Below are 114253 nucleotides of genomic sequence, written 5' to 3'. Positions count from 1 at the left end.
TATCGCTTTCTCACGGCCCCAGGGCCACACATCTAGCTGGCAATACAGACATAGCAAACAAAGGAGACAAAGATGGAGATTCGCAACAAGACCGTGGTGGTGACGGGTGCCGCCACCGGCATCGGGCGCGCGCTGGCGCTGGCATTTGCCGCCGGCGGCGCGCGCGGCGTGGCCGTGGCCGACCTGGATGGCAAGGGCGCGCAGGCGGTAGCCGAGGAAGTGGCCAAGGCCAGCCCGGACTGCCAGGTGTTCGCGCAGCAAACCGACGTGGCCGATGCTGCCGCCGTGCAGGCGCTGGCCGATGAGGCCACGCAACGCTTCGGCCAGATCGATGTGTTCTGCTCCAACGCCGGCATCATCCTGCGCAAGGGCCTGGATGCCAGCGCCGAGGAATGGCAGCGCATCTGGGAGATCAACGTCATGGCCCACATCCACGCCTCGCGCGCGGTGCTGCCGCAGATGCTGGCGCGCGGCGATGGCTATTTCGTCAACACCGTATCGGCCGCCGGCCTGCTGTCGCAGATCGGCTCGGCGCCCTATGCAGTGACCAAGCACGCCGCCATCGGATTTGCCGAGTGGCTGTCGATCACCTACGGCGATCGCGGCATCAAGGTCAGCTGCATCTGCCCGCAGGGCGTGCAGACGCGCATGCTGTTCGGCGAGGATGGCGAGCGCAAGGGCTTCCTGCAGGCCGGCTCGGTCACGCCCGAGCACGTGGCACAGGTCACGCTGGAAGGCGTGAAGGACGAGCGCTTCCTGATCCTGCCGCATCCGGAAGTGCTCGAGTATTACCAGCGCAAAGGACAAGATTACGATCGTTGGCTAAAGGGAATGCGCCGGCTGCACGATAAAGTGATGGCGGAGTTCGGCGGCACGGTGGTTTAGGCGTGGCGTGAAACCCCGCGCAACGTTCAGAACAGTCAGAACAGTCAGTTGAGTTACCGCTGCCGGCGCACGGGTGCAAGGCTTCGCCCCTTCGCCCCTTTGCGCTGGCCGCGTGCAAGATCAGTCCGACACCAGAATAAAACCGAACATCGGGAGACACACCATGCGTTGCAAACCTTTCGCAGCTGCCGTCCTGGCCGCCTGCGCCACCTTCGCCGTGCCCTCGGCCCATGCCGACACCTATCCTTCCAAGCCCATCCGGATGGTGGTGGGCTTTCCCAGCGGCGGCGCGCCCGACATCCTGGCGCGCATCTTCTCCGAAAAAATCTCACCCTCGTGGGGCCAGCCCGTGGTGGTGGACAACAAGCCGGGCGCTGGCGGCAACATCGGCGCCGAGTCCGTCGCGCATGCCGCGCCGGATGGCTACACGTTGGCGCTGGGCACGGTCGGCACGCACTCCATCAACGGCGCGCTCTACAGCAAGATGCCGTACGACATGGTCAAGGATTTCACCCCGGTGATCCTGGTCGCCTCCACGCCCAACGTGCTGGTGGTCAACCCTTCCGTGCCGGCCAAGAACGTGGCGGAGCTGATCGCGCTGGCCAAGGCCAAGCCGGGCGCCCTGACTTTCGGCACGCCGGGCATCGGCACCTCGCCGCATGTGGCGGGCGAGATGTTCAACTCCCTGGCTGGGGTCAAGCTCACCCACGTGCCCTACAAGGGCCGCGCCATGGCCATTCCCGATCTGCTCGGCGGCCATATCAGCATGATGTTCGACAACCTGCCGTCGGCGCTGCCGGTGATCAAGGAGGGCAAGGTGCGGGCGCTTGGCGTGACCAGCGCGAAACGCTCGCATTCGGCGCCGGATATTCCCACGCTGGCAGAGCAGGGGCTGCCCGGGTTTGATGCGGACTCGTGGTTTGCGATCTTTGCACCGGCGAATACGCCCAAGGATGTGATCGCCAAGCTGAACACCGAGCTCAACCGGATTTACCAGCTTCCCGATGTGCAAGCCAAGCTCAAGACCTTGGGGCTGGATCCTATTCTTGGTACGCCGGAGAAGTTGGCGGGTTATCAGAAGGTTGAGATTGCCAAGTGGGCGAAGGTGGTGAGGGATTCGGGGGCTAAGGCGGAGTAAAGGTGTTGGTTTTGGGGCTAGGGGCTATACGACGTCGCTCTGCGGGGTTGGTCGCTGTTTGTTTGAGCGGCGATGGCGCTTGCACCCAAAAGCCATACGACATCCCCCTGCGGGGGCTGCCGGTCACTCTTCTTTGCGTCGGCAAAGAAGACTAACGAGAAGAAAGCCGACCCTGCCGGGAGCAGAGCAATCGGGCTATTTGGGCCTCGGTGGTTGCGTCGTACGGCCCGGAGTGTTGGCTGGCCTTTGCCATACCGGCTTGGAGGTCATCTCTACTGCATGACCCAATGGTCACGTGGTGGTGCCCCTGATCGCTTTGCTCGGTGCGCGTTCGGGCATCTGCCGTTCGCGGTGCGCAGCGCCACGATCCTGCCGGCCCTGGTGGTTTCGTGGTTTTGTCTCTGACGGCGGGCGCCCGGCCATTTGATGCCCTGCCGTACCGGCGCGAGCGGCACCTTGCTTCATCCCCCTCTGGTTTCGTGGTGGGCACCGTGGCCCGTGCGCGAGGGCCGCGCTCACACCCACGGCGCTCGTCCTCCGAGACAAAACCACGAAACCAGCCACACCCGAAACGGCGCAGCACTTCGCCCCGCGAACGGCAGATGTGGGAACGGTCACCGCGCACGAGGTCAGGGGCCGCACCACGTAACCCATGGGTCATGCAAAAATGATGTCCTTGGGGCCGGTAGGATCGGCTAGCCAATACTCCGGGCCGTACGACGCAACCACCGCCCCACATAAGCCTGATTGCTCTGCCCCCGGCAGGGTCGGCTTTCTTCTCGTTAGTCTTCTTTGCCGACGCAAAGAAGAGTGACCGGCAGCCCCCGCAGGGGGATGTCGTATGGCTGTTGGGTGCAAAGGCCAACGCCGAAGAAATAAACGGCGACACCCCCCAGCAGGGCGACGTCATATAGCCCCTGGCCCCAAAAACCACCGCCAACAAAAATCACAAATCCGCCTCAGCCGCCACCCCCACCCGCACCGCAGGCCCACTCCCACTCCGCAACCGGCTAAAACTAACCACAGCCCCCACAAGCGCCACCCCCGCGGCAACAAAAAGCGCCACCCGAGCCGCCCCGCTGGCATCAACACTAAACAACAACGCCACAACAGCTGTCCCGGTGGTCTGCCCCAGCAACCGCGTTGTCGCCTGCGCCCCGCTAGCGCCGCCACTGCGCGCCGGCGGCGTGGCGCCAATCATCGCGCGGTTGTTCGGTGACTGGAATAGCCCGAATCCCAATCCGCACATGGCCATGCGCCAGCACACGGCAAAGCTGGACGCTTCCGGCCCAAGCGTCGCCAGGCCGATCAGCCCGCTCCCGAGCAAGGCCAGCCCGATGCCGGCCAGGATGCTGGCGGGATAGCGATCGGACAGGCGTCCCGAGATGGGCGCCATGATGGCCACCATCAGCGGCCACGGCGTGATCAGCAGCCCCGTCTCGTGCAGCGTGCGGCCAAGCTGGTATTCGAGGTAGAAGGGCAGCGCCACGAAGGCCAGCATCTGCGCCATGAAGGAGCAGAACGACGTGCCCACCGCCAGCGTGAAGGCGCGGCTGGCGAACAGGTCCACCGGCACCAGCGGCGCATGCTTGCCGCGCTGCATGCGTACCAGCCACCATCCCAGCAACGCTGCCACCACCAGGCCGGCGGCGGCGGCGGGGCGCCATTGCGCGTGGCCCGCGCCGTCCACGCCCAGGATGAACAAGGCAAAGACCACGGCCGAGAGCAGCGCGCTGCGATAGTCGAAGCTGCGCGGCTGGGGCGGCGTCGCCGGCAGTGCGGTGCGGGCCAGCGCGAGCGCAAAGATTGCCACCGGCACGTTGATGGCGAACAGCCACGGCCAGCTCGCCACCGACAGGATCAGCGCGCCCACCGAGGGCCCCACGGCAATGGTGATGCCCACCACCAGCGCGTTCAGCCCGATGCCCCGGCCCAGTTTGGTGGGCGGATAGATAAAGCGCACCAGCGCCGTGTTCACGCTCATGATGCCGCCGCCGCCGATGCCCTGCAGCACCCGCGCGGCCACCAGCACCGGCAGGTTGGGCGACAGCGCGCACAACAGCGAGCCCGCCAGGAATATCGCCAGGCCGCCGCGGTACACGCGCTTGTAGCCAAGGATGTCGCCCAGCGAGGATAGCGGCAGCAGGCACACCGTGACGGTGAGCTGGTAGGCGTTGACCACCCAGATGGTGCTGGACGGGTCGGCCGCCAGCTCGCGCGAGATCGAGGGCAGCGCGATATTGGCGATCGAGCCATCGAGCACGGCCATGATCAGGCCGCAAAACACGGTGAGGATGGCCCAGGAGCGTTGGGGATAGGGTAAGCCTTGGTGTGGCTGCATGAGGGAGGGCGGCTGCTGAAGGAGTGGCGCGAGCAATACATTAGATGCTTGACGACACAATTATCGTCTCGCGGAGCGGCACTCGCAAATGATTGGAATGTGGTAAGGCAGCGCCGGCAGTGTTGTTTTTCGGTCGCAGAGAAATAGGGCGGAAAACCGGCCGTACTCCACCAAATGCCCTGCTGGCCCAGCGCTATGATCCCCGGCACGATGTCCCGGAAACCAGGTCGCGAACCGCACCTCCCATGGGGACGCAGCGTTTTCCGGACCGCCATTAGCCATGTCAACACCAACCACCCAGGGCTGCTGGCAGCCAGTCACCACTAGTCTCGATCCCGTCGACTGGAGCGCGCTGAGGGCGCAGGGGCACAGCATGCTCGACGATATGCTGGACCACCTCCAGGGCATCCGTGCCCGCCCGGTCTGGCAGCCGATTCCCGACGCGGTGCGCGCACGCTTCCGCGAGTCCCTGCCGCGGGAGGGCAGCGGGCTGGATCAGGTGCATGAGACCTTCATGGACAGCATCCTGCCATTTGCCGTGGGCAACGCGCATCCCGGCTTCATGGGCTGGGTGCACGGCGGGGGCACGCCGGTCGGGATGCTGGCGGAAATGCTGGCGGCCGGGCTCAATGCCAACCTGGGCGGGCGCGACCATATCCCGGTGGAGGTGGAGTGGCAGGTGCTGCGCTGGGTGATCGAGCTGTTCGGCTTTCCCGCGGATGCCAGCGGCCTGTTCCTGACCGGCTCGTCCATGGCCAACCTGTCCGGCGTGCTGGTCGCCCGGACCCGGGCGCTCGGGTCCGAGGTACGGTCAACCGGCATGGGGCAGACATCGCGGCCCCTGACGGCGTACACCTCCACCCGGGCGCATGGCTGCATCGCCCAGGGCATGGACCTGGCCGGCCTCGGCAAGGACAATCTGCGCTCGATTCCCGTTGACGAGATGGGGCGCATGGATATGGCGTGCCTTGCCGCCGCTATTGCCGTCGATCGCGCCGCCGGCTTGCAGCCATTTCTTGTGGTGGGCACCGCCGGCACCGTGGATACGGGCGCCATCGACGACCTGGCCGAGATCGCGCGCATTGCCCGCCGGGAGCAACTGCATTTTCATGTCGATGGTGCCTTTGGCGCCCTGGCCATGCTGTGCCCCCAACTGGCGCCGCGCCTGCGCGGCATCGAGCAGGCGGATTCGATCGCCTTCGATTTTCACAAGTGGCTGCAGGTCCCCTATGACGCCGGCTTCTTTGTGGTCCGCGACCGGCAATTGCACCTGCGCACCTTTGCCACGCACGAGGGCACGTACCTCAGCCGCGGCGAGCGCGGCATGGCGGCCGGCTCCCCCTGGCCTTGCGATTTCGGGCCGGACCTGTCGCGCGGCTTCCGTGCGCTGAAGACCTGGTTCACGATCAAGGTCTACGGCACCGAGCGGCTGGGCGGCATGATCGCCCACACCTGCACCCTGGCGCAGGAACTCGCGCGGCGCATCGAGTCCGAGCCGGAGCTTGAGTTGCTGGCGCCGGTATCGCTCAACATCGTTTGCTTCCGCTTTATCGGCGCGAATGCCAGCGCCAATGTTGATGCCGATGCGAACGGCGTCATCGAACAGCTCAACCGCGATCTTGTTGTCGCCCTGCAGGAATCCGGCCTCGCCGCGCCTTCGTCGACCGTGCTCGACGCTCGCTTTGCGATCCGGGTTGCGCTCTTCAATCATCGCAGCGCGCCGCAGGATATCGATGTCTTGCTGAACGCCACTCTCGCGCTTGGCCGGTCGCTGAGCGCCATATCACCCGTACCCGTTCCCGAAGCCAGCGGCCTACCACAATGAACGCAATTCTTGATTCCGCCAACATGACGCCGGCCCCTGACACCCTGATCGGCCTGCGCCACCTGCTGCGGGCGGCCCATCAGAACGAGGACCTGCGCCCGCTCGGCGCCGAGCTGATCAACCACCTGCAGGCGCAGCCGGACGATGCCAATGCGTTGATGGATCTCTCGCTGGTCCTGCAGCTCATCGGCGATCACGCGTTGGCCATGACCATGCAGGCCGAGGCGCTGCAGGCGCGCCAGCTCTATCACTTGCCGACCCTGCGCAATGGCGAAGCCCGCCTGCGCGTGCTGGCCATCATGGTGTCGGGCGACCTGATGGCCAACACGCCGCTGGAGTGCCTGCTGGGCAACTCCGACGTGGCGCTCGATGCGCTCTACGTCACGCCGGAGAACCCGCTGCCGCAGGCCGTGCCGGAGCACGACTTGCTGTTCATCGCGGTTGGCGAATCCGACCGTACCCAGCCCGTGCTGGAGCACCTGCGCGCGCTCGCGGCAATCTGGCCGCGCCCGGTGCTGAACCAGCCGGATCGCCTGCAACAGCTCTCGCGGGACCGGGCGGCGTCGTTGCTGGCCTCGGCGCCGGGCGTGTGCATGCCGCCGACGCTGCGGGTGGATCGCCAGGTGCTGGCAGGCATCGCCAGCGGGCAGGCAGCGATCTCGTCGGTGCTGGGCGAGGGCGCTTTCCCGATCATCGTCAGGCCGCTTGGCTCGCATGCGGGCAAGGGCCTGGAGAAGATCGGCGACGCGGCCGAACTCGCCGGCTACCTGGCGCAGACGGACGAGCCGGCTTTCTATGTCTCTTACTTCATCGATTACCGGAACGATGACGGCCAGTTCCGCAAATACCGGCTGGTGCTGATCGAAGGGCGCGCCTATGTGTGCCACGTCGGCATCTCGGAGCACTGGATGATCCACTATCTCAATGCCGGCATGGCCGAGAGCGCGGCCAAGCGGGATGAAGAAGCCGCCATCATGCGCGACTTCGACCACACCTTCGCGCTGCGCCACAAGGATGCCCTCGCACGGATCCAGGAGCGGCTGGGCCTTGACTACGTGGGCCTGGATTGCGCCGAGACGCCGGATGGTGCGTTGCTGGTGTTCGAGGCCGATACGGCGATGGTGGTGCACGATATCGATCCGGTTGACCTCTTCCCGTACAAGCAGCCGCAGATGCACAAGATCTTCGCGGCGTTCCGCACCATGCTGATCAACGCCAGCCAGGCCCATGCCGACCGCATGGACGCGCACGATGCCGCTGCCATCGACGGCTGACCTGCTGGTCAGCGGCGGGGACCACCGCATCGCGCTGGATCCGGAGACCGGCCGTAACAAGTACGGTTGCCAGCCGCTCGCCTCGACGGGGCTGGTTCCCTTTGGCTCCTCCACGTCCTCGGGGATTTCTCCCGCCGCGTTCGCCGAGGTGGACGTGCTGCGCAACCGGCTTGCCGCGGCGCTGCCGCACCAGAGTGCGGCCGAGCTGTATCGCCGCGAGCTGGACCGGCTGCGCGGCGAGTTGCTGGCGCTGTGCGGCATTGGCGATGCGCTTGGCACCGGGCTTGTCTTCTCGGCTTCCGGCACCGATGTGCACCTGCTCGCGGCGCGCGTTGCCGCGCGGGTGGCGGCCGATGGGGCCGGCAGCGATGCGGGCGATGCGGGTGTTCTCGGCGTTCAGGGCCGGCCGCTGGTGATCCTGGCCGGCGAGGCCGAGAGCGGCAGCGGCGTGGCCGCCGCGCTCGCCGGGCGCCACTTCAGCACGTACAACGCACTGGGCCGTACCACCATCCCGGGCGAGTCGCTGAGCCAGGCCTGCGCCAGCGACATCCTCGATGTGCCGATCCGCAATGCGGACGGCAGCTTGCGGGATGCGAAAGTGGTCGATGCGCAAATCGATGCGCTCGTCAGCCAGGCCGTGCAAGACGGACGCCAGGTGTTGCTGGTGCAGATCGACATCTCCAAGACCGGATGCATCGCGCCGAGCATTGCGTGCGTGACGGCGCTGCATCGCCGCTGGCCCTCGGCGGTGCAGGTCCTGGTCGACGCCTGCCAGTTCCGCATTGAGCCGGGTACGCTCCAGGCCTACCTGCGCAACGGCTGCATGGTGGCGCTGACCGGCTCCAAGTTTGTGACCGGGCCTTCGTTTTCCGGCGCCTTGCTGCTGCCAGCGGCCATGGGCAAGACACTACGCGAGCGCGGCGTCCCGGCGGAGCTGCGCCTGTACTCTGCGCGCGAGGAATGGCCGCAAGGCTGGGCAAGCGCGCAGGCGCTCGGCAGTTATGCGAACTTCGGCCTGCTGCTGCGCTGGCAGGCTGCGATCCACGAGCTGCGCGAATTCCTCGCGGTGCCGGCCGGGCAAGCCGCTGGCATTCTGCGGCGATTTGCCAGTGCCATCCAGCAAAGGCTGGGCAGCGATCCCGCCTTTGCCGCGCTGGCGGTGCCGGCGCTGGACCGCACCGCGCTGAACGCGCCATCCCACTGGGACGAGATCCAGACCATTCACCCCTTCCTGCTGTACCGATGCCAGCCGGGAGGCGGCAGGGCCGCGCTCAGCCGGGAGGAGACGGCCGCCATCTTTCGCCGGGTCCAGGCGCCGGGGAGCGCCGACGCAGGCGTGGCCTACCAGCTTGGCCAGCCCGTGGACAGCGGCCACAGGGCAGGTGTCCCGGTCAGCGCCTTGCGGCTGTGCATGAGCGCCAGGCTGGTAGTCCAGGCGGCGCGAGACCCGGATCAGGAGCGGCACCTCATCGGCCAGGCCCTGGCATGCCTGGATATGGTCTCCGCCCTTGTGCATACCCCCACGCGCGACGTTGGCGTTGCGCCAGTGCTGGATACCGCCTTTTCATAAATACACTCGCGTTTTCTCGCGGACTACGGCGTCACGATATTGAAGTCAGGCTTGAATGTGTCGAGCATGCCGGCGAGTTCGTCGAATTTCTCGCCAGCGCCTTCCACCTTTGCCCCTCCCGCCTGCGACAGTTTGCTCAGTGTGGTCGCCCCGCCCAGCACGCTGGCCAGGCCGAGCTTGTTGGTTGTGATCGTGACATCCGCCTTGGGGAGCTGTTTCCCGACGGTATAGATCAGGACCGAATTGCGCAGCTCGATCGCGTACTGCTCGTTGGTCTGCGGATTGATCCAGTTGACATTGAGCGTCTTCCCGGCTGCCTTCTTCCCATTCAGGCGGATGCCGGCGTAGTCCAGGATCATGTCGGCGGTCATCGCATTCACCGTATCCGCCGAGGCCACGCCGGCGCCCGGTAGCTTGACGGTGCCGCGCCGCAATTCCAGGGCGCCCATCAGGAACTCGTTACGCCATGTGGGACTCTCGGTCTGGTAGGCGAGCTGCTCCAGCGCATCGGCGCCCAGTTCGCGCGCCTCCTTGTTATCCGGATCGGCAAAGACAACGTGGTTCATCACTTCCGCCACCCAGCGATAGTCGCCTTCCTTGAACGATTGCCGGGCCTTGTCGATGACGCGCTTCGCGCCGCCCATGAACGCCACGTAACGCACGGCTGCCTCGGTGGGCGGCAGCTTGTACAGGTTTGCGGGGTTGGAGTCATACCAGCCGAGGTAACGCTGGTAGACCGCCTTGGCGTTGTGATTGACCGAGCCATAGTAGTCCCGGTTGTACCATTGCTTGCCAATGCTGTCGGGGAGTTTCAGCATCTCGGCAATTTCCACCGACGTGTAGCCCTGGTTGGCAAGATTCAGCGTCTGGTCGTGAAGGTACTTGAACATGTCACGCTGGTTCTCCAGGAATGGCACGATGGCGTCGCCCCAGGTCGGCCAATGGTGCTGGGCGATCACGGCCTTGGCGCGCACGCCATAGCGATTGGCCGCTTCGTTGACGGTCTTCCACCACTCCCTGGCATCGCGCACCTGGGCGCCGCGCAGCGTATAGAGGTTGTGGAGCGTGTGCGTGGCATCCTCGGCCATGTTGAGCACCTGGAACTGAGGCAGCCAGATCAGCATTTCCGCGGGCGCTTCGGTATTGGGCGCCATCAGGAACTCCATCTGCACGCCGTCAATCGTGCGGGTCTCGCCGGTCTTTGTCACCGAATCGGTGGGGGAGATCAAGGTGACCTCGCCAAGCGAGGTACTCTTGCCGAGTCCACCATCGACCTGGCCTTGCGGCCCGCGCGGCAATAGCGACCCATACATATACGTGGCCCTGCGGCTCATGGCGGTACCGGCGTAGATATTCTCGCTGACCGCTTCTTCCAGGAAGCCCTCGGGCGCCAGGATCCTTACCTTGCCAGCCTTGACATCCGCCTCGTTCACGACGCCCTCGACGCCGCCATAGTGATCCACGTGGCTGTGGGTGTAGATCACTGCCACGACCGGCTTGCGCGGCCGGTGCTGGTAATACAGGTCAAGCGCGGCTTTCGCGGTTTCCCTGCTCATTAACGGATCGATCAGGATCAGTCCGGTGTCGCCTTCGATCATCGTCATGTTTGACAGATCGAAGCCGCGTACCTGGTAGACGCGGTCGACAACGGCGAACAGCCCGTTGAACATATTGAGCTGGGCCATACGGTACAGGCTGGGATTGATGGTGTCGGGCGCCGTCTCAGCCTTGAGAAAATCGTACGCCGGCAGGTTCCAGGCAGCGTGCTTGCCGTTCCCCGCCTGAATGACAAGGTCCGGTGTGGTGCCGATAAACCCGCGTTGGGCCGATTCGAAGTCGGCCCGGTCGTTGAACGGAAGCGCCTTGAGCACCGCGGCGTTGGCTTGCCGGGTCAGGTCAGTGGCAGGTTTGCCAGGCGCCGGGGCGGATTGCGCGCAGAGGAGTGCCGGGGTGCTCGCCAGGGCGAACGCCATTGCCAGCAGGCGTTGCCGGGGACCAAGTCTGTTCTTCATGTTTATCGCTTCTTCTTGTTATGGGTATTCACAGCAAGGATGTCGACTACTACCACGCGTGGTTGTAGCTGATGGAAAAGACCTTCACATTAGCGGCCCCTGCTGGCGTGCTGACGGTCTTGAGGAAGGAAGCCGCCACGGCATCCGTAGGGGTGAAATTGAAACTTCCGCTGACGCCAAGCTTGAGCGTGTTCTGCGCATTGTCTTGCTTGATGCCGTTGATTCTGGTCTGCCCCCCGTTGCTGTAGACCATGTCCACCGCCGCCCACAGCGCGCGGTTGAAGCTGTAGCTGTAGTGCGCCTCCAGCGTTCCTAACGGCGCTTGCTGTAGCTTTCCGTGACCATCCGGCTGGAAGTATTCGCCGTTCTCGGTGTAGAACGAGACATTGCCATTGACGGACAGCATCGACTTGCCAAAAGGGTAGTTGAATGCAAGCTGTGGCTTGATCACCCAACGATTTCCACCGAAATTGACGGGCTTGTTCCGGTCATACTGCCCGGTGGGGACGGTAAGGAAGACGGCCGAGGTAAGAAGCGTCTGCGGTGTGGCCTTTGCAAATGCTTCCTGAGTCAGTGCCGGCGCGCCAAACAGGTTGGCCGCGAGCACAACGGTCAGGTCGCCCGCGCCGTTCTTGCTGAACTCGCGCGACGCCAGCGGGGCCATGGAACTATCGACGTTGGCGCTCGCCCAGCTGTAGGGCAGCAGGAACTGGATGCCACCGGTCTTGCCTGCCACCGGAAAGGAATATGCATAGCGGACCAACGCCATGTTCATGGTGGCGTTGACCCCCTGCACTGGAAGGGTCGTGTCCAGTTGCGTGTTGGACTGAACATGGTTGTAGTAGAGATAGACCAGATTCGTGTCGATCGGGAGATTCATCCAGTCCCGTGCGCCATCGGCAGCCGCAATACCAGGCAGCAGGCCGAACAACAATGCCGCGGCCGATGGGGCCAACCGTACGGTGTCGAGATGGCCATGCCATGCAGGCCCGCGCGAAGTGCGTGCGTCCGTTACGTTCTTGCCGCATGTCATTGCGCGTTTTCCCAGCGCGCGGCGTACGGAACGAACGGCCGGGGTAATGCTATTTCGCATGAATGCTCCCAATCTGATGCGAAGTGAAACGCAATAAGTGATCATCGGTGGATGACCGGCTGATGTGTGACGACGAGCTTGGGTAAATGACAACGAGCTTGAAGCCTGGAAAATGGGCGCCAAAGCGATGCCTTACGGCTGCCTGCACAAGGCTAGTCGGCCATTCCCTTTTCACCCGTGAGAAGATCCTCGGACCCAACGAAAGCGATGCCCGGCGCAAAGGCGATTGGGTAGACGTCTCCCACAAATTGTGCGTAGGTGGCGAAATAGTAGTAGACGGTCTCGCATCTCCGTACGCGGATATCCTGCGTTAGCGAGTGGATTGGTGCGCGCCAGGTCTTGGGGGACGCTTTGCAGTTGCTCCTATCTCGGGAGTCACTGACTGCCATGCTCTCCGCCTTCGCCACCGCTTCGTCAAGCTGAGACCGGATCATGGATTCGGGCGTCAAAGCGCAGCCGGAACTGAGTGCAATCAGGGATAGCGATAGCGGAAGCAGGTACATTTTCTTGGGTAAGAGTGACAGGCGCCAAAGGCCGGTCGGCTATGGCCCAGGGCAGCCGTTCATCAACGCGATTGAACGGATAATCAGCAGTGCGAGCGAGCCGGCGCCGCAGGCAGGCCTCGGGGGTGAACCGGTTGGACTTGCCAAGACGTTGATGCAGAAACCATTCGACGATGGTCGATGGCTTGCCACGGCTCATCCTCCGCTCATGGCATCGTCGTCGTGAGGTCTTGTCCTACCCTCCACTCGCGCGCCAGCCGCTCGGACTCGGCCCGCTGTTTGGCGGTCAGTTCCGCGGCCATTCCGGTGCGCAGCGTCATGTCTTCCGAACCCGGCTTGGCCTCGCGGGTCGACAGCAGCACCCAGGCGTAGGCCAGTACCAGGTTGCGCGCCACGCCCCAGCCATTCTCGTAGGCTGCCGCCAGGTTGTTCTGGCCGGTGGGATGGCCTTGCATGGCGGACTTGCGCAGCCAATGCACGCCTTCGCGCTTGTTGCTCAGGACCATGCCTTCGCCTTTGATCAACATGGCGCCCAGGTTCGCCTGCGCGTCCGCAAGGCCCTGCACGGCCGCCTTGCGCAGCCATATGACCGCCTCGCGATCATCCACCGGCCCGCCTTCTCCGAAGTGGTACTGGAGTGCCAGGTTGTATTGGGCCGGCCCGTAGCCTTGCTCGGCCGCCAGGCGGGTCCAGCGCCTCGCCTGCGCATAGTCCTTGGGCACGCCATCGCCCGTCGAATAGAGACTACCAAGCTCATTGCGCGAATCCGCGTCGCCCTGCGCGGCGGCCTTGCGCAGCCAGGCCACGCCTGCCTGCATGTCCTTCTTGACGCAGGCGCCGCGGACATAGGCAATGCCCAGATGGCCCTGGGCCGCGGCCACGCCAGCCTTGGCGCGCGCTTGCAAGGTGGCGGCGGCGGGCACGCACTTGCCACTGATCATCGCCGCGTACAGGTCCTGGGCCTCGCCAGCCCAGGCGCTGCCCGCGGCCATGGAAATGGCGGCGAGCCCGAGCGTCAAGGTACGGCGCGTTTCGTTGTGCTTCATTTCGCTTCTCGGTAAGGCAAGGCGCAAGCTTACTGGCGGCATGCCGTCAAGAGAATAGGACAAGTCCTAAAATGCAAGCGTCGGCCGCAACCGATCCCTTCGAGCGGAATCGATCGCTATGCCCGGGCCGGTCACTGCACCGACATCAATGCGAGAGAGGTTGCGGTGATTATGGAATTCGCCGCCTAAGCGATGCCTTATTGTAAGATCCATCTTCTAAATTTAGGATTTGTACTAAAAATGAGGGCCCCGGCCAGGATGCAGCAAGGTAAAGGGAACGCTCGCGAGACAAACACAAGATCATCGGGAAGTCGACCTGGATTGCAGCGGTTGTCGTGCTGAAGGTGGGGCCTGGACGCATGGCGGGCCCGGACGAGTACACATCAATCACACCGTAGCGCGAGCACGTCAGCAGGGATGGGGTACCTAAACTTGGCCTCCCGACTGCACGTCACGCGCAGGAGCATCGAACGTGCAGATCATCAAGCTTCGGCGTGAGCAATACTGGCACCCGGCAATCGTGCTGGCAGCCATGCTGATCCCCGCACTCGTCATGGTGCCGCTGGTATTCCTGCAGGGAAGGCAACGCGCCGACGGCGAAGCGTTGGTCACGGCGGTGTCGATCCAGAAGCAGATGGACAACATCCTCGGCGTGGTCACCGCCAATGTCGACAAATCCATGGCGCTGCTCGGCAAGCCATGCCAGGAGGTGATCGGCGAACTCACGCGGGCGAGCACCCTGAGTCCGTATTTCCGCTCGCTCATCCTGGTTCATGAAGAGAAGCTCTACTGCTCGCCGGTTCTGGGCAAGGTCAACGATATCCCGCTCACCCTGGCATTCGACGCGATGACCAGCTTGCCATTGGGGCCGCGGATCACCCCGAGCGCGGGCACCTCCCTGGTCCCGGACCGGCCCGCGGTCATCGTCTCGCGAGGCATCGGCAACGGCTCGGGCGTGCTGGCCGTGATCGACGGGCAGTACCTGCTGGACATTCAGGCAGCCGCCTCGTACAGCGGCCAGTTCCAGGTCCAGATCCTGCTCAGCGACTCGCTGCGCCAGTTGCCGACCGGTGCGCCGTTGGCGACGACAACCGGCCCGCGCTACCGGAACAGCATGAAGCTGGCCAAGTCCGCCGCCTTTCCCATCGAGGTGCGCGTCGCGGTCGCACCGGCGCTGATCACTGCCTACCGCCATGAGCTGTGGCGTCACTACGCGCCTTTCCTGGTACTGGCGGCGCTGCTCTCGGGATACCTGGCGCATCTGTTCTGCAGGCGGCGCTTGTCGCTGGTTAACGAGATCTACCGAGGCATGCGCCAGCGCGAGTTCCACATGGTCTACCAGCCGGTCATCCGGTTGGCCACGGGGGAGTGCAGCGGGCTCGAGGCTCTAGTCCGCTGGCACCGGCCCGGCCGGGGCAATATCCGGCCGGACATCTTCATCCCGCTGGCCGAAGACAATGGCCTCATCGGCGACCTGACTCGGCATATCTTTGATCTGGTGGCCGCCGACTTGCCAGGCCTGGGGCTGGGGCCGCGTGACCACATCGGTGTCAATGTCAGCGCTTCCCACCTGGCGACGCCCGGATTCGTCGCTGATGTGCAGCGGCTCCTGGGCAAGCTCGGCCCCGACGGGCCACTGCTGGTCCTGGAGGTGACCGAGCGCGAAGCGCTGCCGAACGACGAGCAGGTGCAACGCAACATCGCGCACCTGCGCGCGCAGGGTGTGCTCTTGGCGCTCGACGACTTCGGCACGGGGCAGAGTTCGCTGTCCTACCTTGAACAGCTCCATGCCGATTTCCTCAAGATCGATCGCTCGTTCGTCATGGGCATCGGCACGGACTCCGTCAACGCCGTGGTGCTCGACACCATCATCGGCCTGGGCCAGCGGCTGCATCTGGAGCTGACTGCCGAGGGGATCGAGAACGAGGTGCAGGCCGCCTACCTGCGACAGCACGGCGTGCATTGGGCGCAAGGCTATCTGTTCGCTGCGCCGTTGGGGGCGGGGGAGTTGGCGGCGTGGCGCCACAACCGTCCCCGTGTCACCGAGGCCGCCCAGGAGACCATGCCGGACCCATTGCCGGCTTGAGCCTGCGGATTCGGCCAGTGGGGGACACCACGCCGCTTGCTGGTTGAGACCTTAACGCTCCCCATTAACGCCCGCTTGCGCAACGCAAAGCGGCCCCGGCGCTACTTGGCCGAATTCCATAAAGCCTGCCCCTCTCCAGGAGGGGGGATATCTTCCGATTTCTTGCCGTTAGCCATTCTGCAGCGTGCTTCCGTATGCATTTGGAATTGTGCTGTTTAGGCCATAACAAGACGGCGCGACGCGAAGACGATCGCCCAGATCATCACAAATAGGAAAAGCGGGAACGGGATTGCAGCGCAACGGTTCGCATTGGCGATTCAAGCCATGACTCATGGACCATTCCGCAGCACCAACGTCCCAACGGGACAAGGGGATTAAATCGTGAATTTCAACAGCCTGACCATCAAGGGCAAGCTCGTGCTGAGCTTTAGCCTGCTAGCCGCCATCGCGCTATCCATTTCCGCTTTGTCGCTACGCGCGCTGAGCCAGACCACGGACGGCTTTTCCCGCTACCTGCATGGCATCAACGCGCGCGCCGAAGTCGCCGCGCAGGTGCGGACCGCTGTCGACCGGCGTGCCATCGCGGCGCGCAACCTGGCTCTCGTCACCAGGCCCGAGGACCTGACCCTGGAGAAGGCAGCCGCGTTACGCGCACATGACGATGTGCAGGCGCAGCTGGCAAAGCTCAAGGACATGGTGTCGGGCGACAGCGACGCCAGTGACACCGCGCGCAACCTGGTGCGCGAGATCGATCGCGTGGAGTCGCGCTATGGTCCCGTGGCCATCGCCATCGTCGACCTCGCGCTCGCCGCCAAGCGCGACGAGGCCGTCCTCAAGATGAACGACGAATGCCGCCCCTTGCTGGGGGCGCTGGTCAAGGCGACCGATGCCTATACCGAGTTCACCAAAGGCCGCCAGGTCGATACGGTGCGCAGGCTGGAGGAGGACTATGCCGCGCAGCGCAACCTGCTGATCGTCATGTCCATTTGCGCCATGGTGCTCGCCGCGGTGAGCGGCCTGCTGATCACGCGCTCCATCACCCGGCCCATGCAAACGGCCGTGGACGTGGCGCAAACGGTAGCGCGCGGTGATCTGGGCAGCCAGATTGCCGTAGTAGCGCGGGACGAGACCGGCCGCCTTCTGTCGGCCCTGCGCGACATGAACGCGCGCCTGACGGAGATCGTTTCCCGCGTGCGCGAGAGCAGCGCAAGCATCGCCGGGGCATCGGCGCAGATCGCCGCGGGCAATGCGGACCTGAGCCAGCGCACCGAAGAGCAAGCGGCATCGCTTGAGGAAACCGCCGCCAGCATGGAAGAGCTGACCACTACGGTACGCCTGAGCAGCGAGAACGCCCGGCAAGCCAACGAACTGGCCCGCGAGGCCGCCGATATCGCGCAGAGCGGCAGCACGGCGGTTGGCCGCGTGGTCGATACGATGCAGGGCATCAGCGCCAGCTCCACCAAGATTGCCGACATCACCGGCATGATCGAAGGCATCGCCTTCCAGACCAATATCCTCGCGCTCAACGCCGCGGTGGAAGCTGCCCGCGCCGGCGAGCAAGGCCGCGGCTTTGCCGTGGTGGCCAGCGAGGTGCGCAGCCTCGCGCAACGCTCGTCAAGCGCCGCCAAGGAGATCAAGGAACTGATCGCGGGCTCGCTCCAGCAGATCCAGGACGGCTCCACGCTGGCGGGCGAAGCCGGGCAGACCATGAGCTCGGTGACCAAGGCGGTCGCGCGCGTGAGCAGCATCGTGGAAGACATTGCCAGCGCATCGATGGAACAAAGCCGCGGCATCGAGCAGGTGAACCTGGCGATCTCGCAGATGGACCAGGTGACCCAGCAAAACGCTGCCATGGTGGAACAGGCCGCCAGCGCATCCCGGGCGCTGCAGGAACAGGGCCAGGAGCTCAACGAGGTGGTGGCGTTCTTCCGCCTGCCGGGCGCCGGCGGCGCCGGGCGGCCGCATGCGCCGGCGAGCGAACGGGACGCACGCCTCCAGCGCGCCGCCGCAGTGGCCTGATCGCGCACTTGCGTTCCCGGCATGGCTGGCGTGGGCCAGCGCCCCGGAGTCATCCCGGGTGCCGCTGGCACATTGGGAAAAATGATTTTTATCCTGGATTACGGTAATTAAATTATATGGTAATTACGGATTCTCATATGCTGGAGGACAAAGCAGCACATTCCACGTCGCGGCACGCCGGGGTACGTTGCGCTATTAAGTTGCTTCTTAATAAATATAAGTCCAGAAATCGAAATATTTTCGGTTTCGTTCTTTGCCAACTACTACGGGGATTGCCCAATTTCAACTTAGCCATCATGATGGTTTACTGTGCTGGTGGATGTAGAGCGTGTCAGGTGTCCGAATGGCCCTATCGACTGCATTGCGCAGTAGGTGAGCGTACGGGCAGGCCGAAATTCGGTCGCAGGGAGCCAGGAACTGGAGGCGTAGGTTGTGGCAACTGAACGATCCGTCATCTATCTAGTCGACGACGATGAAATTGTGCTTTGGGCGTACCACGAGTTGCTCCGTGGTCTTGGCGCTGACATAAGGACGTTTGTTTCCTCTCGCGAGTTTGTTGAATCGTATCGGCCGGCGCCAGTTGAATGCCTGGTCTGCGATCTGCGCATGCCGGGGATGTGCGGCCTGCAGGTGCAGGGAGCGCTGGCGGGCATGGGCATTCTTCCTCCTACCATCTTTGTTTCCGCTTACTCCGAGGTCCCTTCGGTGGTCAAGGCGATCAAGGCGGGCGCGCTCGATTTTCTGGAGAAGCCCGTCGATGGCGCCATGCTGGTGCAAAAAGTGCGGGGCGCGCTGGAACGCAGCCGCCAGATGCACGAGCAGAAGCTGGCTTGCGCTGACAAAAGCACGCGGCTTGCACGCCTGACCCCGAAGGAGCGAGTCGTTGCCTGGCACGTCACGACTGGCAAGACCAGCAAGGCGATTGCCAGGGAACTGGGGATCAGCGTTCGCACCGTGGAAAATCACCGGGCGCACTTGATGGAGAAACTGCAAGTCAAATCAGCGATTGAATTGACAACGCTGCTTCTCGATTGAGCCATCCCGTTTGGTCGCCATAAACGGTGACGAAAGCCAGAAATTTCGGTCGCGTTAGCTATTGGCACTGGTCCGGAATGCCGCCGCCGTTTTATAAGCCGAGAACCGTCGCAGGAAATCATGCTCAAGCGTTACTTCAGGAGTCTGCGAGGGGCAGCCGGTAGAGAAACCCGCCTGAATTTCATCATGACGGCGGTCGCCGTTGCCTTGCTGCTGGTCTTGAGCCATGAGGTGCTCCGGGGCCTTGAAAAGCAATTTCATCGGAGTGCCGAAAGCCGCCTGAAATCCGTGCTGCAGGCCATATCGGACCTGAACCGGACGATGGGAGAGGATTCGGCGGGGCGAGTCGGGACCATTGCCGAGAACCCTGCCCTGATAAAACTGGCGAAACGTATACTGGCCGATCCCGGCAGCGCCGATCTGCGGACTGAACTCGATCAGTGGATCCTGCCGATCTACAGGAGCCGGGGCTTCGATGGCTATGCCCTGATCCGGCCGGACCACACCATAGTCGCGGCGAGCAGCCCGCGCTATGTCAACGCCTCGGACCTGACCGAGCCGACCTTACGCACGTTGCGGGGGGCGCAGGAGCTCGGATTTGCCATTTCGCGCCCCACCGTCTCGACGCAGCCGCTCATGGTCCAGGGCATTGAGCAGCCGGCCGGGATGTTCTATCAGCTGGCGTGCGCACGCATCAACGCGGATGGATTGATCGTGGGCTTCTTGTGCCTGCGCATCGATCCCTATGTGAAGCTGTTCAAGATTCTCAAGGCGGGCCGGATAGGCGAAACGGGCGAGGCTTACGTGATTGACTCCTCCGCGCGCATTCTCTCCCCGACCCGCGCCTCGGAGCGCGATGCGGCGCCAGATCGTGCGCGGCGGGACGTTTCCGAGGCGCTGTGGGCGAGAGTGCCCGGCAAGCGGCTTGCGGCCGATTCGCTGGTGCGTGGCCGCATTGGCGATGCCCCGACGGAACTTGCGTTGCAACTGCTGATGGATAGAGGCGCGGAGGCGGTCGCCGCCGAGGGCTATGACGGCAATGACGGGCGCAAGGTCATCGGGGCTGGCCGATGGTTGGGTGACCAGGACATGGGGCTGGTCGTCGAGCTACCCGTTGACGAAGCCTATCAGTCGTACTTCCTGGTCCGCACGGCGATCGTGAGCCTTAGCGCGATCGCGATCGGGCTGATCCTTGCGTTGGCGGTGTTCCAGTGGCGCGCGCGCCGCGGCGTGTCCGAGAACGAGGAACGCATGCGCGCATTCCGCGAGAACGTGCCGACCGGGCTGGCTTACAAGAACCCCAAGGGTGTGGGCATCATGGCCAATCACGCCTACGAGCAAGCCATCGGGGTGCCCCAGGGCGCTGCCGTGGGATGCTGCGACTGGGACATCATCCCGAATCGCCATATCGCCCAGATCAGCCGCGATATGCACGAGCTGGTACTGGCCAGCGGGACATCCCAAAGCCAGGTGCATGCGATCAGTCCTCGTTACGGCTATGAACGCATTTTCCGCGTGGTCAAGTTCCCGGTGCCCGGGCCGGACGATGCCGGCATCATCGGCGTCGGTACGGTGGTCGCCGATATCACCGAGCAGGAACGCACCCGGCAGGCCCTGGAGGCGCTGACCAACACGCTGGAAGCACGCGTCGAAGAGCGCACCCTGCAGCTGACGGCAGCGCGCGAGGCGGCTGAGTCGGCAGCGCGCGCCAAGGCGAAGTTCCTGGCCAACATGAGCCACGAGATCAGGACGCCGCTGAATGCCATCATCGGCATGTCGCATCTGGCGCTCAAGCGCGAGCGCGCGGACAAGCTGGACCGCTATCTGGAGCGCATCGGCGCATCCGCGGCGCACTTGCTGGGGATCGTCAACGATATCCTGGATTTCTCGAAGATCGAGGCGGACAAACTCACCATCGACGCGCGCGAGTTCGACTTGTCTGAACTGCTGGATCGTGTCACTGGCCTGTTCTGGGAAACGGCGGAAGCAAAAGGCATCATGATGTCTATTTTCACGTCCCCCGCGATTCCGCCTCGGCTTGTCGGCGATCCGCTGCGGGTCGGGCAGATCCTGATCAATTTCCTGAGCAATGCGCTGAAGTTCACGGATCGTGGCGAGGTCTGCCTGCGAGTCAGGGAGACACTCGTGCGCGACAGCCATATCGGCTTGTCCTTCGAGGTCGAGGACACGGGCGTAGGCATTGCTCCGGAAGCGTTGCCGGAGCTTTTCACGCCGTTCCAGCAATTGGACGGCGCGCTGAACCGCCGCTTTGAAGGCACGGGCCTAGGGCTTGTGATCAGCAAGAAGCTGGCGGAACTCATGGGTGGGCGCGTCCTCGCGCGGAGCCAGGCCGGTGTGGGAAGCATCTTCTCGTTCGAGGTGTCGCTGGAGATTGGGCGGGCAGACCGGGCGGCCGGTCCGGGCTCCGGCCTTTCGCATGCGGCGATGGTGCCATCGGATTGCCGCTCGATCGCCGGGCCGGCGTGGCAGGCATTGCACGGGCGCAAGGTCTTGCTGGTCGAGGACAACCCGATCAATCAGGAGGTCGCGCACGATCTTCTCGTACTGGTGGGCATGGACGTGCACGTTGCCGGCGACGGTCAGCAGGCGCTGGCGGCGCTCAAGGAACACGCATTCGATATCGTGCTGATGGACATCCATATGCCGGGCATGGATGGCATAGAGACCACTGGCGCGATTCGCCACGACCTGGGCCTTTATGCCCTGCCGGTGCTGGCACTGACGGCAGACGCGATGTCGGCGGACCGCATCCGCTGCATCGAGGGCGGGATGAACGATCATATTTCAAAGCCGATCGACGCAGAGGCGATGTTCCGCACCATTGCGGCATGGCTGCCGCCCGTTGCCGCGCCGTGGGGCGCGACTCGTGGCTTGGCAGGCGCAGGGACTACGGTGGCGGTGACGGCGCAGGCGACGCCACCGGCGTCAGCGGTGACGCAGGCCCTGAAGGCCATACCGGGCCTGGACGCCGCCTCGGGGATCAAGCTCTTGTTCGGTCGCGAGGATCTTTACATCAATCTGGCCAGGCGCGTATGCGCAGAACGCGCGGACATGGCAACGCGGATCCATGAGGCCATCGGGGCCGGCGATGTTCGCCAGGCTGGCCTGCATGCCCATGGCATGAAGGCCATCCTGGGCATGCTTGGGGCGGCGCAGCTCGCGCAGGCCTGCGCGGCGCTGGAGCGCGGCTTGCAGGATGGCCGTGCGGATGCCGCGGCGCTCTCCACGCTGGGCCGGGACTTCCCGGCGCTGATCGCCAACATGCGCTCGGCGTGCGCCGTGGGCGCGGTATAAAAAGGGTCCAGAGCCAGCCCTGCGCGTGAATCTGGCGCTTCATCTGCAAGGGGGGGACACAGGGGAGTGCTGTTTCCCTGCAGAATCGGCCATGCTGGCAATCCTCACACGCAAAGCGGGCTCTGGACCGGAAAAAAGGGGGGGCGGCCATCGCGCCATCGCGTCGGTCGCCAGGACCCATCAACGTTTCAGCGGCTCTCCACACCGACCGGGGCGGCACACAGGTCGAGTCCGGCGGATAGCAACCTGAGTGTGAACAGTTCGACGTGGGTGAGTGCGCCGTCGATCGTCACCCATGGGTAGCGGACACCGGAGATCGTATTCTCGAAGGCGATCAATGTCGCATCGCTGTCGACGGCGCACACGAAGCGCCGGATGCCGATCCTCGGATGCCGGACTTCATAGCGTGCGCGATGCTGGAGCCGGAACTCGCACTTGCCTTCCCGGGTTGCTATCGATATGGCATGCTCCTTCAGTCCGGGCGCCAGGCCATTGAGAACGTGGCTTAACCAGTCGTCATACGCCAGCGACGTTTCCCCGCCGCCCACCGCCGTTATCCACTGGTCGATGCGCAAGGTATGGCGAACCGTTTGCTGATGAGATTCCATGCCTCATGATGGCTCGGCGATGGCCGCCGCGAAAGAGTGGAATTACTCAGGTTGCACACCCCGTATCCGCATCCGTTGCCAGGGGAAAATTGGGGGAGGGGGAGAGTATTCTTACTCTTTCCGATCTTGCGAGAGCCAATGACAATGCCGCCGTTGCTTCGATTCAGCGAAAGACGGGCCTTGATGCCTGCATGGACTCGCTGTTGGTCGGGCAACAGCCGGTGCGGTGCGTGGTGTGTGGCGGTGCCGGCAATGCGGACGCGTCTTTTTTTTGACGTAGTCGGCGTGCATTGAAGCGATCGCGGGGTGTCAGTGTCAATGCCATGTGACCGATGTCCGTTGCTCTTGCGAAAGCCCACTTCGGTGGGCTTTTTTTTTGCCATGCCCGCCCGGAGCGGGGTTAACGGCAGCGGATGCCAAACCTTTATGCCCTCCGCAAGAGGGGGCTGAATTGCGACGCAAGATGGCCGTTATGGCAAGGCAGGGGCCGGGATGCGCCTGGGGTTGTTGCGTCCCGTGCAATCTGTGGCCTGGCCCGAGCGAAAAGCGAACCGGTGCGAGTAATCCGCTATGTCAACGCAATATGACGGCATGTCTTTCGAAGCGCGCCGGAAACGCCGTCATCTTGCCTGCCCGGCAAGTATCCCGACCTGAATCTCCCCATGCGCTCTGATAATTCCGACGCCCTGCCCACGATTCTTGTGGTGGATGATCTTCCAGAAAACATCGCGATGATGGCCGCGTTGCTTCAGGATCGCTATCGGGTGAAGGTGGCGACCTCGGGCAGTGCGGCGGTGCGCATCGCCACGGCGGCGGCGCCAAGCCTGATCTTGCTTGACGTGATGATGCCTGACATGGACGGCTACGAAGCGTGCCGCCAGCTCAAGGCGAACCCGGCCACCATGGACGTGCCGGTGATCTTCCTGACATCCCGTACCGGCGAGCACGACGAGACGCGCGGGTTCCAGGTGGGCGCGGTGGACTACATCATGAAGCCGCTCAGCCCGTTGGTGATGCACGCGCGCATCGCCACCCATCTCACCCTCAAGAACGCCAGGGATTTTCTCCGGGACAAGTCGGCCTACCTGGAGCAGGAGGTGCAGCGCCGGCTGCGGGAGATCTCCGTGATCCAGGACGTCACCATCATGGCCATGGCATCCCTGGCGGAGACGCGCGACAATGAAACCGGCAACCACCTGCGGCGCACCCAGCACTACGTGCGCCGCCTGGCGCAGGCGCTGCGCCACCATGCGCGCTTTTGCGACGAGCTCAACGACGAGACCATCGAGCTGCTGTTCAAGTCGGCCCCGCTGCACGACATCGGCAAGGTCGGCATCCCCGATCGCATCCTGCTCAAGCCCGGCAAGCTGACCGCCGAAGAGTTCGAGGTCATGAAGACCCACACCACGCTAGGGCGTGATGCCATTGCGCACGCCGAGGCCCAGTGCGGCACCCCTAACTCCTTCCTGCGCTACGCCCGCGAGATTGCGCACTATCACCAGGAGAAATGGAACGGCAGCGGCTACCCCGACGGGTTGTCGGGCGATGCGATTCCTGTCTCCGCGCGCCTGATGGCGATCGCCGATGTCTACGATGCGCTTATCAGCCGGCGCGTCTACAAGCCCGCATTTCCGCACGAGCAGGCGGTAAGGATGATCAGCGAAGGACGCGGCAGCCATTTCGATCCGGACATGGTGGACGCGTTCCTGGCCATCGCGCCGGAGTTCCTGGCCATTTCGCAACGCTACGCGGACACCGACGCGGACCATGCACGCGAGGCGGCATTAGTGGCCGCCAACGGCTATCCCGTCACCACGCCGCAGGCATGATGGGCGCATCCGCCTCTGGATGGCTGGCTGCCTGGCGCAGGCGGGTGGCCACGCGCGCCGGTCTGCGGCGCTACGTCTATCCCGTGCTGCTGGTGGTGACAGTCTGCCTGCTGGCCGGCGGCGCCGCCCAGCTGGTGTACGAGAACGACCGGGCCAACCTGGGCGCGCGGGTGGAGTCGATGCTGGCGACGAACGCGCGGCTGCTGGGACTCTGGAGTGGCGAGCAACAGCGGCGCGCCGAGCGGATTGCGCGCCTGCCGGAGGCGCTCAGGCTTGCGCGCCCGCTGCTCTTGGCGCCAGGCCAGCCGTTGCCGGATGGCGAGGCGGTGGCCAGGTTCGAACGCTGGGTGACCCCGGTCTTCCAGAGCAGCGGCTACCTCGGTTATGTCCTGGCTACGCCGGACCTCAAGATCGTGGCGTCGGAGCTGCCCGGCCGCACCGGCCGCCTGCTCTTGCCGGAACCTGCCCGGACGGCCCGGCGGGCGCTGGAAGAGGGTAGCGCGGCCTCGCCGCCTTATCCTGCCCCGGAGCGAACCCGGGACCCATGGGGCACGCTGGTGGACCTGCCGTTCCAGGTGGTGTGCGCCCGGCTGCTGGACGCGGGACGCGCCATTGGCGTGCTATGCCTGCGGCTGGATCCCGGTGCCGTGATGCTGCCGATCATCGCGGCCGGCCAGTTCGGCCGCACCGGTGAGCTCTACGCCATCGACGCCCGGGGCCGGCTGGTGTCTCCCAGCCGCTTCGGCCCGGAGCTGGAGGCCAAGGGCCGGCTGGCGCCGGGCACCGCGTCCATGCTCAACGTATGGGCCCGGGTCCCCGGCCAAAGCGGCAAGGACGGGGGCAGCGCCCAGCCGGGCGGCCCGCTGACCCTGGTTGCCGAGCGCTTGCTGCGCGACCATGCCTCTGTGCTTGCCTACGACTATGCCGACTACCGTGGCCAGCGGGCCGCGGGCGCAGGGATCTGGGTCCCCGGCCTGGAGATGGGCTTGATCGTGGAGCAGAACATGGGCGAAGCGTTCGCCCCGTACCTGTTTACCCGCGACGTGCTGGCGGCACTGACGGCCATCATCCTGCTGCTGATCGGCACCGCCACGTGGATCGCGCGGCGGGACGGCAGGCGCCTGGCGGAGAGCCAGGAAAGGATGCGCGCGATGCTCGAGCACTCGCCCGCCATCATGTCGCTCAAGGACCGCGATCACGCCATGCTGGCCCTTAACCCGGCCATGCAGGCGCTGCTCGGCGCGAGCGAGGGCGAAGTCCTGGGCAGGTCCGACTGGGATTCCGGCTCCAACCCTGAAGTCGCGCGGGTACGCCGGGACATGGAGGCGCGCGTGATGTCCTCGGGCAAGGCCGAGGAGCATGTCTATGCGCTTCAGACGCCCCATGGCGAGCGCCATCTCCAGGTGACGCGCTTCCCGGTGCGCAACCCGGCTACCCATGAGGTGGTGGGGGTCGGCGCGGTGGGCATCGATATCACGGAGCAGGTCGAGGCCAACCACCGGCTGACCTCGCTGTCCCAGACGCTGGAGCGCCGCGTCGAGGTACGTACGCGCGAGCTTGCCGAGACCAATGCCGAACTGGTCGTGGCCAAGCAGGCCGCGGAGAGCGCGGCGCATGCCAAGGCCAGCTTCCTGGCCAACATGAGCCATGAGATCCGTACCCCGATGAATGCGGTGATCGGCATGGCACATCTGGCGCTGCGCACGCGGCTCGACGACAAGCAGCGCGGCTACCTGGAAAAGATCCAGCATTCCGGCCAGCATCTGCTCGAGATCATCGATGACATCCTCGACCTGTCGAAGATCGAGGCCGGCAAGCTGGAGATCGAGCGGGTCGATTTTTCGCTGGAGCGGATGCTGCGCACGGTGTGCGACCTGGTGGCCGAGCGGGCCGATGCCAAGCACCTCGAGCTGATCGTCGAAGTCGCCCCGGACGTGCCGGACTCGCTGCGCGGCGATCCGCTGCGCCTGCGCCAGATCCTGATCAACTTCGCCAACAACGCGGTGAAGTTCACGCACCAGGGTGAAATCGTCATACGCGTCGAGCACCACGGCGACGGGCAATGCCAGCCCCGCATCCGCTTGCGCTTCGAGGTGCGCGACACCGGCATCGGCATTGACGCGGCTACCTGCTCGCGCCTGTTCCAGAGTTTCGAGCAGGCCGACGCCTCGACTACCCGGCGCTACGGCGGCAGCGGCCTGGGCCTGGCCATCTGCCGCCGTTTGGTGGAGTTGATGGGCGGCACCCTCGGGGTCGAAAGCACGCCGGGCAAGGGCAGCAACTTCTGGTTCGAGCTGGACCTGCTGGCGGGCAAGAAGCGGCCTGCCAGCGCCTTGGTCGCGCCACAGCTGGCGGGCTGCCGCCTGCTGGTGGCGGACGATCACGACTACGCCCGCCAGGTCATCATTGCCATGCTGCGCAACTTTGGCTTCCGCGTGGACGAGGCCGCCTCAGGCCGTGCCGCTCTGGCAAGGATTGCCCAGGCCGACGAAGCCGCCGATCCCTACCAGGCCGTGTTCATCGACTGGAAGATGCCTGGTCTTGACGGCATCGAGACCGCTCGCCACATCGACGCCATGCGCCTGTGCCACCCGCGCCCGCGCCGCGTCATGATTACCGCCCATGGCCGCGAGGAAGTCTTGCGCGAGGGCGAGCGATCGGGCTTTGACGCGACGTTGATCAAGCCGGTGAGCGCATCGCTGCTGCTGGAGGCGACGGTGCGCACGCTGTCCCCGGACAATGACGCGCCACCGGAGGCGGCGGAGCCGCATTCGGCGGCGCTCGATGCCATGCCGGAGTTGCCGAGCGCGCGCGTGCTGCTGGTAGAAGACAACGACATCAACCGCGAGGTCGCGGTCCACTTGCTGCAGGCCGCGGGCATCTACCCCGATACGGCCGAGAACGGCGCCGTGGCGCTGCACCTGCTCCAGGCCGGCGCTTACGACCTGGTCCTGATGGACGTGCAGATGCCCGTGATGGACGGGTTTGAAGCCACCCGGCACATCCGCGAGCAAGAGAAGTTCGCAAGCCTGCCGGTGGTGGCGATGACGGCCAACGCGTTGCCGGAAGACCGGGCGCGCTGCCTGGCAGCCGGCATGAACGACCATATCGCCAAGCCGATCAGCCCGCCGGCCTTCTATGCCATGCTGCGCCAGTGGCTGGCGGTCCCGGGCGGCGACGACGCGGCCCCGTCAGCCGGGTCCCGGCCGGCCTGGGTGGACGCGCTGGCAACCTCTGCGTATCTTGACGTCGGCGGCGGCCTGGGCCGCGTCAGCGGCCGCGCGGAAGTCTACCGGCAGCTGCTTGAGCGCTTTGCCAGCGGTTACGCAGACATGCCGGACCGGATCGGCGAGCGGCTGTCCCGCGGCGACCGCGACGGCGCGTTGTCGCTCGCGCACTCGCTCAAGGGCTTGGCCGCCAATCTCGGTGCCATGTCGATCTCGTGCGCGGCGGCTACGCTGGAGGCGAGCCTGCAACTTCCTCATGCGCCCGGGCGCCCCGACCCCGTCACGCTGCTGGCGGCCTTGCGCACCACCTTCCCGCCATTGCTGGCGACCTTGCGCACGCACCTGCCAACCGGGCCCGCAGCGTTGGATGGCGGCGCGCCGGATACGTCCGGCCCCCTTGCGGATCCCGATGTCACGCAGGAGGCTGTGCTCAAGCTCCTGCGCGAACAGCTGGAAGAGGGCGACAGCGCGGCCAATCACACCTTCGCCCGCTACCGAGACGTCTTTACCCGCCTGCTGTCCGCCGATGGCTGCCAGCGCCTGCACGCGCAAGTCGAGCGCTACGACTACCTGGCGGCGCTGGCCACGCTGGATGGCGGCGTCGCGCCCTAGGGGCGGCCTCGGCATCCCCGGATAGCGGGAATCGCTTCGGGTACTTGTGGCGGTGTACGCCGTGAGGCGTTTCGATCGCAAGAAACGGAGTTCTTGCGATCGAATCGAGGATTATAGTGTCCTCACACCAAGCCGTTCTTGGACGCGATCATGAATATAGATGCCAATATGCCAGGGGCTCCTTCGCTTGATGACGAGCGATGGGCGGCCGTGGAAGCGCGAGATCCTTCGGCAGACGAAAAATTTGTCTACGGAGTCAGGACGACGGGGATTTATTGTCGCCCGAGTTCCTCGGCCCGTCTCCCGAAACGGGAGAACGTCGAGTTCTTCGATTCCGCCGAAGCCGCGGAAGCCGCCGGTTACCGATCCAGTCGACGTGTCTCTTCGGACCGAAGTGCTGCGGCTGCCCAGCGTGCCGCCCTGGTCGCCGAAGCTTGCCGGCTTATCGACGTCTCGGAGGTCCAACCCAATCTCGAAGCGCTAGCTCTGCAAGCTGGCATGAGCATGTTTCACTTCCACCGGATATTCAAAGCCGAGACTGGTTTGACTCCGAAAGCGTACGCGAGCGCGTCCCGTGCTCGGCGGCTGCGCGAGGAACTCGCCGGTGCCGAGACCATTACGAATGCGATCTACGAGGCCGGGTTCAATTCGAACAGTCGCTTCTACGAGGCATCCGCCGGCATGCTCGGCATGTGCGCACGTGACTATCGGGGTGGCGGCAAAAACGCGGTAATCCGCTTTGCTGTCGGCCAGTGCTCACTGGGTGCCATCCTGGTGGCGCAAAGCCAACGGGGCATCTGCGCGATCTTGTTGGGAGATGACCCCGACCTTCTCGTGCGTGATCTGCAGGATCTGTTCCGCAAAGCAAGTCTCGTCGGCGGGGACGCGGATTTCGAGCGACTGGTCGCGAACGTTGTCGGCTTCATCGAGGCACCGGCAATCGGGTTGAATCTTCCGCTCGACGTCCGAGGTACCGCGTTCCAGGAGAGGGTCTGGCAAGCGCTTCGCGAGATTCCGCCAGGTGCAACGGCCAGCTACGCCGAGATCGCAGCGCGTATAGGTTCACCGAAGGCCGTGCGGGCAGTTGCCCAGGCTTGCGGCGCAAATCATATCGCGGTGGCCATTCCTTGCCATCGCGTTATCCGGCGAGATGGCGACATCTCTGGATATCGATGGGGCGTTGAGCGTAAGCGGGAATTGCTGAAGCGCGAGGCATAGTCCCGCAACGCCAAAGCCGAACCACGAACGCGAAAGCGATAGCCGGCTTGGATTGGCCACGCTTGAGCGCCGAACGCGACCAAGAGGGATATGCCAGCGTTTGCTGGCGTCAGCATCACGATTGACGGACTGCGAACAACGAGGCTCTGTGTCTGACGACGTAAGAAGACGTAGGGAGACGTAAAGACCTCAGCGGACCTCGCGCGCCGACGCCCATAGGTCGCTCGCACCCACGCCGGCATACCAAGCCTCAAACTGCGATCGCCACTGTTCGAACGGCTCGCCCAGCGGATGCCTTGGGTCGCCGCTCAACGCGTACGCCATGCCTTCGATCAGCCACCCGGGTTGCGACGCCACGGCGATATTGCCCAGCATCTCTGCCTGCCGATGGTGAATCAGCTCGTGCGCGACATAGAACGCCTGCCACCCCCGCGGGGCTACCACTGTGCCGAAGTTCCCGATCGCCACCGCTGCACGCCGCCCCAGCCCGAAGGTATCGGTGCATGCCTGCGTCGAGCAAAACACCACACGCGGCGATTGCCGGAACGGGCCAACTGCGCTGGCCGCCTTCGCATACCCCTCCCGATACAGCGCCTGCGCGTCGGCGAGTCTGGCCAGGTCGTCGATGCAGATGCCTGGGAGCGGGCAGGCGACATCGGGCATCAGCGTGGGGGCGACCACTCGCAATGGCTTGATGACGGCAAGCGTGGTTGCCGGCAGCGCAACGCACGTCAGGGTGATAGCGAGCAATAGGTGTCTGAACTTCATGGGTTGATGCCGAAGAACCAGGCGTGGTTACGACGTTCGTTGATAGGTTGAATGTCCGCACTTGGCCTGATCGCAGCCGTCAGCGTCCGGCCGTACTATACCGCCATCCATCGCTCCCGATTCGAAGGCGATAGGAGAACGTCCGGCGGTTCGGCAGGCATTGAAGGTCGAAACGACTGAACAGGCGGTAGATCGCGTCAGGCCAGCATTTCCTCTAGCAGCCCCAGCCCCAGCCCCAGCCCCAGCCCCAGCCCCAGCCCCAGCCCAAGTCCCAACAACATCAGGTGCGATTGATCGACACGCCTCCGTCAACCAGCAGCGCTGCGCCGGTCATGAATGACGAGGCGCCGGATGCCATGTAGAGGACCGACTGCGCAAGTTCCTCCGGTGTCGCGATGCGTTTGAGAGCGTGTAGTCCTGCTACATGAGCCATGGCTTCGGGCGACGCACTCATTGTGCGCCCCATGGGCGTGTCTACTCCGCCAGGAAGGATTGCATTGACGCGAATGGCCTTCGGCCCAAACTCTGCGGCGAGTGATTGTGTCAACCCGATCAATCCTGCCTTGCTGGCGGCGTAGGCTGCGACGCCGGGGAAGCCGACGGTGTACCCAACAAACGTCGAAGTGAAGATGAGGCTTCCGGCGCCACGAAGCACCATCGCGGGGATCTGATACTTCGCGCCAAAGAACGCGCTGGTGAGGTTGGTGTCAATGGTCTCGCTCCAACCCGTCGCCGAGACGCCCGGTGTAGGCCCCATTTCGCCGAGTGTCCCCGCGTTGTTGAACGCGATGTCCAATCCACCGAAACGCTCAACAGCCGTCTGAACGAGAGTCCGAGCATATGCCTCCTCCCTGACGTCGCCTGCGACATATGTAGCCGTTCCGCCATTTTCAGTGATTTCCCTCACAAGGTCTTCCAGCTCAGCCTTGCGACGAGCGGCAACGATCACCGCTGCGCCCTCACGAGCGAAAAGTAGCGCGGTCGCGCGTCCAATCCCGGAACTAGCGCCGGTGACGATGGCGACTTTGTTTGCAAGCGTGTTCATTCTTCTTTCCGATGTTCAAATTGATCAGCCGTCAGTCTGCTCGCCTGTCGAGGCGCAAGAACTCCGTTTCTTGGCATCGAATTCAGGCGAAATGGAAAGACACGACAGCCGCCGATCACCGATTTCAACAACGGCAACCTCGCTCAGGGCAGTGTTGGAAAAAAACGCAACTACGTGCACGGCTTCAAGAAAACCGTGTGGATACCGAGCCCTTGCCTCAATGCCTCAGTGCGAGTGCCGGTGATGCGTATCCGGATAGTGCGGGTGCTTGTGCACCAGCGGCTCGTGCCGATGCAGGTGCCGGTGCGGCTCCTGCCCGTCCCAGTCGAAGGCGTGCTCGTGCTGGTGGTGCGCATCGTGGCGATGCGCGTGGCTGTGCTCGGTCGCCTCGTGGCTGTGCTCGTGCTCATGATGCTCGCGCAGGTGCAACCACACGCCCAGCGCCATCAGCAGCGCCGCCACGTAGAACACCGGCTGCGGAGCCTGCGGCCACATGCCGAACGCGATCGCCACGCCGAACAGCGGCGCCACGGAGAAATACGCGCCGGTGCGGGCGGTCCCCAGCAGCCGCAGCGCGATGACGAACAGAGCCAGGCTCACGCCGTAGCCGAGGAACCCGATGATCATGGCCGCGCCCAGCGCGGGCAGCGCCGGCAGGTGGTTACCGCCGGCCAGTGCCAGCCCGGTGTTGCACACGCCGGCAACCAGCCCCTTGATACAGGCGATCAACATGGCGTCGTTGCTTGACACCTTGCGCGTCAGGTTGTTGTCGATGGCCCAGCACAGGCACGCGCCGACGATCAGCAAGGCACCAGCGGACAACCGCAGGCTGCCCGGCTGCCAGGACAACAGCAAGCCGCCCGCCACGATGGCAAGCATGCCAAGGACGATGTGGCGGCTGGCGTTTTCCCTGAAGACCACCCAGGCGATCAGCGCGGTGAATACCCCTTCCACGTTCAGCAGTAGGGAGGCCGATGCCGCGCTGGTGCTGGCCAGGCCGGTCATCAGCAGGGCCGGCCCCGCCACGCCGCCGGCCAGGATGGCACCCAGCAGCCATGGCGCCTCCTGGCGCGGCACGCTGAGCGGGCTTGCTGCGGCGCCGCTCATGCTGCGCCGCAGCGCCAGCAGGATGCCAAGCCCCAGCCCGCTGCCCAGGTAAAGCAGGCCGGCCAGCAGCAACGGCGGGATCGACCCGGCCAGGGCCTTTGCAAGTGGCGTACTTGCCCCAAACAGCAGGGCGGCGGCCAGGGCGGGGGCGGCGGTTCGGATGGTCATGGGCAAGGCAGCAAGGCGTGGCAATGCCGTATTGTCGCGCCACGGCGTGGTGGCGGGGGATGCTATATATTTCAGCCTTGGACGCCATGCGGGGCATGGCGGTTTCCCCTCTGGAATGCTATGAAAACCACCTCGCAATACGTGGGCGGCTGGCTGATCTGTGCGGCTGCGCTGCTGATGCTGCCAGCCTGCGCCATCCTGCAACCGGTGCAGGAAGGCCAGAAACTGATCGGCGCCCCGGAAAGCGCGGTGCGCGCGACCTTCGGCGAGCCCACCAATATCTACCGGCTGGCCGACGGTTCCGGGCGCTGGATCTACTCCAAGCAACCGCTGGGCTATGAGGCCTACGCGGCCGATTTCGATGCCAGCGGAAAACTCACGAACTTCCGGCAGATGCTGGTCACTTCCGAGATCTACCAGGCCAAGGTCGATAGCTGGACCAAGCGCGACGTGGAAGAGCATTTCGGCAAGCCGCTCGAGCCGGTGCAGTACTACCCGCTGATGCAGCGCGACGTCTGGTCCTATCGCTTCCGCCAGGACGGCAACCTATCCTCGCTGTTCAATTGCTACTTCGACAAGCAGGGCATCCTGAGGCAGGTGCAGATCACCCTGGATCCGCTGGGTGGGGATTCCAGCAGGGCGCCCTGATGCCCTGATGTGGGCTGGCTTGGCCTGCAATCCATGCTTCGCCACAAGCTGAAACGTTCTCCCGCGGCACGCGCCCACAATGGCGATGAGCCCTTTCAGAGAGAACGCCATGCCAGCCCTGCCCAGCGCGGATGCACGCGCCAACCACGCCCAAGGCGCCAGCGGCCGCGCGCTGGACATGGTCCTGCTGCTGGCTTTGTCCACGCTCTGGGGCGCGTCTTACACATTCATCCGGCTTGGGGTGGCCACGATTCCCCCCGTCACGCTGATTGCGGCCAGGACGTTGATCGCCGGTGCGCTGCTGGTGGCGTGGATGGCGGCAAGAGGCATGCAGATCCCGCGCGGTGCGGCAGTCTGGCGCCGCTTTGCAGTGCAGGCCATGCTCAACAGCGTAGTGCCGTTCACGCTCATTGCGTGGGCCGAGCAATCGGTCCCGGCGGGGCTGGCGACGATCCTGAACTCCGCGTCGCCGGTGATCGCCGTACTGGGCACGTGGCTGGTCACGCGCCATGAGCGCATCACGGCGCGCAAGCTGTTCGGCGTGGTGGCGGGGCTTGCGGGCATCTGCCTGATCGTCGGCACCAGCGTGCTGGGCGGGCTTGGGCAGCAACTGCTTGCGCAACTGGCCATCGTTGCCGCGACCGTCTGCTACGCCGGCGCGGCTATCTACGGGCGCTCGTTCAAGGACCTGCCCGCCGCCGCGCCCGCCGCGGGCTCGATGATCGTCGGGGCGGCGGTGCTGGTGCCGGCAAGCTTGGCCATCGACCGGCCCTGGACGCTGCATCCGTCGCTGTCATCGCTTGCGGCGCTGCTGGCGTTATCCGTGTTCTCGACCGCGCTGGCCTTTGTCATCTACTTTCGCCTGGTACGTACGCTGGGGCCGGTGGGCACCACGGCGCAAGCCTATCTGCGCGTGCCGATCGGCGTGGCCATTGGCATCGTGTTTCTTGGGGAATCGCTGGCCGCGGGGGCTTGGGCCGGCCTGGCGTGTGTCGTCGCGGGCGTAGCCGCCATGACAATGCCTGCGCGGCACCGGCCAGTCGCGCAACGGGAATAAGCCGCGGCCAAGGTATATTGTGGTTCGCGCCAGCCAGGCACTCCGCCCGGCACTCTTGCCCACACCATGGAACGCTTCACCATTTCATGATGGTCGAGGCTGACGCCGGCCACACGCACCGGCATTCGCACCCGCACCCGCATGCTTGAACCCGCTTAGGGCGCCTGGCGCTGCCAATGGCATCCGGGCCGCGGCCCTTGGCTCAGAACCCGGCCTTGTGCACCGGGCCATCCCAGCCGTCGAGGTACTTGGGCAGGGCGTCGTCGACTTCCAGCACGCGATGGCGATAGAACAAGTGCATGGCTGGCTGCAGCGCATCCGGCAGCGCACCGCCGCAGGCCCGCGCGAAAAGGGTGTTCGGGATCACCGACATGCCCAGCCGGTTGATGCCAAAGAGCGTCTCGCCGCACTGCGGGCAAAACTGGCGCTGGAGCTGCCGGGTCGCATGATGATAGGTGGCCAGGTGCTGCGCGCCGCGCGCCACCACCACGTTGGCCGGCTCCCAGGCCGTGGCGGCGAACACCGGCGTGGCATAGAAATCCCGGCAGGCCTGGCAATGGCAATTGGCTCTCGCCACCGGTTCTCCGGCAATGCGCAGCTGCACCTGGCCGCAAAGGCACTCCAACGTAGCGGGAATCTGCATAGGCGTTATCTCCTGTTGTTTGTGTTTCCTGAATGGCGGGGTGCATTCTACTTGGCCGCGATGCAGGCTGCAGGGCGTGCCCTCCGGGCGCCTATCCCGCCACGGCCGCATCCAGCATGGCGCCGAACAACCCGATCAGCAGCGCGATGGCCGAGGCGATGAACCAGCGCACCGTCTTGCGGTACTCGGGCACCTGGTCGTCCTCCACCCGCAGCGAGCGGAACAGGGCGATGATCTGCAGGCACACCGCCGCCACCAGGGAGGTGGCGGCGAACAGCGCCTGGACACTCCAGTGGCCGGGACTCTCGAAGCCCCAGAAGCGCCAGAACGCCAGCGAGAAGCCCAGCAGGACCGTGATAGCGGTGATGATGCCTTGCCGGTAGCCGGCCGGCACGACCTGCGGCGGTGCGCCTGCCGCCTTGGGGACGGGCGGCGGCGGGGCCGCGGGGCCAGGATCGGGATCGGCTTGCGAGGCGGTCATGGGCTGTCCTCCTGATTGGTGCCGCAAGGCCATGGAAGTGATGCAACGAGTATAGGCACCGGCCGGGCGCGGGTCGCGGCGCGAACGCTCCCGCCTGACCTCTGTATCCGACCATCCGTTGCTGTCATCCACCCTTGCGGGCATTACAATGCGGCTGCAAAGCCGCCGCGTTGCCCGCAAGGCTGGCCGGTCTGTTTTTTCCTACGCCTAATCCCCTACCTCCTTATGTCCTCGCTTCCCCCCTCAGGCAATCGCATCTGGTTCGATGGCGCTGCCGGTAGCATCGAAGCCCTGGCGGATGCGCCGCAAGGCCCGATCCGCGCGATCGCTGTCGTGGCGCACCCGCATCCGCTGCTGGGCGGCAGCGCGGAACACAAGATCCCGGTGGCGCTGGCCAGGATCTTCCAGGCGCGAGGCTTCCTTGCCGTGCGGCCGAATTTTCGGGGCGTGGGCGGCACGCAAGGCGGCCACGATGCGGGGGCGGGCGAGACGGACGATGTGCTTGCCGTGGTCCGGCAGATCCAGGCAGCGCACCCGGGCCTGCCGCTGGCGCTGGCGGGATTCTCGTTCGGCGCCTATGTGCAGACGCGCGTGGCGCAGCGCTTGCTGCAGAGCGGCGAGCCCGTCGCGTACCTGATCCTGGCCGGCATGCCGGCCGGGCCAGCGGCCGGCGGGCGCACCTACGACACGCCCACGGTGCCGGCCGAAGCTTTTGTCATCCATGGCGAGAACGACGCCAATGTGCCGCTGCAAGCGGTGTTCGACTGGGCGCGCCCGCAGGAGCTGCCGGTCGTGGTGGTGCCCGGCGCTAACCATTTTTTCACCGGCAAGTTGCCGGTGTTCCAGCGCGCCGTGGCGGAGTACCTTGATGTCCGGCAGCGAATCGCTGGGGCCGCCAGCTAAAGATTAGCTAAGAGGTTGTTTCAAAATGAAGCGAAGCGGTTCTGGCTAGGCGCGCGGCCGCAGACAGTACAAGTGGATCGGCCAAGGCTGCGCAACGACGCCAGCATCTTTTGGAAATGGCCTCCACATCTCTAAAGGTTCTTTAAACCGAGATTTTTCATTAGCCCCTCAGGGCGATCCTTGCAAGCAAGGGCGTCCCGAATTAGGATGGCGGATTTCTAATGGCCGTCATTAGGATTTGTTCAGTGAAATCAACGTTTCGCCATGCAGTGATTCGTCAGAAGGTGCATCACACCCTCTCCACGCCTCACCATCAGGTACTGGCCGTGGGCGCCCTATGGGATGACGATGCAAGAAACGTCAAGCTAGTCTTGCGCCTGGCCGTGGCGCGAAAACGAAGACCGTGGTTTGAGGGCTTGTGGGGCAATGCCGGCGAGCCAGTCGATCTCTCGCGGGCGCGAGCACATTGCTAATGAACAATCACGGTTCAAATGTTATCGAGAGCGTTGAGTGTTGCAGTGGCGCCTCCGGGGTTTGCTCTCGATTCAGATCTGATTTATATAAAAAGGCTGAATGAAAATGAAAATATTATTCATCGCTTCTCTAGGAATTTTGTCGCTAGTTCAAACATCACTATCCTTCGCGGATAATTTCAATGGGAAAAATCTCTATTTACAGAGATGTGCCATGTGCCACGGAATGGATATCAAGGGAACGGGACCGTTGGCTAATAAAAGCAATCCTCCTACACCTGATCTTACAACATCCGCTTTCAAAAAACGACTAAATGATTATCCTGGTGTTATTGTATCCTCGATAATACTTCGTCCAAACGGAGACTTGATTCCCAAAACTTTGCAAGAGAATGGTGTAAAGCTATCGCCGTACCCTTGGAGGATTAAGGATCTGCGCGATTTAAATCAATACATGAGTGGTGTGATTTCAAAAAATCGATGATTTTGCGATGAGAGGTGGGCACAGAAATCCAAGAGCCATTTCAGGGTTGGTTACAAACAAATTCGCCAGCACATCGGCCGCAAGGACGGCGCCGAGAACGCCACCGTTGGGGGCAAGACGCTGCCGCTGTTTGCCGATGACGCCGATTTGCAGGGCTGGCGCTACGGGGCCATGCTCACCGATCTGCAACTTCCCGCGCTGGAAGTCTGGCGCCTGTACCGAGGCAGGGCCGATTGCGAGAACCGCATCGAGGAGCTCAAGGCCGACTTTGGTTTGAGTCGCTTTGTGTTACGCGACTTTTGGGCCACGGAGGCAGCGCTGGGCGTGGCGATGCTCGCTTACAACCTGATGAGCGTGTTTCGCCATGCAGTGATGCGTCAGAAGGTGCATCACACCCTCTGCACGCTTCACCATCGGGTACTGGCCGTGGGCGCCCTGTGGGATGACGATGCAGGAAATGTCAAGCCAGTCTTGCGCCTGGCCGTGGCGCGAAAACGAAGACCGTGGTTTGAGGGCTTGTGGGGCAATGCCGATGAGCCAGTCGACCTCTCGCAGGCACATCGCTAATGAACAATCTCGGCTAAAAGCGCGTCAATCCATGGCCGCATGCGCCACGGCATCGTCCTCGACGTGGCGCGTGGGCTTGATCAGCAGGATGAGCGGCACCACCAGCAGCGTCGCAAGGAACATGACCTTGAAATCGTTGAGGTAGGCGATCATCGCGGCCTGCTGGTTGATCGACTGGTTGAGCATGGCCAGGTCATAGCGCGAGCCGCTTGCCAGCAAGGATTGCAGGGCCGGGTTGTACACGCTCACATTGGCCGCCAGGTCGGCGTGGGCCACCTGCGTGTTGCGCGTCATCAAGGTCTGGATCACGGAGATGCCGATGCTGCTGCCGATATTGCGCATCAGGCTGTAGGTGGCCGTGCCGTCCGCGCGCAGTTCCGGCGCGAGCGTGGAGAACGTCAGCGCGCTCAGCGGCACGAACACCAGTCCCAGGCCAAAGCCCTGGACGATGCCGGGCCACACGATATCGGATACCGACAGCACCACGGTGTACTGCATCATCTGCCACAGCGCGAAAGCGGAAATCAGGAAGCCCGCAAACAGCAGCACCCGCGCGTCGATGCGCTTGAGCAGGCGCCCGGCCAGCAGCATGGAGAGCATGGTGCCGGCGCCGCTTGGCGCGGTGACCAGCCCGGTGGTGGCCACCGGATAGCCCATCAGGTTTTGCAGCATCGGCGGCAGTAAGGCGCGGGTGGCGTACATGACCGCGCCGATCACGAAGATGAAGCAGGCACCGGTGGCAAAGTTGCGGTCCTTGAGCAACTGGTACCGGAAGAATGACCTGGGCCCGGCCGTGGCGGTGTGCGCCAGGAAATACAGAAAGCTGACCCCCGCCAGGATGGCCTCGATGCGGATCTCCAGCGAGCCGAACCAGTCGAGCTGTTCGCCGCGGTCGAGCATGGCCTGGAGCGCGCCGATGGCCAGGCCAAGCGTGATGAAGCCGAACGCATCGAACTTCAAGGCCCGTGCCGGCGCCCGGTTGGGCAGGAAGGACAGCACGCCGAACAACGCGAATGCGCCAATCGGCACATTGATGAAAAACACCCATCGCCAGTTGTAGCTATCGGTCAGCCAGCCGCCCAGCGTCGGGCCCAGGATGGGCCCCACCATCACGCCCATGCCCCACACCGCCATCGCCTGTCCCTGCTTCTCGCGGGGGTTGATATCCAGCAGGATGGATTGCGACAGCGGCACCAGCGACGCCCCGAATATGCCCTGCAGCAGCCGCGACGCCACGATCTGCGCCAGCGTGTCGGACATCCCGCAGAACGCCGAGGCAATGGTGAAGCCGGTGATCGAGATGGCCAGCAGGCGCTTGACGCTGAGCCGGTCGGACAGCCAGCCGGTGAGCGGCGTGGCGATCGCGGCAGCGACGATGTACGAGGTCAGCACCCAGGTGATCTCGTCCTGCGATGCCGACAGGCTGCCTTGCATGTGGGGCAGCGCCACGTTGGCGATGGTGCTGTCGAGTGTCTGGATCAAGGTCGCGGCCATGATCGCGATGGTGATCATGGGCCGGTTGAGCGGCATTTCTACGCGCCCGGCTACCGCATCGGAGGACATGGTTTGAACAACCTGGAGGGGTGGGGTTGAATAATAAGCATGCTTATTATACGGTCGCGCCAAAGCATGGCAAGCCGCTTCTTGCTGGCGTGGCGGCGTGCCTGAGGGAGATCTTTGTACAATCGCGCCATGGAAACGAAACTGGAAAAGCGCTTTGGCTTCCTGGTCTCGGACGTTGGCCGCCTCAACGGCAAGCGGTTCGATGAGCTGGCCAAGTCGTCCCTCGATCTCACCCGGGCGCAATGCCGCGCACTCGCCTACCTGTCGCACTATGGTGAAGTCAACCAGGTGCGGCTCGCCGAGCTGCTGGAAGTCGCGCCGATTTCGGCGGGACGCCTGCTTGACCGGATGGAAGAGGGCGGCTGGATCGAGCGCGTGCCCAACCCGGAAGACCGCCGCGAGCGCGTGGTGCGCATGACGCCCAAGGCGGAAAGCGCACTGGACAAGGCCCGGCGGGTCGGCGACGAGGTTGCGGCGGAGGCGCTGGCCGGCCTCAGCGAGCCGGAGCGCGAGCAACTGATCGGCCTGCTCCAGCGCGTGCGGCAAAACCTGGGCACGATCGTCGATCGTTGACGGCGGGCAGCAAGCCCATCCAAATCCCTGAAGTGCTCTACCCCGGCGCCGCTTTGCTTCGCCGCCTTACTTCGCCGCGCCCCCCGCGCGCCGCGCCATGGCCGGCTTGGGCTTTGGCGCCTCGGTGGCGCCGCCAAAAGCCGTTTGATAGATCTTGCCAGCCTCCTCATACAAGCGCGCGCGATTGTCCGCCTGCAGCCCGATCTGCTTGCCGCCGATCTCGATCTGGACCAGCCTGTCCTGCGCGGCCATCTCCGCGCCGAACTGCTCGTAGAACGCCGTGGTGGCCTGGCCCGATACGCTGTAGTACTGCATGGCGGCCTGCAGCGCCATGGTGTTGCCCATCTGGGCATTGAACGCGCCCGCGCCCGAGAACGCGTCGCTGGCCATGCCCGCCCCGGCCATGGCGAAGGCGCCGGCCATGGACATCATCTGTTGGCGTGCCCCCTGCTTTTCCTTGGCTAGCCGCATCGCGCGAAAGCTCTTGCCATAGGCGCCGTCGAGCAGCTTGGCCACCAGGGCGCGGTCCTGCGCGGCGACCCATTTGCGTTCGGCATCGGCAAGCTGCGAGATCAGCTTCAGCTTGGCCTCATCGCCGGGGGCCGGTGTGCGTGCCGCCAGGCGCTCGGCCAGCGGCTTGTCGTAGCGCGCGACATAGGCGTCGAATGCCACGCGGGTTGCCTGCGCTGCATCGATCCGCGTGAGTCCGTCGGCCACCACGCGCGCCAGGTTGTCCAGCGTTTCGTTGCGCAGCTTGCCGTCGGCATCGAAATCCGGTGCCGCGGAGGCTTCGTAGTACGCCTTGCTGAACGGCTCATAGGTCTGCGGGAACGCCACGGCTGCATCCGGCGCGAGTGGCACGCCCGCCTTGGTCGGGATGGGGGTACTGTAGTCCCAGGAGTCGCCCGCAAAGCCGTAGATCACATCTGGATGGGGCACGTCGCGGGCCTCCAGCGCGGGGCATGCTGCGGCATCGAAGGCCGGCATGATGTTCAGCGCCGGCTTGTAGGCCAGTACCCCGCAGGTCTTGGCCGACGCTAGCCCGGCCGTGGACACGCTGGCGATGACCTGGGCCGAGCCATGCGTGCTGCCCTTGTGGGTCAGCGGGACATCCCACAGGTCCACGACCATGCGCGCCGGGAAGCGATTGCGCACCAGCGGACGATAGACCAGCTTGCCGTTCTCGGCATCGAGTATCAGCGGCTCCAGTGCGATGTCGGCGGACGGGATGTAGCGGCCAAGCAGGCGGGTGAACTCCGCCGCGTAGTAGATCGAGCCGGCGGGGATGCCCCGGTAGGCGTCGTGGATGCCGTCGAAGCCCATGATGGACACCGGGTTGTTCCACACGAGATCGTTATAGCGGCTGACCCAGTTCGGCTTGAGGAGCGCCTGCGCGGACTCCGTGACGGCCTGCGGCCAGCGCACGACCACTAGCGCGCTGCCCGTCAGCGGCTGCACGGCGGCTACGGTGCCTTGCTGCTTGTACGCGGCATCCATGCTGGAGAAGTTTGTCGTGCTGCAAGCGCCCAGGCAAAGCGCGGCGGCTGCGACGGCGACGCCGCGCAGCAGGGTTCGGTTGGTTTGGCTCAAGGCAGTTTCCTCGTCGTGGCTGGGTTCGCCTCTGTGGCGGGCAATTTGGTGATGGGTGGGCAAGACGCCTGTGCCGCGCTGGCGGCTTGCGCGGCGCGCGCCCGGCAACCCGGGATGCCGGCGCCGGCCGCTTCGGCACGCACGCCGGCGGGCAGGTCGACCTGGCCCAGCAAAAAGCTGCGCATCGCCTCGCCGGACACCGGCGCGAGCGCATCGCCCTGGGGGGCCTCCCGCGCCATCTCGGCAACGCGCCCCTGCCCTGCCCCGGCGATCTGCGCGATGTCCGCGCCCATCGTCGCGGCCTGCTGGCTCATGGACCCGCTCATCGCCATGGCGGATTGCCCTAGCGCGGCGCGGCGCTGCTGCAGCTCCGCCGCCTTCTGGCGGGCGAGGCGTTCGCGCTCCTGGGCCTCCTGTTCCGCCCGGCGCTGCTGTTCGGTGCGGCGCTGCAGCTCGACCCGGCGCTGTTCCTCCAGCATCGCTTGGCGCTGCTGCGCGGCGACGCGCTCCTGTTGCTCGCGCTCGCGGGCCGCCTGCTGCGCATTGCCCCGGCTCTGGTCCTGCGATGCCGCTTCGGCCTTGCGCTCTGCCTCCCGCTCGCGGGCTTGTTGCGCCTGCTGCTGTTGCAACTGTTGCTGCAACGCTGCCTGCTGCCGCAGCTCGGCTTGCCGTTGCGCCGCCAGGCGGCGTTCCTCTTCGAGCCGGCGTGCCCGCGCCTGGCGTTCCTGCTCTTGCGCCTGCTCCTGCGCGCGCCGCGTTCGCTCGATGTCGGACAGCTGGCAACGGGCGCCGATAGCCGGCGGGTCCGCGTCCTGCACCAACGGGCCAAGTGCCTCGTTCCAGCTATTGCCAGGGACGTTGTTGATGAAGACGGAGCCCTGGCGCGTAAGGCCTGCCGTGGTGCGGACCTGCCAGTCGAGCTGGCAGTCGACCGGATCGTTGGTCTGGGCGAGCACGCGCAGGATGTAGCGATCGCCGGAGATGCGATAGCTGGTGACGACGGCGTGCGCCGGCAGGACCAGTGCCAACGCGCTCACGCCGATGGCGGTGCGAAATAACTTGTGCATTCTTGATTGACTACCGACGCATCACACGTTGGCTTTTCCCGTGATGGCGATTGTATCGACCGGGAAATAAGGTGCCCACCTCCGAACGGGTGAGAGATGCCGTGACGTTGGCTCTTTGAATCCCCAAGGTGGCTTGCCGCTGCTGGCTAAGGGGGCTTGCGGCTCCACGGCGGGGAAGGATTTATCCCATGAATATGGGATGCGGCGCCAAAAGGCCTATGGGAAACTCCCGCCGGGAAAATACCATCTATCAGAATTCTTTAAAGAATTCTATTTGAATCAAATCCAATTCGCATGACACGCCGGCGTAGCGGCACGGTTTGCAATGTCTTCAACGTTGAGGCTGCGCCTTGTGTAACGGCCGTCGCGGCCGCAGCCCGGCCGCCGGCGTCTCAGACCAGCCGAGCCACGTCCTCCACAGCGTCATCCAGTTGCAGCTTCAGCAGCTTGAGCAAGCAGTACAAGCCGTAAGCCGCCTCCGTCTTCTCGCTCTGAAGCTCCGCCAGTTGCAGCAGGCTATCCATCCCGGCGCTGACGCTTTGCAACTCCGCGCAACCGTTGGCGATGCGTTCGCGCAGGCCGCGATCCAGCGTTTCGATCCGGTCGATCAGTGCGGATACGAGGGGCTGTTCCTCGGCATTGGCGGGACGCGTCATGCCGATCAGCTCGGCGATGAGATCGCCTTGCCTGCTGATGGCGAGGAGCGGGTCGGCGGGACTGCCGCCGCGCGTGATCGAATTGGGGCCGGCTCGGGCGCTAGGATGCATGCAAGCTCCTTAAAGAGGGGGAGGCTATGGGGGCAAGACCAGGCCGCCTGCTTCAACGCGAGCGTGGCGGACTCGTAAAAGCATACTGCTTCCGCGGTCGCTCACCTTTAAGAAATTTCTGGATTTTCAGGCAGGGCGCGCCGTGGCGCTCATTGCAAGGCCTCGCCCGCCTGGCGGGGGCGCCCATGTTCGAGCGGATGAGTGCTGGTGAAACGCAGTCTTGCCATCTGTTCCGCCGCATCCGATAGCAAAGCGCTCGCGTTGGCCATGGCTTGCTCGACAGTGATCGGGCCGGGCGCCAGGGAAAAGCAGCCCGTGAAATGCGTCCCCAGGGCCGGCAGCGCGGCGGGGTCGATGGCGCCGCAAAGCAGTGAGGCGGGCACTCCGCAGGCATGGGCGCGCTGGCAGGCGATCAACGGCGCCTTGCCGCTTAGCGTCTGCACATCGCTGCGTCCCTCGCCGGTGATCAGCCAGTCGGCGCCCGCGAGCGCGCCATCGAGGTCTACGCAGTCCGCCACGATGTCGGCGCCCGGGCGCATCTGCGCGCCAAGCATCAGCAAGGCGTAGCCCAGGCCACCGGCCGCGCCCGCACCCGCGGCGTCCACGGCGTGGCGCCCGAGCGCCGGCTCCAGCAAGCTCGCATAGCCGGCGAGCGCGGCATCGATGGCCTGCACATCCTGCGCTTGCACGCCCTTTTGCGGGCCGAACACGGCAGTGGCGCCTTGCGGCCCGGTCAGCGGGTTGGTGACATCGCACATCGCTACCAGCCTGGTGGAAGCCAGCCGCGGGTCGAGCTGGCTGGCATCGATTGCCGCCAGCTGGGGCAGCGCGGCGGGCGTTGGCGGGATGTCGCGGCCCTGCGCATCCAGCAAGCGCAGCCCCAGGCCATGCAGCAGGCCGGCGCCGCCATCGTTCGTGCTGCTGCCGCCAAGGCCGACGAAGATCTCGCGCATGCCCAGGTCGAGCAGGGCCTTGATGGCATCGCCGAGGCCGGTCGTCGAGCGCTGCGCCACGGGGCATGCCATGCCTGCCGGATCGGTGATGCCGACGATTTCCGCGGATTCGATCACGGCGCGGTCGCCCGCGAGCAGCGCTACCGTGGCGATGCGCGCGGCGCCGTCCGCGCCGCGTACCTCGATGCCGGCGCGCTGGCCGCCTGCGGCCAGCATTGCGTCGATGGTGCCTTCGCCGCCGTCCGCCATCGGGCGTTGCCGGATCGTCGCCCCGGGCAGCGCGCGCTGGATCCCGGCGGCGATGGCGGCGGCGACCTGGTCGGCCGCAAGGGAGCCCTTGAATGAATCGGGGGCAATGACGATAAGGGGATCGGGAAGGCTAGGCATAGGGCGAGGCGGGGGTGAACGGCGCTCACCGCAGGGCAAACGCCATACCGAGGAAAGGGGAAAAGTGGGGAAAGGCCATCGGGCGGCAGCGGGTGCTGCCCGATGGCAAAGACTGCTGGCTAAGTCGTGCCCTCAATCCTTCTTGGCCGCGACTTCATGGTTGGCCATCAGCTCAAGCGCGCGGACCAGCGCGGAGTGATCCCAGTCCGAGCCGCCATGGCTTGCGCAGGCATTGAACAACTCCTGGCAGGTGGCCGTGTTCGGCAGCGACACGCCCATCTCGCGCGCGTTCGACAGCGCAAGGTTCAGGTCCTTCTGGTGCAGCCCGATGCGAAAGCCCGGGTCGAACGTCCGCTTGATCATGCGTTCGCCGTGCACTTCCAGCACCTTGGACGACGCAAAGCCGCCCATCAGCGCCTGGCGCACGCGCGCCGGATCCGCGCCGGCCTTGGAGGCGAACAGCAGGGCCTCGGCAACCGCCTCGATGTTCAGTGCCACGATGATCTGGTTGGCCACCTTGGCGGTCTGCCCCGCGCCGTTGTCACCCACCAGCGTGATGTTCTTGCCCATTAGCTCGAACAGCGGGCGCACGGTCTCGAACGTCGCTTGCGAGCCGCCGACCATGATCGACAGCGTGGCGTTGCGCGCGCCGACCTCGCCGCCGGACACCGGCGCATCCAGGTACTGGCAGCCAAGCGCATTCACGCGCTCGGCGAAGCCCTTGGTGGCGATGGGCGAGATCGAGCTCATGTCGACCACGATCTTGCCGGCGCTCAGCCCGGCGGCAATGCCGCCGTCATTGAACAGCGCGGCCTCCACATGGGGCGTGTCCGGCACCATCAGGAAGATCACGTCCGCGCGTTCGGCCACTTCCTTGCCGGAGCTGCAAGCCACGCCACCGCTGTCCAGCAGGGATTGCGGCACGCCGCTGCGGCTGGACAGGCTCACTTCGTGCCCCCCGGCGATCAGGTTGGCGGCCATCGGGGTGCCCATGATGCCAAGGCCAATAAATCCAAGCTTCACTTTCGTTCTCCGTTAGTCGATCTCAATGGCATCGCTTGCCGCCGGACGCCTGCGCAGCGGGCACCGCGATGCCGGTGCCTCAAATCTCTTGTCTCGATCTTGTCTGAAATGCTTGTCCCGAAACGGGGCCGGCTCAGTACCGGCTCAGTATCCCGATGTTTCGCCGCCTGCCGCCTGCCCGTCGCGCATCTGCGTCACCACCTGCCGGGCACCGGCCGCCATCAGGCGCGCATCGGAGCCAACGGTGACGAACTGGAAGCCTTGCTCGATCCTGCGCAATGCCGCTTCCGGCGCACCGTTGTGGATGCCGGCGACCACGCCGTGCGCCTTGGCGCGGGCCACCACGTGCGCGATCGCCTCCGCGACGGGTGGGTCGACATCGTCGAATGTCGGGCGGCAGCCGAGCGCGAGCGACAAGTCGGACGGGCCGATATAAACCGCATCTAGCCCTTTGACCGACAGGATGTCGTCCAGGTTATCCAGCCCCTGCCTCGTCTCGATCATCGCGAAGACGACGATGGTTTCGTTGGCGCGCTCGGGATAGTCGGGGCCGCCATACAGCATGCCGCGGATCGGCCCGAAGCTGCGCGTGCCCATCGGCGGGTAGTGGGTGGCGGCGACTAGGCGCTCCGCGTCTTCGCGCGTGTTGATCATCGGGCAGATCACACCGTACGCGCCGGCGTCGAGCACCTTCATCAGGATGCCTGGCTCATTCCAGGGCACGCGCGCCACCGGCATGGTGTCGGTGGTGGAGATCGCCGTGAACAGGCTAAGGGCGTCGCGGTAGTCCAGCGCGCCGTGCTGCAGGTCCACCGTGAGCGAGTCCCAGCCCTGGTGGGCCATGGTCTCCGCGGCAAAGCTGCTGGGGATGGACAGCCAGCCATTGACGACGGCTTGCCCGTTCGCCCACATGTTCCGTATCCGGTTCTCGCGCATTGTGTCTCCTGTGGCTTGACTTATAAGTTATCGTACAACATGGGGCAAGTATAACCCGCGCAGGCACGTCGTCAAGCGAAGCAGCAAGGTTAAGGCCGGTTTGAGGAAAGTTAGTGCGCTCGGCGTGGCCCGAGGCAGGCGGGAATCGTGCTGAGGCCATGACATGGCTCGCGGTGAGCCATGTCATCGTATGTCTTGCCAGTGCAATGCGTCTTAACGCTTGCCCACGCGGAAAGCGATCTCGCCGACACCAGCCACACCGGCGGTCACTTCGTCGCCGGGCTGCAGCGCGCCGACGCCGGCCGGCGTGCCCGTGAAGATCAGGTCGCCAGGTGCCAGGGTCACGCTTTGCGACACATAGGCAATGACGTCGGCCACGGGCCAGATCAGCTCGTTCAGGTCGCCTTCCTGGCGCGTCTCGCCATTGACCTTGAGCCACACGTGGCCTGCACCGGGATGGCCGATGCTGGCCACGGGGTGCAGCGGGCCGCAAGGGCCGGAGGCGTCGAAGCCCTTGGACCAGTCCCACGGACGGCTCATCTTCTTGGCGGTGTCCTGCAGGTCGCGGCGGGTCAGGTCCACGCCTACGGCATAGCCCCACACCAGGTCGAGTGCTTGTTCGGGCTTGATGTTCGCACCGCCCTTGCCGATCGCCACCACCAGTTCGACCTCGTGGTGCAGGTTTTCCGTGAGCGGCGGATATGGCACCGTGCCCTCGGCGGCCACGACGGCATCGGCCGGCTTGGTGAAGAAGAACGGCGGTTCGCGGTCCGGGTCATTGCCCATCTCGCGGGCGTGCGCGGCGTAGTTGCGGCCCACGCAAAACACGCGGCGGATGGGAAAGCGGGCGCTGCTGCCGGCCACGGCGACGCTTGCCTGTTCGGCGGGCTGGATTACGAATTCGGTCATGTCTGGGTCCTTCTGTGACGAAAGCGTGGAGGGATTACTTTGCGAAGACCTGGCTGATGTCGCCAAAAGCCTTGAACTCCAGCGCGTTGCCCGACGGATCCAGGAAGAACATCGTCGCCTGCTCGCCGACCTGCCCCTTGAAGCGCACATGGGGCTCGATCACGAACTGCGTATTGGCAGCGCGCAGCTTCTCGGCCAGCGCTTCCCAGGCATCCATGGAGAGGATCGCGCCGAAGTGGCGCACCGGCACCTCGTCGCCGTCGACGGCGCTGGTGGCACGGTGGCCGCACTCTTCCGGCGCGAGATGGGCGACGACCTGGTGGCCATAGAAATTGAAATCGATCCAGGCATTTGAGCTGCGGCCTTCGGGGCAGCCGAGGAGCTCGCCGTAGAAGCGGCGGGCTTCTTCCAGGTCGTTGACGGGAAAGGCCAGGTGGAACAACGGGGTTGCGCTCATCAAAGGGGCTCTTGTCTCTTGTGCGTGGGGGTTGTCGGTGTGTTGCCGTGTTTGATTGTAATCAGCAGAAGTCGTAATATGAAACGAATGATTTCTGTGCTCAGCATCGAAAATTTCAATATGAGTCACGCCATCCCGCCTGTGATTCGCACATGACCCCCACATGACCCCCACATGATCCGTTATTTCCGCACCTTCCTTGTTGCGGCGGAGACCTCGTCCTTTTCCGCCGCCGGCGCACGCCTTGCCCTCACCCAGTCAGCGGTGAGCACTCAGATACGCCGGCTGGAGGAAGACCTTGGCTGCACGTTGTTCGACCGGGCCGGCAAATCGGTCGCGCTGAGCCAGGAGGGCCGCAAGCTGCTGCCTGAAGCCATGCGCTTCGTCGAGCTATACGAGTCCATGAAGGGCCGCGCGCATTCCGCCTCCGACACCACGCCGCTGGATCTTGGCGCCGTCTCCACCGTGCAGGCCGCGCTGCTGCCCGGGGCCATGAAGCGCTTTCGCGCCGGATTTCCCAAGACACACGTCAACATCGTCCCCGGCACATCTACCCAATTGCTGACCCAGGTCGATGCCCGCGAGCTCGACGTGGCGGTGCTGATCAAGCCAAGGCTAGGCATTCCGCAGGAACTCAAATGGGTACCGCTGATGCGCGAGCGCTTTGTCGGCGTTGCGCCGGCGGGCTCGCCGCGCGACTTGAAGGCGGTGCTGGCGGCCATGCCCTTCATCCGCTACAACCGGCATTCCATGGGCGGGCAACTGGTGGACCGCTATCTGCGCCGGCACCGGCTGTGGGTCGAGGAGGGGATGGAGCTGGACGAGCCCGCCGTGATCCTGCGGATGGTCGATGAAGGACTGGGCTGCGCGATCATTCCGGCCGCGCTGGTGCCGCTGCGGGCCGCGCGTCACGTTGTGGAGATACCGTTGCCCGGCGAACCCATATTCCGCGAGATCGGCGTGCTGGTCAGGCAGTCGTCGCTCAAGCGCGCGTCCATGGCGGCGCTGATCGATGCGCTGGTCGCCGAGACCGCGCACGCGGCCGGTTGATGTTCCTCCCCGGGCCGCGCGCCGCATTGCCGCGGCGCGCAAAAAAAAGCACCCCGCGCGGCGGGAGCACACGCGGGGCGACCAGGACGACTTGGCAACACCCGCATGGGCGCGGCCGGGCCAGCAAATCTTCAATTCCTCAGCGTTTCGGGTTCAGCCGCACCTCGTCGTGTTTCGTAAGGTGCGGCGGAATATTAAGCAGCGGGAAGGGGGATCAATGCGAAGAGGAGCAGGGCCATTGCGGCCTTATCCCGGCTTTAGGAACGAAGCGGGCCCGCCATGGGCGCAAGAACTGCCGCGTGCATCACCCGGCAGCGGGATGAAGTGTCAATTCGTGATACATCGCGCACATCGCCGTCATGCATTTTCAATGTGCAGTCATTCACTCTGCCAGGCCGGCCAGGAAGATCTGTCGCCGGGCAACCACGGGCGCAACCCATTGGTCCGGCGTGTCGCCGTTGCCGGCGGCGACGGCCTGCATGATGTGAAGGGGTCAGGCAACCGGCGGCTGGTCCTGGAGAAAGCGCGCCGGGATGGCGTCCTTGATCGGGAACATGGAGAAGTAGGGGCGGGCCTCGGCCAGCACCTGCGCAACCGCGGGACGGGCCACCAGCCGTTCGAAATAGGCGGCCAGGCGCGGATGCGTCGGCGCGAAAGGCACTACCGCTGCCGCGTAAAACAGCGCCGGTTCCGCGGCGCAGTCCGCCAGCGTGAAGTGCTCGCCGACCATCCAGGTGCGGCTGGCCATGCGCTGCTCGATCATGTCGTAGGCGGTGCGCAGGGCGGCTTGCGCGTCCGCCACGCCGCGCGGGTCGCGCTCTGCCTCCGCCCGCAGCCGGTCGCCTACGATCTTCTGCATCGGCAGGTGCACGTAGAGATCGAAGATGCGATCCCACAGCCGCGCCTCGCGGCGCTCGTCATCATCGGTCGGCAGCAGCGCGCGCGCGCCGGGGTAGTGCCGGTTGAGGTAGTCGATGATGATCGTGGTTTCCGGGAGCGTCACGTCGCGGCTGTCGTCGCGCAGCACCGGCATCTTGCCGATGGGCCAGAGCGCCAGGAACGCGGCGCGCGAGTCCTTTTCGCCAAGGTTCACCACAACGCCGGAAAATGGCGTCTGGTTTTCGTAGAGCGCGATCAGCACCTTGTGGCAGAACGAAGACAGCGGATGGTAGTGGAGAGTCAGTGCCATGATGGTTGCTCCTTGCCGTAGCGCCCGCCTACGTGGTCATCAGCTGCGGCGGCCGCGGGCGCGTGGCCACCGCAAAGGCAATCTGCGCCAGCCCGGCGGCCAGCCCAAGTGTCACTCCGGTCTGCCACGCCAGGGTGTAGGAACCCAGCGCATCGTAGACCAGGCCACCCCCAAACGCGCCGACGAAGCTGCCGATCTGGTGGCTGAAGAACGCCACGCCGCCCAGCATGGCCTGCCAGCGCAGGCCGAAGGTCTGCGCGATCCAGCCCGCCACCAGCGGCGCCACGCCCAGCCACAGGAAGCCCATTATGGCGGCAAACACCAGCGTGCTGCCCGGCGTGGGCGCCGATGAGAAGTACCAGGCCAGCGCGAGCGAGCGCACGCTGTAGATGATGCCGAGCAGCACGAGCTTGTTGACCCGCCCGCCGGCCCAGCCGAAGAACAGGCTGCCCAGCACATTGAAGCCGCCGATCACGCCGAGTGCCTTGGCGCTGAGCATCGGGTCCATGCCGCAGATGTCGAGATACGAAGGCAGGTGCGTAGTGAGGAAGACCAGTTGCATGCCGCACACGAAATACGCGGCGCCCATCACCAGGAACGCCTTGTTCCGCAGCGCCGCGCCAAGCGCCTCGCGCGCATTCTGCTGCACGGCGCCGGGCAACGTGGGCAGCGGCAGGCGATCCACCTTGCCCGCGTACCACGCGGCGGGCAGCATGACCAGCGCAAGCAGGATAAAGGCCGCCAGCCCCACGCGCCAGCCGAACGACTGCGCCACCACCTGCCCGATCGGCGCCGCCACCAGAGCCCCGAGCGAGCCGGCGCCGGACACAATGCCAAGCACCGCGCTGCGCAACGCCGCCGGCACCGGCCGCGCGGCCACCGCCATGGCAATGGCGCTGCCCGTGCAAGCCATCGATGCGCCGATCGCCACGCCCGCGCCGAGCGTCACGCCTGCGATGCCGTGCGCCGTGGCCAGCAGCGCCAGCCCCAGCACATAGAGCAGCGAGCCGCTCATCATCAACGGCCGGAACCCCACCCGCGTGGCCCAGGCGCCGGCCATGGGCTGGAGCAGTCCCCAGGCCAGGTTCTGCACCGCAATCGCAATCGTGAAATCCGACACCGAGATGCCGATGTCCCTGGTCAGCGGGGGCATGAAGATGCCAAGGCTCTGGCGCAGGCCCATGGCCAGGCTCAGCATGACGGAAGCGCCAATCAGGATCGGCAGGACGGGGCGGAGGTCGGACAGGCGAGGGGGCACGGTGGAACGGTCTCTGTCTTTGTATTGTTGTTATTGTTTTCTTCTTTGTCGTGACCTGATTGTCACACTACGGGCAGCCGTGAAGTGATATCGATAGGGATATCGGTATGCGGGCCGATCGGATAACCCGGCCGAGGGTAAGTCCGAGCGCAAGCGCTGTCAATCTGGATATGGCAAAGGCTGGGTTTCGCTGGCGGGCGAGGTCAGGGCTTGCGCGCGGTCTCCCACAGCCCCTCCATCATGACCGGGTAGGCCACTGGCCTGAAGGCAGAGAACTGGATATCCCGCACGTGGGTGAAGCTCGACCACAACAGCCGCGTCCCCTTGAGCCAGCGAGACCCCTTAACCCTGGCTTCGATCAACTGAAGCTCTGCGGCCGTTGCCGGGCGCAGCGGACCGACAGTGCCATAGAGGCGTACCCCAGGCGGCTGGTGAAAGCGGCCGCGCAGCAGCGAACGCAGCCAGAATCCTTTGCCAGAGTCGATGGCCATCAGGCAAACGTGGTCGTTGTGCGCAAGGTTGGCGGCCAGCGTGCTGGTGTAGCGGTCGAAGAAGAATGCCGTCTGGTCCGCGCGCGCGAACACGGTCCCGATGGGCGTGACCGTAGGCATGCCGTCGGCGCCGACGGTGGCAAGGGCGCAATAAAGGGAGGATCGCTGTCCGCGCTCGATCAGCGCGCGGATGGTGGGCCAGGCATCGGCAAGGGAAGGCGTCCGCATAGGGATCCGTGGAGGTTGTCGGGACGCGCCGGGTTGCGCGCGCCCCTCTTTTATACGGACCACGGCAGCCGTATGTCAAACTTCAGGACATTGACGCGGCCGCCCTGGCCGCCGGGGCGAAGCGCTTGCGCAGCATCTCATCGGCGGCGCGGTGATACCCGGCCTCAAGCGTGGCGATGATGTCCGCCACGTGCTCGCTCGCATCGATGGAGCCGCATCCGTGGCCGGCGCCGCGAACATCGCGCCAGACCTTTACGTTGCCGTCCCCGGTACTGCGGTACTTGCTGGTTTCCTCGCTGAACGGCGGCAGGTTGTCGGGGTCCAGGTTTGCCTTGACCAGGCTTGCCCGCAGGTAGTTGCCGTACACCCCGGTAAAGGTGTTGCTGTAGACGATGTCGGCCGCCGTGCTCTGGATGAGCTCTTCCTTGTAGACATCGCTTACGCATGACTCCTGCGCGGCGAGGAAGCGCGTGCCCATGTACGCGAGATCAGCGCCCATGGCCTGCGCGGCCAGCACGTCGCCGCCCGTGGATATGGCGCCGCCCAGCACGACGGCGCCATCGAAGAAGCGCCGCACCTCGTTGATCAGGGCGAACGGGCTGCGGTCCCCGCCCTGGCCGCCGGCGCCGGCGGCCACCAGGATCAGGCCATCCACGCCCATCGACGCGGCTTTCCTGGCATGCCGCACATTGGTCACGTCATGCAAGACCAGGCCACCGTAGGCATGCACTTCCTGGATGACTTCCATTGGGGGGGCCTTCAGGCTGGTGATGATAATGGGAACCTGGTGCTCAACGATGGTGACGAGGTCTTGCTCCCAGCGTGTGTTGAGCTTGCTCATGACCTGGTTCACGGCGAAGGGCGCGACCTTGCGCGCCGGGTCAGCCCGCCGCGCGGTAGCCAGGCGCTCGCGAATCTCCGCGATCCAGTCGGCAAGCTGCGCCTGCGGGCGCGCGTTGAGCGCCGGGAAGGCCCCCACGATGCCGTTTATGCATTGCTGGACCACCAGTTCGATGCCCGAGCTGATGAACATGGGTGACCCGATGATTGGCAGGCGAAGCGCATTGTTCAGCGCCGACGGAATGGCCATGGAATTTCCTTGTGGGATGGAGGGGGAGCGTGCTTCAAAAAACTATACGAGCCGTGCGCCGGCCGCGTCCAATGCGCGTTCGGGCTTTAATGATGCGAACCTCGCATGAAACGCTCCATGCCGTCTGCCCCGTCTCTTTCGCATTGATTCCACTCTCACATCAATAAACCCGGAACCGTCATTGGACGCTCCCGGGTCGATATGAAATAGTTTGCGGCAGGACATCTCGCTGGACGCGATGCTCCCACGGATCAGAACAATAACGATGGCAGGAGGAGATTTCGAGCATGAAGCAATCGCTTTTCGCGTTGGCTGCATTCAGCCTGTTCGCTGGTGTGGCGCAGGCCGATTCCAGTGTGACCTTGTACGGCGTCGTGGATACCAATATCGAGTACGTCACCAATCTTTCCGGCGTCACGCCGTCCGCAGCCAATGGCTTTGCCGCCGGCCCGGCCAGCAACGTGGCACGGATGACGGCAGGTGGGTTGTCCGGCTCGCGCTGGGGCCTGCGCGGCGTGGAGGAGCTCGGCGGCGGCATGAAAGCCTTGTTCGTGCTGGAGAACGGCTTTGGCTCCGACGATGGCAAGCTGCAGCAAGGTGGCCGCCTGTTCGGGCGGCAGGCCTACGTGGGCCTGGAGAGCGCGCGCTTCGGCCGCGTTACCTTCGGCCGCCAGTACTCCACGCTGTTCAGCATGCTCGCTGATTTCTCCCCCACGGGCTACGCGAGCCAGTACGAGCCATTCGTGGCGTTGCTTGGCCTTAACGTCAGGTCGGACAACGCGGTCAAGTACAACGGTGTCTTTGGGCCTGTCACGGCCATCGCGCACTGGAGCTTCGGCAACGGCGTTGCCGGTGGTGGCGAGGTGCCAGGGCAATTCCGCCGCGATACCGGCTACGGGGCGGGCGTGTCCTACGCAGCCGGCCCGTTCGGCGCGAGCCTTGCCTATGACCAGTTCAACCCCACGCTGAACGCGGCGGGCGGCACCGGCACGTTCAAGAAGGTCGGCGCCGCCGCTAGTTACACCGTGGGTGCCGCAAAGCTCATGGGCGGCTACCGCTGGGGCAAGAACACCGACGCCAGCGGCGCTGCGATCCTGCGCGACGACTACTACTGGCTCGGCACCAACTATCAGGCCACGCCGGCGCTTGGCCTCACGCTGGCCTACTACTACGACGACGTAAAGAGCCTGGGCGGCGCAAACATCAAGAACCCGTGGCAGGTCTCATTCATGGTGGACTACAACCTGTCCAAGCGCACGGATGTGTACCTGACCACGGCCTATGCCAAGAACGCCGGCCTGGATTTCGATACCTCGGCGATCAGCTTCGCCAATGGCTACTTCCTGGGCGCGGGCAAGGACAGCATGCTGGGCGCGGCCATCGGCATCCGTCACAAATTCTGATGCTGCGCGCATCCCAAGAGGAGTGTATGAATATGATCACGAATAGCCCGGTCCCAGCTTTGTCATGGACGCGCCGTGCGCGGCTTGCGGCAGCGCCTGCCGTCTTGCTGGGGCTTGCGGCCCTGGGCCCAGGTGCGTCGGCGCAGCAGCCCGATGCATTTCCATCGCGTCCCGTCCGTGTCATCACGCCGTTCCCCGCGGGCGGGTCCACCGACAATTTTCTTCGCCCGCTTGCCATCCGGGTCGCCAGGATCCTGGGCCAGCCCGTCGTGATCGAGCCCCGGCCGGGCGGCAACACGATCATTGCGACCAGCGCCTTGGCGAAGAGCCCCGCCGATGGCTACACCCTGTTGATTGCCGTCAACACGCTGCTGACCAACTCCGCGCTCTACCGCAAGCTGCCCTACAACACGGCAACCGATCTGGTTCCCGTCACCTACCTGGGCGAAGACGGCTTCGCGGTGGCCGTCAGCGGCACGCTGCCCGTGACGAACCTCGCGGGCTTTCTCGCCCTGGCCAGGACCAAGCCGGGTGGCCTCACCTACGGGACATCGACGGTAGGCGGCACGACGCACCTGGGCCCGGTGCTGCTCGAACAGATGGCGGGGATCAAGCTGACGCAGGTTTCCTACAAAGGTGGGCCGACCCTGCTCAACGACCTGGGTTCCGGCGTCATCGACATGACCTTCGACGGCTACACCGGGATGGCGTCGCTGCTGCCTACCGGCAGGGTCAAGGTGATCGCGCAAACGGGCCCGCACCGCAGTCCTTCCATGCCAGACATACCGCTGGCCTCCGAAACACCGGGCATGGAGAAGTTCTCCCTGAAATTCCACGTAGGCCTGTACGCGCCGGCAGGTACGCCGGTGGCGGTCCTGCGCAAGCTGAACCTGGCGTTTCGCGAAGCGGTCGACGAAGAGATCAAGGCGAAGTCGCTGGCTTACAACCTCCAGCCGCTCAACCTCAGCGTGGAGGAATCCGCGCGGTACTTCCAGACGGAGCTGAAATTCTGGTCGGACGCGGTTCGCCATTCCGGCATCTCGATCGAAGAATAGAAGCCATGCAATCCGCAAAGGCACCAAGCCGACTAGCCAACTGAATCATGCATCCATCCCTTTTTGGAAAGACCGCGCCGGAAGACGTGTGCGCCATTTTTGCAGACGACAATTCTTCGTTGACGTATGGCGAGCTGGAGCGCAGAGCCAATCGCGGCGCACGCTTGTTGATGAGCCAGGGACTTCGTGCGGGTGATACGCTGGTCTTCTGCCTGGAAAACGACGCAGCGTTCCTGGCGGTCTGTCTCGCAGCGCAACGCATCGGCGTCTACTTCACGCCGGTTTCGACACGGGCGACGGCGGAAGAACTTGCGTACATCGTGGCGGATAGCGGTGCCAGCGTGCTGGTCATCGCGGCCAGCAAGGTTGCGGCAATGCCGGGCCTGCCTGGCCTGCTCGATCCCGGTGTACACCGCATTGCCTGCGCGGGAGAAGTGGCAGGTTACCTGGACTGGGACCGCGCCGCCGCGGAATTTGACGACAGCGAACTCTCCGACCCGGCCTGCGGGGAGGTGTTGCTGTATTCGTCCGGCACCACGGGCAAGCCCAAGGGCGTCAAGCGTGCCACGATGACCCGTCCGTACGACAGCGCCGATCCTCGCCTGGCAGCGCTGATGCAGACCTGCACCCGCGACACGGTCTTCCTCTCCACGTCGCCGCTCTACCACAGCGCGCCGTTCCGGTATGCGTGCGCCATCCTGGCAACGGGGGGAACGCTGATCGTGATGAAGCGTTTCGACCCGGAGCAGGCGCTGGCACTGATCGAACGATACCAATGCACGGCCAGCTTGTGGGTGCCAACCATGTTCTCCCGCATGTTGCGCCTGCCCGATGCCGTGAAACGGCGCTACCAGCTCTTGTCGATGACCTTCGCGGTCCATGGCGCCGCGCCTTGTCCGGTCTACGTGAAGGAGGCCATGATCGCGTGGTGGGGCCCGGTTCTCCACGAGGTGTATGCGGGCACCGAAGGCGTCGGCGCATGCGGCATCACGTCCGAGGAGTGGCTGCTGCACAAGGGCTCGGTCGGGCGCTCCACGCAGGCACCCATCCACATCCTTGACGACGAATGGCATGAGTTGCCGGTGGGGCAGGTCGGCATGATCTTCTTCGAGGGCACGGGCAATTTCAGTTATCACGGTGACGCCGCAAAGACCGAGAAGGTGACGAGCCCGCAAGGCTGGCGGACCTATGGCGACCTGGGTTACGTCGACGCTGAAGGCTATCTGTACCTGACGGGCCGCAAGTCATTCACGATCATTACGGGCGGGGTCAACGTGTATCCACAGGAAGTGGAGGATGTGCTGGGTGCCCATCCGGCGGTTGCGGACTGCGCGGTGTTTGGCATTCCGGACGAGGACCTCGGCGAGCAGGTCAAGGCGGTGGTGCAGACCGTCACGCCGCACGACGCGGGCCCCGAGCTTGGTCGGGAGCTGATCTCCTGGTGCCGCAGCAAGCTCTCGGCGATCAAATGCCCCAAGACGATCGATTTCGATCCCGCGCTGCCCCGTGAGCCCAACGGGAAACTCTACAAGCTGCCGCTGCAACAGCGGTACGCGAGACGCTAGTTCTACTAGTTTGACCCATCCCAAGGAGGCATATGTCAGATCAGGTCGTGTTGTATGAGGAGCGGGATCGGGTCGCGATCATCACGCTGAACCGTCCAGGCAAGAACCTGTTCAGTGATGAGGTCGTGCAGGGGCTGCACGACTCGCTTTGCCGGCTCAACGAAGGCAGTGCGCGGGCAGGCGTCATTTGCGCCAACGGCGAGAACTTCACGATGGGCGCCGATCTCCGGGCCTTCCCCAAAGATATCGCTCGCAGCATTCCCGGCGCGGGCGCACCGTCTGGCAAGCCGCTCGTGGCCGCTGTCAACGGCTGGTGCCTCGGTGCAGCGATGACACTGGTCCAGATGTGCGATCTGTGCGTGGCCACGGAGACGACCAGGTTTATGTACCCGGAAGCCAAGCTGGGCGTGTCGATGGGCATGATCGCCGGTCTGGCCGCGCGGATTCCGCACAAGGTGGCGATGGAGGTGATGCTGCTCGGCGGCGTGCTGCCGGCCCGGCGCGCTTATGAGGTCGGGCTGGTCAACCGGCTGGTGCCCGAAGGCGAACAGCTGAACGCAGCGCTCGAGTATGCGAGGGCATTGGCGGACAACTCGCCGCTGGTCATCGCGCGGCTGCGGCGGCTGGTCAGTGCGGTGGTGCCAGACAGCCCAGCCGTGCAGGCCTATCGCCTGCAGAAAGAGCTGTCCTTCATGCTGGAAAGCGATGACCTGAAGGAGGGCATGGGCAGCATCACGGAGAAACGCAAGGCGAATTTCGTAGGACGATAGGAGCCGTGGGTGCGGGCGAAGGCCTGCACTCACGCCTTCGCCGCAGCGCCGTCGCAGTACCGCGTGAGCATGCTGACCATGCTGCGAACCAGGGGCGACGTGGTGGATTTTCGCCACACGAACATATTCTCCAGGCAGAGCGTCAGGTCATCGATCTCGCGCAACGTCACGCCTCTGGGCAGCAGGTAGTTCTCGGCCAGCGGGTGGATGCCGACGCGGCGGTTGTCGATGATGTCCCGCAGGACCAGATCGATGAAGTTGGACTCGTAGGCGACCGCGCCGAGCAGGCCGCGTTGCGCCAGCAACGCATCCAGGTTCTCGCGCACCCGCGGCCAGGTCTTGGCGTTCACCAGGCTCAGCCCCTCCCCCTCCAGGTCCGCCATGGCCAGCGACGCGCGCTGTGCCAGCGGATGATCGTCAGGCAGGAGCGCGCGGTAGCGGATCTGCTCTATCTGGATGACCCCCAGGCTGTCGTCCTCGATCGGGCCGCCGCAAAAACCGACGTCCAGATCGCCGTTGCGCACATAGAACACCACGTCTTGCGAAGGCATCGACTCGATGCGGCCATTCACGCTGGGAAAGGTCTGAAAGAACAGGTCGCTGAACTTCTGCCACTCGCCAAACCGGGAGGTGGCGCTAACGCCAATCAACAGCGAGCCGGCCAGGTCCGCGTCCGTTGCGCCAATCTCCGCAAGCCCCGCCTGATAGCTGACCAGCGCCTCGCGCCAGTGGCGCGCCAGCACCATGGCAGCGCGGGTAGGGCGGACGAAGCGGGTGGTGCGCTCGAACAGCCGTTGGTTGACCCGTTCCTCGATGGCGCTGATCTTACGCGACAGGCCTGACTGGGTCAGGTGCAGTTTCTCCGCTGCGGCGTTGAAGTTGCGCTGCTCCACCAGCTCAAGGAATGCGTAGATGTGATTGATATTTATCATGTTGAGCGGGCGGTATTGGTTGACTGGCCACCTGACAGACCGAACGCGCACGTTCGCGATCATTGTGCCATGGCACACGCAATTGGCCTCTTGGGGAAAACCGTCATGAAATCAAAGCAGGTATGCTTTGCCGGTGGCCAACTTTCCTGCATCCCCATGTCGAAAGTCCGCAAGTCCACCATCCCGCCCGGTGCGCTCTGCGTCCTGGCGCTTGCCCTGTCCGGCTGCATTTCCCACTATCGGGTCGAGACCGGCACGCCCGCCGCCCGCATCCGGCTGGTGACCAACACGGACGACAACACGACCTTTAGCGTGGTGGACGCCACCAGGTGCCCGAAGCCACCCAAGCCGCTCCTGCTGGGCGGCACGGGCAAGCAGCTGCCCGCGATGGGCACGGAGCGTGACCTGGCCATGGTGGGGATATCGCCGGAGCCGCCCGGCCACACGCGTGAGCGGTGGCTGGTGGCTGGCCAGCGCATCTACCTGACGGCAGCGGCGGTTGCCGCTGGCGAGCAGCCCTATCGGTGCTCGGTGGGGGTTTCCTTTGTGCCGCTGCCGGGCTGGCAGTACGAGTTGCGCTACCAGCGCAACGCGGCGGCGAAGAGCTGCACCGGGCAGGTGCTGCGGCTGGCCGGCAAGGACGGCCGCGAGATTGAGCCGCAGCCGGATCCCACGCAGCTGGTCTTTCGCGGGTTCGAGGCCGATGCCGTCTGTGCGGCGCGGGGTCCTTAGGGCTTGGCGGCCTGCGCAGCCGGCATGATGCCCACATAGGGCGCATCGGTCAGCGTGCGCAGGAACGCCACGAGATCGTCGATTTCCGCTTCGGTCATGGCCGGCTTGGTGCCCGCGCGCCGGTTCATCGGCGTCGAGTTGATATTGATATTGCCCCGATACGCCGCCGGCACATCATCGAAGGTCTTGCCGCCGCGATACCACTTGCCCGGGTCGGTCGAGCGCGTGTTGTAGAAGGCCACGGCATCGCGCAGCGTGGTGAATACGCCGTTGTGCATGAAGCTCTGGCGCACCGCGACATTGCGCAGGCCGGGCGTGCGGATATACCCGCACCATTGCTCCGGCTCGGGCCAGCGCAGGCGGCGGGCGGTGTCGCACAGGCCATTGTCGAAGCGCTTGGGATCACGGTTGGCGGCCAGCGCCCGGTTGCGGGGCACGGCAATCGCGTCATAGCCGAAATCCGTGAACAGCGAGCGCTCTGGGCGGCTGGCGGTATCCGAGAGCGTGTGGCAGGTCATGCAGTTGCCCTTGTCCGGGTTCTTGAACAAGGCCAGGCCGCGGGCTTGTGCCGGCGCCAGCGGCGTGCGATGGCGCAGGTAGTCGTCAAAGCGGGAGCTGAACGGCGCCATCTCATCGCTCTGCAGGTAGGCCTCCAGCGCCTTGCCGAGCGCCAGCAGCATTTGCTCGGGATCGGTCTGCACGGCGGGGCCGAAGCGCGCCGCCAGCACGGGCGCCAGCTCTGTCGCCTTGACCTTGCGCAGCAGGCTGGCCGGCGTGCCGTTGTTCATCTCGTTGGGGTCGAGCAAGGGGCCGCGCGCCTGTTCGGCAAGCGTATCGGCGCGCCCGTCGGCGAACAGGCCGCCGAAGGGCGAGGCGTAAGGCGCGTCGTCGTCCTGGTAGAAATGCCGGCGCGGGATGTAGCGCACGTACAGCAGCGAGGGCGCGTTGCGCAGGCTGAAGCGGCCGGGCCGGCTGCCCTGGGGCACGTGCGGGCCTGCCAGCGACGCGGGCGATAGTGTCGGCGCGAAGGCGCGCGCGGGGTCGTGGCAGCCGGCGCAGGACGTGCCGCGCGGCTCGGACAGGCGCGCATCGAAGAAGATGCGCTTGCCCAACGCGGCCAGTGCCGGATCGGGACGGAACACGGCGGCGGTGGGGTCGACCTTGGCGGCGACCTTGGGCGTGCCCTTGCCGATGGTGTCCACCACGCTGGCGGGCGGGGCGCCGGGCATCAGCACCACGCCCGGCGCGGGCGCGGCAAGCGCCGCGCCGCCAGCGCCAGCCGCGAGACAGACGGCGGCGCTGGCGGCAATGGTGGCGCTGGCGGCGCGCAGGGCCCCGATCACGGCGCCAGGAAGCCGGTCTTGTCGCAAGCCAGCGTATTGGAGGTTTGCACGCAGGTCGCCATCAGCTTGCCGGCCACGCTATACGCCTTGAAGGTCCAGCCGGTGGCGGGCGACGCATTGCGCTCCATCATCACGAAGCCAAAGCTTGCGCTGTGCGTGATCTTGTCGATCACGGTGCCGGGCGCGGGAATCGTGCCGGGCGGCAGCGGATCGGGCAGCGCTACGTCCAGGTTGTCGCCGCCGTTGCCCGACACGATGGTAGCCGGGTGGCTGGAGGCAAAGTTGATGGCCTGGAAGTCATGCACGTGGCCGTGCAGCGCCACTTGCACGCCGGGCGGGTAGTAGGCCTGGGCGTTGGCATTGCTCATGACCGATTGCAGGGCCAGGTTGCCCGGCGCCGGGTTGCTGCCCGCCACCGGCGCAAAGGCCAGGATGGGATGGTGGTTGGTGAACATGGTGGTGGTCATGCCCGGCTTGGCGGCCAGCCAGCCTACCGTCTGGAACTGCTTCTGGTAGGCGACGAACTGCGGGTCGGTGGTCGGCAGCGCGGCCTTGCCGGCCTTGGCCGAGTCGAACACGATGACCTGCGAGCCGGTGCCCAGCGCAACCGCATAGGGCTCCGAGTAGTTGGCGTTGCTGTCGTTGGCGGGGTCGTTGCAGGAGCGCGCGTCCGAATATGGGCGCGGATCGAGGAAGCGGAACCAGCCCTGGCCGGCACGGGCGCATTCCTCATGGTTGCCGCGCACGACCACCCACGGTGCCTTGGCCATGAGTGCCGCGGCGGGCTTGAAGAGATCGGCCTGCCAGGTATCCCAGCCATAGCCCCACGGCGTGCCCTGGCAGCCGGCGATGTCGGGCGGGCAGAGGTTTTCGCGGTAGTGGTAGTCGCCAATATGCAGCACCAGGTCCGGGTTCATGCCGGCGGCGGTGGTGGCCAGCGCGGCAAACGGCCAGGCGGTGCCATCGCTGCAAGGCTGGTAGGCGTTATCCGCCTTCTTCAGGCGGCAGCCGGTGTCGGCCAGCACCAGCACGCGTTGCGGCTGGGCCTTGGGCAGCGGCAGCGTCTGGCCCGCCACGCTGGCGGCGGCGGCGCCGGCTGGCAGCGTGGCCTCGCATACGGAGACCGGGAAATCCGACGGTTTGGAGTCAGCCGCGGCGCTGGCCGTGGTGCGCTGCGCCATCGTGCCGGCGCCGGCCCGCAGCGCCATGCGTTGCTGCACGCCGTCCACCGTCAGCAGCGGGCAAAGGGCGTTCGAAGGCAACGCGCTGCCTGCGGCGGCGGTTGGCGCCGCATAGTTGGTGATGACGCGGGCGATGGCCTGGTTGCTGTCGCCGATCTCGACCCACGCGGCCTGGATGTTGGCGCTGGCGCTGGGTGCATCGCCGGACGGCGTGACCGGCGTGACCGGCGCGGCGGCGGCTGGCGCCGCGTCCGTGCTGTCGCTGCCGCAGCCGTGCAGCACGGCGGCCGCAGCCAGCATGGCGAGGATGGCACCGGCGCCCAGGCGCATGGCGGGACCGGCTTGCCGGTTGGTGTTGTGGTTACCCATTCTTATATCTCCCTGTTATCCCTGATTGCGAGGCGGAAATATACGGATGGGATGTTTCGGCACGATGAACGTTATGTGTCAGCCTGACCGGCGTGGCGTTGCTTTGGTCTTGCGGGCGGGGCGCGGTGCGGCCCGGATGGCTTCGGCGGCGGCCAGTTGCAGCTCGCGTGGCAGCGCGGTGATGGCTGAGACGAAGAAGCGGCGCTCCGCCGGGCGCAGCTTGCCGAGCAGCTCGGCCAGGCGCTCCACCGTGGCAAACGCGGCAGGCGTGGCGCCGTGCTCGAAGGCGTGGAACCAGCTGGCTTCCAGCAGCAGGTTGGCGAGCGGCAGGGCGCCGTAGTGCACGTGGCCGGTGTCGTGCTCGTCGAGCGCAAAGCTGGCCAGCGACGACCAGCTGATAAAGCCCTTGGCTCGCGCAAAGGGCGCATGGAAGGGGCGCAGCGCGTCCACCGCTTCATCCAGCAGCAGCGGCCGTTGCGCGCGAAACGCCTGGAGCGCCCCGCCGCCGTCCTGCGCGCAGTTGCCGCGCGCAATGCGTAGCAGGAAGATGATGTTCCACGCCGAGCCGCCGCCCACGCCAAAGCGGTCGCAGATCCATTCTGACAAGCCCAGCCAGCGCACGGCCTGGCGCTGCACCTGGCCCGCGGGCCAAGCGCGCCGCGGATCGATCAGCGCGTGGTTCCAGAACAGCCACAGGCAAAGGCCAAGGTTGGCCGCCACGTGCTGCGCGGCATCCACCGAGTCTGCCTCATAGGCTGCCTGCAGGGCGCCGGAGAAGCCTGCCACGGCCGCTTCGGCCGCTTGCCGCGCCGCCTCTGGCTGCGTTGCCATGTCGCGGATCGCCACCGTCTTGTAGATCAGCGCACCGAGGTTGAGGGTCTCGAAACGCACGCGCGGGTTGTAGCGCACCACGGGCTGCAGCGCCGGATCGGCGGCAAGGCCTTCCAGTTCCGCCTGCGCCGCCTCCATCTGGTTGCCTGCATAGCGCTCCCAGGCCCGCACCACGCGCGCCATGGCGGCGAAGGTGGGCACCGCCGTGTCCACGGTGCCGGTGCCCACAATGCGGTCAAAGCGCTGGAGCGCCGCGCGGCTGCGCGCAAGATCGTCGCCGCGCCGCCAGGCCAGGCTCTCCTTGAGCAGCGCGAAGGCGTGCTGGAAATCGTCGGTGGCGCAGCGCTGCGCGGCGCGCAGGGCATCCGCTACCCCGTTGCTGGCGCCACCACCCGCAACGCCGGCAACGCCCACACCGTCCTGCATGCCGCGCATGGCTTGCGTGAGATGGCTCCAGTAGCTGATGTCGCGCATCACGTAGTCGACCGCGGGGTGGGCCTCGTCTGCCTGGCGGGCGGCATGCTTCGCGGCGGCAGTGCCCAGCCCCACGAAGCGCGCCAATGCCGCATCGCCAGCGCTGCGGCCATCCACGGTGAAGCGCACGCGCTTGCCGTGCTCCGGCTCGATCCAGAACGGCCCGCGGCTGCGGCGCGCCGGGTTGAGGCCCGCGATGCCCTGGCCCCGGTCCGGTCCCCAGCCCACCGGCACGCCCCAGCGTGCGAAGTCGGCAAAGGCGCGCGAGACCATCATGCGGATATTGGCGGCATCGGGGAAGCGGGTTTGCAAATGCACCGCCGGCAGGCTGGCCCCGCGGTTGCGCGCGGCCGCGCAGACGGCGGCGAGCAGCCACAGGCTCTGGTAGCGCGCGGGCTCGCCGTTGACGAGATAGGGGGCGGATAGCTCGATGGCAAGGGCGGGCTGGCGCATGCGGGACGGTTGTGTGTGGGGCGTTGATGCAGGACGTTGATGCAGGACGTTGAAACGGGCCTTTGCGGCGGCACTTTCTAGCGGTAATTTGCAGCGGGACGTGTGGGAATTGTGCCATCAGCGCGTGTGCCGAGGGTGCTATGTTACGCAGGTTACAGCCAGCGGGCTTGGCGTCATGCCGCCGCGCTCCTATGCTCCGTTTCGTGCGCCGGCCTGGCCGGCCAGATCGATCGCGCTCATAAAAATCACGGAGATCATCTTGAAGCCAATCGCCATCTTTGCCGCGCTCTGCGCGGCGCTGTCCCTATCAACCGCCCGTGCCGAGCTGACGTGCACGGTCCTTGCGGATGCCAGTAGCGGCAAGCTGCTTAAACAAGAGGGCACCTGCGACCAGCGCGTGACCGCGGCATCGACATTCAAGGTCCCGCTCAGCCTGATGGGCTTCGACGCGGGGCTACTGGCGGATGAACACGCGCCAGCCATGCCGTATCGTGAGGCGTATCGTGAGAGCAACCCGTCCAAGCGCGTCACCACGGACCCCCAGCGCTGGATGAAGACCTCGGTTGTGTGGTACTCGCAGCAGTTGACGCAACAGCTTGGCCAGGCGCGCTTCGGGCGGTACGTCAGTGCGTTCCAGTACGGCAACGGCGATATCTCTGGCGACCCCGGCAAGCACAACGGGCTGACGCGCTCATGGCTCAGCTCGTCGCTGAGGATCTCGCCGCTGGAGCAGGTTGCGTTTTTGCAAAAGGTGGTCAATCGCAAATTGCCCGTGACCGCGCATGCCTATGAAATGACAAGCCGGATCATGGCGCTCGGCGCGTTGCCAAACGGATGGGCCGTTTACGGCAAGACGGGCACCGGCGCCCCGCGCCTGGCCAATGGCACCGAGGACTGGAGCCACGGCTACGGATGGTTTGTCGGCTGGGCGGCGAAGGACGGCCGGAACGTCGTCTTTGCGCGCCTGATCCAGGATGAGAAGAAGGAGCCTGTCAGCGCAGGATTGCGCGCGCGCGATGCGTTCATGCAGGCGTTGCCGGGACTGTTGGGATCACTCTGATGCAACCGCTTAATCACAGGAAAGGACCGATGACACATTGCCCCGTTCGCCGCACGCTGCTGCTCGCCGCCGCGACGGCCCCCTTTACCGCCGCCTGTACGCCGTGGGCCGGCAGGACCGAAGGGATCGTCGCGGCGCAAGACCGCCTGGCCGCGCTCGAGTCCGCAGCAGGCGGGCGCCTTGGCATCGCTGCGCTGAATACCGCCAATGGCGCGTGGCTCAATCACCGTGCAAACGAACGCTTTGCGCTGTGCAGCACATTCAAGGTGATCGCCGCATCCGCCGTCCTGCAGCGCAGCGCAACGCAGGCCGGGCTGCTGCAACGGCGCATTGCCTACAAGAAGGACGAACTGGTTGCCTATTCCCCGATCACCGAGAAACACGTCGGCGACGGCCTGACGGTAGCCGAACTGTGCGCGGCGGCCCTTCAGTACAGCGACAACACGGCCGCCAACCTGCTGATGAAGCTGCTCGGCGGCCCCGCCGCCGTGACCGCGTTTGCCCGTGCGATCGGCGACGACCAGTTCCGGCTCGACCGCTGGGAGACCGAGCTCAACACCGCGTTGCCTGGCGACCCGCGCGATACGTCGACCCCGGCGGCCATGGCAGCTAGCCTGCAACGGCTCACGTTGGGCGATGCGCTGGGCGGGGCAGAGCGCGAACAGCTGGTGGCATGGATGCGCGGCAATACCACTGGCGCCACGCGGATCCGCGCCGGCATGCCGGCGGACTGGCAGGTGGCGGACAAGACGGGCTCCGGCGACTACGGCACGGCCAACGACATTGGTGTGGCATGGCCGCCCGGAAAGCCGCCCATCGTGCTGGCGATCTATTTCACGCAGCCCGGCAAGGACGCCGCCTATCGCAACGACGTGCTGGCCTCTGCGGCGCGGATCGCGGCCGAGGCGCTAAGCTAGGGCTGGCTCGCGGCCGCGAAGGTCAGGCCGAATTTGCCGAGGTACTTGGCCAACCGGTCGCTGTCGTTGCTGCTGCTCTTGCCCAGCCGCGACACGGCAAACAGCGTGCGCCCGGCCTCGGCCTGGCTCTTGCTCCGGCGACACACGCTCAGCACATAGTCGAGCTGCACCAGGTCGAACGGGTCCGTGGCGGCTCGCACGGCGGGATCCAGGATGGCCAGCGCCTGGCCCTGGGCTACCGCCTGCTGAGCGCCGTCCTGCCACGAGTCGTTCAGCCGCGCGATTTCCGCGTCCACGACACTGGCATCGATGCGGCCGCTGTCGGCCAGCGTCATCATGCGCGTCACCGACGCGGCGAGGTCGCGGAAGTTGCCGCGCCAGCAGGCCTGCGGCGATACCGCAAAATCCAGCCACGCCTGGCGTGCTTCCTTGTTGAAGCGCACCTGGCTGCCGAGCTCGCGCGCCTGGCGCACGAGCTCGTAGTCCAGGTTGGGCTCCACGTCCTCCGGGCGCTCGGCCAGTCCCGGCAGCCGGTAGGTCCACAAGTTGATGCGGGCAAACAGGTCCTCGCGAAAACGTCCGGCGCGCACCTCGGCGCGCAGGTCTCGGTTGGTGCCGGCGATCAACTGGAAATCGCTCTGCACTTCCTTGTCGCCGCCTACCGGAAAGAAGCGCTTTTCCTCGATGGCTTTCAACAGCATCGCCTGCTCGTCCAGCCCCAGCTCGCCGATCTCATCCAGGAACAGCAAGCCCTGATGGGCCGAGCGCAGCCAACCCGTGCGCTCGCCCTGCGCGCCGGTGAAGGCACCCTTGACGTGGCCAAACAGCGCCGACATGGCGCCGTCGCCGCGGATGGTGGCGCAGTTCACTTCCACAAAGCCGCCGCTGAGCTGGTGGCGGCCTTTCTTCAGCTCGAACACGCGCCGCGCCAGGAACGACTTGCCGGCGCCGGTCGGGCCGGTCAGCAGCACCGGCGCGCGCGAGCGCAGCACTACGCGCTCGATCTCGTCGATCATTTGGTTGAAGGCGGCGTTGCGGGTGGCAATGCCGGATTTGAGCAACGACACCGCATCCTGCTGCTCGCGCGAGAAGCGCGCGGCCAGCTGGTCGTAACGGGACAGGTCGAGATCGATGGCGGCGTAGTGGCCCGGCTGGCCGCTGGCCTGCCGCAAGGGCGGCGAGGTCTGCAACAGGCAGGCCGGCAGGTAGCGCGCCTCGGTCAGCAGGAACAGGCAGATCTGTGCCACGTGGGTGCCGGTGGTGATGTGCACCCAGTACTGCTCGCGCTCCGTATCGAAGCGGTAGCCGCGCGTGAACTCATGCAGCGAAGCATAGACCTCGCTGAAATCCCAGGGATCCTCCAGCGCCAGCAGGTTCAGCCTGACCTCCGTCTGCGGCGAGACCTTGGCGATGTCGGCCGCGACCTGCTCGGCCAGCGCCCGGTGGCGGCCGGTATAGAGCAGCTCGAAGCGATCCAGCAGCAGGTCTTCGTGCTGGCACAGCGCCACGCTGGGCCGCCATTTTTCCCAGCGCGCGGAGCCTTTGCCCCGGTCGAGTTGTGTGCCGATGAAGCCGATGACGACTTTTTTCATGTTCTTCATATTTATAGATAGCTATACAAATATATAGATATTAGGTGTGGCAAACAAGCAGGAAATTGGTGCGTTTCTTGAGGGGGTCCGATAGAAGTCGTTATAAATCATTGGGTTATGTGTTTGTTGCTGCTTACCTGCGGCCCCCTGGCACGCCGTTTGCAAAATAGAGACCATCGAATACGACGCAACCTTGTCTCCTGGGGAGAATGCAAATGGCAAATACCAATCTGTTCCAAAGCCTGCGTGGCCGCTTCCTGCCGCCGGCGGACGCGATCAACGAGGCGGGCGGCACTGCCTATGCCCTGGGACGCGAACATCGCCTGGCGCAGTACGCGGCAACGGGTTGCCTGAACGGCACCTTCTACGCCAGCGCCGAAGCGCAGCTCGACGCCGTGATGGCGCTGTGCGAGGACGTCGATCCGGCCTTTATCGCCAAGACCGCCGTGTATTGCCGCGAGCGCGGCTATATGAAGGACATGCCGGCCCTGCTGTTGGCCGCATTGACCGTGCGGGGCTCGCAGTACCTGCCGGCGGTGTTCGGCCGCGTGATCGACAACGGCAAGATGCTGCGCACCTTTGTGCAGATCCTGCGCAGCGGCGCGGTGGGCCGCAAGTCGCTGGGCACGCGGCCGAAGAAGCTGGTGCAGCAATGGCTCAACACGGCCGATGAGCGTGCGTTGCTGTCGGCATCGGTGGGCACCAGCCCGTCGCTGGCCGATGTGGTGAAGATGGTGCACCCGAAGCCGGCGCAAGCCTGGCGCGCCGCCTTCTTTGCCCGGCTGATCGGCAAGCCGTATGACGTGTCTGCGCTGCCACCGGTGACGCAGGCCCTGGAGGCCTACAAGCTGGCGCGGGCCGAAGGGCGGCAGGCGCCGGTGCCGGCGGTGCCGTTCCAGATGCTGGCATCGCTGGACCTGGATGCCCAGGCCTGGGCCGAGGTGGCACGCCATGGCGGCTGGCAGATGGTGCGCATGAACCTGAACACCTTTGCGCGCCACGGCGTGTTTGCCCTGCCGGGCATGGCGGACGAGATCGCGGCAAAGCTGCGGCAGCCTGAAGCCATCGCGCGGGCCCGGGTGTTTCCGTACCAGTTGCTGGCCGCGTACCACGCCGCCGGGGAAGACATGCCGGCGGGCGTGCGCGAGGCCTTGCAGGATGCGCTGGAACTGGCGCTGGCCAATGTGCCGCTGGTGGAGGGCCGCATGGTGGTTTGCCCCGACGTGTCGGGCTCCATGCACTCGCCGGTGACGGGCTACCGTGCGGGGTCGAGCAGCGCGGTGCGCTGCGTGGACGCCGCGGCGCTGGTCGCCGCAACCTTCCTGCGCAAGCAGCCGGACACGATGGTGCTGCCCTTCAAGGAGGAAGTGGTGAAGCTGACGCTGAACCCGCGCGACACGGTGATGACCAACGCGCAGAAGATGGCGGCGATCGGCGCGGGCGGCACCAACTGCAGCGCGCCGCTGGCGTGGCTGAACCATCGCCGCGTGAGCGCCGACGTGGTCATGCTGGTGTCGGACAACCAGTCGTGGATGGATGCACGCCATGGCGAAACGGCCACGCTGCGGGAGTGGGAGCGTTTCAGGCAGCGCAATCCCAAGGCGCGGCTGGTGTGCCTGGATATGCAGCCCTACGCGTCCAGCCAGGCGCCGGAGCGCGACGACATCCTGAACATCGGGGGCTTCTCCGACTCGGTGTTCCAAGTCGTCGCAGCCTTCGCTGCAGGGCAGTTGCAGGCCGGCCACTGGGTGGGCGAGATATCGGCCACGACGCTGTGAAGGTTTGAAGTTCTGAAGTTGTGAGGTTCGGCGGTGACTGGCGAATGCCGGGCAGACTACATCCAAGGCTTGTCTGTCCTATCCCTTGTCGCTGGTTACCGCCCCCGAGCCGGCATACCCCAGCCGCCGCGCATGGCGCCTGCGGTATGCGGACTCGCCACGAATGCTGGCCAGGATTACATCTGGTGATTGCCGGTTCAATTCCGGCCGCTGCGGCATACGCAGCGTAAATCCTGCCGATCCTTGTCGTGGCGAGGCCGCATTGCCCTACGATTAGAGCGCCGGTTCCACAACCACTAGTCGCCCACCTTATTTGGTATCTTGCTGGCCAACGCCAGCGTAGTCCCGCCGCAAGGCAAAGAGAGAAGAAGACATGAGCAAGGAGAGTTACGACGTATTCCAGTCTGGCACCGGCCGCCCGGTCAAGATGTGGACCCATGGCGTGCCCGTCGATGACGGCGCGCGCGCGCAGCTCGCCAACACCGCACAGATGCCGTTCATCTTCAAGCACCTGGCCGTGATGCCGGACGTACACCTGGGCAAGGGTTCCACCATCGGCTCGGTGATTCCCACACGCGGCGCCATCATCCCGGCGGCGGTGGGCGTGGATATCGGTTGCGGCATGATCGCCGTCAAGACCACGCTAACCGCCAGCGACCTGCCCGATAGCCTCGGCCCGCTGCGCAGCGCCATCGAGAAAGCGGTGCCGCACGGCCGCTCCAACAACCGCAGCGGGCGCGACAAGGGTGCCTGGGGCGAGGTGCCGGATGCGGTGGATGCGAGCTGGGCCGCGCTGGCAGGTGGCTTCGAGCGCATCACGCAGAAGCACCCGAAGCTGGCGCGCACCAACAACCGCAACCACCTGGGCACGCTGGGCACCGGCAACCACTTTATCGAGGTCTGCCTGGATGAGAGCCAGTCGGTCTGGTTCATGCTGCACTCGGGCTCGCGCGGGGTGGGCAATGCCATCGGCAACACCTTTATCGAGCTGGCGCAAGCGGATATGCGCCGACACTTCATCAACCTGCCCGACCGCGACCTGGCCTACCTGGTGGAAGGCAGCGAGCACTATGAAGACTACGTGTTCGCGGTGGAGTGGGCGCAGCAGTACGCGCGCCGCAACCGCGAGACGATGATGGCCAACGTGCTGGACGCCGCGCGCGCCGTGATCGGCAAGCCCTTTGCCACGGAGATGGAGGCTGTGAACTGCCACCATAACTACGTGCAGAAGGAGCGCCACTTCGGCGAAGACGTGCTGGTCACCCGCAAGGGTGCGGTCAGCGCCAAGGCCGGCGAGCTTGGCATCATTCCGGGCTCGATGGGCGCGCGCTCCTACATCGTGCGTGGCAAGGGCAACGCGGAATCGTTTTGCTCCTGCAGCCACGGTGCGGGCCGCACCATGAGCCGCTCCGAAGCCAAGCGCCAATTCTCGGTGGAAGACCAGCGACTGGCCACGCAAGGCGTCGAGTGCCGCAAGGATGCCGAAGTCATCGACGAGATCCCGATGGCCTACAAGGACATCGACGCGGTGATGGCGGCGCAGTCCGACCTGGTCGAGATCGTCCACACGCTCAAGCAGGTGGTGTGCGTGAAGGGCTGAGGGCAGCAACCGCCGCCGGGGACGAACCTGTCCCTGGCGGCGCTGGCATAACAACAAGAACAGAAGAGTATTCCGTGATGATTGAAATCGACGGTGCCTACGGCGAGGGCGGGGGCCAGATCCTGCGCACCGCGCTGTCGCTTGCCATGGTGACCGGCACGCCCGTGCATATCGCCAACGTGCGCGCCCGGCGCAGCAAGCCCGGGCTGATGCGCCAGCACCTGAGCGCCGTGGTGGCGGCGCAGGCCATCAGCGGCGCGCGCACCGAAGGCGCAGCGATCGGCTCGACGGCGCTGACGTTCGAGCCGGGGCCCGTGCGCGCCGGCAACTACGACTTTGCCATTGGCTCCGCCGGCAGTTGCACGCTGGTGCTGCAGACCTTGCTGCCGGCGCTGTGGTCCGTCGCGGGGGACGACGGCTTTACGCTCACCCTGTCCGGTGGCACCCACAACCCCATGGCGCCTTCAGCCACCTTCCTGCGCGACGCCTGGCTGCCGCTGATGGCCCGCATGGGCGCGCCTGCCGAGCTCGCGCTGCGCCGCCACGGCTTCTATCCCGCCGGCGGCGGCGAACTGACAGTGAGCGGACGCTCCGGCGCGGCCTGGCGCCCGCTGGCGCTGGACACGCGCGGCGCATCCGGCAGGCCCGATGCACGCGTGCTGATCGCCGGCGTCCCGTTCCACGTAGCTCGCCGCGAGCTCGACCTCGTCGGCGAGCAGATGGGATGGGACGCCAGCCAGTTGCACGTGGGTGGCTTGCGCCATGAGGAAGGCCCCGGCAACGCCGTGCTGCTGACGCTGCCGCACGAGCACGTGACCGAGGTCTTCTGCGAGTTCGGCGAGAAGGGCCGCCCCGCGCAAAGCGTAGCCGCCGCCGCCTGCCGCCAGGCTAGCGCCTATCTGGCTGGCAAGGGTGCGGTGGGCCCACACCTGGCTGACCAGCTCCTGCTGCCAATGGCCCTGGCGGGCGGCGGCAGCTTCACCGTGGATGAAGTGACCAATCACGTGCGCAGCAATGCCGAGGTGATTGCCAAGTTCCTGCCGGTGGATATCGGGTTTGAGGCGCAGGAGGGGTGTACGCGGGTGGTGGTTGCGTGAGGGGGGCTGGGCCGAGGGGCCGAGGGGCCGAGGGGCTGAGGGGCAACGCTGCAATTCGCCCGTGGTGTCCCGCGGCCGTGCGCGCTCAGCGCGGCGCCGTGCCCCGCATCTGTCCGGGTGGCAACAGGTTCCACTCGAGAATGGCGATGAATCCGCCCGTGCAGGAGACGACGAAGCGCTCGCCATCGACATGGTCTACCACGCCCGGTGGCAGGTTATGCGGTTCGTGCCAGGCGTGGGCGTCGATGACGTGGACCACATTGCCGTTGATGCGCGCCAGGCATTCATGGCGCCCGAAGGCGCGCAGCATCGCGTTAATGCGCTCGGGTGTCAGGGAAAAGTCGATCGTACGGTCGGCGTCGGTCCAGAAGGGGATGTAGGAGCCAGCACCCTGCGGCACGGCATTCTTCCACAGGGCATCGAGATTGAAGGCCACTTCGTGGGCCAGGCGCGAGGTGGCGCGCTGCGTTTTCAGATCGAGGCTTTCATGCGTTTCGTCGGAGGCAATGTCGAACTGGCGCTGGGCCAGGATGTCGCCCTGATCGAAGTCCCTGCTGATCTTGTGGCAGCTCACGCCCCAGGTGGCGAGACCGTCCAGGATGGCCCGTGGCAGCGGATAGGGGCCGCGGCCCACCGGCAATGGCGAGGGGTGGAAATTGATGGCCATCGGAATCCGCGAGGCCCAGTCTCCGATGCGCCACGCGTAGCTCGCCACCACCAGCAAGTCACACCCGAGATCGCGCAAGCCGTCGAGTGAGCGGTCATTCATGGGCGAGAGCTGGATGTCGATCTTGCGGGCTTCCGCGCGGCCGAGGATGGCGTCGGTGCGATGCATGCGACCGTCGACGCGGGCGGTGAACAGCTTCACCGGTTCCCATCCGTGCTGGACGAAGGCGTCGAAGACGCCAACATAACGGTCGGACGCGGTGATGGCGAAGCGTTTTGGCGTGGCGGGTACCGCCGCGGGGTGCACGGCGGCGGGGCCGAAGCCGGCGTTTGCACCGGTGTCGAGGGAGGCAGAGAGGGTGCTCAACGATCGATTCCTGAATCGTCGGGCGGCCCTGCTTGTAACCTATGGATGCCGCTTCAGCAGGGAGCAAAAGGACCCTGGCTGGAACCGCGGCCGCCGACACGTCACTGTACGGCACCGCCGCGCGACGCTGCCAGAATCAATTTGAAACGGATTCTTAAAGCTCCGGGCGGGTCTGCCGAGACCTGACCCTCACCGCCCAAACTGCCCCAACACCGTCGCCACCGTACTCAACCCGCCCTCGATCAGCCGCGCCATGAAGGTGCTCATCTGCGGCATGATCAGCATCATCATCAGGATGCCGCCGCCCAGCGTGACCGGGAAGCCGACCGCGAAGATCGACAGTTGGGGAGATGCGCGGTTCAGGATGCCCATGGCAAGGTTGAGCGTGAGCAGCGCGGCGATCAGCGGCAGGGCCAGCAGCAGTCCCGAGGAGAACACGGTGGCGCCGGAGGCGGCCACCGCTGCCCAGCCGGCGCCGGTGAGGGGCTGGGCGGCGATGGGCAGGCTGGCGAAGCTATCGGCGATGGTGGCCAGCAGCATCAGGTGGCCGTCCATGGCCAGGAACATCAGCATGGCGACCACGTTGAGAAAGCGCGCCAGCACCATGGTCTGGCCGCCGGAGGAGCGGTCGTAGAAGGAGGCGAACGACAGGCCCATCTGCAGGCCGATGGTTTCGCCGGCGAATTGCACGGCGGAGAACACCAGCCGCATGCTGAAGCCCATTGCCAGCCCGATGCCTACCTCGTTGAGGATGATCAGGAAGCCTTCCAGCGAGTACACCGGCACCAGCGGCAGGTGGTCGATGGTGGGCGAGATGATCACCGCCATCAGGGCCGCCAGGCCAACCTTGGCGCGTCTCGGGATGGTCGACTCGCCAAACAGCGGGGCGGTGCCGATCAGGGCCAGCAGGCGGAACAAGGGCCAGAGGAAGGCGGCGATCCAGGCGTAGAGCTGGGCGGAGGTGACGGAGAGCACGGCGGCTGTTGCGGCGGATACGGCTGTTGCGGCTATTACGGCTATTGCGGCGTTAGATGTTGCCCAGCGCGGCCAGGTGCGACGCCAGGCTTATCCGACGCATCGGACGCATCGGACTCAATGCACCAGGGCGGGAATGCCCTGGAACACTTCGCGCATGTAGTCGACAAAGGTGTTGATCATCCACGGGCCGGCCAGCACCATGGTGGCGAACAGAGCCAGCAGCTTGGGGATGAAGGACAGCGTCATTTCATTGATCTGCGTGGCGGCCTGGAACAGGCTCACCACCAGGCCGGCCACCAGCGCCACCAGCAGCAGCGGCGCGGACAGCATCAGGGTCATTTTCATCGCCTGGGTGGCGATGCTCATTACGGTTTCCGGCGTCATGGCGAAGGCCTTGGATGGGGCTAGCGCCCCGTGATCAGTTCAGGAAGCTCTGCGCCAGCGAGCCCAGCAGCAATTGCCAACCGTCCACCAGCACGAACAGCATCAGCTTGAATGGCAGCGCGATGGTGGCCGGCGGCACCATCATCATGCCCATCGCCATCAGCACGCTGGCTACCACCAGGTCGATGATCAGGAAGGGGATAAAGACGGTAAAGCCGATCTGGAACGCGGTCTTGAGCTCGCTGGTGACAAAGGCGGGCACTAGGATGTGCATCTGCACGTCTTCGGGGCCCTGCATCTCGGGCACCTTGGCCATCTGGGCAAACAGCGCCAGGTCCTTCTCTCGGGTCTGCTTGAGCATGAAGGTCTTGAGCGGCGCGGCGGCCTTGGCGGCGGCGTCTTCCAGGCTGAGCTTGTTCTCGGACAGCGGCTTGTAGGCGTCGGTGTAGATGCGGTCGAACACCGGCGACATGACAAAGAAGGTCAGGAACAGCGACAGCCCCACCAGCACTTGGTTGGGCGGGGAACTGGCCGTGCCCAGCGCATTGCGCAGCAGCCCCAGCACGATGATGATGCGGGTGAAGCCCGTCATCATCAGCATGGCCGCGGGCAGGAACGACAGCGAGGTAAGCAGGACCAGCGTCTGCACCGACAGCGACCAGGTCTGGCTGCCGCCCGGGCCGGCTTTGCTGGTCAGGCCGGGCAACGCCTGCGCGTGGGCCATGGCAGGCAACAGCACCAGCGCAAGGCAGGCGCTCACCAGCAACGCCGCGAGCGCAAGCCGGCAGGGTTGGCTGGCGCATTCGCGCACGGACCGGAGATGGCGTTGCAGGTGGTGTTGCAAAGTGCGCCGGGAGGCGTCAGGCAGGAAATTCATGACTTCAGGTTGTCTTGCATGGCGCGCAGCAGCTTTTGTCCAAAGCTGCCGGCCGAGCCCGGGGTTGCCGCGCTGCCGCTGGGGTGGTCCGGCTTGTGCGCGGCTTGCGCGGGCAAAGTGTGGAGCGTGCGAATCTCGCCGGCGCTCACGCCCAGCACCAGGCAGGTGTCGCCCACTTCCACCATCACCAGGCGCTGGCGGGGGCCGAGCATGGTGCTGCCTACCACCTTCATCTGGCCGCCCTGGCCGTGCCGGACCAGGCCGGCGCGGCGCGCCAGCCAGGCCAGCAGCAGGATCAGGGCGATGACGGCGAACAGGCCGAGGCCGGCTTGCGCCAGCCCCGTCGCGCTGCTGACCGGGACATGGCTGCCGGCCCCGGCGTTGCCGGCGATCGTGCCGGTACCGGCAGGGCTGGCCGCCGTGGCACTGGCTTGCGCGTACGCGCTCGCCGCATGCGCCAGGCCCACGCCGGCGGCAAGCGCAGCGTTGGCGGTCCGGCGCAGGCCGGCTTTCATCGGTTGAGCTTCCGGATGCGTTCGGACGGCGTGATGATGTCGGTCAGGCGGATGCCGAACTTATCGTTCACCACGACGACTTCGCCCTGGGCGATCAGGTAGCCGTTGACCAGCACATCCATCGGCTCGCCGGCCAGGCCGTCGAGCTCCACCACGGAGCCCTGGGCCAGCTGCAGCAGCGTCTTGATCGGCACCTTGGTGCGACCAAGCTCTACCGTGAGCTGGACCGGGATATCGAGAATCATCTCGATATCGTTGTGGAAGCCGCTCGGCGTTTCCTTCTCCAGCGGCTGGAAGACCTTGGAGGCGGCTGGTGTGGCTGTGGCAGGCGTGGCGGCGACAGCCTGGGCAGGCGCGGCGGCAGCGGCGATTTCCTCGGCGCTGGTCTGCTCCGCCAGGGCGCTGGCCCAGTCGTCCATCGGGTCGGCCGGCTTGTCGTCTTTGCCGTCAGTCATGGTCGGTTTCCTTGTTGGAATCGATTTCTTGGTGATTGATCATCCGTTCTACCCGCAACGCATATTGGCCGTTCATGGTGCCAAAGCCGGCCTGCAGCACGGGTACGCCATCGACCTTGCCGAAGACCTGCTCGGGCAGCTCGATGGGGAGTACGTCGCCGACGCGCAGCGCCAGCACTTCGGCTACGGTGCTTTCCACGTGGGCAAATTCGGCCACCAGATCCACCTCCGCCGAGCGAATCTGCTGCGACAGCTGGGAGATCCAGCGCTTGTCTACTTCAACCTCGTCCTGCAGCGGGTTCATCAGCAGGTCGCGCACCGGCTCGATCATCGAGTACGGGAAGCAGACGTGCAGCTGGCCACCCACCGCGCCAAGCTCGATATGGAAGGCGGTGGTCACCACCACCTCGCTGAGCATGGCGATGTTGGCAAACTTCGTGTGCATTTCCGAGCGGACATATTCCAGCTCGATCGGATGCACGGCATTCCAGGCCTGGCCGTAGCTGTTGAGCGCAAGGTCCAGCAGGCGCCGGATGATGCGCTGCTCGGTCTGGGTAAAGTCGCGGCCTTCCACGCGGGTGTGGAAGCGCCCGTCGCCACCGAACAGGTTGTCGACCACCAGGAACACCAGGTTGGGGTCGAACACGAACAGCGACGTGCCGCGCAGCGGCTTCATGTGCACCAGGTTCAGGTTGGTCGGCACCGGCAGGTTGCGCACGAAGTCGCCGTACTTCTCGATCCGCACCGAGCCAACCGAGATGTCGGCGCCACGGCGGATGAAGTTGAACAGCTGGGTCCGAAGCTGGCGGGCAAAGCGCTCGTTGATGATTTCGAGCGTGTGCAGCCGGCCGCGCACGATGCGCTCTTGCGTGGCCAGGTTGTACGGGCGCACGCCATCCTCGGAGACCGGCGCGGCGACCTCGGGCGTATCGGTCTCGCCTGACACGCCTTTCAGTAATTCGTCTACCTCGTCCTGCGAGAGAAACTTGTCGTAGGCCATCTAGTGTCCTGCCCCTTGAGTGCCGTGATGAATGAAAGCGACCATGTACCGATCAGCCCGCGCGCTGGCGTTGGCGCGCGCGCTGTGAGACAGGCAAGGAAAACAAGGACGAATTCATATCGGAGTTGCTGGTGGGGCAGGGCAAAGCGCTTACTGCACCACGAAGGAAGTAAATAGGACGTCCAGGATCTGCTGCTTGGGCAGGTTGGGCGCGAACGGCTGGCTGATGACACTCTGGATTTCCTGGGCCAGCTTGCGCTTGCCGTCCACCGTCGCCAGATCGGGCGGTTGCTTGGCCGACAGCAGTAGCAAGATGCGGCTGCGGACTTCCGGCAGGTACTCGGTGATGCGCGCCTGGTCCTTCGCGTCGGCCACCTTGAGCGACAAACCGGTGTGCAGGAAGCGGTCACCGTCATCGCTCTTCAGATTGACGGTAAATGCTTCCAAGGGCACAAAAATCGGCGGCGGCACAACAGGAGCGGCAGGCGCGGCCGGTTGGCGGTTGCTCAGGATGTTGCCCAGAAAAAAGCCCCCGGCACCCAGCGCCGCGACGAGCACGACGCCGAGCACCAGCAGCAGTCGCCCGCGCTTGCTCGTGTTGCCGTCAGCCTGGGAAGAAGTGAGCGTATTCGCCATGAGATGCCTGTATCGGAATGCCTTGCCATTCTTGAGGGAATGACCGGCAAGCAAAGGGCCGAAAAAAAGGGTGAAACCCGCTCAGCTTGGCCCTTTGAGCCGAACAGGTCTTGTCATCCGAGCTACGCGGATGGTCTTACAGGGGTTAACGAATGACGGGCACGGAACTTGAGTGGATGTTTGACTAAAAGCCGCGCGGGGTACCGGATAGCGGGTGACGGACCAGGAAACCGCCATGATTTGCCGGGTTGGCGAGAGGGCGGCAAGCAGGCGCAGGTGGCCGCCAAGGGCATGGAATTGGCGTTGACGATGGCGCCGCCGCTTGTCGCGCCGATTTGCTAAGTCATTGATTAGATTGCGGATTAAATCCAATGGTGGGACGGCGCGGAGAACCGCGTGCCGCGGGCGCCAGGCGCCACGCCGCGCCTGGCGGGCTGTGCGAGCCGGCTGCGGACCGAGAAATCCGCATACCCGGGTCCACCCATGCGCGAGTGGTGTTACCTGTCCGAGGCGGCACAGAAATATGCGCTTAAAGGCATATTTTTTGAGGTGGCGAATACGTTGTGCGCCTCGCCATTCAGGGCATCGCCCCGAAAACGCAGCTCCCAACTGCTTCGTGCAGAAAAAACACGAAAATGTGAAGCGTCAGTCTGCCGGGAGGGCGCGAGCCGGCGTCGTCGCAGCTCAGCCGAGGTCGCCGCCGCCTACGGGCAGGACGGTGCCGGTGATGTAAGAGGCCTCATCGGACGCCAAAAACAGAATCGCGCGCACCTGTTCGTCGATGGTGCCGTAGCGGTGCATCAGGCTGGATGCCATGGTCTGGTCGACGATGCTCTGGTACCACGCGGCTTCCTGCGGGGTCTGCTCCGCCGTGTTGCGGGGCACTTTGCGCGGCGGCGCTTCGGTGCCCCCGGTGGCGATCGCATTGACGCGGATGCCGTCCTGCGCGTGCTCGAAGGCGAGGCTAGCGGTCAGGGCATTGACGCCGCCCTTGGCGGCCGCGTAGGGCACGCGGTAGATGCTGCGCGTGGCGATGGACGAGACATTGACGATCACGCCCTGCTTGCGCTCGATCATGCCGGGCAGCACGGTGCGGCAGCACCACAGGGTGGGAAACAGGGAGCGGCGGATCTCGGCTTCGACCTGCGCTTCCTCGTATTCCTGGTAGGGCTTGGCCCAGATGGTGCCGCCCACGTTATTGACGAGGACATCGATGCGGCCATGGGCCTGCAGCGCCGCGCTGGTCATCAGGCGGGCGCCGGCATAGGTTTCCAGGTCGGCCTCCACCGCCAGTGCCTGACCGCCGTTGGCGAGGATTTGCGCGGCGGCCTCGTGCACCAGGGCCGAGCGGTCGACCAGCACCAGGCTGGCGCCCTCGGCCGCGGCGGCGAGCGCCACGCCGCGTCCAATCCCCTGCGCCGCGCCGGTTACCACGGCGATTTTCCCGCTAAAGCGCGCGTTGTTGTTCATGGCGTGTCTGTGATCCGTGGAAGGTGGGTCAGGCAGCGTTGCTGGCCGAGAATTTTTCGTAGTGGAAGCTGGCCGGCGTCACCCCGGCGTCCTGCAGCCAGGCGCGCACCGCATCCACCATGGCAACGGGGCCGCACAGGTAGATGTCGACATCGCCTCCGTTGAGCCAGTCCTGCTCCACGTGCTGCGTGACATAGCCCTTGCGGGTTTCGCCGCTGACCGGATCGAGCACGCAGGTGCGGTACTCGAAGCCGGCGAGCTTGTCCTTTGCGCCGTCGAGTTGTGCCAATGCCACCAGGTCGATCTCATGCGTCACGCCGTACACCAGGCGGATGGGGTGCGGGCTGCCGTTCGCGGCCAGCACGTCCAGCATGGACAGGAAGGGCGCGATGCCGGTGCCGCCCGCCAGGAACAGTACCGGGCGGGTCACTTCGCGCAGGTAGAAGCTGCCATAGGGGCCGGCGAAGGAAATGGGCTGGCCGGGCAGTGCCTCCTTGCTCAGGAACTCGCTCATGCGGCCGTTGGGCACGTTGCGCACCACGAACGAGGTGCGGGCGGCGCCGGGGGCGGAGGAAAACGAGTACGAGCGGGTCAGGCCGGTACCCGGAATTTCCACGTTCACATATTGCCCCGCCAGGAAGGTCGGGGCGGCGGTCTCGCCAAGCTCGATCGAGAACCCGATGGTGGAGTCCGACAGCTTGTCCACCGCCGCCAGCTTGCCCTGGTAGCGGGTCACGCCGGTCTTGCAGGCGGCCGACGAGGCCGGCACCTTGATCACGCAATCGGAGCGCGGGCGGGTCTGGCAGGCCAGCACGTAGCCCTTGGCGGCCTCCTCGGGCGTCAGCGCGTCCTCGATATAGCTCGACGCCGGCAGGTCGTACTCGCCGGATTCGCACAAGCCGCGGCAGGTGCCGCAGGCGCCGTCGCGGCAGTCCAGCGGGATATTGATCTGCTGGCGGTAGGCGGCGTCGGACAGGGTTTCGTTGGCGGCGCAGGTGATGAAGCGGGTAACGCCGTCTTCAAACTGCAGAGCGATGTTGTATTCCATGGCGTGGTTCCTCCGGCGCGTCCGCTCAGATGTGATAGATGTCGATGACCTGGTGGATGTAGTCGTTCTTCAGCACGACGTACTTGTCCAGGATCTGCGCTTGCTCGCCGGCGAAGTCGATGACGTAGCGCGACATGCCGAAGTAGCTGTAGTTGGTCTTGTAGCGGTGGCTCAGCGTGTGCCAGTTGAAGCGCACCGTGCAGGCGCTGCCTTCCTGGCGCTCCAGTTCGACGTTGCTGATGTTGTGGCTGGTGCGCGTGTCCGGCATGGTGGCGCTCGAGCGCTCGGTCTTGATGCGGAACACGCGGTCTTCCAGGCCTTGGCGGTTCGGGTAGTAGATCAGCGAGATCTCGCGCTGCGGATCGGTCACCAGGGTGTCGTCGTCGTCCCAGGACGGCATCCAGAAAGCGGCATCCGGGTGATAGCAGGCCAGCCATTCATCCCATTGTTCGTCGTCAAGCAAGCGGCTTTCCCGGTAGAGGAAGGCCTGGATTTCGGCAAGGCCGATGGGTGCGGTCGTTGGGGTCGTGCTCATGCTTCGCTCCCGGCGCTGCTGATCTTGCTGGCTTCGGCTCCCGTGGCCTTCTTCATCACGTCCAGCCAGTAGCGGTGCTGCACCGTGTACAGGCCTTCGTCCTCGGTCTTGACGCCGCTCATCAACGGCTTGAGGCCAATCTTGCGGGCGGCCTCGTCGGCGCCTTCCACCCAGTGCGTGGCGCCGCGGCACATGTCGTTCCATGCCACCGCGCTGCCGGCATAGCCTTGCTGGCAGGCGCGGAATTCTTCCAGGTCGTCGGGCGTGGCCATGCCGCTGACGTTGAAGAAATCCTCGTACTGGCGGATGCGGCGTGCGCGCGCGTCGTCGGCTTCGCCCTTGGGCGCGATGCAGTAGATGGTGACTTCGGTCTTGCCAACCGACAGCGGGCGCAGCACGCGGATCTGCGAGCCGAACTGGTCCATCAGGTAGACGTTGGGGTACAGGCACAGGTTGCGCGAGTTCTGGATCATCCAGTCCGCCGTCTCGGCACCGCAGCGCTCGGCGAATTCCTCGCGCCGGTTGAAGTTCGGCCGGTCCTCCGGGTTGGCCCAGCGCGACCACAACAGCATGTGGCCGTGATCAAACGCGTAGAAGCCGCCGCCTTGCCGGCCCCAGTTGCCAGCGTCCATCGCGCGGATCTTGTCCTCGCGGGCGTTTTCCTGCTTGCGGTGGTTGGTGGTGGCGGCGTAGTTCCAGTGCACGGCGGAGACGTGGTAGCCGTCGGCGCCGTTCTCGGTTTGCAGCTTCCAGTTGCCTTCGAAGGTATAGGTGGACGCGCCGCGCAGCACTTCGAGCCCGTCGGCGGACTGGTCCACGATCATGTCGATGATCTTGGCGGCCTCGCCCAGGAAGTCCTTGAGCGGCGCCACATCCGGGTTCAGGCTGCCGAACAGGAAGCCGCGATAGTTCTCGAAGCGCGCCACCTTCTTCAGGTCGTGCGAGGCTTCCTTGTTGAAGCAATCGGGGTAGCCGGCGCCCTCCGGATCCTTGACCTTGAGCAGCTTGCCGCTGTTATTGAAGGTCCAGCCATGGAACGGGCAGGTGTAGGTCGCCTTGTTGCCGCGCTTGTGGCGGCACAGCATGGCGCCGCGATGGGTGCAGGCGTTGATCAGCGCGTTGAGTTCGCCCTGGCGGTTGCGTGCGATCACGATCGGCTGGCGGCCCATGTAGGTGGTGTAGTAATCGTTGTTGCCGGGGATCTGGCTTTCGTGCGCCAGGTAGATCCAGTTGCCCTCGAAGATGTGCTTCATCTCGAGTTCGAACAGGGCCTCGTCGGTGAAGGCGCTGCGATGCAGGCGGTGGTCGCCGGTCTCGCGGTTTTCCACCAGGTAGTCGTCCAGGCGCGCGAGGGCCGGGCTGTGGTCCGGGTAAATGGGGATCATGCGGTGTCTCCTGCATCCGTGGCGGATGCGCCGGGCCGTGAGGGATCCTCAGGTCGGCCCTGATGTTGCTGCGTCGTTGCTGATGCGGTGCGGGCGCCTGAGATGCCTCGGGCGCCGGGGCTTACGCGGCGGCGCGCGTGCGCTCCACTTCCGGTGCCGGCGCTGCCGCGCAATCTGCGTACAGGCGGAAATCGAAATCGATGGCGGCAAACGGCTTGTCCAGGCCGTGCTCGGCCAGTGCCCGCGGGGACTCGACGTGCCTGAGCGCTGGCACCAGGCCCTCGCGGCTGGCAAAGGCAAAGTCGTCCCACAGGTATTCGTCGCCGTCGATGTTGATCTGGGTGGTCAGCTTGCGATGGCCGGGCGCGGACACGAAGAAGTGGATGTGCGCGGGGCGCCGGCCATGGCGGCCCAGCAGGTCCAGCAGGCGCTGCGTGGTGCCTTGCGGCGGGCAGCCATAGCCCATCGGCACGATGCTGCGGAACTGGTAGCGGCCCTCGCTATCGGTCGTGATGGTGCGGCGCAGGTTGAAGTCGGACTGCGTCTTGTCGAAGAACGAGTAGTTGCCGAGCAAGTTGGCATGCCAGACCTCCACCGCGGCGCCGGGCAGCGGCTTGCCGTTGGTGTCGAACACAGTGCCCTGCATGAACAGGACTTCGCCCTGGCCGTCTTCGCTGCCGTCGTCCAGCCGCGCGAAGCCTTCGCTCGCGGGCGCGCCGGCCACGTACAGCGGGCCTTCGATGGTGCGCGGCGTGCCGCCGGCGAGACCGGCCTTTGCCTCGGCTTCATCCGCGCGGATGTCCAGGAAGCGCTCCAGGCCCAGGCCGGCGGCCAGCAGGCCAAGTTCCGGCCCGGCCTCGGCGAAGTACTCGATGCCCTTCCAGACTTCGCTGGCGCTCAGGTCCAGGTCTTCGATCGCCTTGAAGAGGTCGGTGGTCAGGCGGACCACTACGCTTTGCACGCGCGCATCGGCCTTGCCGTTGGCGGTGTCGAGGATGAACGCTTTCACCAGCGCTTCGATTTCCGGATGCGTCATTTGTCTGCTCCTTGTCTCGGGTTTTCTATGTGGGGGTCCGTCTTTGCAGTGGCATTCCGCCAGGGCCGCGTGATTCGAACTAAAATGCCATAAAGGTATAAAAAGTCGTTGTCACAGCCTGATGCGAAGGATAGGAGTGCAGAAATTGGCGGTCCAACACTGTTTTAGTATTGGCTGAATACTCAAAAGGTATAGTCGTGGACTTGCGTCACTTACGTTACTTTGTCGCCGTCGCGGAGGAGCTCAACTTCACCCGGGCGGCCGAACGGCTGCATATCGCCCAGCCGCCGCTGAGCCGGCAGATCCAGCAACTGGAAGAGGGCCTGGGGGTGCAGCTCTTCGAGCGCAACGCGCGCCCGCTCAAGCTGACCGAGGCCGGGCGCTTTTTCTACGCGCACGCCCAGCAGTTGCTGGCGCAAGCCGCGGAACTGGAGTCGATGACACGGCGGGTGGGGCAGATCGAGCGGAAGATGTCGCTCGGCTTTGTCGGCTCGACCCTGTACGGCATGCTGCCCAAGATCATCCGGCGCTTTCGCGCCGAGCACCCGCAGATCGAGCTGAGCCTGGTTGAGATGACCACCATGGACCAGATCGCGGCGCTCAAGCAGGGCACCATCGACGTGGGGTTTGGCCGCATCCGGCACGAGGACCCGAACGTGCGCCGGGTCGTGCTGCGCGAGGAGCGGATGATCGTGGCGCTGCCGGTCGGGCACCCGCTCTCGCTGGCCAAGCCCGTGCTGGCCCTGCACGACCTGCTGGGCGAGAACCTGATCATCTTTCCCAAGGCGCCCCGCCCAAGTTACGCCGACCAGGTGCTGGCAGCGTTTCACGACCGGGCCTTGCAGCCCGGGCGTATCCATGAAGCGCGCGAGCTGCAGATCGCGTTGGGGCTGGTGGCGGCCGGGGAGGGTATCTCGATCGTCCCGAGCAGCGTGCACGGCCTCAAGCGGGACGACATCAGCTACCGGGAGCTGGACGATCCCAACCTGGTCTCGCCCATCATCATGAGCATGCGCAGGCTCGACGAGACCGAGGAGATCAGCGCCATGCTGGACATGATCTACCGGCTGTATGAGGAGGAGAAGCTGGTTTTCCTGCCGCCGAGCCAGGAATGATGGCGGGTGGCCTGATGGTGCCGGGGGAACTCTTGCATGCGGCCTGGCCTTGATTTTATTGGGTTTTCTGTTTCTAACTCTTATATAAGATATAAGACGTTTGACCCAAGGGTGCACTTTATTTTACAATCGCGGCACAACCGGTTTTTGCAACCCTATCACCCGCAGGTTCCCATGCTTGAAAACTATCGCGCCCATGTAGCCGAACGCGCCGCGCTCGGCATCCCCCCTCTGCCGCTGACCGCCAAGCAGACTGCGGAGTTGATCGAATTGCTGAAGTCCCCGCCGGCTGGCGAGGAACAAGTCCTGGTCGACCTGATCACGCATCGCGTGCCGGCGGGCGTGGACGACGCCGCCAAGGTCAAGGCCTCGTACCTGGCCGCCGTGGCGCTGGGCAAGGAAGCCTGCACGCTGATCTCGCGTGCCAAGGCTGCCGAGCTGCTGGGCACCATGCTGGGCGGCTACAACATCGCCCCGCTGATCGAACTGCTGGACGACGCCGAGATTGGTCCCGTTGCGGCTGAAGCGCTCAAGAAGACGCTGCTGATGTTCGACGCCTTCCACGACGTCAAGGAAAAGGCCGACAAGGGCAACGCCATCGCCAAGTCCGTGCTGCAAAGCTGGGCTGACGCCGAGTGGTTCACCAGCCGCCCGGAAGTGCCGCAAAGCCTGACCGTGACCGTGTTCAAGGTCACCGGCGAAACCAACACCGACGACCTCTCGCCGGCGCCAGACGCCACCACCCGCCCCGACATCCCGCTGCACGCGCTGGCCATGCTGAAGAACGCGCGCCCGGGCATTACCCCGGAAGAAGACGGCAAGCGCGGCCCGGTCAAGTTCATCGAATCGCTGAAGGAAAAGGGCAACCTGGTCGCCTACGTGGGCGATGTGGTCGGTACCGGTTCCTCGCGCAAGTCCGCCACCAACTCGGTGCTGTGGTTCACCGGCGAAGACATCCCCTTCGTGCCGAACAAGCGTTTCGGCGGCGTGTGCCTGGGCAGCAAGATTGCCCCGATCTTCTACAACACCATGGAAGACGCCGGCGCACTGCCGATCGAGCTGGACGTGTCGCAGATGGAAATGGGCGACGTGGTCGAGCTGCGTCCCTATGATGGCAAGGCCCTGAAGAACGGCCAGGTCATCGCCGAGTTCACCGTCAAGTCCGACGTGCTGTTCGACGAAGTGCGCGCCGGCGGCCGTATTCCCCTGATCGTTGGCCGTGGCCTGACCGCCAAGGCCCGCGAGGCGCTCGGCCTGGCCCCGTCCACGCTGTTCCGCCTGCCGCACAACCCGGCCGACACTGGCCGCGGTTTCACGCTGGCCCAGAAGATGGTTGGCCGCGCCTGCGGCCTGCCGGAAGGCAAGGGCATCCGCCCGGGCACCTACTGCGAACCGAAGATGACCTCGGTGGGCTCGCAAGACACCACCGGCCCGATGACCCGCGACGAGCTGAAGGACCTGGCTTGCCTGGGCTTCTCGGCCGACCTGGTGATGCAGTCGTTCTGCCACACCGCCGCTTATCCGAAGCCGGTCGACGTCAAGACCCATCACACGCTGCCGCAGTTCATCAGCACCCGTGGCGGCATCTCGCTGCGCCCGGGCGATGGCGTGATCCACTCGTGGCTGAACCGCATGCTGCTGCCCGACACCGTTGGCACCGGCGGCGACTCGCACACCCGCTTCCCGATCGGCATCAGTTTCCCGGCGGGTTCGGGCCTGGTGGCGTTCGCGGCTGCCACCGGCGTGATGCCGCTGGACATGCCGGAATCCGTGCTGGTGCGCTTCAAGGGCAAGATGCAGCCCGGCGTCACCCTGCGTGACCTGGTCAACGCCATTCCGCTGTACGCCATCAAGTCGGGTCTGCTGACCGTGGCCAAGCAAGGCAAGAAGAACATCTTCTCGGGCCGCGTCCTGGAAATCGAAGGCCTGCCCGACCTGAAGGTCGAGCAAGCGTTCGAGCTGTCCGACGCTTCCGCCGAGCGTTCGGCCGCCGGTTGCTCGGTGCGTCTGAACAAGGAACCGATCATCGAATACATCAACAGCAACATCACGCTGCTGAAGTGGATGATCGCCGAAGGCTACCAAGACCCGCGCAGCCTGTCGCGCCGTATCCAGGCCATGGAAGCCTGGCTGGCCGACCCCAAGCTGCTGGAGCCGGATGCGGACGCCGAGTACGCCGCCGTGATCGAGATCGACCTGGCCGACGTGCATGAGCCCATCGTGGCCTGCCCGAACGACCCGGACGACGTCAAGACCCTGTCGGAAGTGGCTGGCGCCAAGATCGACGAAGTCTTCATCGGTTCGTGCATGACCAACATCGGCCACTTCCGCGCAGCCTCCAAGCTGCTCGAAGGCAAGCGCGACATCCCCGTCAAGCTGTGGGTTGCCCCGCCGACCAAGATGGACGCCAAGCAACTGACCGAAGAAGGCCACTACGGCGTGTTCGGCACGGCCGGCGCCCGCACCGAAATGCCGGGCTGCTCGCTGTGCATGGGTAACCAGGCACAAGTGCGCGAAGGCGCCACGGTGATGTCGACCAGCACCCGTAACTTCCCGAACCGTCTGGGCAAGAACACCAACGTGTACCTGGGTTCGGCCGAGCTGGCCGCGATCTGCTCGCGTCTGGGTCGTATTCCGACCAAGGAAGAGTACATGTCGGACATGGGCGTGCTGGCCACCAACGGTGATCAGATCTACAAGTACCTGAACTTCGACAAGATTGAAGACTTCAAGGGCGTGGCGGATACGGTGACGGTTTAAGCTGTCCTGGTTTTCCAGCCGTACGTTTGAAAGGCCCCTTGCGGGGCTTTTCTTTTATGGTTTGCTGGCGGTATTGGCATCTTGGACTCGCGGGCCGTACGACATTGGTCTTTGGGGTTGGTCGCTGTTTATTTCATCGGCGTTGGTTTTTGGACCCAAGGGCCATACGACATCCCCCTGCGGTGTTGGTCGCTGTTTTTTTGAGCGGCGATGGCTTTTGCACCCAAGGGCCATACGACATCCCCCTGCGGGGGCTGCCGGTCACTCTTCTTTGCGTCGGCAAAGAAGACTAACGAGAAGAAAGCCGACCCTGCCGGGGGCAGAGCAATCGCGGGTGCTAGGGGTGCTGGTTTCGTCGTATGGCCAGCGGTTCTGCGGGCTTCTGCCGGTACCGGATTGACTGGCCACGAACCTGCCGGCTTCTGGGATTCGTGGTGAGGCCCCCGGTAGCGGACACCACTTGCTTCAAGCCGTCTGTCGCTCGCGGCGTGGCCGGCCACGAAGTTGCAGGCGCACCGGTTCCGTCGTGGGCGCGGTGGCACCGGCTTGATATACCCAAGGCCCTGACCACCGCGCCCGCCCCACCACGAAACCATTGGCAGGCGATGTGTCGTGATGGTCCGCGCCGGTATCGGCAGATGGTCGAACGCGCACCGAGCAAAGCGATCAGGGGCACCACCACGTGACCATTGGATCATGCATTTGCGATGCCCTCCAAGCCGGTATGGCAAAGGCCAGCCAACACTCCGGGCCGTACGACGAAACCACCGCCCCGCATAAGCCCGATTGCTCTGCTCCCGGCAGGGTCGGCTTTCTTCTCGTTAGTCTTCTTTGCCGACGCAAAGAAGAGTGACCGGCAGCCCCCGCAGGGGGATGTCGTATGGCTGTTGGGTGCAAAAGCCATCGCCGCTCAAAGAAACAGCGACCAACCCCGCAGGGGGATGTCGTATGGCTGTTGGGTGCAAAAGCCAACGCCGCAAAAAGAAACAGTGACCAACCCCAAAGACCAATGTCGTACGGCCCGCAGGTCCAAAAACCAACGCCGCAAAAAGAAACAGCAACAATCACTCACTGAGTTTCCCCCATCACATCATGGCCCGCCTAAATCTCGAATTCCCCGAAGACCAATTCTGCTACTCCACCCACCTGACGGTGCGCGTGACCGATATCAACTCCGCCAACCACCTCGGCAACGACTCGATGATCTCGATGATTTCCGAGGCGCGGGCGCGCTTTCTGTTCGACCTGCGCACGGCAGACGAGCCGGATGCACAGACCGACCAGGTGGGCATCATCGTGACCGACCTGGCCACCACGTACCGCACCGAGGCCCATGCCCGCGACCAGTTGCTGTTCGAGGTGGGGGTGATGGACTTCAACCGCTATGGCGGCGATATCACCTTCCGCATCACGCGCCCGGCAGACCAGGCGCTGGTGGCCATGGCCAAGTCCGGCTTTGTCTTTTTCAGCTACGAGCGCAAGCAGGTCGTGCCGATGCCGGAGGTGTTCGCGCGCAAGTTCCCCAAGGTCAACTGGGTGGACCGTGGGGCGGCCAAGGCAGGCTAAGGCAGGCCCGGGATGAAAAGCTACAGCCCGTAGTAAGGCCGGTTCGACTGGATGCGCGTGCTTTCGGTGGGCGGGAAACGCTCCTCGGTCAGCAGCTTTTGCAAGGCGGCCTTGCCTTGCGCCAGCGCGCCGATGTAGTACGCGCTGACCGTGAGTTCGTCGAGCGCGCGCCAGGCATAGACCGACGCATCGACAAACAGGGTATCGGCCGGGCAGGGCATGGCCGCGGCCTGCTGGGCGTAGAGGTGCGCCTGCGCGAACTCGCCGCGCAGCCGGTGGTAGCGGGCCAGTTCGCACAGCGGCTCGGCACGCGCGGGGCGCGCCTGGTAGGCAGCGAGGTAGGCATCGCGTACGGCACCGGGGGCGTAGGCTGGGTTTGCCGCATGCGCGGCGTCGGCGCCAAGGCGCTCGGTCAGCACCGCGATCTGGAACAGCGCGAACCAGCGCTCCTCCTCCCAGCCGCCCATGGCCACGCGCACCTGGTATTGCTTCAGGCTGGCTTCCAGCTTGCCGGCGTCGCGGTAGCTCTGCGCCAGGTAGAAGCAGTAGCGCGCGTTGGCCGGATCCTTGCACAGGGCGCGCTCCAGCACTTCGATGTCACGCAGGTAGGTCTGCGGATCCCGGGCGCGGGCGCCATCGCGCGAGACCACGATGGCGGGGCCGGGCAGGTGCTGCCAGGCGTGCGCCGGATCCTGCGTCAGGTATTCGTGCAGCACGCCTTCCCAGCGCCAGGGCTGGCCCGCCTTGACCAGGGCGTTGCGCTGGTATTGCCAGCCGCCCAGCTCGCACTGGAAGCGGTAGCCGTCGTCGGCCAGCCGGGGCCAGCGGAATCCTTCGGGCATGCGCAGGGTTTCATCGGCATCGATGAACAGCACGTAGTCTTCGGCACCGGCCGCGCCCTCCATGCCGGCGCGCGCCAGCGCCAGGGCCTCGTTGCGGTTGTGCGCGAAATCGATCCAGGGCCGTTCATGGAGCGCGCCGGGCAGGTCCCCCATGATCTTGCGCACCAGCGCCTGGGTGCCGTCGGTGGACCCGGTGTCGACGATCGCCCAGCGGTCGATCCATGGCTTGACGGACGCGAGGCAGCGGGCGATCACCGGGGCCTCGTTCTTCACGATCATGTTCAGGCAGATGCGCGTCAATTCGGGTTTCCTGTGATCCTGGGGGGGGGGGCCACGGGCGGGATGGTCGGCCCGGCGCCGCGGCGAGCCCAAGAATAGCGGAAAACATGGCAGCGCAACACCGCGCGGCAGGGCGCATGGCGGAGCACGGCGAGGATGCCGAAACGCCGGGACATGGGGTAAGGTGTAAGCACTGTCATCCAGGCCAACCTCCCAGTCAACATCCGGGCCACGCCATCGCCATGGGTTTCTTCGATTCGTTTTTCCTGCGCAAGCCGCCGCCGGATCGTTTCGCGGCGTTGTTCATTGCCGCTGCCCGGCGCCAGGGCTTTGAGGGGCGCCTCGATGTCAACGCGGACGAGTTCCGGCTGGAGCACGGGCGCAACGCTTTCTTCAACCTCCATAACGCCTACCGGGCGTACTGCGAGGCGCCTGGCGCGCAGCGCGACAAGGTGCTGCATGGCTTCGTGGCCACCTTGTGTTCCAGCGGGCAAGCCACGCCGGCCTTGCTGTCCGAGGCCCGGCCCATGCTGCGCCCGCTGATCCGAAGCCGCTCGCTGATCGACGAGATCCGGCTGCACCACTTGCGCACGGAAGGCGATCCTTCGACCTTTGATGTCGCCTACCTGCCCTTCGGCGAGGATTGCGTGATCCTGCTGGCGGTGGACTATCCGGAAACCACGTCGACGCTGCTCAATGGCCCCTCCGCCTCCTGGCAGGTGACACTTGGCCAGGCGCTGCAGATCGCGGGCGATAACCTGCGCGACCACACCGGCGAAGCCTTCGTCCCGGTCGCGCAAGGCGTCTACCAGGGCGCCTGGAGCGACGGCTACGAGGCCAGCCGCGCGCTGCTGCCGGATGTGCTGGAGCGGGTACCGGTACGCGGTCGTCCGGTGTTCATGATGCCAACCCGCGAGGTGCTGCTGGTGACGGGCGACCAGGATGATGCCGGGCAGCTGCGCATGGTCGAGCTCAGCCTGCAGGCATCCCGCCAGGGCCGCGCGATCTCGCCGGCCATGTTCCGCTACCAGCCCGGGGGCGTGGCGCACGCTGTGCCCACGGGGACCGAGGTGTTGCATTTCGTCCCGTCCGGCGAGGAGGCTGCACGGCACCTTGCCCATCTGGCGCGGCTGTACCGCAAGGAAGAATACGACACGCAAAAGGCCGCCCTGGACCGCCTGAACGAGCGCGATGGCGCCGATGTCTTCCTGGCCAATTACCTGCTCTATGGGCGGCAGGACGATCCGCTTACCTCGTTTTCGATCACCACCTGGACGTGCGGCGTGGAGACTTCGCTGCCGCGCGCGGATCGCATTGCCCTGGTACGGCCCGATGCGGCCGATGGCATGGGGCAGACGCGCGTGGTGGGCTGGCAGCAGGCGCTGGCCATGCTGGGTGACCTGATGGAGCCGGAGGCGCAGTATCCTGCCAGGTATCGCGTCAAGGCGTTTCCCGACGATAGCCGGCTGGCGTTGCTCGATGAGATCGGCTGAGGCTCGCCTGCCAATGCGCCCGGCACGCCGTTAGCGCGTCTTGCGGAAAGTCAGGTTGATCCGCTCGCGGCCCACCAGCGCGTGATCGCCGTCGGCCAGCGGCGCAATGCCGTGGAACGCCAGCCTGGCCGGGCCACCCCATACCACCACATCGCCATGCGCCAGCCGCACACGCAGCGGGCGCTCGGCGCGGGCAAGGCCGCCGAACAGGAACACGGCCGGCAGGCCAAGCGACACCGAGACGATGGGTGCGCGCAGGTCGAGCTCATCGCGGTCCTGGTGCAGGGAGAGCCGGGTGCCCGGCGCATAGCGGTTGAGCAGGCACGCGTCCGGCCGGAAATCGGCAAAGCCGGCCGTGGCGGCCGCATCGCGCGCCAGCGCCAGGAAGGCATCCGGCATGCCGGGCCAGGGCTGGCCGCTGAGGGGATCGGCCGCTTCGTAGCGGTAGCCGGTGACATCCGAAACCCAGCCAAACTGGCTGCAGTTGGTCATGGCCACCGACATGCGCAGGCCGCCCGGCGTGATGAGGTGCCGCCACGGCGCTTGCGTGGCAATGGCGCGCACGTTATCCAGCAGGGTTAATTCATGCTCCCGTGCGAAGCCGCGCAGCACCACTGCGCCGGGCACGATGGGCTCGGCGCGGGGGGCGTCCTGGGGGAGGGAATCGAACAGGTCGAAGGTCATGGCGTCCTGGCGGGCGGGGCGCGCCAGCCTTGGTGGCTGCGGCCCTGCTCTAAAACGACATGGTAAGCGCGAATGCGCTGGGCTGCGTGGCATGCCCGGGCGTGTGCGCCCGAGCCTCCATCCCGCCCGGGCGGTCAGGCGAAGGTGTCGACTTCGCCGCGTGCGAGGGTGCGCGCCACCGGGGCCACGGGGCCGGCATTGACCGGGGCTGCCGGGATACCGGCCAACGTGCCAAAGCCGTTCTGCGCGTTGCCCGGCTGGCGTTGCTGCTGTTGGCCGTTGCCGGCCTGGCCGGCAAAGCCGTCGGCGCCCACCGAAGTCTGGCCCAGCTGGATCCCGTTGTCGGCCAGCGCGGTGCGCAGTTGCGGCAGCGCGGCTTCGACCGCGGCGCGCACGGCGGCATGCGGCGAGACGAACTGGGCCTGGGCCTGGTCGTTGACGACGTTGAGCACGACCTTGAGCGGGCCGAGGTCGGGCGGATTGAGCTGCAGCTCGGCGGTGTGGTTGCCTTGGGTCGACAGGCGCACCATCTGCTGGCCCAGCGCTTGCGGCCACTGGCCGTCACCCACGGGCGGCGCGATCGGCAGCGAGGTGGTCGGCGACAGGCCGCCGGAAGTCGGCGCCTGGCTCGCGGCCAGGCTGCCGGCCGCCATCAGCGGCGTGACGGCGGCGGGCGTGGCTTCGGTGCTGGCCGGCTCGGCGGCGCGCATGGCTGCCGCCAGTTGCATCGGGTTGGCCGGCGCGGCGGCGGTGGCTGCCGCAGGCGCGTTGTTCTTGCCGGCATCGCCAAGCTGCAGCGGGGCCTTGTACGGCTGGCCGAGCGAGGCGTCCTGCTGCCCGGAGGAGGCCTGGCCATTGCCGCCTTGCTGGCCGGCCATGGCGGCCTTGAGGCTCGCGGCCAGGTCAGGGGCGGTCTTGGTGGCGTCGGTGCCGGGTGTTGCGGCGGGCTTGTCCGCGGTTGCCGCCTGGGTGCTGGCCGCGGTTTGCGGCACGGCCTGCAGCGCGGCGCGCTGGGACGCGATGGTGGCCAGCGTATCGGCGGCGGCCGAGGTCGCCGGTGCGGCCGCATTGGGCGTAGCGGCCGCGGCGCTGGCGAGCGCCGGGTCCTTCATGTCCTTCAAGCCGGCTTGTGCGCCCAGGGCAGCAGTGCCGGGCAGTCCAGCCGAGCCCGGCAGCGCGCCGTTGGCTGCCAGCGCGGCAGGCTGTGCTGGCTGGGCCGGTTGCGGTGCGAGCAGGGCGGCCAGCGCGGCGGCGGCGGACTGTGCGGCGGGATCCGCGGCCTGGTTCTCGGACGTCTCGTCGTCCTTGTCCTGGCGGCGTGACGGCTTGGTGGCTACCGTGCTGGACTGCGTGCCTTGATTGGCGGCGTTGGCGTTCTGGCCGCCGGCGTCGTTGCGTGTGGACGCGTTGTTGGTGTTGTTGCTGCTGGCGTTGCTTGCGCTGCCATTGCCGGCGTTGCTGCTATTGGTGCTATTGGTGCTATTGGTGCTGGTGCGGTCGTCGTTGCGGGCGCGCGCCAGCGCATCGCCGAACCCTTGCTGCTGCGCGTCGGCACTGCTGGTGTTGCTGGTACTGCGCGAAGAGGCGGCTGTGGCGGCCGCGGCGGCATTGCTGACAATCTGGCTGATGTCGATCATGTGTTCGGGCTCGGTTTGTCTGGGCGGCTTAGCGGTGGCGGCCTGCAACTTGCAGGCGGGCGGCGCGGGCTGCGTATTCGTCGGTGTCGCGTTGCTCGCGGCGCGTGCTGGCAATCTGCTCGCGCGTATCCGCGCGGGTAATGAGCGTGTCGAAGGAACTCTGGCGGCGCTTTTGCTGCTGCCAGTTGGCGCGGCCAGCGAGCAACTGGGCTTCGGCCCGGGCCAGCGCTTCGGTCTGCTGGCGGATGGCGGTATCGAGCGAGGCCAGGAACTGTGCAAAGTCCTGCCAGCGGGTGGAAGTCATGCCGTCCTGCGCGATGGCTTGCATGCGCTCGCGGTATTCCTGACGGTACTGCGTGAGCGCGGCCAGTTGCTGCTCCGCCTGGTTGCGCAGGCCTTGCAGCCGGCCCAGCTCGCGCGCGGCTGCATCCGTATCGTTCTGGGCCAGGTCGGCCAAGGTATTCAATGCAGATGGCTTAGCCATGTTCACTCCGTTGGAAGAGACTATGCAACTGGCCGATCGAGGCGTCGTAGCCGGCGCGCTCATGGATGTCTTGCTGCAGGAAGGCCTCCATCTGTGGATGCAGGTGGATGGCCAGATCCAGCTCCGGATCGTTACCCGGCACGTACGCGCCCACGCTGATCAGGTCACGGTTGCGCTGGTAGCGCGACATCAATTGCTTGAAGCGCCGCACTGAGGCGAACTGCGGCGGCTCGATCAGCGCCGTCATGGCCCGGCTGATCGAAGCTTCCACGTCGATGGCGGGGTAGTGGCCGGATTCCGCCAGGCTGCGCGAGAGCACGATGTGGCCGTCCAGGATGGCGCGCGCGGAATCTGCGATCGGGTCCTGCTGGTCGTCGCCTTCGGTCAGCACGGTGTAGAAGGCCGTGATCGAGCCGCCGCCTTCGGCGCCGTTGCCGGTACGCTCCACCAGTGTGGGGAGCTTGGCGAACACCGAGGGCGGATAGCCCTTGGTGGCGGGCGGCTCGCCGATGGCCAGGGCGATCTCGCGCTGGGCCATGGCGTAACGCGTGAGCGAGTCCATGATCAGCAGCACGTGGCGGCCCTGGTCGCGGAAGTACTCGGCCAGGCGCGTGGCATAGGAGGCGCCCTGCATGCGCAGCAGCGGCGAGGTGTCGGCAGGTGCCGCCACCACCACGGAGCGCGCGCGCCCTTCGGGGCCCAGGATGTTCTCGATGAAGTCCTTCACTTCGCGGCCGCGCTCGCCGATCAGGCCGACCACGATCACTTCCGCGCTGGTGTAGCGCGCCATCATGCCCAGCAACACGCTCTTGCCCACGCCGGAGCCGGCGAACAGTCCCATGCGCTGGCCGCGGCCCACGGTGAGCATGCCGTTGATGGCACGCACGCCCACGTCGAGCACGGTCTCGATAGGCGCGCGCGACAGCGGGTTGATCTGCGTGCCGCCGAGCGTGACTTCCGTGGCAGCGGTGATGGGGCCCAGGCCGTCCAGCGGACGCCCGGCAGCATCGAGCACGCGCCCGAGCAGGCCTTCACCCACCGGCAGGCGCTTGGAGCCCGGCTCACGCGGGGTGGTGTCGCCGCTGGGCAGCGGCGTGGGCTCGAGCGGATAGACGCGCGCGCCGGGCACCAGGCCTACCACGTCGGATTGCGGCATCAGGTAGAGCCGGTCGGCGCCGAAGCCAACGACTTCTGCCTCGGCCAGGCGCGGGCCGGTGTTCTTGCCGTGCAACTGGCCACCCGGCAGCTCGATCAGGCAATCGCTGCCGACCGGCAGGCGCAGGCCCACGGCTTCCAGCACCAGGCCGGCGGCGCGGGTCAGGCGGCCGCAGCTGCGCTTGCTGTCGATCTCGGCAATGCCGGCCGAGGCCGCGGTGAGCGCATCGCGCCAGCGCTGGCCATGCAGGCCGGCGGTGAAATCCGTATTCACCGAAGTATTGGCCGAAGTATTGGCCGAAGTGTTGGCCGAGGTATCAGGCATGCGGCGGCTCCCACGGGTCGTCACGGCCGAGCGCCTTGACTACGCGGCTCCAGCGCGTGGACAGCGTGGCATCGAGCTCGCCGCTGGCGGCACTCGCCACGCAGCCGCCGCGCGCGATGGCCGGGTCGGCGCGCACGCTCCAGCCGGCGGCCTGAAGCTCGCCCGTCAGGTGGGTTTCCACCAGCGTGACATCTTCGGGATTGAGCAGCAGGCAGGGCGAGCCGGACAGCGCCGGCTCGGCCGCGAGCAGTTCGCGCACCGCTGGAAGCAGCACGGCGGGATCGGCCTGCACGGCCTGCTGCACGAGCTGGCGCGCCACATCCAGCGCCAGTGAAATCAGGGTCTGGGCCACTTCTTCGTCAACGCGGCCAAGCGCGTGGCTGAAGGTGGCGGCCAGTTGCTGCAGGTGGGCGGCTTCGGTGCGTGCGCCTTCCAGGCCGCGCGCATAGCCTTCGCGGTGGCCGTCGCCGTAGCCCTGGGTCTGGCCCTGGGTATAGCCCTGGGCGTAGCCTTCCTTGCGCGCGCCTTCACGCATGGCGTCGAGCGCGGCAAAGTCGATGGGGGGCGGTGCGGGCTCCAGCGGCATGAATTCTGCCGGAGCGGGCGCGGCCTTGCGCGGATCCAGCGAGACCATCTGCCAGCGCTGCCAGCCGTTTTTCTGCGGGGCGCGGCCCGCCGGCGCGGCAAAGCTCTCGAAGCCAGCCTGGCGTGGCGCGCCGCGGTTGCCCGCTGCGCGGCCATCGCCGGCATCGCTGGCATGATCGCCGCGAAGCTCGCTGCGACCATCGACAAAATCGCTGTCCGAGGCAAGGCCCCGGAACTGGCGCAGGGCACGTTCAGACGTAGGCATCGTCGCCACCACCGATTACAACTTCGCCGGCTTCGGCCAGGCGTCGTACCACCTGGAGGATGTTCTTCTGCTCGGCCTCGACTTGCGAGACCCGCACCGGGCCCAGCGCTTCGAGGTCTTCGCGCAGCATTTCGCCAGCGCGGGTCGACATGTTGCGGATGAACTTGTCGCGCAACTCCACCGGCGCGCCCTTGAGCGCGACGATGAGCGATTCGGTGGCCACTTCCTTGAGCACGCGCTGGATGCCGCGATCGTCGACTTCCATCAGGTTCTCGAACAGGAACATCTCGTCGATGATCTTCTGCGCGAGGTCGCCGTCGTGCAGGCGCACGCCTTCGATCACCGCTTCTTCGTGGGCCGTGCTCATCAGGTTGATGATCTCGGCCGCCGTACGCACACCGCCCATGCGGCTGCGCTTGAGGCTCTGGCCCGCCAGCAGCTTGGTCAGCACGTCGGTCAGTTCCTGCAGGGCGCCAGGCTGCACGCCGCCGAAGGTGGCGATCCGCAGGATCACGTCCTGGCGCAGGCGCTCGGTGAACATGGCGATGATCTCGGACGACTTCTGCCGGTCCAGGTGGATCAGGATGGTGGCAATGATCTGCGGGTGTTCGTCGCGGATCAGTTCTGCCACCGAAGTGGAATCCATCCAGTTCAGCGAGTCGATGCCGGCGCCCGGGTCGCGGGACTCGAGGATGTCCTCGATCACCGATACCGCGCGCTCCTCGCCCAGCGCCTTGTTCAGCACGCTGCGAATAAAGGCGCTCGAGTCCACATTCAGCGCGAGATACTGCTCGGTCTCCTGGCGGAACTCGGCCAGTACGGCGGACATCTGCTCGCGCGTCACCGAGTTGAGCGTGGCCATGGCCGAGCCCAGGCTCTGCACCTCGCGGGGGCCAAGGTGCTTGAATACTTCAGCTGCGGCGTCTTCACCGAGCGACATCATCAGGATGGCGCTCTTCTGCAATCCTTCATCGGTCATCGCTAGCCATCCAGTTTTTGATCACACTAGCAACCAGGCGCGGGTCGCGCTGCGCGGCGTCACGCACCAGGGCGAGATCGCTTTCATATTTAGCGGCAAGCCGCAGGACTTCCGGATTTGCCGGCTCTTCAGGCGGCAACAAAATGGCTTCGTTGTCGGCCGACTTTTCCTGTGGCGGCGGCAGGGGCGGCGCGGTGTACTTGCGCAGCACCGGACGCGCTACCTTGAACCACACGAACAGCGCCAGCAGCGCCAGCAGCAGGTAGCCGGCGGCGGTCTTGGCCAGGGCGATCATTTCCGGCTGCTTCCACAGCGGCAGTTCCGGCTTGATGTCGTTGTCCACGGTGAACGGGCTGTTGACCACATTGAGCGAGTCGCCCCGGTCGGCCGAGAAGCCCATGGCTTCCTTGGTCAGGTTCTCGATCTGGGCGAGCTGCGCGGCGGGCAGGGCTTCAGACACCATCTTGCCGTTGGCGCCCGCCTTTTGACGGTAGTTGACCACCACGGCCACCGACAGGCGCTTCACGCCGCCTGGTGCCTGCTGCACATGGCGCACGGTACGGTCGAGCTCGTAGTTGGTGGTGGAGTCGTGGCGGTTGCTGCTCGGGCCGGTCTGGGCCGTGGCGGTGGCGCCGCCCTGGGCCTGGCCCGCGGCCTGGCCTTGCTGGCCGGGCTGCTGCCCCGGCTGGTTCGGCTGGCCCGGGCGCGGCGGCTGGGCCGTGGCGATCGGGGCCGTGGCCGGTGCCGGCGGCTGGTTGGACAGCGCGCCAGGCACGCCGCCGACCGGCGCCGCGCCTTGCTGGCTCGACTCGCTCGATTGCTGGCTGCGAATGGCGGCGCGGGTCGGGTCCTGGTTCGGCTTGTAGGATTCGTCCGTGTGCTCGACGATGGAGAAGTCCACGTCGGCGGTCACCTGCGCTTTCACGTTGTCCTGGCCGAGGATCGGGGCCAGGATGGCCTCCACGCGCTGCGCGTAGTTGCGCTCCAGCGCCTGCACGTACTTGATCTGGCCGGCGTCGAGCATACGCTCGTTGGTGCCGCTGCCGGACAGCAGGTTGCCGTGCTGGTCGACGATGGAGATGGCCTTGGGCGTGAGCTCCGGCACGCTGGACGAAACCAGGTGGCCGATCGCGGCGACCTGGCCGTCATCGATGGCGCGGCCCGGGTAGAGTTGCAGCACGATCGAGGCGGTCGGCTTCTGGCGTTCGCGCACGAACAGCGTCGGCTTGGGAATGGCCAGGTGCACGCGCGCCGACTGCACCGCCGCAATCGATTCGATCGAGCGGGCCAGCTCGCCTTCGAGGCCGCGCTGGTAGTTGACCTGTTCGGCAAACTGGCTGATGCCGAATTTCTGCGTGTCCATCAGTTCCATGCCCGTGGTGCCGCTCTTGGGCAAGCCCTGCGAAGCCAGGCGCAGCCGCGTTTCGTGGACTTTTTCGGAGGGTACCATTACCGCACCGCCGCCTTCGGCGAACTTGTACGGCACGTTCATCTGCTGCAGGGAGGCGATGACGGCACCGCCGTCGCGCTCGGACAGATTGCTGTAGAGCACCTTGTAGTCCGGCGCACGCGACCAAAGCACACCCACCGCGATGGCTGCGGCGAGGGCCGCGCCGCCCAGCATCAGGGGCAGGCGCGGATTGGTCTTGAGTCGCTCGAACAGCTCGGACTTGTTCGACAGGGCTGCCACGGCGTTCATGCGCGCGCCCCCGTCACGGCCGGGCCGGCATGGGTCAGGATCGGCTGGGCCGGATGGCGGGCGCCGCTCTGGCTGCCCTGTCCACCCCGGCTGGCCTGGCTAACCCTGGCTTCGGCATGGCTAAGATCACGCTGCTGACAAAACACGCGTACTCCCCGCGATAGTTGATGAGATTCGGGTCCGGACCGGGCGCGCAAAGGTAAGCGGCATCCCAGATTCGGCACGGTATCGATGATCATCCAAGGCGGGTGCAGACAATCCGGCGAATAGGCCTCGTTTTCCACCCGAATTCCCGCAATGGCCCAGGTGACGCCGCGAGTACGCTTCGGGGGCTGGCACAGGCGGCGCGCGCGGATGCGGTATTTGTGGCATAGGCGGCGCATTGCGCCAGGTTTGCCGGCAGCAGCCCGGGCGGGTGCCCGGCGCAACCCTCAATGACTCATTTTCGAACCGGTTTCCCCCGGGGCGGGCTTCGGCTGGCCAGGGCGGGGCGGGTTCCAAGCGGATCGCCATGACTACCATCTCTTCCATCGACGGCATGTTGCAGCAACTGCGCGGGCTGGCCCAGAGCGCCACCGGGCAGGAAAGCCAGGCTTCCGCCGTTTCTTCCGGCGGTTTTGCCGGCGAGCTCCAGCGTTCGCTGGCGCGCATCAGCAACGTGCAGGAGAAGGCTTATGGGCAGGCCGAGGCTTTTGAGCTTGGCAAGCCGGGTGTATCGCTCAACGATGTGATGATCGATATGCAGAAGGCTAATGTTTCGTTTCAGACCGGGGTACAGGTTCGGAATCGGTTGACGGCGGCGTATCAGGAAATGATGAATATGACGGTTTGAGGGGAGTGGGTTTTGCTTGTGGCTGCTTGTGGCTGCTTGTGGCTGCTTGTGGCTGCTTGTGGCTGCTTGGGGGCAAGGGCAGCTGCAACAGCTTAACTGCGACTGCTTAACGTCAAAGTCAACTACAGTTTCACCGCCCCTGCGGGGCGGCGACCTACTTTCTTGTCTTGCCAAGAAAGTAGGCAAAGAAGGCGCGCCGGATGGGGCGACTACCCCCTCGGGCTTCGACGAAAAGAGCGGCCGGGACCCAAACTCGCATCGCCTTAAGGCGATACTCAGACATGGGTCCCTCTTTTCCGCTCTTTTCGCCGAATCCCGAGGCGCCCCATACGGCCTTGGCACACCTTGACGGCTCGCTTCGCATTGCGCTGGGGTGTTCCCCGCCTGGGGGCGGGTCACACGGCTACACTGAATCGATGCTCTGACTCTTCCGCTGGTCGGCTCCCCTCTCCCACTTGTGGGAGAGCAGCCGGGGGAGAGGGCGGGCGCGCGTTGCGGCGTTGTTGTGCCAAGGGCCATTGGCTTCAGCTTTAGCCTTTCCCAGGCTTTGCACGCATCGACAAGCTTTGTGCACGGCCAGACAAGCCATGATCGGGCCGTGGTGTTAACTTCGATCTCCATAACAAGGCACCAGCCAAGACCAACCGGAGACGAAGATGAATGCACCCAAGGAAGCCCGCAGCGGCCTGAACCAGGCCATCCGCAATGCCATGCTGATCGACGGCGAGTGGCGCCAGGCCGAGTCCGGCGAGACCTTCGCCGTGTTCGATCCCGCCACCGGCGAGGAGATCGCGCGCGTGCCCGCGGGCGGCGCGGCGGATATCGATGCGGCGGTGGCCGCGGCCGGGCGCGCCTTTGCCGGCGGCACGTGGCGCGCCATGATGCCGGCCCAGCGCGAGCGCCTGCTGCTCAAGCTGGCCGACCTGGTCGAGCAGCACGGCGACGAACTAGCCCGGCTTGAAACCCTTAACAACGGTAAGCTGCTGGCGTTCTCGCAAGGCCTGGAGGTGGGCGGCAGCGCGCAATGGCTGCGCTACATGGCCGGCTGGGCCACCAAGATCGAAGGCAGCACGCTGGACGTATCGGTACCGTTTCCCCCTGGCACGCGCTATAGCGCCATGACCCGGCGCTCGCCGGTCGGCGTGGTGGGCGCCATCGTGCCGTGGAATTTCCCCTTGCTGATGGCGGTCTGGAAGATCGCTCCGGCCTTGGCCTGCGGCTGCACCGTGGTGCTCAAGCCGGCCGAGGAAACGCCGCTCACCGCGTTGCGGCTGGCCGAGCTGGCGCTGGAAGCGGGCTTCCCGCCGGGCGTGCTGAACGTGGTGACCGGCGACGGCGTGCCCGGCGCGGCGCTGGTGGCGCATCCCGGCGTCAACAAGATTACCTTCACCGGTTCGACCGAAGTGGGGCGCCTGATCGGTGCGCGCTGCGGCCAGGATATCCGCCGCGTGTCGCTGGAGCTCGGCGGCAAGAGCCCGGTCATCGTGCTGGATGACTGCGATCCCGCGCATGCCATCCAGGGCGCGGCCGGCGCCATCTTCCTCAACCAGGGCCAGGTCTGCACGGCCGGCTCGCGCCTGTACGTGGCGCGCCGCCACTATGACCAGGTGGTCGAGGGGCTGGGCAAGGTGGCCAATGCCACGGTGCTGGGCTCCGGGCTCGATCCGGCCAGCCAGATGGGGCCGCTGGTGTCGTCGCGTCACCGCGACAAGGTCATGGGGCTGATCGGCACTGGGCGCAGCGAAGGCGCGGACATCGTCGCGGGCGGCACTACGCTGGACCGCCCCGGCTATTTCGTGCGGCCCACCGTGGTGGCCAACGCCGCGTGCAAGGACCTGACGCTGGTACGCGAGGAAGTCTTCGGCCCGGTGGTGGTGGCTATGCCGTTTGACGACCCCGAGGCCGTGCTGGCCGAGGCCAACCGGTCCGAGTATGGCCTGGGCGCCAGCATCTGGAGCAACGACCTGCGCGCGGTGCAGCGGCTGGTCGATGGCCTGGATGCTGGCACGGTCTGGGTCAATACACACAACATCGTGGACCCCAACATGCCTTTTGGTGGATACAAGGCCTCCGGGGTCGGGCGCGAGCATGGCCGCTCCGCCATCGAGGCCTATACCGAGATCAAGTCGGTCTGCATGGCTTACTGAGCGGCATCGCCGCGCGTGGTGGGGGCGTTCGCTCTGCGGGTAATCCCGAGTGGGTAAAACCTACCCCTGCGGCCATTCTTAGGTCTGCTGCAATCCGGTGGCGCGACGGGCGATGTCCGTCGCGCCATTGGCCAGCCGCTGGCATAGAACCAGCCTGGCTTCCCCCGAAGAAGAAGTAAAAAAGAGGAGACACAATGAGCCAAGAACCCGAGCGGGTTATCTCCTGCTGGCCGCGCGTTGCGCAGCGCGCTGGCAATCAAGCAGGCCTGTCACGCAAGGTGGCAGTGCTGGTAGCGGGGCTGGCGGCGTTCTCGCTGGCGGCGGCGCAGGCCAAGCCGCCGGCCAAGGTGGCCAGCGCCGATCACATCCGTAGCGTCACCCGAAGCGTCGACGGCGCCTTCATCGAAGGCAACGCCGCCAAGACACCCGACTGGCCCAGCTACGGCCTGGACTACGCGGAAACCCGCTTCAGCCGGCTCTCGCAGATCAATGCCGACAACGTGAAGGACCTCGGGCTGGCCTGGTCCTACGATCTCGAATCCACGCGCGGGGTGGAAGCCACGCCGCTGGTAGTCAACGGCATCATGTACGTCAGCGCGTCGTGGAGCGTGGTGCATGCCATCGACACCCGCAGCGGCAAGCACATCTGGACCTTCGACCCGAAGGTCGACAAGTCGATTGGCTACAAGGGCTGTTGCGACGTGGTCAATCGTGGCGTGGCGCTGTACCAGGGCAAGGTCTTTGTCGCCTCCTACGATGGCCGCCTGATCGCGCTCGATGCCGGCAGCGGCCGCAAGCTGTGGGAGAAGGACACCATCATCGACCGCACCCACTCGTACACCATCACCGGCGCGCCGCGGGTGTTCAAGGGCAAGGTCATCATCGGCAACGGCGGTGCGGAGTACGGCGTGCGCGGCTATATCACCGCCTACGATGCCGGCACCGGCGAGCAGAAATGGCGCTGGTTCACCGTGCCCGGCGACCCCAGCAAGCCGTTCGAGGACGAGTCGATGGCCAAGGCGGCCAAGACCTGGGACCCGGCCGGCAAGTACTGGGAAGCCGGAGGCGGCGGCACCGCATGGGACACGCTGGCCTTCGACCCCGAGCTCAACCTGATGTACGTGGGCACCGGCAACGGCTCGCCCTGGTCGCGCAGCAAGCGCAGCCCGGCCGGCGGCGACAACCTTTACCTGGCCTCCATCGTCGCGCTGGATCCGGATACCGGCAAATACGTCTGGCACTACCAGGAGACGCCCGGCGACAACTGGGACTACACCTCCACCCAGCCCATGATCCTGGCCGACCTGAATATTGGCGGCAAGGCGCGCAAGGTCATCCTGCACGCGCCCAAGAACGGCTTTTTCTTCGTCATCGACCGCACCAACGGCCAGTTCATCTCGGCCAAGAACTTCGTCGATGTGAACTGGGCCAGCGGCTACGACCAGAACGGACGCCCGATCGAGCTGCCGGAGGCACGCGCCACCGACAAGCCCTATGACGCCATCCCCGGGCCCTACGGCGCGCACAACTGGCATCCGATGTCGTTCAACCCGCAGACCGGCCTGGTCTACCTGCCCGCGCAGCATGTGCCGCTCAACCTGATGGACGACAAGAATTGGACGTTCAACGGCAAGCAGCCCGGCCAGCCGCACGGCAACGTGGGGTGGAACACGGCGAAGTTCCTCAATGCAGAGCCGCCCACCAGCCAGCCCTTCGGGCGCCTGATCGCCTGGGACCCGGTGCAGCAAAAGGCCGTCTGGACGCAGGAGCAGGTCTCGCCGTGGAACGGCGGCACGCTCACCACCGCCGGCAACCTCGTGTTCCAGGGCACGGCCGATGGCCGCTTCATCGCCTACAACGCCGCCACCGGTGCGAAGCTGTGGGAGTCGCCCACGGGCACCGGCGTGATCGCGGCGCCCGTGAGCTATCTGGTGGACGGCAAGCAGTACGTGTCCGTCGCCGTCGGCTGGGGGGGCGTCTACGGGCAGGCCCAGCGCGCCACCGAGCGCCAGGGGCCGGGCACGGTCTACACCTTTGCGGTTGGCGGCAAGGCGCCCATGCCCGCGTTCGTGCAGTACCGCGCGGGTGAACTGCTGTCGGGCGTGAAGTACGACCCGGCCAACGTCGCGGCCGGCACGGCGCTCTACGTCAGCAACTGCGTGCTCTGCCATGGCGTGCCCGGTGTGGACCGCGGCGGCAATATTCCCAACCTCGGCTATATGAATACCGCCTATATTCAAAATCTCGACAAGTTCATCTTCAAGGGACCCGCCATGGCGCGCGGCATGCCAGACTTCACCGGCAAGCTGAGCGCGGACGATGTCGAGAAGATCAAGGCATTTATCCAGGGCACCGCAGACGCCATCCGGCCCAAGGCCCAGGCAATGGCCAAGTAGCAACCGGGCAGGTCGCCCGCGCAGCAGCAAAGGAAGCAATCAACAAACTCAGGGCAGGGATATGGCAGGCAACAAGGGCGGTGGGCGAAGCAGGAAACCGGTTTCCGCAGAGGCTTCGCACCGCCTGTGCTGCCTGGCGGCGGCGATGCTTACCGCCGCGCCCGGCGCGGCTTTTGCCGAGGAAATGCTGCCGGACGTGGTGGTGAGCGTCAGCCGCGCCGAGCAAAAGCGCTTTGACGCGCCGGCCGCAATCGACAGCGTTCCCGTCGATTCGCTGAGCACGCCCAGCCCATTGATCAATCTGTCTGAGCTGTTGCCGCTCGTGCCCGGCGTGGCCGCGCGCGAGCGGCAGAATTACGCGCAAGACCTGCAGCTTGCGGTGCGCGGCTTCGGCAGCCGCTCCACATTCGGTGTGCGCGGCGTGCGGCTGTTCGTGGACGGCATACCAGCCACCATGCCGGACGGGCAGGGCCAGGCCTCCACCGCCGATCTCACCAATGCCAGCCGCATCGAGGTGTTGCGCGGCCCCTTTGCCCAGCTCTACGGCAATGCGTCGGGCGGTGTCGTGCAGATTTTCACGCCCGATCCACCCAAGGCGCCGATGGCGCGCGCCACCACCGGGTTCGGCTCCGACGGGCAATGGATGGCCGGCGTGACGGTGGGCGGCGGCAACGACAAGATCGGCGGCGTGCTGGATGCATGGACGTTCGAGACCGACGGCTACCGCGACCACAGCGCGGCCCGGCGCCGTCAGCTCAACGCCAAGGTGGTGGCAGAGCCGGTCACCGGCACCCGTGTCACGCTGTTGTTCAACGCCTTCGACCAGCCCCAGGCGCAGGACCCGCTCGGCCTCACGCGTGCCCAGGCCGACGCCAACCCGCGCCAGGTCGTGCCGCTGGCCACCCAGTTCAATACCCGCAAGACCGTCCGGCAGAACCAGGGCGGCGTGCTGGTCGAGCAGCGCCTGAGCGAGCAGGACAACCTTGAATTCCGCCTCTATGGCGGCACCCGCGAGCTCACCCAGTACCTGGGCTTCAGCGGCATCGCGCCCTCGTCGGCGGGCGGCATCGTGGATATCGACAGATCCTACGGCGGCGGTGCGATGTCCTGGCACCACAACACCACGGTAGCCGGACTGCCGTTGCTATGGAGCGCCGGCGTGGACGCCGACGGCATGCGCGACGCGCGCACCGGCTTCGTGAACCAGAACGGCACGCAGGGCGCGCTGCGCCGCGACGAAACCGACAAGGCCGGCAGCCTGGGCGCCTTCGCCCAGTTCGACTGGACCTGGAATCCCTCCTGGCGGCTGGTCGGCGGCGTGCGCGCCAGCCAGGTCAAGCTGCGCATCGACGATCATTACATCACCGCCGCCAGCCCCGACGACAGCGGCACCGCCACCTACAACAACGTCAGCCCGGTGCTCGGCGTGGTCTGGCAGGCGGTGGACTCGCTCAATGTCTACGCCAACCTTGGCCGCGGCTTCGAAACCCCGACGCTGACCGAAGTCGCCTACGGCCGCGGCGGCATCGGCACCAACCTCGGGCTGCAGCCCTCCACCAGCCGCCAGGGCGAGATCGGCGTCAAATGGCAAGGCAAAGGGCAACGGCTGGAAGCCGCGGTGTTCGACGCCGGCAGCCACAACGAGATCGTGCCGCTGTCCAACGACAACGGCCGCTCCGTCTACCAGAACGTCAACGGTGTGCACCGGCGCGGTCTGGAGCTGGGATGGCGCGGCACCTACGGCCCCGGCGAGCGCTACGGCACCGGCCTGGCCTACACCTGGCTCGACGCCTATTTTGGCGACGCCTTTCGCAATGCGCAGGGCGCAACGGTAGCCTCTGGCAACCGCCTGCCCGGCACCGCTCGCCACAGCCTGTTTGCCGAGGCCACGTACAAGCCGGTAGCCGACCTCACGCTGGGCGTGGAGATGCGCGTGGAAGGGCGCGTGTTCGCCGACGACCTCAACACGCAATATGCGCCGGGCTATGCCACCTTCAACCTGCGCGCCGGCTATAACTTCCGCGTGGGGCGCATGCGCTGGTATGCCTATGGGCGCATCGACAATATTGCCGACCGGCATTACATCGGGTCGGTGATCGTAAACGAGAGCAATGGCCGGTATTTCGAGCCGGCGCCGGGGCGGCGGTTTTTTGTGGGGCTGCGGGCGGAGATCTGAAGGCGGGCGGCATGCATGCCTTGCCGTGCGGATGTCGTCGGCATCGGCACCGGGCCCGTGGTCGCTGGTCTACACTATCCCGACAGCCGCCCCAGCGCCGTTCTACGCCCACATTCCATGCAAGACACCACTCCGCTCGCCACCGACGACCGCACCCGCAGGATCATGCTGTGGGTGGTCGCCATCGGTTTCTTCATGCAGACGCTGGATTCCACGATCGTCAACACGGCATTGCCTTCGATGGCCAGGAGCCTGGGGGAGAGCCCGCTGCGGATGCAGTCGGTGATCATTGCCTACTCGCTGACCATGGCGGTGATCATTCCGGCGTCGGGCTGGCTGGCGGACCGCTTTGGTACCCGCACCATCTTCCAGACGGCCATCGTGCTGTTTGTCGTTGGCTCGCTGGCTTGCGCCTATTCCAATAGCCTGACGTGGCTGGTGGTCTCGCGGGTGGTGCAGGGCGTGGGTGGCGCGATGTTGCTGCCGGTGGGGCGGCTGGCGGTGCTGCGCACGTTCCCGCGGGACCAGTACCTGCAGGCGCTCAGCTTTGTGGCGATTCCGGGCATGGTGGGGCCGCTGATCGGGCCGACGCTGGGGGGCTGGCTGACCCAGACCTTTTCCTGGCACTGGATCTTCCTGATCAATGTGCCGGTGGGGCTGCTAGGGGGGCTGGCCACCATGCGCTACATGCCCAACGCGCGCCTGCACGGGGTGGCGCCGTTCGACCTGAGCGGTTACCTGTTGCTCGCGATCTCGATGCTGACGATTTCGTTTTCGCTGGATGGCCTGGCGGAGCTTGGCTTCGAGCATGCCACCGTGCTGATGCTGCTGATTGCCAGCATGGCTTCACTCACGGCTTACGTCCTGCACGCGTCGCGGCGGCGGCGGCCGCTGTTTGCGCTGCGGCTGTTTCGCATCCATACCTTCAGCGTGGGGCTGCTGGGCAACCTGTTTGCGCGCATCGGCAACGGCGCCATGCCGTTCCTGATCCCGCTGACGCTGCAGGTCAGCCTGGGTTACTCGCCGTTCCAGGCGGGCATGATGATGCTGCCGATCACGGCGGCGGGCATGGCGTCCAAGCGGCTTGCCACGAGCCTGATCGAGCGTCATGGCTATCGCAAGGTGCTGGTCACCAATACCTTTCTCGTGGGGCTGGCGATGGCCTCGTTCGCGCTGATCTCGCCCACCCAGCCGCTGGCGCTGGTACTGGTGCAGCTGGCGCTGTTCGGGATGGTCAATTCGATCCAGTTCACCGCCATGAACACGGTCACGCTGAAGGACCTCGGCACGGCCGGGGCCAGCGGCGGCAACAGCCTGCTGTCGATGGTGCAGATGCTGTCGATGAGCCTGGCGGTGACGTCGGCCGGCGCGTTGCTGGCGACCTTCCAGGGCACCTTTGGCCGCCACGGCGCCACCAGCGCGCTGCCGGCGTTCCATGCCACGTTTATCTGCGTAGGGCTGATTACCTCGGCCTCTGCGTGGATCTTCCTGCAACTGTCGCCGGACGTGGCCCGTCCGGCCGGCAAGGGCGTCGAGGACGCGACGGAGATGTAGCCGCCGGCTATGCCCTCGTTTTGCCAGCCAGCCCGTGCGAGCGTGCCGCGGCGCGCTCGCGCAGGTCCTGCACAAAGGCCTCGGCGGCGGCGCCGAGCTCGCGGCCGCCCTGGCGCAACAGCCCGACCGGTTCCTCGCTGCCTTGGCCGGAGATGGGCAGCAGCACCAGTTCGCCGCTTTCCAGCGCCTGGCGCATGGCGCAGCGCGGCGCCAGCCAGATGGCGTCGGATTTCAGGGCGACCAACTGGCCCAGGTAAGCGTCCGAGGTCTCTAGCACACCCGGTGGCAGCATGAAGCCGTGCCGGGCCAGCAGGCTCTCGGCGCTGTGCCGTGGTGCCGAGCCTTGCGCGGGGACCACCAGCTGGCAAGCCATGATCTCCGTCAGGGAAGGGGGCGCTTTCGCCAGCGCGTGGCCCTTGCGCACGGCGAGCAGCAGTGGCTCGGCGTCCAGCATTTCAAACCAGAGTCCCTCCATCACCGTCGGATTGTCCATGCGGCCGATGGCAATATCGAGCACGTCGGCCTTCAGCCAGTCGATCAGCGTGCGGTTCATGCCCGTCTGCACCGCCAGGCCCACGTCCGGATGCGTGCGGCGAAAGGCCAGCACGGCTTCCTGCAGCAGGTCGGGCACGACGCTGGGCAGGGCGCCGACGCGGATGTGCTCCAGGCCCGCGGCGTGCGCACCGGTCACGCTGACCGCGGCTTCGTCCAGGTCTTCCAGCACGCGCAGGGCGTGGCGCAGGAAGCGCTGGCCCAGCTCGGTCAGCTCGGTGCCCGCCCGGCCGCGGGCCAGCAAACGTGCGCCGAGCAGCGCTTCCAGCTCGGTCAGGGTCTTGGATACGGCGGGTTGGCTGAGGCCCAGCTGCTCCCCGGCCTGGCCCAGGTGCTGGGTTTGCGCCACGGCCACGAAGCAATGCAGGTGGCGCAGGCGGACACGGTTGCGGAAGGGCGGCAGCATATCTAAAAGTTATGCAAATAGTCAAAAAACTCAATATACATGCGCCGTGACTGCAAATAAAGTAATGAAAATTCCACCCCACGGAGACACGTATCATGGCCGACTCGCCCATCAAGCTGCCGCCAGGGCTGGCGCAATATCGCCGCCACTACTGGGACACCCAGCCGGAATACCGCTTTGACCCCTACGGTTCCACAGCGCTGCGCTCGCCCAACGAGCCGCTGGTGGCGCTGAACCAGACCCTGTCCGAGGTCACCGGCCCGCTGTTCGGCGCCGAGTTCGTGCGCAACGGCGACAGCGACCTTACCGCCGGCCACGCCGGGGAACCCATCGGTGAGCGCATCCTGGTCAGCGGCCGCGTGCTCGATGAAAACGGCCGTCCCGTGCCGAACGCGCTGATCGAGGTCTGGCAGGCCAATGCCGCTGGCCGCTACGTGCACAAGCGGGACCAGCACGACGCGCCGCTCGATCCCAATTTCACCGGCGAAGGCCGCGCGGTGACCGACGCACAGGGCCGTTACCAGTTCAAGACCATCAAGCCGGGCGCCTATCCCTGGCGTAACCACCACAACGCCTGGCGGCCGCAGCATATCCATTTCTCGCTGTTCGGCAACGCCTATGCCACGCGGCTGGTGACGCAGATGTATTTCCCGGGCGACCCGCTGCTCGCCTTCGATCCCATCTTCAATTGCGTGCCCGACGCCAAGGCGCGCGATCGCCTGGTGTCCACCTTCGACTGGGAAACCACGGTCCCCGAGTACGCGCTCGGCTACCGTTTCGATATCGTGCTGCGTGGCCGCGATGCCACGCCGATGGAGTAAGCCATGTTGTACGCCACCGCATCCCAGACCGTTGGACCCTACCTGCATATCGGCCTGTCCGGCCTTGACCGCGCCGACCTGACCGCCGAGGCGCCGGCACTGACGGGCGAGCGCATCGTGATCGAAGGCCGCGTGATCGACGGCAAGGGCGATCCCGTGCCCGACGGCATGGTCGAAATCTGGCAAGCCAACCCGGCCGGCCGCTACCGCCACCCCGACGATGCGCGCGACGGCGCCGAGACGGCGCTGGTGCCTGGCTTCACCGGTTTTGGCCGGCTGCCGACCGGGCCCGACGGCAGCTTCCGCTTCGTCACCGTCAAGCCAGGCCCCGTGCCCGGCCCCGACGGCCGGCCGCAGGCGCCGCATATCGTCGTCTCGCTGTTCATGCGCGGCCTGCTCAAGCACTTGTCCACGCGCCTATACTTCCCGGACGAAGCGCAGGCCAACGCCCGCGACTGGGCGTTGTCGCAGGTGCCCGCTGCGCGCCGCCACACGCTGGTGGCGCAGCAGACAGGCGCAGGCAGGCTGCAATGGCAGGTAGTGCTGCAAGGCCAGGACGAGACGGTCTTCTTCGACATCTGATCCCGCGCGCAGCCATTGCCAGCGCGCCCGCGCTGAACCAAGCCCCGGCGCCGGGCCCATCGTGGCCCGGCGCTGGGGTTTTTCCATGCCGATGCGAACCTGTTTCGATGCCGACTTCATCCCGACTGACCGACCCGATGTTCGGCAGCGCCGCCACGCTGGCCGCTTTCTCCGATACGGCAACCGTGCAGCGCATGCTCGATTTTGAAGCCGCGCTGGCGCGCGCCGAAGCCAGCTGCGGGGTCATCCCCGTGGACGCCGCCGAGGCGATCGCCGCCACCTGCCGCGCCGGCGAGATCGACTTCGACGCGCTGGCCGCCGCCGCCGTGGCAGGCGGCAACCTTGCCATTCCTCTGGTCAAGCAACTCACCGCCCGCGTGGCCGCGCGCGACGCGCAAGCCGCGCGCTACGTGCACTGGGGCGCCACCAGCCAGGACGCGATCGACACCGGCATGGTGCTGCAATTGCGTGAAGCCTTGCAGGCGGTCGACGCCGATCTCAAGGCCCTTGGCCATGCCTGCGCGGCGCTCGCCACGCAGCACCGCGACACGCCGATGGTGGCGCGCACCTGGCTGCAGCACGCGCTGCCCACCACCTTTGGCCTCAAGGCCGCCGGCTGGCTCGATGCCCTGCGCCGCGACCTGCGCCGCCTCGACACCACGCGCACGCAGGCCGCCACGCTGCAATTCGGCGGCGCCGCCGGCACGCTGGCTAGCCTGGGCACCGAGGCGCCGGCAGTGGCAACGGCGCTTGGCCGCGCGCTCTCGCTGGCGGTGGCGCCCACGCCCTGGCATGCCTACCGGGATCGCATGGTCGAGGTAGCCACTACGCTCGGCATGCTCACCGGCACGCTGGGCAAGATCGCCCGCGACGTGTCGCTGATGATGCAAACGGAAGTCGCCGAGGTCGCGGAGCCCACCGGCCCCGGGCGCGGCGGCTCCAGCACCATGCCGCACAAGCGCAACCCGGTTGGCTGCGCCGCCGTGCTCACCGCCGCCGTGCGCGTGCCGCCGCTGGTGGCGACCATGCTGGCCGGCATGGTGCAGGAGCACGAGCGCGCGCTGGGCGGCTGGCAGGCGGAATGGGACACCTTGCCGCAAATCGGCACGCTGGCAGCAGGGGCATTGCGGCAGATGCTGGAAGTGGTGGGAGGATTGCAGGTGGATGCCGCGCGCATGCGCGCCAACCTGGGTGTGACGCACGGGCTGATCCTGGCGGAAGCCGCCATGCTGGAACTCGGCGGCAAGATTGGCCGGCTGCCCGCGCATCACCTGGTGGAAGGCGCCTGCCGGCGGGCCGTTGCCGAAGGCACGACATTGCGCGAAGCCCTGGGCGCGACCCTGGCCGAGGACGCAGCGCATGCGGGGTTGATGGATGCGGCGGCGCTGGACCGGGTTTGCGATCCGGCCAATTATGCCGGGCAGGCAGCGGGATTCGTCGATGCGGTCCTGGCGGCCTGGCGGCAGGAAGCTGGCCAGCATTGAGCGTCCCGGGAACCCAGCCACAGGCGCTTGAGGGACACACCAAGTACACACGAAGAACACGTAACTGAATCGCAAACCGAATTCTCTGGAGACCACCTTGCCCTTCATCACCCACGCCGGCAACCGCCTCTTCTACACTCTGGAAGGCCCGGCATCCGCGCCCGTCCTCATCTTCTCCAACTCGCTGGGCACTGACCACACCATGTGGGCGCCGCAGGCCGAAGCGCTGGGCCAGCAATTCCGCATCCTGCGCTACGACACCCGCGGCCACGGCCAGTCCGCATTGCCCCCGGGCCCGAGCAGCGTGGCGGAACTGGGCAGCGACGTCATCGCCCTGATGGATGCCCTGCAGATCCAGAAGGCCGCCTTCTGCGGCTTGTCGATGGGCGGCCTCACCGGCATGTGGCTGGGCGTGAACGCACCGCAGCGCTTTACCCGCATCGTGCTGGCCAACACCGCGCCCAAGATCGGCACGCCCGAGGCGTGGAACACGCGCATCGAAGGCGTGCTGCGCGACGGCATGACGCCGCTGGTTGAAGGCTCGTTGCAGCGCTGGTTCACGCCTGCCTTCGTCAGCGCCGCCGGCAATCAACTGGACGACCTGCGCCAGGTGCTGACCGGCCTCGATGCCCGGGGCTATGCCGCCAACTGCGCCGCGGTGCGCGACGCCGACCTGCGCGAAGCGGTCAAGACGATTCCCGTGCCGGTACTGGTGATTGCCGGCAGCGCGGACCCGTCCACGACCGCGGCGGAAGGGCGCGCCCTGGCCGACGCCATTCCGGGCGCGCGTTATCTCGAACTGGAAGCGGCCCACTTGTCCAACCGCGAACAGCCCGCGCGCTTCACCGAGGCATTGCTGGACTTCCTGGGCGACGATGCGCAACAACCCGCCAGCCGCCCCGCCAACGATGGCGAGCGCTACCAGGCCGGCCTGGCCGTGCGCCGCGCGGTGCTGGGCAGCGCCCACGTGGATCGCTCGCTGGCCAAGCTCAACCCGCTGACCGAAGAGTTCCAGAACCTGATCACGCGCTATGCATGGGGCGAGATCTGGACGCGCGAAGGCTTGCCGCGCCATTCGCGTAGCTTGATCACCATCGCCATGATGGTGGCGCTTAACCGCGGCGAAGAGCTCAAGCTGCATTTGCGCGCCGCGGCTAACAACAAGGTTAGCCGCGACGAGGTCAAGGAAGTGCTATTGCAGACCGCTATTTATTGTGGCGTGCCGGCGGCTAATTCGGCTTTTCATATGGCGGAGGAGGTGTTTGCTGAGGAGGATTTGAAGGGGTTGAAGGGTTTGTAAGCGGCGGTGGCATCTTGCACCCAAGGTGCCATACGATATCGCTCTGCGGGGTTGGTCTGCTGTTTCTTTGTACGGCGATGGTTTTTGGACCCAAGAGCCATACGACATCCCCCTGCGGGG

General features: G+C 65.7%; 95 protein-coding genes. 42 read left to right on the top strand and 53 right to left on the bottom strand.

Features of this window, described 5'->3' with window-relative positions:
* Window positions 1-72 precede the first annotated feature (72 nt).
* Window positions 73-885: an SDR family oxidoreductase gene (locus tag AC1RQK_RS30585; RefSeq protein WP_150993598.1), complete on the top strand. Its 813-nt coding sequence runs from the start codon at window positions 73-75 to the stop codon at window positions 883-885.
* A gap of 163 nt (window positions 886-1048) precedes the next feature.
* Complete coding sequence (locus tag AC1RQK_RS30580) at window positions 1049-2023, top strand: Bug family tripartite tricarboxylate transporter substrate binding protein (protein ID WP_492376752.1); 975 nt, start codon at window positions 1049-1051, stop codon at window positions 2021-2023.
* 946 nt (window positions 2024-2969) lie between these two features.
* On the opposite strand, the gene AC1RQK_RS30575 is transcribed toward AC1RQK_RS30580, so the two are convergent.
* Window positions 2970-4364 carry an MFS transporter gene (locus AC1RQK_RS30575; protein WP_492813058.1) on the bottom strand — a complete coding sequence of 465 codons (1395 nt, stop codon included), beginning with the start codon at window positions 4362-4364 and terminating at the stop codon, window positions 2970-2972.
* A gap of 280 nt (window positions 4365-4644) precedes the next feature.
* Between AC1RQK_RS30575 and AC1RQK_RS30570 the strand changes: the two genes are divergently transcribed.
* Genes AC1RQK_RS30570 through AC1RQK_RS30560 form a run of 3 tightly spaced genes read left to right on the top strand, consistent with a single transcriptional unit; the run spans window position 4645 to window position 9033 of the window.
* Window positions 4645-6189: a pyridoxal phosphate-dependent decarboxylase family protein gene (locus AC1RQK_RS30570; RefSeq protein ID WP_492813056.1), complete on the top strand. Its 1545-nt coding sequence runs from the start codon at window positions 4645-4647 to the stop codon at window positions 6187-6189.
* Window positions 6186-7463: an ATP-grasp domain-containing protein gene (locus AC1RQK_RS30565; RefSeq protein ID WP_492813054.1), complete on the top strand. Its 1278-nt coding sequence runs from the start codon at window positions 6186-6188 to the stop codon at window positions 7461-7463. The genes AC1RQK_RS30570 and AC1RQK_RS30565 overlap by 4 nt, the downstream gene beginning before the upstream one ends.
* The gene (locus AC1RQK_RS30560) at window positions 7441-9033 is read left to right on the top strand and encodes a hypothetical protein (RefSeq protein WP_492813052.1); all 1593 of its coding nucleotides are present in this window, start codon (window positions 7441-7443) and stop codon (window positions 9031-9033) included. Before AC1RQK_RS30565 ends, AC1RQK_RS30560 begins: the two co-directional genes overlap by 23 nt.
* A gap of 23 nt (window positions 9034-9056) precedes the next feature.
* Here AC1RQK_RS30560 and AC1RQK_RS30555 read toward each other — a convergent pair whose 3' ends face one another.
* The 4 genes from AC1RQK_RS30555 to AC1RQK_RS30540 all read right to left on the bottom strand — a co-directional run bounded on the left by AC1RQK_RS30555 (window position 9057) and on the right by AC1RQK_RS30540 (window position 13687).
* Complete coding sequence (locus AC1RQK_RS30555) at window positions 9057-11045, bottom strand: alkyl/aryl-sulfatase (protein ID WP_492813050.1); 1989 nt, start codon at window positions 11043-11045, stop codon at window positions 9057-9059.
* A 49-nt stretch (window positions 11046-11094) separates the two neighbouring features.
* Entirely contained in the window at window positions 11095-12138 is a 1044-nt protein-coding gene (locus AC1RQK_RS30550) for a transporter (protein ID WP_492813048.1), read from the bottom strand.
* A 414-nt stretch (window positions 12139-12552) separates the two neighbouring features.
* Window positions 12553-12840, bottom strand: a complete 288-nt coding sequence (locus tag AC1RQK_RS30545; RefSeq protein WP_492813047.1) for a hypothetical protein — start codon at window positions 12838-12840, stop codon at window positions 12553-12555.
* Window positions 12841-12847: 7 nt separating this feature from the next.
* Window positions 12848-13687 carry a tetratricopeptide repeat protein gene (locus AC1RQK_RS30540; protein WP_492813045.1) on the bottom strand — a complete coding sequence of 280 codons (840 nt, stop codon included), beginning with the start codon at window positions 13685-13687 and terminating at the stop codon, window positions 12848-12850.
* 472 nt (window positions 13688-14159) lie between these two features.
* Between AC1RQK_RS30540 and AC1RQK_RS30535 the strand changes: the two genes are divergently transcribed.
* The 3 genes from AC1RQK_RS30535 (at window position 14160) to AC1RQK_RS30525 (ending at window position 18827) form a co-directional block, all read left to right on the top strand.
* Window positions 14160-15773 carry an EAL domain-containing protein gene (locus AC1RQK_RS30535; RefSeq protein WP_492373427.1) on the top strand — a complete coding sequence of 538 codons (1614 nt, stop codon included), beginning with the start codon at window positions 14160-14162 and terminating at the stop codon, window positions 15771-15773.
* Between the two features lie 381 nt (window positions 15774-16154).
* Window positions 16155-17792: a methyl-accepting chemotaxis protein gene (locus tag AC1RQK_RS30530; protein ID WP_492813042.1), complete on the top strand. Its 1638-nt coding sequence runs from the start codon at window positions 16155-16157 to the stop codon at window positions 17790-17792.
* A gap of 432 nt (window positions 17793-18224) precedes the next feature.
* On the top strand, window positions 18225-18827 hold the full coding sequence (locus AC1RQK_RS30525) for a response regulator transcription factor (RefSeq protein WP_492373425.1): 603 nt from the start codon (window positions 18225-18227) through the stop codon (window positions 18825-18827).
* Between the two features lie 54 nt (window positions 18828-18881).
* Here AC1RQK_RS30525 and AC1RQK_RS30520 read toward each other — a convergent pair whose 3' ends face one another.
* On the bottom strand, window positions 18882-19055 hold the full coding sequence (locus AC1RQK_RS30520) for a hypothetical protein (protein WP_492813040.1): 174 nt from the start codon (window positions 19053-19055) through the stop codon (window positions 18882-18884).
* A 93-nt stretch (window positions 19056-19148) separates the two neighbouring features.
* Between AC1RQK_RS30520 and AC1RQK_RS30515 the strand changes: the two genes are divergently transcribed.
* The gene (locus AC1RQK_RS30515) at window positions 19149-22142 is read left to right on the top strand and encodes a hybrid sensor histidine kinase/response regulator (RefSeq protein ID WP_492813038.1); all 2994 of its coding nucleotides are present in this window, start codon (window positions 19149-19151) and stop codon (window positions 22140-22142) included.
* A 188-nt stretch (window positions 22143-22330) separates the two neighbouring features.
* On the opposite strand, the gene AC1RQK_RS30510 is transcribed toward AC1RQK_RS30515, so the two are convergent.
* Complete coding sequence (locus AC1RQK_RS30510) at window positions 22331-22750, bottom strand: hypothetical protein (RefSeq protein WP_492373423.1); 420 nt, start codon at window positions 22748-22750, stop codon at window positions 22331-22333.
* Window positions 22751-23412: 662 nt separating this feature from the next.
* On the opposite strand from AC1RQK_RS30510, the gene AC1RQK_RS30505 reads away from it, so the two are divergent.
* From AC1RQK_RS30505 to ada, 3 genes are all read left to right on the top strand, one after another.
* Window positions 23413-24579, top strand: coding sequence for an HD domain-containing phosphohydrolase (locus AC1RQK_RS30505; protein ID WP_492813036.1), 1167 nt, complete (start codon window positions 23413-23415; stop codon window positions 24577-24579).
* Entirely contained in the window at window positions 24576-28418 is a 3843-nt protein-coding gene (locus AC1RQK_RS30500) for a response regulator (RefSeq protein ID WP_492813034.1), read from the top strand. The genes AC1RQK_RS30505 and AC1RQK_RS30500 overlap by 4 nt, the downstream gene beginning before the upstream one ends.
* Before the next feature lie 150 nt (window positions 28419-28568).
* A complete protein-coding gene (gene ada / locus AC1RQK_RS30495) occupies window positions 28569-29636 on the top strand; it encodes a bifunctional DNA-binding transcriptional regulator/O6-methylguanine-DNA methyltransferase Ada (protein ID WP_492373420.1) in 1068 nt (355 codons plus the stop codon).
* Window positions 29637-29825: 189 nt separating this feature from the next.
* Here the strand turns inward: ada and AC1RQK_RS30490 are convergent, their stop codons facing one another.
* The 3 genes from AC1RQK_RS30490 to AC1RQK_RS30480 form a co-directional block, all read right to left on the bottom strand.
* Complete coding sequence (locus tag AC1RQK_RS30490; RefSeq protein WP_492373419.1) at window positions 29826-30404, bottom strand: hypothetical protein; 579 nt, start codon at window positions 30402-30404, stop codon at window positions 29826-29828.
* Window positions 30405-30684: 280 nt separating this feature from the next.
* Window positions 30685-31449 (bottom strand): SDR family oxidoreductase, encoded by a 765-nt coding sequence (locus AC1RQK_RS30485; RefSeq protein ID WP_492373418.1) that lies wholly within the window; start codon window positions 31447-31449, stop codon window positions 30685-30687.
* 225 nt (window positions 31450-31674) lie between these two features.
* On the bottom strand, window positions 31675-32724 hold the full coding sequence (locus tag AC1RQK_RS30480; RefSeq protein ID WP_492813031.1) for a DMT family transporter: 1050 nt from the start codon (window positions 32722-32724) through the stop codon (window positions 31675-31677).
* Between the two features lie 120 nt (window positions 32725-32844).
* On the opposite strand from AC1RQK_RS30480, the gene AC1RQK_RS30475 reads away from it, so the two are divergent.
* Complete coding sequence (locus AC1RQK_RS30475) at window positions 32845-33372, top strand: hypothetical protein (RefSeq protein ID WP_492813029.1); 528 nt, start codon at window positions 32845-32847, stop codon at window positions 33370-33372.
* A 109-nt stretch (window positions 33373-33481) separates the two neighbouring features.
* On the top strand, window positions 33482-34429 hold the full coding sequence (locus AC1RQK_RS30470) for a DMT family transporter (protein WP_492813027.1): 948 nt from the start codon (window positions 33482-33484) through the stop codon (window positions 34427-34429).
* 202 nt (window positions 34430-34631) lie between these two features.
* On the opposite strand, the gene AC1RQK_RS30465 is transcribed toward AC1RQK_RS30470, so the two are convergent.
* Together AC1RQK_RS30465 and AC1RQK_RS30460 are read right to left on the bottom strand one after the other, a co-directional pair.
* On the bottom strand, window positions 34632-35072 hold the full coding sequence (locus AC1RQK_RS30465; RefSeq protein ID WP_492373414.1) for a GFA family protein: 441 nt from the start codon (window positions 35070-35072) through the stop codon (window positions 34632-34634).
* Window positions 35073-35163: 91 nt separating this feature from the next.
* The gene (locus tag AC1RQK_RS30460; RefSeq protein WP_492373413.1) at window positions 35164-35553 is read right to left on the bottom strand and encodes a hypothetical protein; all 390 of its coding nucleotides are present in this window, start codon (window positions 35551-35553) and stop codon (window positions 35164-35166) included.
* 225 nt (window positions 35554-35778) lie between these two features.
* Between AC1RQK_RS30460 and AC1RQK_RS30455 the strand changes: the two genes are divergently transcribed.
* Both AC1RQK_RS30455 and AC1RQK_RS30450 read left to right on the top strand, forming a co-directional pair.
* Window positions 35779-36456: an alpha/beta hydrolase gene (locus AC1RQK_RS30455; protein WP_492373412.1), complete on the top strand. Its 678-nt coding sequence runs from the start codon at window positions 35779-35781 to the stop codon at window positions 36454-36456.
* A gap of 579 nt (window positions 36457-37035) precedes the next feature.
* A complete protein-coding gene (locus tag AC1RQK_RS30450; RefSeq protein WP_492813024.1) occupies window positions 37036-37413 on the top strand; it encodes a c-type cytochrome in 378 nt (125 codons plus the stop codon).
* On the opposite strand, the gene AC1RQK_RS30445 is transcribed toward AC1RQK_RS30450, so the two are convergent.
* Entirely contained in the window at window positions 37399-37602 is a 204-nt protein-coding gene (locus AC1RQK_RS30445) for a hypothetical protein (protein WP_492813067.1), read from the bottom strand. The two genes, AC1RQK_RS30450 and AC1RQK_RS30445, sit on opposite strands and share 15 nt — an antisense overlap.
* Here AC1RQK_RS30445 and AC1RQK_RS30440 point away from each other — a divergent pair.
* Entirely contained in the window at window positions 37585-37980 is a 396-nt protein-coding gene (locus AC1RQK_RS30440; protein WP_492813022.1) for a transposase, read from the top strand. The two genes, AC1RQK_RS30445 and AC1RQK_RS30440, sit on opposite strands and share 18 nt — an antisense overlap.
* A 24-nt stretch (window positions 37981-38004) precedes the next feature.
* Here the strand turns inward: AC1RQK_RS30440 and AC1RQK_RS30435 are convergent, their stop codons facing one another.
* Complete coding sequence (locus tag AC1RQK_RS30435; protein WP_492373410.1) at window positions 38005-39543, bottom strand: DHA2 family efflux MFS transporter permease subunit; 1539 nt, start codon at window positions 39541-39543, stop codon at window positions 38005-38007.
* A 129-nt stretch (window positions 39544-39672) separates the two neighbouring features.
* Between AC1RQK_RS30435 and AC1RQK_RS30430 the strand changes: the two genes are divergently transcribed.
* Window positions 39673-40116 carry a MarR family winged helix-turn-helix transcriptional regulator gene (locus tag AC1RQK_RS30430; protein WP_174425270.1) on the top strand — a complete coding sequence of 148 codons (444 nt, stop codon included), beginning with the start codon at window positions 39673-39675 and terminating at the stop codon, window positions 40114-40116.
* Between the two features lie 66 nt (window positions 40117-40182).
* Here the strand turns inward: AC1RQK_RS30430 and AC1RQK_RS30425 are convergent, their stop codons facing one another.
* The 8 genes from AC1RQK_RS30425 to AC1RQK_RS30390 all read right to left on the bottom strand — a co-directional run bounded on the left by AC1RQK_RS30425 (window position 40183) and on the right by AC1RQK_RS30390 (window position 48205).
* Window positions 40183-41706 (bottom strand): hypothetical protein, encoded by a 1524-nt coding sequence (locus tag AC1RQK_RS30425; RefSeq protein ID WP_492813019.1) that lies wholly within the window; start codon window positions 41704-41706, stop codon window positions 40183-40185.
* The gene (locus AC1RQK_RS30420; RefSeq protein ID WP_492813017.1) at window positions 41703-42773 is read right to left on the bottom strand and encodes a hypothetical protein; all 1071 of its coding nucleotides are present in this window, start codon (window positions 42771-42773) and stop codon (window positions 41703-41705) included. The genes AC1RQK_RS30425 and AC1RQK_RS30420 overlap by 4 nt, the downstream gene beginning before the upstream one ends.
* Window positions 42774-43165: 392 nt before the next feature.
* The gene (locus AC1RQK_RS30415) at window positions 43166-43540 is read right to left on the bottom strand and encodes a DUF1484 family protein (RefSeq protein WP_492813015.1); all 375 of its coding nucleotides are present in this window, start codon (window positions 43538-43540) and stop codon (window positions 43166-43168) included.
* Window positions 43541-43689: 149 nt separating this feature from the next.
* Complete coding sequence (locus tag AC1RQK_RS30410; RefSeq protein WP_492813013.1) at window positions 43690-44880, bottom strand: glycerate kinase; 1191 nt, start codon at window positions 44878-44880, stop codon at window positions 43690-43692.
* A gap of 132 nt (window positions 44881-45012) precedes the next feature.
* Complete coding sequence (glxR, locus tag AC1RQK_RS30405) at window positions 45013-45903, bottom strand: 2-hydroxy-3-oxopropionate reductase (protein ID WP_492373405.1); 891 nt, start codon at window positions 45901-45903, stop codon at window positions 45013-45015.
* A gap of 144 nt (window positions 45904-46047) precedes the next feature.
* Entirely contained in the window at window positions 46048-46839 is a 792-nt protein-coding gene (locus AC1RQK_RS30400; RefSeq protein ID WP_492813011.1) for an HpcH/HpaI aldolase family protein, read from the bottom strand.
* 213 nt (window positions 46840-47052) lie between these two features.
* Window positions 47053-47748, bottom strand: a complete 696-nt coding sequence (locus tag AC1RQK_RS30395) for a fumarylacetoacetate hydrolase family protein (RefSeq protein ID WP_492813009.1) — start codon at window positions 47746-47748, stop codon at window positions 47053-47055.
* A 34-nt stretch (window positions 47749-47782) separates the two neighbouring features.
* Window positions 47783-48205: a VOC family protein gene (locus AC1RQK_RS30390; protein ID WP_150990449.1), complete on the bottom strand. Its 423-nt coding sequence runs from the start codon at window positions 48203-48205 to the stop codon at window positions 47783-47785.
* A 174-nt stretch (window positions 48206-48379) separates the two neighbouring features.
* On the opposite strand from AC1RQK_RS30390, the gene AC1RQK_RS30385 reads away from it, so the two are divergent.
* On the top strand, window positions 48380-49255 hold the full coding sequence (locus AC1RQK_RS30385; protein ID WP_492813007.1) for a LysR family transcriptional regulator: 876 nt from the start codon (window positions 48380-48382) through the stop codon (window positions 49253-49255).
* Between the two features lie 493 nt (window positions 49256-49748).
* On the opposite strand, the gene AC1RQK_RS30380 is transcribed toward AC1RQK_RS30385, so the two are convergent.
* From AC1RQK_RS30380 to AC1RQK_RS30365, 4 genes are all read right to left on the bottom strand, one after another.
* Window positions 49749-50444 (bottom strand): glutathione S-transferase family protein, encoded by a 696-nt coding sequence (locus AC1RQK_RS30380; RefSeq protein WP_492813005.1) that lies wholly within the window; start codon window positions 50442-50444, stop codon window positions 49749-49751.
* Window positions 50445-50472: 28 nt separating this feature from the next.
* Window positions 50473-51642, bottom strand: coding sequence for an MFS transporter (locus AC1RQK_RS30375; RefSeq protein WP_492373438.1), 1170 nt, complete (start codon window positions 51640-51642; stop codon window positions 50473-50475).
* Between the two features lie 263 nt (window positions 51643-51905).
* On the bottom strand, window positions 51906-52421 hold the full coding sequence (locus tag AC1RQK_RS30370; protein ID WP_492813003.1) for a pyridoxamine 5'-phosphate oxidase family protein: 516 nt from the start codon (window positions 52419-52421) through the stop codon (window positions 51906-51908).
* A gap of 82 nt (window positions 52422-52503) precedes the next feature.
* A complete protein-coding gene (locus tag AC1RQK_RS30365; RefSeq protein ID WP_492813001.1) occupies window positions 52504-53511 on the bottom strand; it encodes an NAD(P)H-dependent flavin oxidoreductase in 1008 nt (335 codons plus the stop codon).
* A 287-nt stretch (window positions 53512-53798) separates the two neighbouring features.
* Between AC1RQK_RS30365 and AC1RQK_RS30360 the strand changes: the two genes are divergently transcribed.
* The 4 genes from AC1RQK_RS30360 to AC1RQK_RS30345 are packed head-to-tail and all read left to right on the top strand — an operon-like array spanning window position 53799 to window position 58304.
* Window positions 53799-54914, top strand: coding sequence for a porin (locus AC1RQK_RS30360; RefSeq protein WP_492812999.1), 1116 nt, complete (start codon window positions 53799-53801; stop codon window positions 54912-54914).
* A 32-nt stretch (window positions 54915-54946) separates the two neighbouring features.
* Window positions 54947-55969: a Bug family tripartite tricarboxylate transporter substrate binding protein gene (locus tag AC1RQK_RS30355; protein ID WP_492812997.1), complete on the top strand. Its 1023-nt coding sequence runs from the start codon at window positions 54947-54949 to the stop codon at window positions 55967-55969.
* Between the two features lie 47 nt (window positions 55970-56016).
* Window positions 56017-57534, top strand: coding sequence for an AMP-binding protein (locus AC1RQK_RS30350; protein WP_492812995.1), 1518 nt, complete (start codon window positions 56017-56019; stop codon window positions 57532-57534).
* 32 nt (window positions 57535-57566) lie between these two features.
* Window positions 57567-58304 carry an enoyl-CoA hydratase/isomerase family protein gene (locus AC1RQK_RS30345; protein WP_492812993.1) on the top strand — a complete coding sequence of 246 codons (738 nt, stop codon included), beginning with the start codon at window positions 57567-57569 and terminating at the stop codon, window positions 58302-58304.
* 29 nt (window positions 58305-58333) lie between these two features.
* On the opposite strand, the gene AC1RQK_RS30340 is transcribed toward AC1RQK_RS30345, so the two are convergent.
* On the bottom strand, window positions 58334-59236 hold the full coding sequence (locus AC1RQK_RS30340; RefSeq protein WP_492812991.1) for a LysR family transcriptional regulator: 903 nt from the start codon (window positions 59234-59236) through the stop codon (window positions 58334-58336).
* 105 nt (window positions 59237-59341) lie between these two features.
* Between AC1RQK_RS30340 and AC1RQK_RS30335 the strand changes: the two genes are divergently transcribed.
* Entirely contained in the window at window positions 59342-59968 is a 627-nt protein-coding gene (locus AC1RQK_RS30335) for a hypothetical protein (RefSeq protein WP_492812989.1), read from the top strand.
* Here the strand turns inward: AC1RQK_RS30335 and AC1RQK_RS30330 are convergent.
* From AC1RQK_RS30330 to AC1RQK_RS30320, 3 genes are all read right to left on the bottom strand, one after another.
* Complete coding sequence (locus tag AC1RQK_RS30330; protein WP_492812987.1) at window positions 59965-61311, bottom strand: cytochrome-c peroxidase; 1347 nt, start codon at window positions 61309-61311, stop codon at window positions 59965-59967. The two genes, AC1RQK_RS30335 and AC1RQK_RS30330, sit on opposite strands and share 4 nt — an antisense overlap.
* Window positions 61308-62861, bottom strand: a complete 1554-nt coding sequence (locus AC1RQK_RS30325; protein ID WP_492812985.1) for a metallophosphoesterase family protein — start codon at window positions 62859-62861, stop codon at window positions 61308-61310. The genes AC1RQK_RS30330 and AC1RQK_RS30325 overlap by 4 nt, the downstream gene beginning before the upstream one ends.
* A 78-nt stretch (window positions 62862-62939) precedes the next feature.
* Window positions 62940-64619: a hypothetical protein gene (locus AC1RQK_RS30320; protein WP_492373397.1), complete on the bottom strand. Its 1680-nt coding sequence runs from the start codon at window positions 64617-64619 to the stop codon at window positions 62940-62942.
* Between the two features lie 259 nt (window positions 64620-64878).
* Between AC1RQK_RS30320 and blaOXA the strand changes: the two genes are divergently transcribed.
* Window positions 64879-65679 carry a class D beta-lactamase gene (gene blaOXA / locus AC1RQK_RS30315; RefSeq protein ID WP_492813065.1) on the top strand — a complete coding sequence of 267 codons (801 nt, stop codon included), beginning with the start codon at window positions 64879-64881 and terminating at the stop codon, window positions 65677-65679.
* Window positions 65680-65708: 29 nt separating this feature from the next.
* Entirely contained in the window at window positions 65709-66596 is an 888-nt protein-coding gene (gene bla / locus AC1RQK_RS30310) for a class A beta-lactamase (RefSeq protein ID WP_492812983.1), read from the top strand.
* Here the strand turns inward: bla and rtcR are convergent.
* The gene (gene rtcR / locus AC1RQK_RS30305; RefSeq protein WP_492812981.1) at window positions 66593-68197 is read right to left on the bottom strand and encodes an RNA repair transcriptional activator RtcR; all 1605 of its coding nucleotides are present in this window, start codon (window positions 68195-68197) and stop codon (window positions 66593-66595) included. The two genes, bla and rtcR, sit on opposite strands and share 4 nt — an antisense overlap.
* 206 nt (window positions 68198-68403) lie before the next feature.
* On the opposite strand from rtcR, the gene AC1RQK_RS30300 reads away from it, so the two are divergent.
* The 3 genes from AC1RQK_RS30300 to rtcA all read left to right on the top strand — a co-directional run bounded on the left by AC1RQK_RS30300 (window position 68404) and on the right by rtcA (window position 72663).
* Window positions 68404-69966 carry a vWA domain-containing protein gene (locus tag AC1RQK_RS30300; protein WP_492812979.1) on the top strand — a complete coding sequence of 521 codons (1563 nt, stop codon included), beginning with the start codon at window positions 68404-68406 and terminating at the stop codon, window positions 69964-69966.
* A gap of 373 nt (window positions 69967-70339) precedes the next feature.
* Window positions 70340-71566, top strand: a complete 1227-nt coding sequence (locus AC1RQK_RS30295; protein ID WP_492812977.1) for an RtcB family protein — start codon at window positions 70340-70342, stop codon at window positions 71564-71566.
* A 77-nt stretch (window positions 71567-71643) separates the two neighbouring features.
* A complete protein-coding gene (gene rtcA / locus AC1RQK_RS30290; RefSeq protein WP_492812975.1) occupies window positions 71644-72663 on the top strand; it encodes an RNA 3'-terminal phosphate cyclase in 1020 nt (339 codons plus the stop codon).
* Window positions 72664-72748: 85 nt separating this feature from the next.
* Here rtcA and AC1RQK_RS30285 read toward each other — a convergent pair whose 3' ends face one another.
* The 13 genes from AC1RQK_RS30285 to catA form a co-directional block, all read right to left on the bottom strand.
* A complete protein-coding gene (locus tag AC1RQK_RS30285; RefSeq protein WP_492812973.1) occupies window positions 72749-73696 on the bottom strand; it encodes a methionyl-tRNA formyltransferase in 948 nt (315 codons plus the stop codon).
* A gap of 189 nt (window positions 73697-73885) precedes the next feature.
* Window positions 73886-74671 carry a flagellar biosynthetic protein FliR gene (fliR, locus tag AC1RQK_RS30280; RefSeq protein ID WP_492373390.1) on the bottom strand — a complete coding sequence of 262 codons (786 nt, stop codon included), beginning with the start codon at window positions 74669-74671 and terminating at the stop codon, window positions 73886-73888.
* A 117-nt stretch (window positions 74672-74788) separates the two neighbouring features.
* Window positions 74789-75058 carry a flagellar biosynthesis protein FliQ gene (gene fliQ / locus AC1RQK_RS30275; RefSeq protein ID WP_043353410.1) on the bottom strand — a complete coding sequence of 90 codons (270 nt, stop codon included), beginning with the start codon at window positions 75056-75058 and terminating at the stop codon, window positions 74789-74791.
* Between the two features lie 34 nt (window positions 75059-75092).
* Window positions 75093-75935 (bottom strand): flagellar type III secretion system pore protein FliP, encoded by an 843-nt coding sequence (gene fliP, locus AC1RQK_RS30270; protein ID WP_492373389.1) that lies wholly within the window; start codon window positions 75933-75935, stop codon window positions 75093-75095.
* Complete coding sequence (fliO, locus tag AC1RQK_RS30265; protein WP_492812970.1) at window positions 75932-76450, bottom strand: flagellar biosynthetic protein FliO; 519 nt, start codon at window positions 76448-76450, stop codon at window positions 75932-75934. Before fliO ends, fliP begins: the two co-directional genes overlap by 4 nt.
* On the bottom strand, window positions 76447-76905 hold the full coding sequence (gene fliN, locus AC1RQK_RS30260; protein WP_492373387.1) for a flagellar motor switch protein FliN: 459 nt from the start codon (window positions 76903-76905) through the stop codon (window positions 76447-76449). The genes fliO and fliN overlap by 4 nt, the downstream gene beginning before the upstream one ends.
* Window positions 76898-77905, bottom strand: coding sequence for a flagellar motor switch protein FliM (fliM, locus tag AC1RQK_RS30255; RefSeq protein ID WP_150990478.1), 1008 nt, complete (start codon window positions 77903-77905; stop codon window positions 76898-76900). The genes fliN and fliM overlap by 8 nt, the downstream gene beginning before the upstream one ends.
* A gap of 150 nt (window positions 77906-78055) precedes the next feature.
* Complete coding sequence (gene fliL / locus AC1RQK_RS30250; RefSeq protein WP_150990480.1) at window positions 78056-78541, bottom strand: flagellar basal body-associated protein FliL; 486 nt, start codon at window positions 78539-78541, stop codon at window positions 78056-78058.
* Window positions 78542-79225: 684 nt separating this feature from the next.
* Window positions 79226-80011, bottom strand: coding sequence for a 1,6-dihydroxycyclohexa-2,4-diene-1-carboxylate dehydrogenase (locus tag AC1RQK_RS30245; RefSeq protein ID WP_492812967.1), 786 nt, complete (start codon window positions 80009-80011; stop codon window positions 79226-79228).
* A gap of 28 nt (window positions 80012-80039) precedes the next feature.
* On the bottom strand, window positions 80040-81059 hold the full coding sequence (gene benC, locus AC1RQK_RS30240; RefSeq protein ID WP_492812965.1) for a benzoate 1,2-dioxygenase electron transfer component BenC: 1020 nt from the start codon (window positions 81057-81059) through the stop codon (window positions 80040-80042).
* Window positions 81060-81084: 25 nt separating this feature from the next.
* Window positions 81085-81594, bottom strand: coding sequence for a benzoate 1,2-dioxygenase small subunit (benB, locus tag AC1RQK_RS30235; protein WP_492373384.1), 510 nt, complete (start codon window positions 81592-81594; stop codon window positions 81085-81087).
* Entirely contained in the window at window positions 81591-82979 is a 1389-nt protein-coding gene (gene benA, locus AC1RQK_RS30230; RefSeq protein ID WP_492373383.1) for a benzoate 1,2-dioxygenase large subunit, read from the bottom strand. Before benA ends, benB begins: the two co-directional genes overlap by 4 nt.
* A 121-nt stretch (window positions 82980-83100) precedes the next feature.
* Complete coding sequence (catA, locus tag AC1RQK_RS30225) at window positions 83101-84015, bottom strand: catechol 1,2-dioxygenase (RefSeq protein WP_492373382.1); 915 nt, start codon at window positions 84013-84015, stop codon at window positions 83101-83103.
* 197 nt (window positions 84016-84212) lie between these two features.
* Between catA and AC1RQK_RS30220 the strand changes: the two genes are divergently transcribed.
* From AC1RQK_RS30220 to AC1RQK_RS30210, 3 genes are all read left to right on the top strand, one after another.
* Window positions 84213-85130 (top strand): LysR family transcriptional regulator, encoded by a 918-nt coding sequence (locus AC1RQK_RS30220; RefSeq protein WP_492373381.1) that lies wholly within the window; start codon window positions 84213-84215, stop codon window positions 85128-85130.
* 174 nt (window positions 85131-85304) lie between these two features.
* Entirely contained in the window at window positions 85305-87890 is a 2586-nt protein-coding gene (gene acnB, locus AC1RQK_RS30215; protein ID WP_150990488.1) for a bifunctional aconitate hydratase 2/2-methylisocitrate dehydratase, read from the top strand.
* Between the two features lie 1092 nt (window positions 87891-88982).
* A complete protein-coding gene (locus AC1RQK_RS30210; RefSeq protein WP_492812961.1) occupies window positions 88983-89456 on the top strand; it encodes a thioesterase family protein in 474 nt (157 codons plus the stop codon).
* A gap of 20 nt (window positions 89457-89476) precedes the next feature.
* Here AC1RQK_RS30210 and AC1RQK_RS30205 read toward each other — a convergent pair whose 3' ends face one another.
* Complete coding sequence (locus tag AC1RQK_RS30205; RefSeq protein ID WP_492387270.1) at window positions 89477-90598, bottom strand: tetratricopeptide repeat-containing glycosyltransferase; 1122 nt, start codon at window positions 90596-90598, stop codon at window positions 89477-89479.
* Window positions 90599-90819: 221 nt separating this feature from the next.
* Here AC1RQK_RS30205 and AC1RQK_RS30200 point away from each other — a divergent pair, with 221 nt between their 5' ends.
* A complete protein-coding gene (locus AC1RQK_RS30200; protein ID WP_492812958.1) occupies window positions 90820-92070 on the top strand; it encodes a DUF1444 domain-containing protein in 1251 nt (416 codons plus the stop codon).
* A 30-nt stretch (window positions 92071-92100) separates the two neighbouring features.
* Here the strand turns inward: AC1RQK_RS30200 and alkB are convergent, their stop codons facing one another.
* The 7 genes from alkB to fliF all read right to left on the bottom strand — a co-directional run bounded on the left by alkB (window position 92101) and on the right by fliF (window position 99883).
* The gene (gene alkB / locus AC1RQK_RS30195) at window positions 92101-92754 is read right to left on the bottom strand and encodes a DNA oxidative demethylase AlkB (RefSeq protein WP_492812956.1); all 654 of its coding nucleotides are present in this window, start codon (window positions 92752-92754) and stop codon (window positions 92101-92103) included.
* Between the two features lie 134 nt (window positions 92755-92888).
* Window positions 92889-94391: a flagellar hook-length control protein FliK gene (locus AC1RQK_RS30190; protein WP_492812954.1), complete on the bottom strand. Its 1503-nt coding sequence runs from the start codon at window positions 94389-94391 to the stop codon at window positions 92889-92891.
* A 28-nt stretch (window positions 94392-94419) separates the two neighbouring features.
* Complete coding sequence (fliJ, locus tag AC1RQK_RS30185) at window positions 94420-94875, bottom strand: flagellar export protein FliJ (RefSeq protein ID WP_174425237.1); 456 nt, start codon at window positions 94873-94875, stop codon at window positions 94420-94422.
* On the bottom strand, window positions 94868-96355 hold the full coding sequence (fliI, locus tag AC1RQK_RS30180) for a flagellar protein export ATPase FliI (RefSeq protein WP_492812952.1): 1488 nt from the start codon (window positions 96353-96355) through the stop codon (window positions 94868-94870). Before fliI ends, fliJ begins: the two co-directional genes overlap by 8 nt.
* The gene (gene fliH, locus AC1RQK_RS30175) at window positions 96348-97205 is read right to left on the bottom strand and encodes a flagellar assembly protein FliH (RefSeq protein ID WP_253928365.1); all 858 of its coding nucleotides are present in this window, start codon (window positions 97203-97205) and stop codon (window positions 96348-96350) included. The genes fliI and fliH overlap by 8 nt, the downstream gene beginning before the upstream one ends.
* Window positions 97192-98184, bottom strand: a complete 993-nt coding sequence (gene fliG / locus AC1RQK_RS30170) for a flagellar motor switch protein FliG (protein ID WP_492376681.1) — start codon at window positions 98182-98184, stop codon at window positions 97192-97194. The genes fliH and fliG overlap by 14 nt, the downstream gene beginning before the upstream one ends.
* Window positions 98174-99883, bottom strand: coding sequence for a flagellar basal-body MS-ring/collar protein FliF (gene fliF, locus AC1RQK_RS30165; RefSeq protein WP_492376682.1), 1710 nt, complete (start codon window positions 99881-99883; stop codon window positions 98174-98176). Before fliF ends, fliG begins: the two co-directional genes overlap by 11 nt.
* 511 nt (window positions 99884-100394) lie before the next feature.
* Here fliF and fliE point away from each other — a divergent pair.
* The 5 genes from fliE (at window position 100395) to mdtD (ending at window position 108988) form a co-directional block, all read left to right on the top strand.
* Window positions 100395-100715 carry a flagellar hook-basal body complex protein FliE gene (fliE, locus tag AC1RQK_RS30160; RefSeq protein WP_043353483.1) on the top strand — a complete coding sequence of 107 codons (321 nt, stop codon included), beginning with the start codon at window positions 100395-100397 and terminating at the stop codon, window positions 100713-100715.
* Between the two features lie 656 nt (window positions 100716-101371).
* Complete coding sequence (gene styD, locus AC1RQK_RS30155) at window positions 101372-102862, top strand: phenylacetaldehyde dehydrogenase StyD (RefSeq protein WP_492812949.1); 1491 nt, start codon at window positions 101372-101374, stop codon at window positions 102860-102862.
* A 194-nt stretch (window positions 102863-103056) separates the two neighbouring features.
* Window positions 103057-105258, top strand: a complete 2202-nt coding sequence (locus AC1RQK_RS30150; protein ID WP_492812947.1) for a PQQ-dependent dehydrogenase, methanol/ethanol family — start codon at window positions 103057-103059, stop codon at window positions 105256-105258.
* 145 nt (window positions 105259-105403) lie between these two features.
* Complete coding sequence (locus tag AC1RQK_RS30145; protein WP_492373050.1) at window positions 105404-107434, top strand: TonB-dependent receptor family protein; 2031 nt, start codon at window positions 105404-105406, stop codon at window positions 107432-107434.
* Window positions 107435-107551: 117 nt separating this feature from the next.
* The gene (gene mdtD / locus AC1RQK_RS30140; protein ID WP_492812945.1) at window positions 107552-108988 is read left to right on the top strand and encodes a multidrug transporter subunit MdtD; all 1437 of its coding nucleotides are present in this window, start codon (window positions 107552-107554) and stop codon (window positions 108986-108988) included.
* 7 nt (window positions 108989-108995) lie between these two features.
* Here mdtD and AC1RQK_RS30135 read toward each other — a convergent pair whose 3' ends face one another.
* Complete coding sequence (locus tag AC1RQK_RS30135) at window positions 108996-109946, bottom strand: LysR substrate-binding domain-containing protein (protein ID WP_492372985.1); 951 nt, start codon at window positions 109944-109946, stop codon at window positions 108996-108998.
* A gap of 95 nt (window positions 109947-110041) precedes the next feature.
* Between AC1RQK_RS30135 and pcaH the strand changes: the two genes are divergently transcribed.
* From pcaH to pcaDC, 4 genes are all read left to right on the top strand, one after another.
* Complete coding sequence (gene pcaH, locus AC1RQK_RS30130) at window positions 110042-110767, top strand: protocatechuate 3,4-dioxygenase subunit beta (RefSeq protein WP_043355917.1); 726 nt, start codon at window positions 110042-110044, stop codon at window positions 110765-110767.
* A gap of 3 nt (window positions 110768-110770) precedes the next feature.
* Entirely contained in the window at window positions 110771-111349 is a 579-nt protein-coding gene (gene pcaG, locus AC1RQK_RS30125; protein WP_492372984.1) for a protocatechuate 3,4-dioxygenase subunit alpha, read from the top strand.
* A 107-nt stretch (window positions 111350-111456) separates the two neighbouring features.
* On the top strand, window positions 111457-112833 hold the full coding sequence (locus AC1RQK_RS30120; protein ID WP_492812942.1) for a 3-carboxy-cis,cis-muconate cycloisomerase: 1377 nt from the start codon (window positions 111457-111459) through the stop codon (window positions 112831-112833).
* A 97-nt stretch (window positions 112834-112930) separates the two neighbouring features.
* Entirely contained in the window at window positions 112931-114133 is a 1203-nt protein-coding gene (pcaDC, locus tag AC1RQK_RS30115) for a bifunctional 3-oxoadipate enol-lactonase/4-carboxymuconolactone decarboxylase PcaDC (protein ID WP_492372982.1), read from the top strand.
* Window positions 114134-114253: the final 120 nt, after the last annotated feature.

The sequence above is a fragment of the Cupriavidus sp. GW822-FHT02D05 genome (assembly GCF_058802485.1).
The sequence above is the reverse complement of the archived record's forward strand: the minus strand, read 5'-3'. Positions and strand labels throughout refer to the sequence as shown.

Excerpts from the sequence above, each read along its gene's own strand:
- AC1RQK_RS30585 (WP_150993598.1), top strand. The coding sequence starts at position 73 with ATGGAGATTCGCAACAAGACCGTGGTGGTGACGGGTGCCGCCACCGGC.
- AC1RQK_RS30580 (WP_492376752.1), top strand. The coding sequence starts at position 1,049 with ATGCGTTGCAAACCTTTCGCAGCTGCCGTCCTGGCCGCCTGCGCCACC.
- AC1RQK_RS30575 (WP_492813058.1), bottom strand. The coding sequence starts at position 4,364 with ATGCAGCCACACCAAGGCTTACCCTATCCCCAACGCTCCTGGGCCATC.
- AC1RQK_RS30570 (WP_492813056.1), top strand. The coding sequence starts at position 4,645 with ATGTCAACACCAACCACCCAGGGCTGCTGGCAGCCAGTCACCACTAGT.
- AC1RQK_RS30565 (WP_492813054.1), top strand. The coding sequence starts at position 6,186 with ATGAACGCAATTCTTGATTCCGCCAACATGACGCCGGCCCCTGACACC.
- AC1RQK_RS30560 (WP_492813052.1), top strand. The coding sequence starts at position 7,441 with ATGCCGCTGCCATCGACGGCTGACCTGCTGGTCAGCGGCGGGGACCAC.
- AC1RQK_RS30555 (WP_492813050.1), bottom strand. The coding sequence starts at position 11,045 with ATGAAGAACAGACTTGGTCCCCGGCAACGCCTGCTGGCAATGGCGTTC.
- AC1RQK_RS30550 (WP_492813048.1), bottom strand. The coding sequence starts at position 12,138 with ATGCGAAATAGCATTACCCCGGCCGTTCGTTCCGTACGCCGCGCGCTG.
- AC1RQK_RS30545 (WP_492813047.1), bottom strand. The coding sequence starts at position 12,840 with ATGAGCCGTGGCAAGCCATCGACCATCGTCGAATGGTTTCTGCATCAA.
- AC1RQK_RS30540 (WP_492813045.1), bottom strand. The coding sequence starts at position 13,687 with ATGAAGCACAACGAAACGCGCCGTACCTTGACGCTCGGGCTCGCCGCC.
- AC1RQK_RS30520 (WP_492813040.1), bottom strand. The coding sequence starts at position 19,055 with ATGGCTCAAGACCAGCAGCAAGGCAACGGCGACCGCCGTCATGATGAA.
- AC1RQK_RS30515 (WP_492813038.1), top strand. The coding sequence starts at position 19,149 with ATGGGAGAGGATTCGGCGGGGCGAGTCGGGACCATTGCCGAGAACCCT.
- AC1RQK_RS30510 (WP_492373423.1), bottom strand. The coding sequence starts at position 22,750 with ATGGAATCTCATCAGCAAACGGTTCGCCATACCTTGCGCATCGACCAG.
- AC1RQK_RS30505 (WP_492813036.1), top strand. The coding sequence starts at position 23,413 with ATGCGCTCTGATAATTCCGACGCCCTGCCCACGATTCTTGTGGTGGAT.
- AC1RQK_RS30500 (WP_492813034.1), top strand. The coding sequence starts at position 24,576 with ATGATGGGCGCATCCGCCTCTGGATGGCTGGCTGCCTGGCGCAGGCGG.
- ada (WP_492373420.1), top strand. The coding sequence starts at position 28,569 with ATGAATATAGATGCCAATATGCCAGGGGCTCCTTCGCTTGATGACGAG.
- AC1RQK_RS30490 (WP_492373419.1), bottom strand. The coding sequence starts at position 30,404 with ATGAAGTTCAGACACCTATTGCTCGCTATCACCCTGACGTGCGTTGCG.
- AC1RQK_RS30485 (WP_492373418.1), bottom strand. The coding sequence starts at position 31,449 with ATGAACACGCTTGCAAACAAAGTCGCCATCGTCACCGGCGCTAGTTCC.
- AC1RQK_RS30480 (WP_492813031.1), bottom strand. The coding sequence starts at position 32,724 with ATGACCATCCGAACCGCCGCCCCCGCCCTGGCCGCCGCCCTGCTGTTT.
- AC1RQK_RS30475 (WP_492813029.1), top strand. The coding sequence starts at position 32,845 with ATGAAAACCACCTCGCAATACGTGGGCGGCTGGCTGATCTGTGCGGCT.
- AC1RQK_RS30470 (WP_492813027.1), top strand. The coding sequence starts at position 33,482 with ATGCCAGCCCTGCCCAGCGCGGATGCACGCGCCAACCACGCCCAAGGC.
- AC1RQK_RS30465 (WP_492373414.1), bottom strand. The coding sequence starts at position 35,072 with ATGCAGATTCCCGCTACGTTGGAGTGCCTTTGCGGCCAGGTGCAGCTG.
- AC1RQK_RS30460 (WP_492373413.1), bottom strand. The coding sequence starts at position 35,553 with ATGACCGCCTCGCAAGCCGATCCCGATCCTGGCCCCGCGGCCCCGCCG.
- AC1RQK_RS30455 (WP_492373412.1), top strand. The coding sequence starts at position 35,779 with ATGTCCTCGCTTCCCCCCTCAGGCAATCGCATCTGGTTCGATGGCGCT.
- AC1RQK_RS30450 (WP_492813024.1), top strand. The coding sequence starts at position 37,036 with ATGAAAATATTATTCATCGCTTCTCTAGGAATTTTGTCGCTAGTTCAA.
- AC1RQK_RS30440 (WP_492813022.1), top strand. The coding sequence starts at position 37,585 with ATGCTCACCGATCTGCAACTTCCCGCGCTGGAAGTCTGGCGCCTGTAC.
- AC1RQK_RS30435 (WP_492373410.1), bottom strand. The coding sequence starts at position 39,543 with ATGTCCTCCGATGCGGTAGCCGGGCGCGTAGAAATGCCGCTCAACCGG.
- AC1RQK_RS30430 (WP_174425270.1), top strand. The coding sequence starts at position 39,673 with ATGGAAACGAAACTGGAAAAGCGCTTTGGCTTCCTGGTCTCGGACGTT.
- AC1RQK_RS30420 (WP_492813017.1), bottom strand. The coding sequence starts at position 42,773 with ATGCACAAGTTATTTCGCACCGCCATCGGCGTGAGCGCGTTGGCACTG.
- AC1RQK_RS30415 (WP_492813015.1), bottom strand. The coding sequence starts at position 43,540 with ATGCATCCTAGCGCCCGAGCCGGCCCCAATTCGATCACGCGCGGCGGC.
- AC1RQK_RS30410 (WP_492813013.1), bottom strand. The coding sequence starts at position 44,880 with ATGCCTAGCCTTCCCGATCCCCTTATCGTCATTGCCCCCGATTCATTC.
- AC1RQK_RS30400 (WP_492813011.1), bottom strand. The coding sequence starts at position 46,839 with ATGCGCGAGAACCGGATACGGAACATGTGGGCGAACGGGCAAGCCGTC.
- AC1RQK_RS30395 (WP_492813009.1), bottom strand. The coding sequence starts at position 47,748 with ATGACCGAATTCGTAATCCAGCCCGCCGAACAGGCAAGCGTCGCCGTG.
- AC1RQK_RS30390 (WP_150990449.1), bottom strand. The coding sequence starts at position 48,205 with ATGAGCGCAACCCCGTTGTTCCACCTGGCCTTTCCCGTCAACGACCTG.
- AC1RQK_RS30385 (WP_492813007.1), top strand. The coding sequence starts at position 48,380 with ATGATCCGTTATTTCCGCACCTTCCTTGTTGCGGCGGAGACCTCGTCC.
- AC1RQK_RS30380 (WP_492813005.1), bottom strand. The coding sequence starts at position 50,444 with ATGGCACTGACTCTCCACTACCATCCGCTGTCTTCGTTCTGCCACAAG.
- AC1RQK_RS30375 (WP_492373438.1), bottom strand. The coding sequence starts at position 51,642 with ATGCTGAGCCTGGCCATGGGCCTGCGCCAGAGCCTTGGCATCTTCATG.
- AC1RQK_RS30370 (WP_492813003.1), bottom strand. The coding sequence starts at position 52,421 with ATGCGGACGCCTTCCCTTGCCGATGCCTGGCCCACCATCCGCGCGCTG.
- AC1RQK_RS30365 (WP_492813001.1), bottom strand. The coding sequence starts at position 53,511 with ATGGCCATTCCGTCGGCGCTGAACAATGCGCTTCGCCTGCCAATCATC.
- AC1RQK_RS30360 (WP_492812999.1), top strand. The coding sequence starts at position 53,799 with ATGAAGCAATCGCTTTTCGCGTTGGCTGCATTCAGCCTGTTCGCTGGT.
- AC1RQK_RS30355 (WP_492812997.1), top strand. The coding sequence starts at position 54,947 with ATGATCACGAATAGCCCGGTCCCAGCTTTGTCATGGACGCGCCGTGCG.
- AC1RQK_RS30350 (WP_492812995.1), top strand. The coding sequence starts at position 56,017 with ATGCATCCATCCCTTTTTGGAAAGACCGCGCCGGAAGACGTGTGCGCC.
- AC1RQK_RS30345 (WP_492812993.1), top strand. The coding sequence starts at position 57,567 with ATGTCAGATCAGGTCGTGTTGTATGAGGAGCGGGATCGGGTCGCGATC.
- AC1RQK_RS30340 (WP_492812991.1), bottom strand. The coding sequence starts at position 59,236 with ATGATAAATATCAATCACATCTACGCATTCCTTGAGCTGGTGGAGCAG.
- AC1RQK_RS30335 (WP_492812989.1), top strand. The coding sequence starts at position 59,342 with ATGAAATCAAAGCAGGTATGCTTTGCCGGTGGCCAACTTTCCTGCATC.
- AC1RQK_RS30325 (WP_492812985.1), bottom strand. The coding sequence starts at position 62,861 with ATGGGTAACCACAACACCAACCGGCAAGCCGGTCCCGCCATGCGCCTG.
- AC1RQK_RS30320 (WP_492373397.1), bottom strand. The coding sequence starts at position 64,619 with ATGCGCCAGCCCGCCCTTGCCATCGAGCTATCCGCCCCCTATCTCGTC.
- bla (WP_492812983.1), top strand. The coding sequence starts at position 65,709 with ATGACACATTGCCCCGTTCGCCGCACGCTGCTGCTCGCCGCCGCGACG.
- rtcR (WP_492812981.1), bottom strand. The coding sequence starts at position 68,197 with ATGAAGAACATGAAAAAAGTCGTCATCGGCTTCATCGGCACACAACTC.
- AC1RQK_RS30300 (WP_492812979.1), top strand. The coding sequence starts at position 68,404 with ATGGCAAATACCAATCTGTTCCAAAGCCTGCGTGGCCGCTTCCTGCCG.
- AC1RQK_RS30295 (WP_492812977.1), top strand. The coding sequence starts at position 70,340 with ATGAGCAAGGAGAGTTACGACGTATTCCAGTCTGGCACCGGCCGCCCG.
- rtcA (WP_492812975.1), top strand. The coding sequence starts at position 71,644 with ATGATTGAAATCGACGGTGCCTACGGCGAGGGCGGGGGCCAGATCCTG.
- fliQ (WP_043353410.1), bottom strand. The coding sequence starts at position 75,058 with ATGACGCCGGAAACCGTAATGAGCATCGCCACCCAGGCGATGAAAATG.
- fliP (WP_492373389.1), bottom strand. The coding sequence starts at position 75,935 with ATGAATTTCCTGCCTGACGCCTCCCGGCGCACTTTGCAACACCACCTG.
- fliO (WP_492812970.1), bottom strand. The coding sequence starts at position 76,450 with ATGAAAGCCGGCCTGCGCCGGACCGCCAACGCTGCGCTTGCCGCCGGC.
- fliN (WP_492373387.1), bottom strand. The coding sequence starts at position 76,905 with ATGACTGACGGCAAAGACGACAAGCCGGCCGACCCGATGGACGACTGG.
- fliM (WP_150990478.1), bottom strand. The coding sequence starts at position 77,905 with ATGGCCTACGACAAGTTTCTCTCGCAGGACGAGGTAGACGAATTACTG.
- fliL (WP_150990480.1), bottom strand. The coding sequence starts at position 78,541 with ATGGCGAATACGCTCACTTCTTCCCAGGCTGACGGCAACACGAGCAAG.
- AC1RQK_RS30245 (WP_492812967.1), bottom strand. The coding sequence starts at position 80,011 with ATGAACAACAACGCGCGCTTTAGCGGGAAAATCGCCGTGGTAACCGGC.
- benC (WP_492812965.1), bottom strand. The coding sequence starts at position 81,059 with ATGGAATACAACATCGCTCTGCAGTTTGAAGACGGCGTTACCCGCTTC.
- benB (WP_492373384.1), bottom strand. The coding sequence starts at position 81,594 with ATGAGCACGACCCCAACGACCGCACCCATCGGCCTTGCCGAAATCCAG.
- benA (WP_492373383.1), bottom strand. The coding sequence starts at position 82,979 with ATGATCCCCATTTACCCGGACCACAGCCCGGCCCTCGCGCGCCTGGAC.
- catA (WP_492373382.1), bottom strand. The coding sequence starts at position 84,015 with ATGACGCATCCGGAAATCGAAGCGCTGGTGAAAGCGTTCATCCTCGAC.
- acnB (WP_150990488.1), top strand. The coding sequence starts at position 85,305 with ATGCTTGAAAACTATCGCGCCCATGTAGCCGAACGCGCCGCGCTCGGC.
- AC1RQK_RS30210 (WP_492812961.1), top strand. The coding sequence starts at position 88,983 with ATGGCCCGCCTAAATCTCGAATTCCCCGAAGACCAATTCTGCTACTCC.
- AC1RQK_RS30200 (WP_492812958.1), top strand. The coding sequence starts at position 90,820 with ATGGGTTTCTTCGATTCGTTTTTCCTGCGCAAGCCGCCGCCGGATCGT.
- alkB (WP_492812956.1), bottom strand. The coding sequence starts at position 92,754 with ATGACCTTCGACCTGTTCGATTCCCTCCCCCAGGACGCCCCCCGCGCC.
- AC1RQK_RS30190 (WP_492812954.1), bottom strand. The coding sequence starts at position 94,391 with ATGATCGACATCAGCCAGATTGTCAGCAATGCCGCCGCGGCCGCCACA.
- fliJ (WP_174425237.1), bottom strand. The coding sequence starts at position 94,875 with ATGGCTAAGCCATCTGCATTGAATACCTTGGCCGACCTGGCCCAGAAC.
- fliI (WP_492812952.1), bottom strand. The coding sequence starts at position 96,355 with ATGCCTGATACCTCGGCCAACACTTCGGCCAATACTTCGGCCAATACT.
- fliH (WP_253928365.1), bottom strand. The coding sequence starts at position 97,205 with ATGCCTACGTCTGAACGTGCCCTGCGCCAGTTCCGGGGCCTTGCCTCG.
- fliG (WP_492376681.1), bottom strand. The coding sequence starts at position 98,184 with ATGACCGATGAAGGATTGCAGAAGAGCGCCATCCTGATGATGTCGCTC.
- fliF (WP_492376682.1), bottom strand. The coding sequence starts at position 99,883 with ATGAACGCCGTGGCAGCCCTGTCGAACAAGTCCGAGCTGTTCGAGCGA.
- fliE (WP_043353483.1), top strand. The coding sequence starts at position 100,395 with ATGACTACCATCTCTTCCATCGACGGCATGTTGCAGCAACTGCGCGGG.
- styD (WP_492812949.1), top strand. The coding sequence starts at position 101,372 with ATGAATGCACCCAAGGAAGCCCGCAGCGGCCTGAACCAGGCCATCCGC.
- AC1RQK_RS30150 (WP_492812947.1), top strand. The coding sequence starts at position 103,057 with ATGAGCCAAGAACCCGAGCGGGTTATCTCCTGCTGGCCGCGCGTTGCG.
- AC1RQK_RS30145 (WP_492373050.1), top strand. The coding sequence starts at position 105,404 with ATGCTTACCGCCGCGCCCGGCGCGGCTTTTGCCGAGGAAATGCTGCCG.
- mdtD (WP_492812945.1), top strand. The coding sequence starts at position 107,552 with ATGCAAGACACCACTCCGCTCGCCACCGACGACCGCACCCGCAGGATC.
- AC1RQK_RS30135 (WP_492372985.1), bottom strand. The coding sequence starts at position 109,946 with ATGCTGCCGCCCTTCCGCAACCGTGTCCGCCTGCGCCACCTGCATTGC.
- pcaH (WP_043355917.1), top strand. The coding sequence starts at position 110,042 with ATGGCCGACTCGCCCATCAAGCTGCCGCCAGGGCTGGCGCAATATCGC.
- pcaG (WP_492372984.1), top strand. The coding sequence starts at position 110,771 with ATGTTGTACGCCACCGCATCCCAGACCGTTGGACCCTACCTGCATATC.
- AC1RQK_RS30120 (WP_492812942.1), top strand. The coding sequence starts at position 111,457 with ATGCCGACTTCATCCCGACTGACCGACCCGATGTTCGGCAGCGCCGCC.